We start from the raw sequence: 115,049 nt of genomic DNA, 5'->3' as shown, positions 1-115,049 counted from the left end.
TGAGGCCATCACCAACCCGCACACCACGCAGTCCAGCCGGACGGGGACGGGTACCCGCTTGAGGCGGGCCCGCATCAGCAGCAGCAACCCTAGGTAGACGAACGGATAGAAACTCAGGTAAGCCGCGTCGGCAATCGACGGCGACTGACCGTTCGGAACCCACTTTGCGTACACGACGTCGCCGAGGGCCGACACGGCCGTCCCGGTGGCGATCAGCATCCACGCCGCCCGGTCGGCCTTGACACGGTACGCCCGATACCCGATCAGTGCGGCCGCAAAGAAATTCAGCACCGGGTAAAAGACGTTGGCGAAGAACGGGGTGTGGTCGGCGTGCGGATCGGGCAGGCACGACGACGCGAAGACCAGCACGCCGATCGTTAGCGCGCCGAGGCTGATCCGTATGGCCATCGGGGGCCACCGAACGCTGTGGGATACGTCCTGGATCTCGTCCGTCGGCGATTTAGCTACGGCGGCAAGCGGTTTGATCGTACGCGCCAGCACGGAGGCGTTGGCGGTGCTGGCGCTTCGGTAGAGACGAGCGCCGTCAAATCCGTTCTCCAGGCTGCTCTTGAGGGCCAGCATCGACTCGTTGTTGAGTTCGGGCAGCGCATAGGGCAACGGCAGATCCGGCACGAAGCTGCGGATACATTGCCCGCCTTCGCGTTTGGCGGCATACATGGCAAGGTCGGAGTGGCGCAGCAGTTCATCGACGGTGTGATTGGAATCTGGGGCGGCCACCGTGAAACCGATGCTGGGCCGGACCGCCAACGGAACACCGTCGACGACGATCGCGGCATTGAACGATTCCAGAACGCGCTCGGCTGCCGCGTGCGATTCCTCGACCGGACCTTCGATGAGTACCGCGAATTCGTCGCCACCGAGCCGCGCGACGGTGCCCTGATCGCCCAGTGTGGTGCTGAGCCGGCCGGCGACCCGGACCAGCAGTTCGTCACCCGCCGGATGGCCGAGTGCGTCGTTGACCGACTTGAAGTTGTCGAGGTCGAGGCACATGACGGCGATCGGCTCGGAGTCTTCCCGACGCTGGGCGAGAGCCCGCTCCAACTTGTGCAGGAAGTTGGCGCGGTTGGCCAGGCCGGTCAAACTGTCCCGGAAAGCCTCTTCGGCCACTTCGGTCAACAGGCCCTGGTTTTCGACCAGCACCACGAACTGGCGCGCCAGCACCGCGGCGACCAGAATGCCCAACCCCACCACCAACGGCCCGTGCCGCATGAAGCGCACCGCGTGCCCCAACCCGAGGGCGGCGGCCAGCAACAACGGCAGGTAGGGCAGCCACAGCCGGGTGTGGGACGTGATTTCCGGACTCATGTTCACTACCGTCGGCTCCTGGACGCTGACCAGACCGGCCAGCGCCATCAGGCCCAGCCCGGCCACCCGGCTCACATCGACCAGGTCACCGGTGTGGTAGCTGCCGATCCCGGTCTGGAACAGCACCAGCATGTCGGCGAGCATGATCGTCGCTACACCACTGGCGAACAGGTTGACGCTGCGCCTCCTACCGGGACGATTTCTCGACAACAGCAGAATTGCGCTCGTCATGAGGACGACGTCGGCGCTGACATGCGCCACCGTCACCAGCCGGGAGCTGCTGTCGGTCTTCAGCAGCTTGTCGAGTACGAACACCCAGGAGGCCACCCACAGCGACATCGATACGATGACGCCGTCCAGCACCAGCCGCCAGAGGTTGTGACCACCGGGCGGATTGGACAGCAACAGCATCGCGGCGAAGACCCCGAGCGGATACAGCAGCAGCACAATCTCCGCGTCGGCGGGGTGACTGGCGTGTTCGAACTCGGAGCGCACGTCGTACACCGACCAGATGATCTCCCCGGCGGCCCAACCGGCCAGTGCCACCACCAACGCCGCCCAGCCGAACCGGCGGCGTCCGAGCGAGTGCCGCGCCGCCCGGCAGGCGCAGGTGGCAGAAAACGTCAGACAGAGCACGGTCACCACTTGCACGGCCGGACGGGTGGCGTAGGGGCCTTGCCAACCCCAGACCGAGGACGCGATGACCAGCGCCGCAGCCAGGCTGTAACCGCCGACGACGGCACCGGTGACCCGGACGGTCAGTCCAGTGAACGGGCACCGCATCCCCGCCCAGCGCTTCATTCGTGGCTCCAGCTCGCACATGCATTCTCCGCAGGCGAAGGACCTAGGAGCTTCACCGCACGCCCAAACAGGATAAACCGCTGCCGGCGCTGCCGGCGCGGGTCTGACGCCTCGGTCGCGGCTAACCGCTCGTGTCGATGCGGGCCAGCGCGTCACGCAGGATCCGCGCTGTGCCCTCGCGGTCGGGATCCCGGCGCACCAGCATGCCCTTGGCCACCGAGAGTTTGTCGCCGTCGCGCCGCGGCAGCACGTGCAGGTGAATATGGAAAACGGTCTGAAAGGCGGCGCGGCCGTCGTTGATGCCGATGTTGGTCGCGTCGGCCAGGTCGGTCGACTTGGCCGCCCGGGCGACGCGCTGGCCGAGGGCGATCATGCCGGCCAGCGTCTGCGGCGGGGTGTCGTCGAGGTCGACGGTGTGGTTCTTGGGAATCACCAAAGTGTGGCCGCGGGTGAAGGGCCGGATGTCGAGGATCGCCAGATAGCTGTCGTCTTCGTGGATCCGGATGGCCGGGGCTTCGCCGGCTGCGATCGCGCAGAATACGCAGGACATCTCGCCACGGTACTTGGCTCGCGCTTGGTCGCCGAACGTGCAACCGTGGCGAGAATTCGGCCGATTGTTGGCCGTCAGTTCACGTTCGGCGCGTGCTGCCGACGCGCGTCACCGCCATGAGCGCCCCCGGCAGACATCAGCGAGATACGCTGCGGCGGTGGACCCTCGCGATCTCGCGTTCGCCGGTGTGGCCGAACTGGCGCGACTGCTCGCCGACGGTGTCATCGACGCCCCGGTGCTCCTCGAGCTCTATCTGGAACGGATCGAGAAGCTCGACAGCGAGCTGCGCTGCTACCGGGTGGTGCGCTATGACGGGGCGCGCGCGGAAGCCGAGACCGCCCAGCAACGGCTCGACGCCGGCGAGCGGCGGCCACTGCTGGGTGTGCCGATAGCGATCAAGGACGATGTCGACGTCGCCGGAGAGGTGACCACGTACGGCAGCGGCGGACACGGACCGGCCGTCACCGATGACGCCGAGGTGGTGCGCCGGCTACGCGCGGCGGGCGCGGTGATCATCGGCAAGACCTCGGTGCCGGAGCTGATGATCATGCCATTCACCGAGTCGCTGACCTTCGGCGTGACCCGCAATCCCTGGAATCCCCGACGCACACCCGGCGGCAGTAGTGGCGGCAGCGCTGCCGCGGTCGCGGCGGGCCTGGCGCCGTTGGCCCTGGGCTCCGACGGCGGCGGCTCGATCCGGATCCCGGCCACCTGGTGCGGGGTGTTCGGGCTGAAACCACAGCGTGACCGGATCTCGTTGGAACCGCACGACGACGCATGGCAGGGTCTGAGCGTCAACGGGCCGATCACACGTTCGGTACTCGACGCGGCGTTGCTTCTCGACGCGACGAATACCGTGCCCGGCCCCGAAGGCGAGTTCGCCGCCGCTGCCGCACGCCCGCCCGGTCAGCTGCGAATTGCGTTGAGCACCAAGGTACCTACCCCCATGCCCGTGCGGGTCGGCAAGGCACAGGTGACCGCGGTCGAGCAGGCCGGGGCGTTGCTGCGCGATCTCGGACATGAGGTGATCGAGCGCGACCCGGTATACCCGGCCTCGCTGTATGCGAACTACCTGCCCCGGTTTCTGCGGGGCATCAGCGACGACGCGGACGCCATGGCCCACCCGGAGCGACTAGAAAGGCGCACCCGCTCCATCGCCCGTCTCGGTTCGTTCTTCTCCGATCGAACGATGGCCGCGTTGCGAACCGCCGAAACCGGTTTGAGCACCCGGATTCAATCGATCTTCGACGACGTCGACGTGGTCATCACCCCGGGCACCGCGGCCGGACCGTCCCGCATCGGCGCCTACCAACGGCGGGGTGGTGTGTCCACGTTACTGCTTGTGGCTCAACGCGTCCCGTATCAGCAGATCTGGAATCTGACCGGCCAGCCCGCAGCCGTGGTGCCGTGGGATTTCGATGACGACGGGCTGCCCATGTCAGTGCAACTGGTCGGCCGTCCGTACGACGAGGCGACGTTGCTGTCGTTGTCCGCGCAGATCGAAGCCGCCCGGCCGTGGGCACACCGGCGGCCGCCGGCGTCATGAGCCAGCCTCGGTCAGCACGGCCCAGGCGGTCAGTTTCGCCGCCCGCGGGATCGCATGTGCCGGACTGGTCGAGGGCAGGCGGCGAGACGTCACCGGTGCCGGGTGCCGGCTCAGCCGTTCGAACAGACCGGCCGCCGCCGCGCCGTTGAAGTACACCCGGGCGATCCCCGGGTAGGTGTCGAACAACCAGTCGAAGTCGTTGACCACCAGGGTCTTCGGGTCGATCGCGGCGTCCGCGCTGCCGGCTCGGCGGCAGCTGCGCAACACATCCCACAGCGCCACCCGCTGCGCTTGCAGTGCCGCCAGCCGTTCGGAATATGTTGCAGTACAGTCGAACCCGAACAGTTCCGCGGCGATCGACCAGAAGGCATTGCGCGGATTGGCGTAGTACCGGCCGTCGAGAAGCGAGCGGACACTGGGGAAGGAGCCCAGGATCAACACCTGGGCCCGGCCGTCGATCACCGGTGGGAGCCCGTCGAGCAGCGGTTCGGCCATCACCTCACATCATGGCGCAGCCCGGGCTCTAACGTGGACGACGTGGCCGATCACGCGGACGCCCCGGATCTCGACGACCTGCTCGACGGACTCGCAGGCCAAGCGCGCGCTGAGCGCGCTGACCTGGTCCGCTGGTTGCTCGAACAGGGCATCAGCGCCGAGGAGATCGCGACGACCAATCCGCCGCTGTTGCTGGCGTCCCGCCGCCTCATCGGCGACGACGGCACCTACGTTTCGGCGCGGGAGATCAGCGAGACGTACGGCATCGACCTGGACCTGCTGCAGCGGGTGCAGCGCGCCATCGGATTGGCCCGGGTGGACGATCCGGACGCGGTCGTGCACATGCGGGCCGACGGCGAGGCGGCCGCGTTCGCCCAGCGCTTCGTCGACCTGGGGCTCAACCCCGATCAGGTGGTGGGTGTGGTGCGCGTGCTCGCCGAAGGCCTGTCCCATGCGGCCGAAGTCATGCGGTTCACCGCCCTGGCCGCGATCATCCGACCGGGTGCCTCCGAAGTGCAGATCGCGCAGGGATCCCAGGTGCTGATCGGCCGGATCGCGCCGTTACTCGGCCCGATGATCCACCAGATGCTGTTCCTGCAGTTGCGCCACATGATGGAGACCGAAGCCGTCAACGCCGCCGAGCGCGCGGCCGGCAAGCCACTGCCGGGAGCCCGATCGGTCGCGGTCGCCTTCGCCGATCTCGTGGGGTTCACCAAGTTGGGCGAGGTGGTCTCGGCCGAGGAGCTGAGTCTGCTCGCGGGGCGACTGGCCGACCTGGCCCGCGACCTGACCGTTCCGCCGGTGCGGTTCATCAAGACGATCGGTGACGCGGTGATGTTGGTCTGCCCCGAGCCGGCTCCGTTGCTGGACACGGTCCTCAAGCTGGTCGACACGGTGGACAACGACAACGACTTTCCCAGGCTGCGGGCCGGTGTCGCCAAGGGCATGGCGGTGAGCCGGGCCGGTGACTGGTTCGGCAGTCCGGTCAACGCGGCCAGTCGGGTCACCGGGGTCGCGCGCCCGGGCACCGTGCTGGCGACCGATGCGGTCTGCGAGGCCATCGGCGAGGATGCCGGGTTCCAGTGGTCTTTCGCGGGCGCCCGACGGCTCAAAGGCATCAAGAGTGAAGTCAAACTCTTCCGGGTCCGCCGCCCCTGACAAGCGTGAGCGCGCTCTAGGCGCTCATTTGGGGAGTTGTTGCGTTCTCCGGCAAAGCGGGCGGCGTCTCAACTCGGCGGGAAGGCCCGGGACGCATGGGCAGGCCCGGCGTGACTCGCGGGGGCGTTGTCGACTCGACTACTGCGGGTCTTACGCGGCCGTTTTTCACCCTTCTTCCGGCGCTTGATATTCGGTCACTTCCGGGCCTGCTTCGCTCCTAAAAATACAACTGCCAGTGACCGATGGCAACGGTTTCCGGCAGTCCGGAGCAAGTGCTCGCCGCAGGGAGCAAGTTTCGCCGGGAGCGAAACTTACACCGATACGAATGTAACGGTGTAATCATGTAATCATGAAACTTCATCATCATCACGGGCGCCGCCACGGGCGCCCCGGCGGCTGGCAGCAGGCCGAGCAACCCGATGCCAGCGGCGCGCCCGAGTGGTTCGCCGGCCGCCTTCCCGAAGCATGGTTCGACGGCGACCCGACGGTCATCGTCGATCGCGAGGAAATCACCGTCGTCGGCACGCTGCCAACGGACGCCGACGAGAGCTCTGCTCGTGCCGAGGGGCGGGTCTCGCGCTTCCGCGAAGAGACCCGGCCGGAGCGGATGGCCATCGCCGAAGAGGCGCAGGACCGCTACGGTCGCAAGGTCTCCTGGGGCGTCGAGGTGAACGGCGAGCGGATCTTGTTCACCCACATCGCCGTGCCGGTCATGACACGCCTCAAGCAACCGGAACGTCAGGTACTCGACACGTTGGTCGACGCGGGCATCGCACGATCGCGCGCCGACGCGCTGGCCTGGTCGGTCAAGCTGGTCGGCGAGCACACGCAGGAGTGGCTGGCCAAGCTGCGCGACGCCATGTCGGCAGTCGACGACCTGCGCGCCGAGGGACCCGACCTGTCCGGGTAAGCCCGGTCGGACGGCTACTTCTCCTTGTTGACCTTGGCGACGATCTTGTCGGCGATCTGGCCGCCCTGGTCGGTGATCTGATAGCCGCAGGCGTTGACGTCGACGATCACGTTGTTGGCCACTTCCATCGCCCGCTGGCACTCCCAGCCGTTGGCGCCTTCCTGAGCGTCGATCACCGTGATCTTCGGCGAGGTCCCCCGGACCTCGGAGAAGGTCCATCGATAGGTCTTGCCCGAGTTGGTGACGCTGACAGTCTTGCCCGCGCAGCCCTTCCATCTGTTCAGCGAGCTCTGCAGGAAAGACTTTGCTTTGTCTGCGGTCGGAAAGGTGACGGCGGCCTGGTTGACCCAGTGGTCGTAACTGTCACCCGGCTCGGACGAGACCAACCCGCTGATCCCGGTGTAGCCGCTACCGGCATACGCCGGACCCTGACTGCCGTACACGGCACCTTGGCAGTCGGGGATCGACATCGTCACCGGTGAGGAGTCCACCGTCGTGATCGGCTTGCCGGGCTGCATCGTCGATGAACCCATCACCGCGTTGACCTCTGAGGCCGTCAGCAGCAGCGAACTCAACCGGTCCTCGGCGACGGGTTTGAGTTTGGGCGCCGGATCCGGTTGGGCGACTTGCCAGATGATCACCCCCGCGACGACGAGCACCGCCACGATGGCGGTTGCGGCGATGATGGGCCAAAGATTGCGCTTGGCTGGTGCCGGCTGGGGCGGGTGGCCCTGGCTCCACGCCGACGGGATCGGGCCAGATGACATCGGCGTGCTCGGCGGTCCGGCGCCCCAACCGCCGCTCTGGTGATACGGAGGATTGTTCTGCGGGTGCGGGCCCGCGGCCGGAATCGGTCCACTGACGGGGTTCCACGCGGGATGGCCGGACGGCGTGGACGGCCGCTGCTGCTGTGCCGGACCTGGTGCCGCACCTGGGGGCCCCGACGGTCCGGAGCTACCGCTGTACTGCGGGGCGGGCGGCCGCGACGATGGTGGCGGGGCACTTGGCGGTCCCGGGCGCTGCGGCGGAGCGAGCGCGCCGGCGGGCATGGTGGGTGGCGACATCGCGGTCGGCGGACCGGGCAGCGTGGCTTCCTGGCTGCGACGCAGGATGTTCTCCGCGTGGTCCTGGTCGGGCGAGCTCAGAGCTTCGTGGGCGGCCAGCGCCAGGTCACCCGCACTGGCGTAGCGGTCCTCGGGCTTTTTGGCCATGCCGCGGGCGATGACGGAGTCGAAGCTCTTGGGGATGCCGGCGCGTGCGGTGCTGACCTGCGGAACCGGGTTCATCAAATGCGCCGTGACCAGGGACCCCGCGCTGTCGGCGCGGTACGGCGGACCGCCGGTCAGGCATTCGTAGAGCACGCAGGCCAGCGAGTAGATGTCGGCGCGGTAGGTGACCTCGTCGTTGGAAAACCGTTCCGGGGCCATGTATTTCCAGGTCCCGACGGCGGTGCCCATCTTGGTGAGCTTCTCGTCGGTGGTGGCGCTGGCGATGCCGAAGTCGACCAGGTAGGCGAAGTCGTCGCGGGTGACCAGGATGTTGGGGGGTTTGACGTCGCGGTGCATGACCCCGGCGGAGTGCGCGGCATCCAGGGCTGAGGCGATCTGGGTGATGATCGCGACCGCGCGCGGCGGGGTCAGCGGGCCGTAACGTTTGAGCACGCTGTCCAGGTCGGTGCCCTCGATGAGACGCATTTCGAGGTACATCTGGCCGTCGATCTCGCCGTAGTCGTGGATCGGCACCACGTGCGGTTCCTGTAGGCGCCCGGCGATGCGGGCCTCGCGCTTCATGCGCTCCCGGAAGACCGGGTCCTTGCTGAACTCAGCGGTCATGACCTTGACGGCCACCGTCCACTCCTTGACGGTGTGCTCGGCTTCGTAGACCTCGCCCATCCCACCGCGGCCCAGCAACCGCTTGAGTTCGTACGGCCCGAACATCGACCCGACGCGCGAACTCTGCGTGTCGCTCATCGCTGATCCTCCAAATCAACCAACGTCGCCGACACTATCAACAACCTCCTGGTAGAGGCGCAAACCGCAAAATGCAGTCGGGGGCCATCACCAGCGTATTCGGTGTCACCCGGCGGGGTTACTTCCTGGCCCGTCGTTGCGGCCCCATGCGCCGGAGCCGCAGCACGATGAGTACCACCAGCACGACCGCCTGCGCGGCGCAGGCTGCCGCGGCGATCAACCAGCTACCGACGTCGTAGTCCCACATGGGGTCCTGATCTCCGCCGGCGGTCCGCCGCAGATCGTTAAGATCGACGGTCGAGGCGGCCATGGCGTAGGCCCAGCGGGAGGGGGAGAGCCAGGCGAGCTGTTCCAGTGGGATGCGGTCTTTGACCGGGAACATGCCGCCGCAGAGCACGAGTTGGGCCATGACGACCAGCACGAGCAGCGGCATGCCGCGGTCGGCGTTGCTGATCAGTGCCGAGATGAGCAGGCCGAGGATCATCGACACCACGGTCACCGCCACCACCGCCACGGCTACCTCGATCCGGGGCCAGGGCATCACCACCGACTGGTCCGGCGCGGGCAGGAATGCCACGCCGAGCAGGCCCAGGATCAGTCCCTGAGCGGTGGTGATGGCGCCGAGGACGGCGAGTTTGGAGGCGAGGTAGGCGGCGCCGGACAGTCCGATGCCGTGTTCGCGCCGGTAGATCGCCTGTTCCTTGACGATCTCCCGAATCGAGGAAGCACAGCCCATCAGCGCGCCACCGATGACCAGCAACACCAGGAGTTGGCCCGGTTGTGTCGACATCTTCTCGATGGCGTTGGCCAGGGAGAGTCCGGCGTCGCCGGGGACGGCGTAGGTGAACAGGCTCAGCAGCAGGGGGAGGGCGAGTAGGAACAGGGTGTATTGGCGGTCGGCGGCGATGACGGCGAGGTAGCGCCGCGACAGGATGGCGAATTGGGCCAGGGGGCTTTGTTGGGCTTTGGGTTGGGGTTTGGGTTTGGTGGGGTGTTCGGGTCGGGGTGTGTGGGGGTGGTTGGTGGGGGTGGGGGTGAAGGCGGCGTGTAGGGGGGAGGTGTTGTAGCGGGTGGTCCAGTCGGTGTCGGTGTCGTTTTCGAGCAGGATGAACAGGTCGGCGAAGTCGGTGCAGCCGAAGTAGGCCAGGGCTTGTTGGGGTGGGCCGAAGTAGGCCAGGCGGCCGCCGGGGGCCAGGACCAGCAGGCGGTCGCACATGTTGAGGTGGGCGATGTTGTGGGTGACCACGACCACTGAGCGGCCGTCGTCGGCCAGGGTGCGCAGGGTTTGCATGACTGATTTTTCGTAGCCGGGGTCCAGTCCGGAGGTGGGTTCGTCCAGGAACAGCAGAGAGGGTTTGGTCAGCAGTTCCAGGGCGACGCTGGTGCGTTTGCGTTGGCCGCCGGACAACGAGTCGATGCGTTGGTCGGCTTGGGTGGCCAGGCCGAGTTCGGTGAGGACTTCTTCGATGCGCTGGGTGCGTTCGGTGGCGCTGACGTCGTGGGGAAAGCGCAGGCGGGCGGCGTAGTTCAGGGCGCGGCGCACGGTCAGGGGGGTGTGCAGGATGTCGTCTTGGGGGACGAAGCCGATGCGGTGGCGCAGTTCGGGGTAGTTGTCATACAGGTCGCGGTCGTCATAGCGCACGGTGCCGGTGGTGGCGGGGCGAAAGCCGGTCAGCGCGCCCAGCAGGGTGGACTTGCCGGCGCCGGAGGGGCCCACGACGGCCAGCAGGCTGCGTTGGGGCAACACGAAGCTGACGTCATCGAGTAGGACTTTGGCTTGCCCTCGGCCCGCGTGGGTTTCGACGTGCAGGTTGGCGGCTTCATAGGAGATGTCGCCGGTGTCGACGTATTCCACGAGGCGCTCGCCGGCCAGGTGCAGCAGCTGGTGGCCGATGCCCACGATGTCGTCGGGGCCGATGACCGCGCGGGTGATGCGGGTGCCGTTGACGTAGGTGCCGTTGGCGGAGTGGTTATCGAGCAGTTCCCAGCCCGCGGGGGTGCGCCGCAGCAGGGCGTGGCGGCGCGAGACCAGCAGGTCGTGTAACACCACGGTGTTCTCCGGGGCGCGCCCGATGCTGATGGTCTGAGCGTCGATCGCATGCACCGCGGTCGGGGTGCGCAGCGAGGTGGTCTGCACCCCCGGCGGGGTGCCCAGCCCCAGCTCATCGCTGGGCAGCGGCGGCAACGCCAGCTCGGTGGTCGGGGCGGTCTCGGGGGTTTCGGCGGCGGCGTCGGGTCGCGTCGGTACCGGCAGCGGCAGCGGGTCCACCCTGGTCGTGGCCTGCCCGATCGACACCGGCCCGGTGCTCCCCAGGCCGGGATGAAACTCCACCTGCTCTCCCGAGGTCGCCGATCCCAACACCACCGTCACCGGCTGATCGGCGATCACCACCCGCTCCACCCGCGCACCCGCCACATACATGCCGTTGCTGCTGCGATTGGACAACACCCACCCCGACCCAGTGGCCTCCAACACCGCATGCACCCGCGAGACCCGCGGATTGTCCAACTGAATATCGGACTCACCCGAACGCCCCACCGTCCACACCCGCCCCGAGGCCAGCACCCAACGACGACCACCCCCACGCACCCGCAACCCGGCGGTCTCCGGTACCCCCGACACCTCGTCCATCTACGCCTCCGCTACACCGACCACGCCGCCCCGATCAGCGCGCGGGCGGGCGGGGCGCATCGACTTTAGTTGCAGAGCCAGGTGCCGATCCATCCCGCGGTGCCGAGCCGCGTCATGGCGTCCCTCTCCGCGGCGAGCAGTGTCGACCCGTACCCTCCGGCGTGATCCCCGGCGTTGTTTTCGGCGACCGCACCGCATTCGGAGAAGGAGACCAGAACCTTGCAGTCGGACTTGCCGCACGCGCTCATCGCGGCGCTCTCCGCGGCGGCTCGCGACGGAGCGTCCTTGGTTCGGCCGAACAGCTGCCCCGACGGCGAGTAGGCGATCGCGCCGTACTGGCCGTCGGCGCGTGCGGTCGGCGCCGGCGCGATCAGCAACGTCGTCACCGCCGCCACGCCGGCCAGTGCGACCACCGCGCCTCCTGGAAAGCGCGCCTGAAAAGCGGTCAATCCCATGATGGTTCCTTTCCGCGCTGAAAAAGATCGGGTTCCACGAGGTGCTAGACCGGCTTGGTCGCGGTGACTTGTTTGCCCCACTCCGACATGGTCATCGACACCGACCCGTTCTCGACCGGGGTGATTTCGATCTTGACCAGGTGGTAGGAGCCGTCCGAGGCGATCCAGACAGTGGTCGGGGTGGGCGGCGCGTTCTGCGGGCTCAGGCGTGACCCGGCCAGCGTTGCGACGTCGTCAGTCGACGATGTACCGGTGATCTTCGTGGTCGCGACGCCGTTGATCTGCTCGGTGCCGCTCACTTTCGGGCTCTGCAGGTTGGCCAGCAAGTGGGCCAGGCCCTTGTCGGGATCGAGCAGCGTGGAGACTTCATAGATCGATGCGCCGTTGCCGTAGTCGGTGAATTTCCCGGGTTCTGCGACATCGGAGTAGAGGTGGCCGTCGACGAAGACGAACTTCGAGTCGACGGGACTCTTGCCGACCGTCAGCGTCGCGGTGCCGTTGGCCACGGTCTGCGGCGTGTTGGAGACGTCGCCGTCGAGCTTGGTCACCTCCAGATTGGGCACCGAGCCCGTAACGGTGAGGCTGACGTGCATCCCGGTGACCTTGCGCATCGCCTCCGCGGCCTGTTTGACGGTGCTCGCGGCGTCGACGTTGGGTGCGTTGGACCCGCTGCCGGACGTGCTGTTCTTGGGACTGCCACAGCCGGTGAGCACCAGGGCCGTCACCACGACCGCTGCTGCGGCCCCGGCGCCGGCTCGGGACCAGAGCTTCAGTTTCATAGACATCTCCTTCGTTGAGGCAACCGGAGCGTTGCCACGGGGCAAACTGATCTGGAGGGCGCACCAAAGCCAGCGAATAGCGTAAACCTGCCGGTATTCGCTTGGCCAGACCCATTTTTCGGGCATTAAGCAAACATCTCGATCACCAGCGGGCGGTCTTGCGGGTCCTGGGCTGCCGATCGAGACGGCGTAGTCGCATGGCGAGCAGGAGCACCATCGCCAGGCCCAGGGCCGAACACATCCCCAGGGCGGTCAGATAGTGCCCACGGTCGTGGGTCCACATCGGGTCGGTGTCGGTGAGGCGGATGTAGTTCACCCCGAGCGACGAGCCCGCCATGGCGTAGGCCCAGCGGGAGGGGGAGAGCCAGGCGAGCTGCTCCAGTGGGATGCGGTCTTTGACGGCGAACATGCCGCCGCAGAGCACGAGTTGGGCCATGACGACCAGCACGAGCAGCGGCATGCCGCGGTCGGCGTTGCTGATCAGTGCCGAGATGAGCAGGCCGAGGATCATCGACACCACGGTCACGGCGACGACGGCGGCCGCGATCTCGGCCGAACCGACATGACGAAGCAGCTCGGGGCTGCCGGACTGCAGCAGCAGCGAGTCGTCGGGCGGCGGCAGGAAAGCGACTCCGAGGAATCCGAAGATCAACCCCTGCAAACCGGAGATAACGCCCAGCACAACGAGTTTGGAGGCGAGGTAGGCGGCGCCGGACAGTCCGATGCCGTGTTCGCGCCGGTAGATCGCCTGTTCCTTGACGATCTCGCGGATGGAGCCCGCGCACCCCATCAGTGCCCCGCCGATGACGAGCAGCACCAACAACTGGGTAGGTTGCCTGGATTGCTGCGTGATGGCGTTGGCCAGGGAGAGTCCGGCGTCGCCGGGGACGGCGTAGGTGAACAGGCTCAGCAGCAGGGGGAGGGCGAGTAGGAACAGGGTGTATTGGCGGTCGGCGGCGATGACGGCGAGGTAGCGCCGCGACAGGATGGCGAATTGGGCCAGGGGGCTTTGTTGGGCTTTGGGTTGGGGTTTGGGTTTGGTGGGGTGTTCGGGTCGGGGTGTGTGGGGGTGGTTGGTGGGGGTGGGGGTGAAGGCGGCGTGTAGGGGGGAGGTGTTGTAGCGGGTGGTCCAGTCGGTGTCGGTGTCGTTTTCGAGCAGGATGAACAGGTCGGCGAAGTCGGTGCAGCCGAAGTAGGCCAGGGCTTGTTGGGGTGGGCCGAAGTAGGCCAGGCGGCCGCCGGGGGCCAGGACCAGCAGGCGGTCGCACATGTTGAGGTGGGCGATGTTGTGGGTGACCACGACCACTGAGCGGCCGTCGTCGGCCAGGGTGCGCAGGGTTTGCATGACTGATTTTTCGTAGCCGGGGTCCAGTCCGGAGGTGGGTTCGTCCAGGAACAGCAGAGAGGGTTTGGTCAGCAGTTCCAGGGCGACGCTGGTGCGTTTGCGTTGGCCGCCGGACAACGAGTCGATGCGTTGGTCGGCTTGGGTGGCCAGGCCGAGTTCGGTGAGGACTTCTTCGATGCGCTGGGTGCGTTCGGTGGCGCTGACGTCGTGGGGAAAGCGCAGGCGGGCGGCGTAGTTCAGGGCGCGGCGCACGGTCAGGGGGGTGTGCAGGATGTCGTCTTGGGGGACGAAGCCGATGCGGTGGCGCAGTTCGGGGTAGTTGTCATACAGGTCGCGGTCGTCATAGCGCACGGTGCCGGTGGTGGCGGGGCGAAAGCCGGTCAGCGCGCCCAGCAGGGTGGACTTGCCGGCGCCGGAGGGGCCCACGACGGCCAGCAGGCTGCGTTGGGGCAACACGAAGCTGACGTCATCGAGTAGGACTTTGGCTTGCCCTCGGCCCGCGTGGGTTTCGACGTGCAGGTTGGCGGCTTCATAGGAGATGTCGCCGGTGTCGACGTATTCCACGAGGCGCTCGCCGGCCAGGTGCAGCAGCTGGTGGCCGATGCCCACGATGTCGTCGGGGCCGATGACCGCGCGGGTGATGCGGGTGCCGTTGACGTAGGTGCCGTTGGCGGAGTGGTTATCGAGCAGTTCCCAGCCCGCGGGGGTGCGCCGCAGCAGGGCGTGGCGGCGCGAGACCAGCAGGTCGTGTAACACCACGGTGTTCTCCGGGGCGCGCCCGATGCTGATGGTCTGAGCGTCGATCGCATGCACCGCGGTCGGGGTGCGCAGCGAGGTGGTCTGCACCCCCGGCGGGGTGCCCAGCCCCAGCTCATCGCTGGGCAGCGGCGGCAACGCCAGCTCGGTGGTCGGGGCGGTCTCGGGGGTTTCGGCGGCGGCGTCGGGTCGCGTCGGTACCGGCAGCGGCAGCGGGTCCACCCTGGTCGTGGCCTGCCCGATCGACACCGGCCCGGTGCTCCCCAGGCCGGGATGAAACTCCACCTGCTCTCCCGAGGTCGCCGATCCCAACACCACCGTCACCGGCTGATCGGCGATCACCACCCGCTCCACCCGCGCACCCGCCACATACATGCCGTTGCTGCTGCGATTGGACAACACCCACCCCGACCCAGTGGCCTCCAACACCGCATGCACCCGCGAGACCCGCGGATTGTCCAACTGAATATCGGACTCACCCGAACGCCCCACCGTCCACACCCGCCCCGAGGCCAGCACCCAACGACGACCACCCCCACGCACCCGCAACCCGGCGGGCTCCGTAGTCAACTCATCCATCCCACGCCTCCGCTGACACCCGACCGCGCGAATCATGACGTCCTGCGGACCGTGCCTGCCGCGACCGCCGGCTCAGAAGTAGCTTGGCACGGCGTCGGCGGGTGGAGCCGGCCACGGCCGTGGCGGGTGCGCAGGCTGCCAAGGTCGATGCCCTTGATGAGGCGCATCTAGAAGGGCCAGCTGTCCGTCGATGTCGCCTTAGCCGCGGCTGGGCTCGACACGCGGTTCCGTCAAGCCCGGCGACTCGCCCATCGCGACCACCCGATGTGATTGTGGCGCTTGGGCATTCGACTTCGATCAGCCGTATTTCATCCACCAGTTGTGCAGGTCTTCGATCGTTGCCGGATCACCGAAGACGTCGTTGAGCATGAGCTTGCCCTCGTTGCTCCAGATCACGTTCGGGTGGTTCTTGTAGGTTCCGCAGGCGATCATTCCGGCGGTGACCGTCGGGTCCCGGTCGTAGTGCCAGCCGTCCGGTGACGGACCCTCGCCAGGGCAGTTCGCGAGCTGCACGGCGGCGATGTCGTCGTTGAACGCCTGCTTCAGTGAGTCGAGGTTGGGGAACAGCCCATAGATCGCGCGGCTGGGACCGCCCTGATTGGTGTTCTGTCCGCAGTCGACCATGGCGATCGTGCCGGTCCACACGCTGTTCGGCTTCGGGGTGGTCGTCGTGCACGTTCCCGACGGGTAGCCGGAGGGCAGCATCGAAAGCAACCTGCTCTGCGGGTCACCGCCCGCCGTGGTGGTCGCCGGCGCACTCTTGGTGGTCGTCGGCTTGCCGGAGCTGGTGGTGGTCGAGGTGGTCGTGTCCGTCGCCGACTTGGTGTCGTCCGGGCGCGTGGCCAACCAGATGCCGACGCCGGCCACGATGAGCACTACGACCAGTGCCGCGGCGCCCGCCACGATGGGCCACGGGCTGCGCTTGCCGCCGGGCTGAACGCCCTGGTTCCAGGTCGGCGGGCCGGGCTGCTGCGGGCCGGACGGGGCACCGCCCCAGCCGCCGCTCTGTCCGAAGTACTGCGGCGCCTGGGTGGGTTGACCCTGGGCGGGGATGGGCCCACTCGCCGGTATCGGACCGCTCCCGGGCGACCACGAGGGCGCGCTCGTCGGCGACTGCCGCTGCAACGGCCCCGAGCCGATCGGGTCGCCGTAGGCGGGCGGTGGCGAGTACTGCGGCGGTGGCGCGGCGGGCGGCGGTGTCGGGCCGGTCGGTATCGAGGGTGCCACCGCGGTGCCGGGCAGCGTCGATTCCCGACTGCGACGCAGGATGTCCTCGGCGTGGTCCTGGTCCGGGTCGCTCAACGCGTCGTGCGCGGCCCGCGCGAAATCACCGGCGCTGGCGTAGCGGTCCTCGGGCTTTTTGGCCATGCCGCGGGCGATGACGGAGTCGAAGCCCTTGGGGATGCCGGCGCGCGCGGCGCTGACCTGCGGCACCGGGTCCATCAGGTGCGCGGTCACCAGCGTCGTGGCGCTGTCGGCACGGTACGGCGGACTCCCCGTCAGGCATTCGTAGAGCACGCAGGCCAGGGCGTAGATGTCGGCGCGGTAGGTGACCTCGTCGTTGGAAAACCGTTCCGGGGCCATGTACTTCCAGGTCCCGACGGCGGTGCCCAGTTGGGTGAGCTTCTCGTCGGTGGTGGCGCTGGCGATGCCGAAGTCGACCAGGTAGGCGAAGTCGTCGCGGGTGACCAGGATGTTGGGGGGTTTGACGTCGCGGTGCATGACCCCGGCGGCGTGGGCGGCATCCAGGGCTGAGGCGATCTGGGTGATGATCGCGACTGCGCGCGGCGGGGTCAGCGGGCCGAAGCGTTTGAGCACGCTGTCCAGGTCGGTGCCCTCGATCATGCGCATTTCGAGGTACATCTGGCCGTCGATCTCGCCGTAGTCGTGGATCGGCACCACGTGCGGTTCCTGTAGGCGCCCGGCGATGCGGGCCTCGCGCTTCATGCGCTCCCGGAAGACCGGGTCCTTGCTGAACTCAGCGGTCATCAGCTTGACGGCCACCGTCCACTCCTTGACGGTGTGCTCGGCCTCGTAGACCTCGCCCATCCCACCGCGGCCCAGCAACCGCTTGAGGTGGTAGGGCCCGAACGTCGAGCCCACCCGCGAGTCTGGTGCCTCGCTCATTGCCGATCCTCCTCGATGAACCCGAAATCCCGCCGACACTATCAACAGCCTTCAGGTATTGCATGGAGCGCAACCACCGGCCTCAGCAATCATGACGGTAATCGGGACGGCGGGTGCTTGCCAACAAGACTGCCAACACCCTCACCCGAAAACCGCACATGTTGTCGTGATGGTGACGCTAACGGCCGGGTCCGGCTGGCGCTCGACTGCCGGCGATCACGAAAAGTCTTGTGGCAATGGCCACCCCGCCGCTGCCCGGGTACCCGCTCACCTCCGCGCCCGCGCCCGCCCCGGCGCTGCCGGAATCCGGCTGACTACACCGCGGAAGTCATTGTGCACGTGGCACATTCACCCGCTACCGGCGTGCTTTGTCAGGCCTGCGTGTGCGCAGCGATCTGGAAGGTGAACTCGTGGTCGCAGATCCGGATGTGGTCTCCGTCGTGGATGGTGGCCGCGGTGCGGATCCGCTGGTGCCGCACGTGCACACCGTTGGAGGACCGCAGGTCGTTGATGATGTAGTTGGTCCCGGTGTCCACGATGACGGCATGGTGTCGGCTGACGTTCGCGCTGTCCAGGACGATGTCGTTGTCGCTGAGGCGGCCGATCCGGGTCGCCGCCGAACGCAGCGGGTAGTCGTGGCCGGTGGCAACGTCGCGTAGGTAGGCGGCCACTTTCTGGGTCGCGGCCATGGTGCGCTTGTCCAGCACGGTGACGGTTCCCACAGCGGTCACCTTGGCGTTCTGTTTCACGTCCAGAGTTTCCTGGCGCAGGATCTTCTCGTTGAGCGCCCGCAGTGTCGGACCGGGATCGATTCCGAGGTCGTCGGCGAGGGTCGCTTTCACGCGGCGATAGGCGTTCAGGGCGTCGGACTGGCGGTCGGTGAGGTAGTACGCCGTGATCAGCTGCGCCCACAGCGGCTCCCGGTAGGGGTGCTCCACCGTCAACGCCTCGAGTTCGGTGATCACCGCCGACGCCCGTCCGCACGCGATCTCGGCCTCCGCTTTTGCCGTGTGCGCGATGATCTTGTCCTCCACCAGGGCGGTGGCGAAGGAGTCGACGAATGGAAAATCACGCAGATCGTCGAGAACCGGTCCGCGCCATTCCCGCAGCGCCGCCGACAGATGCCGACTGGCCTGTTCGAAGCTGCCCGATGCGGCGGCGTGCACACCCGCCGTCTTCTCGGCGATGAACCGTCCCAGATCGCAGGTGTTTTCGGGGATGGTGAGTCGGTAGCCCGGTGGCGCCGCGGCCAGCACCAGGCGGGGGTCGACTCCGGCGGCGCCGACCAGCTTGCGCAGGTTGGACACGTAGGAGTGGATGCTGGCGCGCGCCCCCGATGGCGGCCATTCGTCCCACAAGGCGGTGATCAGCGTGTCGACCCCGACGGGCCGGTTGCGGTTGATCACCAGCATGGCCAGCACGGCCCGCTGCTTGGGTGTTCCCAGGGGCACCAGGGCCCGGTCGATCTTCATCTCCAGCGGTCCGAGCACACCGAACTCGAGATGTGTGTCCATCATCGCGCTCCCAGCCATTCCAGGTCTGCCGCGGCTCCGATGCCTGTCGAATACCGAGGTGCCAGTACGGCGACCTTCCTCATTATTGTGTCCTGATCGCTGTCGGTCGTGTTACTGCGGGTCCCATACAGCGTGTCATTCTGGTGCCAGTGCAGTGGATTCGCACCAACCCGGAGCCGGCACGTCTGCGATTGGGGACCTTCGGCCCGTCCCGCGGATTGCCGTCGCTGTCCCGGTGATGATCCGTGTGGACTCGAATTGCCAAGTGGTGGATGAGAACCCGTCCTCGCGCCGGGCAGTCATTTGACCGTGGCCACGGTGTACAGCAGGAAATGGTGGCTGGTCGCCCATGCCTTGGCGAAGAGTTCCAATGGGATCTGCTCGTCGCGGCCGTTCTTGCTGCCGCTGTCATTGAGGTGCACGACGCCCTTGCGGGTATCCACGCCGGTGACCACCACCGCATGGTCGGACACCGGGTTGCCTTCGTCGTCCTTGTTTTCAATCGGCTCACCCCAGATCATTTCGGCGTTGACGCTCACGATGACGGCGTGGCCGCTGCCCAGGTAATGCTTGAGGGCGTCCATGCCGGTGGCGATGCCGTTCCCGGCGGCCTCGTCGTCGTCGGTCGTCTTCGAGCCCACGCCGTAGTGCGCGAGCAGCGCCGGGATGTCCAGGCGGTTGGTGCCGTTGCCGGAATCCGGGTGCTGTGGGTCGGCGGGCTGGATGTAGATCGAGCCGGGGTGCCTGGTGCTGGGCGTCGACCGCGCCACCTCGATGATGGCATGCTCCGACGGTTCGTTGCCGGTCATCTGGCCGACGATGTCGGCGCTTGCCATGATGGCGCAGTCGTCATACTTCTGCAGGCGCCACCACTTGGCCGCTGCCGCGGGATCGCCGTAGACGATGCCGCCCGCGGACGCTTCGGCGGGGGCGGCCAGACCCAGCGCCACAGACCCCGCGGCCGTACCGGCCAGCAGGGCCAGCAGGGCCGTCCTGGCGACGGCAGCGATCTTGTTGGTCATCATGGGAAGTCCTTTTCTCGACCCGCGGCGGGTGGACCTATCTGCGGCGCTGAAATGTCTTGACGTTCAGGGCGACAAGCCAGAGGGGCAGCCGGTGCGACCGGCGGCTGCCCCTGTCGGCTTCAGCCCTTACGCGTCTCCTGGGTGACGCTCATGAAGTTGTGGCTGGTGGCCCAGGCCTTGATGAAGACGGCCATCGGGATCTGCTCGTCCTTGCCGTTCTTGCTGCCGCTGTCGTTGAGGTGCACGATGCCTTTGGCGGTGTCGACTCCGGTCACCACCACAGCGTGGTCGGCGCGTGGCTGGCCGTCCTTGCCGCTGTTCTCGATCGGCTGGTTCCAGATCATCTCGGCGTTGAGTCCGACGATGACGGCGTGACCGCTGCCGAGGTACTGCTCGAGGGCCTCCATCCCGGTGGCGACACCGGTCCGGCCGGCGCTGTCCTCATCGGTGTTGGTGGCGTGAATTCCGTAGTGCGCCAACAGCGTCGGCAGGTCGTCCGGGTCAGTTCCCATGCCCGAGTTGGGGTCGTTCTTGTCGGCGGGCTTGACGTAGATCGAACCCGGGTGCGAGGCGCTGGGGGTGGACTGGGCGACCTTGATGATGGCCCGCTCCGAGGGCAGCTTGCCGGTGATCTGTCCGACCACGTCGGCGCTGGACATGATGGCGCAGTCGTCGTAGTTCTGGTGACGCCAGTACTGGGCCGCGGTGGTCGGGTCGCCGTACATGGTGCCGGTCCCGGCCGCGGCGGGGCCGGCGAGCCCCAACGCGACGGCGCTGGCGACCCCGCTGGCTGCCAGGGCGTAAAGGGCGGTCTTTGCGATCGAGGAGACCTTCAGGGTCTTCATGGTCGTGTCCTTTGCTCATAGATGTCTGGCTCCGCTTCGGCGGTTGCCGTGATGAGCAAAGATTCGGCCGGTGGTCTTTCTGTTATCTCTACGAATTCTTGGAGTGACCTGACCAAGGGCGCCGGTCAGTTGCAGGCCCAGGTGTCGATGTATCCGCCGGGCAGCTTGCTCAGGGCGTCTTTCATCGCAGCGCTCAGGTCGGGTCCGATCCCGCCCTTGTATTCGCGGTCTTTTGCCGCGACCGCCCCGCACGCGGTGAAGGTGGTGAGGACTTTGCAGTCGGGGTAGGCGCAGGACTTCACGGCCGTGGCCTCGGCTGCCGCCTTTGTGGGGTAAGCGTGCGAGCGTCCCCACGAGCCGTTGGCGGAGTACGCGATCGCACCGTAGGAGTCGGTCGCCGCGGCGGTCGGGGCCAGGGCGACTGCCAGGGCGGCGGCGCTCGCCACGCGGGCGGCGGCGACCGCTAGCCGCCGTCGACGGGTGGTCGTCGTCATGGATGAATCCTTTCGGAGGGCTCGGCGCTAGAGGGGTTTGGTGGCGGTGACCTGTTTGCCCCAGTCGGACATGGTCAACGTCACCGAGGTGTTGGCAGTGGGGGAGATCTGGATCTGGACCAGGTGAGAGGACCCGTCCGAGGCGGTCCAGACGGTGGTGGGCACGGTCGAGACGTTCTCGTCGGTCACCCGGGTGCCGGCCAGGGTCGCGATATCACTGGCAGCGGAATTGCCGGTGATCTTGGTGGTGGCGACGCCGTTCACCTGCTGGCTTCCGGCCACCGCCGCATTCTTGAGATTGGCAAGCAGGTTTGCCAGACCCTTATCGGGATCCAACAGCACCGACACGTTGTAGATCGAGGCGCCGCTGCCGAAGTCGGTGTAGGTGCCGGGCTGTCCCAAGTCCGAGTAGAGATGTCCGTCGACGAAGACGAACCTGGCTTCTTCGGTGTTGCTGCCCACCAGCACCGTGGCGACGCCCGTGGCGACCGTCTGGGGTGTGTTGGAGACGTCGCCTTCGAGCTTGGTGACGCGGATGTTGGGCACCTCTCCGTCGACCGCGATCGTGACGTGCATGCCGGTGGTCTTTCGCATCACGTCGGCGGCCTGCTTGAGCAGGGTCGCCGCCTCGCCGCTGGTGGCATTGGTGGTGCTTCCGGGATTTTTTGCGCTGTTGGAGGCTTTGCTTCCGCATCCGCCGATGGCGAGGATGACGGCGAGCGCGGCGGCGACGGCGACCAGTTGCCGATAGGCACGAGCCGGTAGCTTCATCGACATCTCCTAATGTTGGCCCAACAGCGGACAGTCAAACAGCCGACACCCGAGCTTAGTGAGGCGCCGCTCACATCGAGCCGAATTCCCTTGTTTGGCGGTTCATTCGAGAACGGTGTGAGCGCGCTCAGGCCTGGGTCATCTGGTAGTAGGAGCCGCGCCGGGCCAGCAGCTCGGCGTGGCTGCCCTGTTCGACGATCCGCCCGGCTTGCACGACGAGGATGCGGTCGGCATCGCGAATTGTCGAAAGGCGGTGAGCGATAATGAAACTGGTTCGATCACGGCGCAGTTCCCGGGTGGCCCGCGCGATCAGCAATTCGGTGCGGGTGTCGACGGAGCTGGTGGCCTCGTCCAGGATCAGCAGCTCTGGGCGGGCGAGAAATGCCCGGGCGATGGTGATGAGTTGTTTCTCGCCGGCGCTGATGTTGCCACCGCCCCCGCTGATCGGGGTCTGGTAGCCGGCCGGCAGGGTGTGCACGAAGCGGTCGACGTAGGCCGCCCGCGCCGCCGCCGCGATCTCGGCGGGGCCGGCGTCGGGACGCCCGTAGGCGATGTTCTCCTCGATCGTCCCGTCGAACAGCCAGGTGTCCTGCAACACCATGCCGATTCGCGAACGCAGCGCGTGGCGGTTCATGGTGGCGATGTCGATGTCGTCAATCAGAATCCGGCCCGAGTCGACGTCGTAGAACCGCATCAGCAGGTTGACCATGGTCGTCTTGCCGGCACCCGTCGGCCCGACGATGGCGACCGTGCTGCCCGGCTCGGCCACCAGCGACAGGTCATGAATCACCGGGTGGCCCCGGTGGTAGGCGAAACTCACGTGTTGGAACTCGACCCGTCCGGGTCCCGGTGAACGCAGCCCCGGTTCGCGGTCCGGCGGTTCCTCCGGCTCGTCGAGCAGTTCGAATACCCGCTCGGCGCTGGCCACCCCGGACTGCAGGGTGTTGTACATCCCGGCCACCTGACCCACCGGCGTGTTGAACTGCCGCACGTACTGGATGAACGCCTGAATGCTGCCGAGCGTGATTTGCCCCGCGGCAATCTGCAGGCCACCGACTACGGCGACCGCGACGTAGCCCAGGTTGCCGATGAATCCCGTTGCCGGAGCGACCAATCCGGAGAAGAACTGGGCGCCCAGGCTGGCCCGATAGACGTCGTCGTTGAGCTGGTGGAACTGTGCGCGCGCGGCGGCCTGGTGGCCGAATGTCTTGACCACCGTGAAGCCGCTGTAGGTCTCCTCGATGTGGGCATTGAGGCGTCCGGTGCTGGTCCAGTGGGCCACGAACAACTGCTTGGAACGGCGGGTGATCGCGCGGGTGGCCAACAGGGACAGCGGCACGGTCAGCACCGTGATGAGCGCCAGCAGCGGCGAGATCCACATCATCATGACCAGCACACCGAGCACGGTGAGAATCGACGTCACCAATTGGCTGATCGTCATCGACAGGGACGTCTGCATGTTGTCGATGTCGTTGGTGACCCGGCTGAGCAACTCGCCGCGCTGTTGTCGATCGAAATAGGACAACGGCAGCCGGTGCAGCTTGTCTTCCACGTCAGCGCGCAACTTGGTGATGGTCCGCTGCACCGTGACGTTGAGAAGTCGGGCCTGGCCCCAAAGCATCGTCGCTGCAACGACGTACAGAACCAGTGCCAGCGTCAAGGTGCGTGCCACCGCGCCGAAGTCCACACCTTGGCCGGGGACCACGTTCATCCCGGACAACAGGTCCGCGAATGCCCTGTCGCCGCGGGCGCGCGCCGCCGCTACGGCCTCGGCCTTCGTGATGCCCGACGGCAGTCCGCGGCCGATCACGCCGTTGAACAGCAGATCGGTTGCGTGCCCGAGGATTCTGGGCACCGTCACCCCGATCGCGGTGCCGACGATCCCCAGCGAGATGACGGCGATGCTCAACCGCCGATGGGGGGTCAACCGTCCCAGTAGACGACGCGCCGATCCCCAGAAGTCGCGCGAGCGCATGTTGGGCGGCGCCGGGGCCGCGCCGCGGGGGCGGGCACTCATCGTTGCGCTCATGGTGTGCCCCCGACTCCGGCGCTCACCGTTTGCGAGGCGGCGAACTCGGCGTACGTGGGGCACTCGGTCAGCAACGCTTCGTGGCTGCCGGTGCCGACGACGCTGCCCTTGTCGACCACGATCACCTGGTCGGCCTGGGAAGCGGTCGAAACTCGCTGTGTGACAATGATAATGGTGGCCTCGCCGGCTTCCTCCCGTAACGTGGTGCGCACCCGCGCGTCGGTGTGGACATCGAGCGCCGAGAACGCGTCGTCGAACAGATAGATCGCCGGGCGGCGAATGACGGCGCGCGCGATCGCCAACCGCTGGCGCTGGCCGCCGGAGAAGTTGACGCCACCCTGGGCGACGCGCATCTGCAGCCCGTGCGGCCGGACGAATTCCGCTGCGGCAGCGATGCGTAACGCCTCCCACATGTGCTCGTCGGTGACCGGCTGCCCGGGCACCGCGCCGTACCGCAGGTTGTCGGCGACGGTGCCGGTGAACAGGTGGCCCCGCTGGGGCACCAGTCCGATCGCCGACCACAGCCGTTCGGTGTCGTAGTCGCGGACGTCGATGCCGTCGATCGTGACGTTGCCGGCGGTGGCGTCGTACAGGCGGCAGATCAACGACACCAGCGTCGACTTGCCAGATCCGGTGCTGCCGACGATCGCGGTGGTGGTGCCGGGCCGGGCAGTCAGCGAGACGTCTTGCAGCACCGGATAATCCGCGCCGGGATAGGTGAAGGTCAGGGCGTCCAGACGCACCAGGCCGCTGATCGGATGCGGGGGGAACTTCGGCTGTCGGGGGCTTTCGATGGCCGGTGACGTGGACAGGACCTCGGTGATGCGTTCGGCGCACACCGATGCCCGCGGTAGCACGGCCAGCGTCATGGTCGCCATCAGCACGGCCATCAGAATCTGGGCGAAGTAGGCCAGGAAGGCGATCAGCGAGCCCACCTGCATCTGGCCCGCGTCGATGCGTAGGCCGCCGAACCAGATCAGCGCCACGCTGGACAGGTTGATGGTCAGGGTGGTCACCGGCAGCATCAGCGCCTGCCAGTTGCCCGCGCCCAGTGCCGCGTTCGACAGCGCTGTGTTGGCGCGGGCGAACCTGTCGCGTTCGAATTCTTCGCGGGTGAAGGCCCGGACCACCCGCACGCCGGAGAGTTGGTCACGCAGCACCCTGTTGATGCCGTCGATCAGTCGTTGCATGCCGCGAAACAGCGGCAGCATGTGGGAGATGATCCAGTAGTTGGCCACCGCCATCACCGGGACGCTGACCAGCAGCAGCCAGGTCAGCGCCGCCTCCTGGTGGATGGCCATGATGACGCCGCCGACGCACATGATCGGTGCGGTGACCAGCACGGTGGCGCTGGTCTGAACCAGGAACACGATCTGCCGGACGTCGTTGGTGCTGCGGGTCAGCAGGGTGGACGCCCCGAAGCGAGCGGTCTCGTGTTCGGAGAAGCGCAGCACGTGGTCGAACATCGCCGCGCGCAGGTCTCTTCCAAAGCCGGTGCCGGTGCGCGAGCCGAAGTAGGTGGCTCCCACCGCGCACAGTGCCTGCACACCGGTGACCACCAGCATCACCACGCCCAGCCGCATGATGGCTTCGGTGTTGCCCGTGGCGACGCCGTCGTCGATGATCGCGGCGTTGACGGTGGGCAGGTACAGCGAAGCCAGCGTGCTGACCGACTGCAGGACCATCAACACCGCCACGAATGCGCGATACGGCAGAATGTACTGGCGCAGCAGTGCCAGGAGCATGGGGTAACTGTGTCATATCTCGCGAGCGGGGTGCTGCGCGCCAACGGACGCGGCCCGGGTCTGTGTGTTGCGCCGAAACGCCTGATCAGATGGCGTGTCGGTGGTTGACCCGCGGGGCTGCGGCTACAGTGCATCGTGTGGACCGGCAGCAGCCTTGGGAAATGGTAGGTAATGGTAGGTAGTGGTGCGGCGTAAGTGGGCTGGGCTCGTCTTGAAGCAGGTCGTGGCGTGTGGGGCGGTCGCGGCTCTGGTGTCCGGAGTGGCGGGATGCTCCGGTTCCGGTGACAACAAGCCGGGTGGACCGGTTCCGTTGAGTTCGGGGAACGCGGAGGGCAAGCACGGGCCCTTCTTCCCGCAATGCGGCGGCGTCACCGACGAAACGGTGACGCAGCTGACCAAGATCTCGGGGCTGGTCAACACCGCCAAGAACTCCGTGGGCTGCCAGTGGCTGGCCGGCGGCGGGATCTCGGGACCGCACTTCTCCTTCTCGTGGTACCGCGGCAGCCCGATCGGGCGTGAACGCAAGACCGAAGAGCTTTCCCGGGCCAGCGTCGAGGACATCAACATCAACGGTCACAGCGGCTTCATCGCCGTCGGCAACGAGCCGGCCCTGGGCGATTCGCTGTGTGAGGTCGGAATCCAGTTCTCCGACGACTTCATCGAATGGTCGGTGAGCTTCAGCCAGAAGCCCTTCCCGCCGGCCTGCGATATCGCCAAGGAATTGGCCCGCCAGTCGATTGCGAATTCGAAATGAGTCGGCGGATGCGTGCGTTCCAGACAGTGACGGCGGTGCTGATCGCCGTCCTGGTGGTGTTGACCGGGTGCTCCCGCTCCGTCGACGGCAAGGCGATGAAGGCAGGTGGCGCGGGTGTGCCGCGCAATGACAACTCCGAGCGGCAGTATCCCAACCTGCTCAAGGAGTGCGAGGTCCTTACCACGGACATTCTGGCCAAGACGGTGGGCGCCGACCCGCTCGACATCCAGAGCACGTTTGTCGGGGCCATCTGCCGGTGGCAGGCGGCCAATCCGGCCGGTCTGATCGATATCACCCGGTTCTGGTTCGAGCAGGGCAGCCTGAGCAACGAGCGCAAGGTTGCCGAGGGGCTGAAGTATCAGATCGAGACCCGCTCGATCCAGGGCATCGACTCGATTGTGATGCGCCCCAGCGATCCCAACGGCGCATGTGGTGTCGCCAGCGATGCGGCGGGTGTGGTCGGCTGGTGGATCAATCCGCAGGCGCCCGGAATCGACGCGTGCGGGCAGGCTCTCAAATTGATGGAGTTGACGCTCGCAACCAACGCCTGACGCGCAGCTGGAGCGGCACGTCGTGGCGGGTTGCGCCAAACCAGTCTGGTATCACTCCTGCCGGTTGTACCATCGACTCTTCTTCGATGGTCGTCGGGAACCTGAAGGAGTGGTTCTGTTGTCGTACCTCATTACAGCTCCAGCGGAATTATCCTCTGCCGCACAGGGGTTGGCTGGTTTGGCCACCACAATCGGGGCGGCTAACGGAACCGCCTCGGCAGCTACTACGACAGTGGTGTCCGCTGCCGCAGATGAAGTGTCGACTCAGATCGCGGCGCTGTTCGCCCGACACGGTCGGGCGTATCAGGCACTGGGAGCGCAGGCTGTGGCCTTCCAGGCCCAGTTCGTCGATGCGTTGACGGCGGCGGCAAGTGCGTACACCGGCGCCGAAGCGGCCGGCGCCTCACCCCTGCAGATGGTGGAAGACGGTGTCCTGGGTTTGCTCAATGCGCCCACTCAAGCGTTGCTCGGTCGTCCGTTGATCGGCAACGGCACCAACGGCGCCCCGGGTACCGGCCAGGCCGGCGGCCCCGGCGGCTTGTTGTGGGGCAACGGCGGTAATGGCGGTTCGGGCGGGGCGAACCAGGCCGGCGGCAACGGCGGGGCCGCCGGGCTATTCGGCAACGGTGGGGTCGGCGGGGTCGGCGGGCCTGGGCAGTCAGGCGGCAATGGTGGCGCCGGCGGGATGCTGTCGGGCAACGGCGGAGCCGGCGGCCAGGGTGGGGCCGCGCTCGCGGGTGTGAATGGCGGTCTGCCCGGTCGCGGCGGTGACGGCGGTGCCGCGCTTCTGTTCGGTGACGGGGGAGCCGGCGGGCAGGGTGGTACCGGTCTTGCCGGCGCAGCCGGCGTCAATCCGACGCCGACCGGCGCTGCCACCCCCGGCAGCAATGCCCCTGCGCAGAGTTCGAAAGCTGGCGATGTCACCGCGGGCAACGGCGGTACCGGCAGTCCCGGTGGCGGGGGTCTGACCGGTGGAAATGGTGGCGCAGGCGGCACCGTGTTTTCCACTGCCGGCGGGGCTATTGCGACTGGCGGTGCGGGCGGTGACGGTGGGACAGACGGCGGTGCGGGTGGAGTCGGCGGGGCAGCAACGATGCCCGTAGGCATCAGCGTTGGCGGTAACGGGGGCAACGGCGCCGCGGGCGTGTCCCCCGGCACCGCAGGTGGCGCAGGTGGCGCCGGCGGAGCCGCGAGCATCGGCGCGGTGAATTTCGCCGGCAGCGGGGGGGACGGCGGTGGTGGGGCCGATGGTGCGGTCGGGGGCAATGGGGGGACGGGCGGTGTTGGTGGACGCGGTGGTGCAGGCGGATTCCTCGTCGGTAATGGTGGTGCCGGGGGTGCCGGGGGCATTGGTGGGGCGGGCGGTACCGGCGCCCCGGGTGGGTCAGGTGGTGGCGGCGGTGCCGGCGGAGCAGGTTCCAGCAACGGCATATTTGATCGCAACTTCGGGGGCGACGGTGGTTCTGGCAACGTGGGTGGCAATGGCGGCATCGGGGGGCTCGGCGGTGCCGGCGGCCAAGGCGGTGACGGCGGCGCCGGTGGGCGACTGTTCGGCAGTGGCGGGTCCAGCGGAGACGGCGGGGCCGGGGGAGCCGGTGGTTTCGGTGGTTACGGCGGGGTCGGTGGAGCCGGTGGGGCCGGCGGAGGCGGCGTATCGATTTCTACCATTGCCCAGGGAGGTGTCGGCGGCAATGGCGGAAACGGCGGCACTGGCGGCGGCGGTGGTAACGGCGGGGCCGGTGGCGCACCCGGTGCCACCGGCGGTGCCGGTGGTTTGATTGGCGGTGCGGGTGGCCGCGGTGCCATCGGCTCCGGCGGCTTCGGCGGGCTCGGGGGAACCGGCGGGGCCGGCGGTGCGGGTGGGCAGGGCGGCATGGGCGTCGCACAAAACGTCGCCGGAACCAACGGAACGGCAGGCGGCGCAGGCGTATCCGGCCTGCCCGGTTGATCAGCGCGGCACGTGGAACTCGACCAGTGCGGCACCGCCCGGCTCCAGGCCGGCCCAGCTGCCGGGGACGTGTAGCACGGCGATCGCCGAAGTCGGGTATTTCTCTGAGATCTGCTCCGCCGCAGAGATGTTGCTGGTGTCGGCGTCCGCGAGGATGAGTGCTAGCGAGGATGTCGTCGGTTCGTGGCCGACGATGAGCAGGGTGGCAGCATCGTCCTCAACTCTGTTGATCTCGTCGATCACGGTGCCGGGAGTGGCGCCGTAGAGCCGCCCGAGGTAGCGGACCGGCGCGTCGATTCCGGTGCACGACAGGGTCTCTCGGGTTCGGGTGGCCGTCGAACACAACACCGCGTCGATGGCCGGGGCATTGGCGCGCAACCAATCGCCTGCCAATCCGGCTTCGCGCTGGCCGCGCGGGGCCAACGGCCGGTCATGATCGGGCACCCCGTCGGGGTATGCCGACTTGCCGTGTCGCATCAGGATCAGGGTGTGCGGTTCAGCCACGGGCTCACGTTATCCAGTGCGGCGGCCCATCGTGTGGCGAAGGTGTGCGAAATACCAGCCAGTGCGGCGTGTCGGGGTGCGGCGGTGCACGCTTGTGTGGCCACCCAGGCTCGGGATCGGAGTGAACGGCGGACCCTCCGGCCGACGTCCCCGGGCTTGTCGGCCCCCCGCCATACACTCCCGATGCAACACCGATCACGCTTCTGGAAGGGGGTCGAAGGCATGCGGTTCCTGCACACCGCTGATTGGCAACTGGGTATGACCCGGCACTTCCTGGCCGGGGATGCCCAGCCCCGTTATTCGGCTGCCCGCCGTGACGCGGTGGCCGGCCTCGGCGCGCTGGCAACCGAAGTCGGTGCGGAGTTCGTGGTGGTGTCCGGCGACGTCTTCGAGCACAACCAGCTCGCCCCGCAGGTGATCGGCCAGTCCCTGGAAGCCATGCGCGCCATCGGTATCCCTGTCTACCTGTTGCCGGGAAACCACGACCCGCTGGATGCGTCGTCGGTCTACACCGGTGCGCTGTTCACCTCCGAATGCCCGGACAACGTCGTCGTGCTGGATCGGGACGGCGTGCACCAGATACGCCCCGGCGTACAGATCGTCGCGGCGCCGTGGCGGTCGAAGGCCCCCACCACCGATTTGGTGGCCGACGTCCTCGACGGGTTGCCCGCCGATGGCACCACCCGGGTGCTGGTTGCCCACGGCGGCGTCGACGCGCTCGACCCCGACCGTGCCAAGCCCTCGTTGATCCGGCTCGCCAACGTCGAGCAGGCCCTGTCCGACAACGTGGTTCACTATGTAGCGCTGGGCGACAAGCATTCGCTCACCGAAGTCGGTGATTCGGGACGAGTCTGGTACTCCGGGTCGCCGGAGGTCACCAACTACGACGATGTCGAGGCCGACCCCGGCCACGTCCTGATCGTCGACATCGACGAGACCCATCCGCATCGGCCGGTCACCGTCGAGGCTCGCCACATCGGCCGATGGCGTTTCGTCACCCTGCACAACCAGCTCGACACCAGCCGGTGCATCGCCGATCTGGACCTGAACCTCGACCTGATGCCCGACAAGGACCGTACGGTGGTGCGCCTGGCGCTGACCGGATCGTTGACGGTCACCGACCGCGCGGCGCTGGACGCCTGCCTGGACAGGTACTCCCGGTTGTTCGCCTGGCTGGGCCTGTGGGAACGCCATACCGATCTGGCCGTCGTACCCGCGGACGGAGAATTCGACGACCTCGGCATCGGCGGTTTCGCGGCGTCGGCGGTCGAGGAGCTCATTGCGACGGCCCGCGCCGGGGCCGACGACTCGGGCGACGCCCAGGCGGCGTTGGCCCTACTGCTACGGCTGGCGGACCGGGGCGCGGCATGAAGCTGCACCGGCTGACCCTGACGAACTACCGGGGCATCGCGCACCGGGAGATCGAGTTCCCCGACCACGGTGTCGTGGTGGTCTACGGCGCCAACGAGATCGGCAAGTCGTCGATGATCGAGGCTTTGGACCTGCTGCTGGAATCCAAGGACCGCTCGACGAGAAAGGACGTAAAGCAGGTCAAGCCCGCCAATGCCGACGTCGGTTCCGAGGTCACCGCCGAAATCAGCAGTGGCCCTTACCGCTTCGTGTATCGCAAGCGCTTTCACAAGAAGTGTGAGACGGAGCTGACAGTCCTCGCGCCGCGCCGTGCCCAACTCACCGGCGACGAGGCCCATGAACGGGTGCGAACGATGTTGGCCGAGACGGTCGACACCGAGCTGTGGCGCGCCCAGCGTGTGTTGCAGGCTTCCTCGACCGCGGCGGTGGATCTGTCGGACTGCGATGCGTTGTCGCGCGCTCTCGACATCGCCGCATCCCAATCCGTCGGCGACGCCGCATCGTCGGGTACCGAGCCGCTGCTCATCGAGCGGATCGACGCAGAATATGCGCGCTATTTCACCGCGACCGGCCGCCCGACCGGGGAGTGGTCGGCGGCGCAGGCACGCCTGGACGCCGCCAAGGCTGCGGTAGCCGAATGTGCCAGCGCGATGGCCGAGGTCGACGATCGGGTGCACCGCCACACCGAGCTGACGCGCCAGTCGGCGGAACTGGCGCAACAATGTGTGGCCATCGGCCCGCGGCTGGCCGCGGCGGTGGCCGCGGCCGATCAAGTCAAGGTGCTCACCGATGAGGTGCGCGAAGCCAGATTGATCGCTGCCGCTGCTTCCGCGACCAGCACCGCCTCGACCGCCGCGCACGCCGGGCGTCTGGCGTTGATCAGCGAAATCGACTCCCGCGCAGCATTAATCGCCAAATCAGTCGCCCAAGCCGAGGACGCGGCCGGCCACCAGGCGGTGGCTGCCCGGGAAGCCACCGCCTGTGATGCGGCCGCCCAGGAGGCGGTTGCGCTGCTGGCGGCCGCGCATGATCGCACCGAAGCGGCGCGCCGGGCCCTCGACCGCATCGCCGAGCGTGAGGAAGCCGACCGGCTCAGTGCCCGGCTGGCCAGGATCGACGGAATCCGACGCGACCTCGATCCGATCAATCAGGAATTGTCGGCTCTGGTGCTCACCGATGAGATGCTGCGGCGCATCGAACAGGCTGCCGCGTCGGTCGATCGGGCCGGTGACCAGCTCGAGATGGTCTCCGCCGTGCTGGAATTCACTGCCACCGCCGACATCGAGCTGGTGGTCGGCGCCGAACGGGTCGCGCTACCGGCCGGACAGAGTTGGGCGGTCACGGCCACCGGCCCCACCGACGTGGAAGTCGCCGGTGTGCTGACGACCAGGGTTGTCCCGGGCGCCACCGCACTCGATGTTCGAGCCAGATACGTTGCCGCGCAACAGGAACTCAACGCGGCGCTGGAGGCGGCAGGGGTAGCCGACGTCGCGGCCGCGCGGTCGGCCGGCCGGCGGCGAGAGGAACTGCGCAGCAATCGTGACCGGCTAACCGCCACGTTAGCGGGATTGTGCGGAGAGGAAGACGCGGACCAGCTACGAGCCAGGGTGGCGCAGCTGCAAGCGAATCAGCCCGCCGAACCTGATCTGTTCGCCGGCGACACCGCCAGCGCTCGCGCCGAACGGGACGAGGCCGAATCGGCTCGCGTGGCGGCCCAGGCCGAATGTGAGAGCCGGCGCCAACTGGCCGCCGCCGCTTCCCGTCGCCTCGCCGACGCCGCAACGCGCACAGCGATATTGACCAACGACGCGGCCATTCAACGTGCCGAGCTCGACGCGGCGGTGACCCGGTTGGCCGGGGAGCGGGCCTCGCTCGGTGACGAGGCTCTCGCGGCCACGGCCGACACCGAGCGTCAGGCGGCCCACGCCGCCGAGCTCCGCGTGGCTGAACTCAACCGGGCTCTTGCCGCGGCGAAACCGGACACGATCGCCGCCGAACTCGCCGAGGCTCAGAAGATCGCCGAAACGGTGCGCGAGCGCCGCGACGCCGCGAACGCCGCGTTGAAGGAGATCAGCATCGAGCTCGCGGTGCTACGCAGCGAGGGGCGGAAAGGCAGACTTGACGCCGCCGAGACGGAACTCGAGCACGCCACCAGCCAGCACACCCGGGTGGGCGATCGCGCGCGGGCCGCGCAGCTGCTGCGGTCGGTGATGTGCCGTCACCGCGACGACACCCGCAAGCGATATGTGGAGCCCTACCGGGCCGAGCTGCAACGCCTCGGCCGCCCGGTGTTCGGGCCGACATTCGAAATCGACATCGACAGCGACCTGCGAATCCTCAACCGCACCCTGGCCGGCGTCACCGTGTCCTACGAGTCACTGTCGGGCGGGGCCAAGGAGCAGCTCGGCATCCTGGCGAGACTGGCCGGCGCGGGCCTGGTCGCCAAAGAGGACGCCGTCCCCGTCGTCGTTGACGACGCTCTGGGATTCACCGACCCGGACCGGCTGGCGAAGATGGGCGAGGTATTCGACAGCGTGGGCGCGCACGGGCAGGTGATCGTGCTGACGTGCAGTCCCAGCAGATACGACGGTGTCACGGGTGCGCATCGCATCGACCTGAACGCATAGTGCTGGCGACCAGGCGGGAATACACTCGGCAAATGGTGCTGATCCCCAACGCCCGGCCCACGACCCACCCGTCAGGCTCCAAAACAGGGATGCGCGATGGACATTCAGCGTGACTATGTGGTGATCGGCACCGGCTCCGCCGGTGCCGTCGTGATCAATCGGCTGACCGCGGATCCGGGCACCGAGGTGGCGGCGCTCGAGGCTGGACCTGGCGACACCAACAGGTTCATCGGAATCCCGGCCGCGTTCTCCAAACTGTTCCGCAGTGAGGTCGACTGGGACTACCTCACTGAACCCCAGCCCGAACTGAACGGACGCCAGATCTACTGGCCCCGAGGCAAAGTGCTCGGCGGCTGCTCCTCGATGAACGCGATGATGTGGGTGCGTGGTTTCGGCGCCGACTACGACGAGTGGGCCAGGCGAGCCGACGAGCACTGGTCGGGGGCCGCCGCGCTCGAGTACTACCGGCGCATCGAGGACGTCAGCGCCGCATGGCACTTCGTCAGCGGTGACGACAGCGGCGTCACGGGCCCGCTGCACATTTCCCGTCAGCGCAGCCCGCGTCCGTTGACCGCGGCCTGGCTGTCCGCCACCCGCGAGTATGGATACCCCGCCGCGCAGCCCAATTCTGCTGCGCCCGAGGGCTTTTGTGAAACCGTGGTCACGCAGCGCCGGGGCGCCCGGTACAGCGCTGCCGACGCCTACCTCAAGCCCGCGATGACCCGCAAGAACCTCACCCTGCTCACCGAGGCCACGGCCACCCGCATCATCTTCGAGGGCACCCGCGCGGTCGGTGTGGAGTATCAACACGCCGGCCGCACCTCCGTCGTGCACGCCCGTCGTGAAGTGGTGCTCTGCGGCGGCGCCGTCAACAGTCCTCAGCTGCTCATGCTTTCGGGCGTCGGCGATCGCGATCAGCTCGCCGGGCACGGCATCGAGATCGTCTGCCACGCACCCGAAGTCGGGCAGAACCTGATCGACCATCTGGTCACACCCGTGGGGTTCGACGTCGACGACGGCAGCCTGTTCTCCGCGGAAAAGCCGAAGCAGTTGATCAGCTATCTGCTGCGGCGGCGCGGCATGCTCACCTCCAACGTCGGGGAGGCGTACGGATTCATCCGCAGCCGGCCCGATCTCGAGCTGCCCGACCTGGAGCTGATTTTCGCTCCGGCGCCGTTCTACGACGAGGCACTTCAACCCGCGGCCGGGCACGGTGTCGTCTTCGGCCCGATCCTGGTCGCGCCGGAGAGTCGCGGACAGATCACGTTGCGCTCCGCCGATCCGCGCGACAAGCCGGTAATCGACCCGCGCTACCTCTCCGATCCCAGAGATCGCGAAGCCATGATGACGGGTCTGCGGATCTGCGCGGAACTCGCCCAGACTCCGTCGCTGCGCGACGTGCTGGGACCAGTGGTGCGCCCGCGCAACTGCACCGGACTCGATGACGCCACCCTGGAGCTGGCCCTGACCATGTGCTCGCACACCCTGTACCACCCGATGGGCACCTGCCGGATGGGCAGTGACGACACCAGCGTGGTGGACCCGCAGCTCAGGGTGCGAGGCGTCGACGGGCTGCGGGTGGCCGACGCGTCTGTGATACCCAGCACCATTCGCGGGCACACCCACGCCCCGTCGGTGCTGGTAGGGGAGCGGGCCGCCGATCTGATCCGCAGCTGACCCATAGGCGACCGATGTGCCGGACATCGACGATCTCGGCAGAATGACACGCATGACGGGCTGCCTCCGATGACCATGAACGCCAAACGGCGCCGAGTGCACGACAAGCTGGCGAAGTTGCCGGGGGTGCGGCCGGTTCGCCGGCCGATATCGCCGGGCAGCGACGAGGAGTTCGACCTGTTCTACGTGCGCACCGGTCACAAGTCCACACACCCGCTGGTGATCATCCCGGGCGGGCCTGGCGTGGCGTCGCTGCGCCTGTATCAGGGGTTTCGCCGCCGCGCCGCCGCCGCCGGACTTGACGTGATCATGATCGAGCACCGTGGGCTGGGAATGTCGCGCCACGACGATGCCGGCGCCGATCTGCCGCCGGAGTCGCTGACCATCGAGCAGGTCGTCGACGACGTGGCCGCCGTGCTCGACGATGCGCATGTGGACTCGGCAGTCATCTACGGCTCCTCCTACGGCAGCTACCTCGCCGCGGGTGTCGGCGTCGGTCATCCCAGCCGGGTGCACGCGCTCATCCTGGATTCACCGGTGCTGTCCGCCCACGACATCGTCGCCGTGCGGGATGCGCTGCGCCGCGTGCTGCTGACGGGCGAGGACCCCGAAACGGCGACGCTGGCGCCCAAGGTTCGGCGCCTCGTTGACGCGGGAATCATGACGCCGTCGGCGGGGCAGGTCGCGGCGACGGTGTACGGCTACGGCGGGGCGCCCATGCTCAACCACCAACTCGACCTGCTGCTCACCGGACGCAAGATGCTGTGGCGGGCGCTGGTTCGCTTCACCACCATGGGGGTGAGCCAGAAGGTGCCCTACCGGTATGAATCCGACCTGGTGAGTCGTATCGCGTTCCGCGAACTGGACTACGCCGCCGAACCGGACGGCCTGCCGCTCGACCCCGCTCTGGCGGTACGCGAAACCTTGCCCCAGACAGCAGAATTCGAAGCCGAACCCTATGACCTGAGCGCCGAGTTGCCGAAGTTCACCTGGCCGACCGTGGTGATCGCCGGCGGGCGTGACCTGGTCACGCCGCTTGCGGTGGCCGAACGTGCGATGTCGCTGCTGCCCAACTCGCAGCTGTTGCGGCTGCCCACCATGGCGCACAGTGCGCTGGACTTTCGGGAGCCCGCCGCATTGGCGATCGCCGGCGCGGTATGTCGCGGCGAATTCGACGGGCTGGCCGGGCGTGCCCGGGAGCTGGACGCGCTGCCGGCCCGGCTGCCGATGCGCGTGCTGTGGAAGGCGATCGATGTGGCGGCCACCGTGGAGGCGGCCGTTCCGCCCCTGCTGCACCGCGTCAGCGCATGAACCCGATGGCGGTGTAGTCCAGGTCAGCCAACCCTCGGGCGCCGAAATTCGCCAGCTTGCTGCGCACCGCCACCGGCCCGGGCGACTGGATCAACGGCAGACTGAATCCCTCGGCCCAGATGAGCCGGTCGACTTCATTGGCCAACGCTCGGGCCTTTCCGGGGTCGAGCTCGCTCAGCGTTCGTTCGATCGCGTCGTCGATCTCCGGGCTGCCGATCTTGCCGAAGTTGCTGTCTCCGTCGGATGCGTAGATCTGGGTGAGGCCGGACAGCGGGAACGCGTCGCCCACCCAGCCGAACAACGCGATGTCGAAGGCCCCGACGTTGACGTAGTCGCGGAAAAAGCCACTGCCGGATCGTGATTGCAGATCCAGCTTGACACCGATCTCGGCCAGGCTGTGCTGGGCGATCTGGGTGACCGCCTTGGTGCTCTGCGCGTCGTAGAACAGCATCCGCACTACCAGCTGCCGGCCGTCCTTCTCGCGGAAACCCGTTTCGGCATTGCGTTTCCAGCCCAGAGCATCGAGATCGCGGCTAGCCCGCTGCGGGTCGTACGGGATGCTGTTGTCCTGATAACCCTCCTGCCCGGCCACGAAGATGTGGTTGTTCAGCGGCACTGGGTCGCCGGTGAGACCGTGTAGCGCCACGTTGGCGATGGTGCGCCGGTCGATGCCCTCGCTGACCGCCAACCGCAGCGATCGGTCGGACAGGATCGACCCGTTGGCGCCGTTCATGGTGAAATGCGTCCATACCGGCGCCGGCGCCTGCCGGATCGAGATGCCCTTGGTGCGTTCGGCGATGACGAGTTGGTCGAGCGAGGCGACCCCGGTCGCGTCGATCGTGTTGTTCTGCAGGGCCGGCAACCGGGCCGGGTCGTCGAGCACCAGGTAGGTGATGGAGTCCAGGCGGGGCGTCGTGCCCCACCATCTGGGGTTGCGGGTCAATACGATTCGCTGTTTTGCTCGATCCAGCGTGCTGATGACGAACGGCCCGGCGGTCAGGCCCGGCGCGTCGAGCCAGCCCTTGTTGAACGCCTCCGGTGTGGCGGTCACGCTTTCGGGCAGCAGCATGCCGTTGCCGGCGAACATGCCGCGCCACTCGGCATAGGGCTTGGCGAAGGTCATGATCGCCTGGCGATCGTCGACCCCCCGGGTCACCGAGGCGACGCGGTCGGCGCCGTTGGTCGTGGCGATCTCGAACGCGCTGTCGGTCCCCGTGGTGGCGTGGATCTGACTGGCGATGTCGCGCCAGGTGATGGGGCTGCCGTCGGACCAGACCGCTTTCGGATTGATGGTGTAGGTGATGACCTGCGGGTTGGTCCCGGTGAGTTCGACGCTGGTGAAGTAGTTGGTGTTGACGGTTGCCGAGCCGTCCGCCGCGATGGTGAAGGCGCTGGGCAGCGTGGCCTTCATCATCCCGGCGATCTCCGACGAGTTGCCGTCGATGTGCAGGATGTTGAAGTTCGGCGGGAAGTCGATGAGCGCCAGCCGCAGGTTGCCGCCCTCCTGGAGGGTCTGCGGGTTCTGCGGGTTGATGTCGCTCGCGTTGCCGACGGCGCCGGGGCCGGCGGGCGTCAGCTGACCGCCGGTCGCGCAGCCCGACAACACCAACGCGGCGGCCAGCAACGCCGCTCCCATCCTGCTACGCATGGCCGGGCTCCGGTTGCGGCACCGCGCCCAGCAGCCGACGCGTGTACTCGTGTTGCGGATTGGCAAACACCTGCTCGCTGGCACCCTGTTCCACCACCGCGCCGCGGAACATCACCACCACCTGATGGGCCAGATGCTTGACAACTGAAAGATCATGGGAGACGAAGAGATAGGACAATCCGAATTGATCCTGTAGGTCGAGCAACAGGTTGATGATCCCGGCCTGGATGGAGACATCCAGGGCCGACACCGGTTCGTCGAGGGCCAAGATCTTGGGCTGTAAGGCCAATGCCCGCGCGATACCGATGCGCTGTTTCTGTCCGCCGGAGAACTCGGCGGGATAGCGGTTGGCGTCGGCGCGGCGCATGCCCACGATGGTCAGCAGCTCCGCTACTCGGGTGTTGGTGTCGCTCTTGCTGAAACCGTTGGCCCGCAACGGTTCCGCGAGTAGCTCCGAGACGGGCAGTCGCGGGTCGAGCGAGGCCACCGGATCCTGGAACACCGCCTGGATGTTGCGGCGCAGCGACCGGCGGCCGGCCGTGTGCAGGGTCGTCACATCGGTGCCGAGCACCTCGATCGAACCCGATTGCGGCGTCGTCAGTTCCAGGATCTGATTCAAGGTGGTTGACTTGCCCGAACCGGATTCGCCCACGATGCCCAGCGTGCGGCCTTGCTGCAGTTCGAAGCTGACGCCGTCGACGGCGCGCACTTCACCGACGGTGCGGCGCAGCAACACGCCCTTGGTCAGGGGATAGGTCTTGGCCAGGTTTTGCACCCGCACCACGACGGTGGAGTCCTCGGGCGCGGCGGCGACCTGTTTGGTGTCGACGTCATAGATTTCGGCGGCGCTGCGCCCGGCGGCGTTTTCGGTGCGGATGCAGGCGGCTCGATGATCGACCCCGACTTCGATCAAATCCGGCTCCGCGCTTCGGCATTCGTCGATGGCCAGCGGACAGCGCGGTGCGAACGGGCAGCCGGGTTCGAGGCCGGCCAGCGACGGGGGAGCGCCAGGTATGGGTACCAGCCGGGTGCCCTGTGGGGCGTCCAGTCGCGGAACCGAGCCCAGTAGTCCAATGGTGTAAGGCATTTGGCGGTCTCGGTAGAGATCGCTCACCCCGGCCGACTCGACCACCCGGCCGGCGTACATCACCAACGCCCGGTCGGCGAACTCGGCGACCACGCCCAGATCGTGGGTGATGATCAGGACCCCGGCGCCGGTGACGTCGCGTGCCTTCTTGAGTACCTCGAGGATCTGGGCCTGCACGGTCACGTCGAGCGCGGTGGTGGGTTCGTCGCAGATGAGCAGGTCCGGGTCATTGGCGATCGCCATCGCGATCACCACGCGCTGGCGTTCTCCACCGGACAGTTCGTGTGGAAAGGCGCGGGCCCGCTGGGAAGGCTGCGAGATACCCACCAATTCAAGCAGTTCCACCGCGCGCTCCCGGGCTGCCTTCTTGCCGACCGGCCCTTGATGTACCCGGATCGCCTCGGCGATCTGATCGCCGACCGTATAGACCGGGGTCAGTGCGGACATCGGATCCTGGAACACCATGCCGATCGACCTGCCGCGGAACCGCGACATGCCGTCGTCGCCGAGCCCGAGCAGCTCGGTGCCCTGCAGGCGGACCGAACCGCTCACCGCGGCGTACTCCGGCAGCAGACCCATCACCGCCATCGCCGCCGCCGACTTTCCCGATCCGGACTCGCCGACCATCGCCACCACTTCACCTGGGTTGACCTGGTAGGTGATGCCGCGGACCGCGGTCACCGGGGTCCCGTCGGTGGGAAAGGTGACGGCGAGGTCGGTCACCTCCAGCAGCGAACTCATTGCGCACCTCGCCGCAACGTCCTGGCGCCGGGGTCCAGCGCGTCGCGCAGTCCGTCACCGGTCAGGTTGGCGCACAACACGATCAGCACCAGCACCCCGGCCGGGACCAGGAAGACCCAGGGGAAGGTGGTGGCGGCCTGGGTGCCGTCGGCGATCAGGGTGCCCAGGGACACGTCGGGCGGCTGGACGCCGAAACCGAGAAAGCTCAGGCCCGTCTCGGCCAGGATGGCGAAGCCGACGTTGAGGGTCGCGTCGATGATCAGGATGGACGCCACGTTGGGCAACACGTGGCCGACGATGATCTTGCGGCTGGAGACGCCCATGTACCGTGCGGCACGGATGAAGTCGTGCTCCCGCAGGCTCATGGTCAGCCCGCGCACCATGCGGGAACTGACCATCCAGCTGAAGGCCGCGAGCAGCAGCACCAGCGACATGATGTTGGCCGAATTCCTCGTCCGCGGCGAAACGATGGCGATGAGAATGAAACTGGGCACCACCAGCATGAGGTCGACCACGAACATCAGGACCCCGTCTCGCCAGTCCTTGAAGTAGCCCGCGATGGATCCCACGGTGGCGGCGATCCCGGTGGAGATCACCGCCACGCAGAGACCGATCAGCATGGACTTCTGCATGCCGCGCAGGGTCTGAGCCAGCATGTCCTGGCCGATAGCGTTGGTGCCCAACCAGTGTCGGGTGCCGGGTGGCTGCAGCAGCGCATTGAAGTCGAGGTCGCGGTAGGAGTAGGGCAACAGCGGTGGCAATGCGTAGCAGCCGATGAACAGCAGTACCAGCAGCGCCAGGGCCACCACTGCCGAGCGGTTGCGCAGGAACCGGCGCAGCACCAGTGTGCGGCGTGAAGTGAATTCCGTTGCCTCGGTGGGCTCGACCGCGGTCATGACACACGCACCCGCGGATCCAGCGCCGCGTAGAGGATGTCGGACAGCAGCCCGGCAAGCAACGTGACGGCAGCGGAGAACAGCGTGATCGCGGCGATGATGTTGGTGTCCTGGGTGGCGATTCCCCGGATCGTCCATTCACCCATGCCGTGCCAGCCGAAGATCTTCTCGACGAACACCGCGCCTCCGACAAGACCGGCCACGCTGTAGGCGAACAGTGTCGCCATCGGGATCAGTGCGGTCCGCAGGCCGTGTTTGACCAGTGCGCGGCGGCGGGTCAGGCCTTTGGCGCGGGCGGTGCGGATGAAATCCTGTCCCAGCACGTCGAGCATCGCGTTGCGCTGATACCGGCTGTAGCCGGCCGCGGCAGTCAGCGTCAGCGTGAGCGTCGGCAAGACCAGATGCTTCAGCCGGTCGGCGACCGCCGCCCAACTCCCCTCGATGACACCAGGCGACGTCTCGCCGGTGTAGTCGAAGAGTTGGTAGCCCAGCGCCCAGTTGGCCCGCAGCGCCCCCATGATCAACAAGTTGGCGATGACGAAGGTCGGCGTGCTCAGAATGAGCAAGGCGGTGATAGTGACGATGCGGTCGCTGAACCGGTATTGGCGGATGGCGCCCCACGCCCCCAGGGTCACCCCGAGCAGCGTGCCCAGCACGGACCCGATGACCAGCAACCGCAGCGTGACTCCGATGCGGCGTCCCAGTTCGGTGCCTACCGGCTGCCCGGTGATCGTCTTGCCGAAATCGCCGTGCGCCGCGTGCGATACCCAGTTGACGTAGCGGATCGGAATCGGCCGGTCCAGGCCGAGATCGTGCGCCTTGGCGTCGATCACCGCCTTCGGGGGGCGGGGACTGCGCTGCATCAGGCTTTCCAGCGGCGAGAACGCGACCGAGGTGAGACAGAAGGTCAGAAACGACGCCAACGCCAGCAGCACGGCGTACTTCGCCAATCGGCGCAGCAGAAAACGCGTCACGCCTTATCACCCTGCCGCATTGGGACAGGGTAGCGATCCGGCGCTGAACATTCAGATCCGGCTGATCCGCACCGGTGAAATACGGTTGGCCGGTTGTTAAGATCCGCGGCATCCACCCGCTGGCAAATATGATTTCGCATCCCGAGGGAGACCTGCGTGACGGTTACCGACGACTACCTAGCCAACAACGCCACCTACGCGAGCGCCTTCCAGGGGCCGTTGCCGCTGCCGCCGAGCAAACACATCGCGGTGTTGGCGTGCATGGATGCCCGCATCGACGTGTACCGGGTGCTGGGCATCAACGAGGGCGAGTCGCACGTGATCCGCAACGCCGGTGGTGTGGCCACCGACGACGCCATCCGGTCGCTGGCGATCTCGCAGCGGCTGCTTGGGACCAAGGAGATCATCCTGATCCACCACACCGACTGCGGGATGCTGACCTTCACCGACGACGACTTCAAGCGCAGCATCCAGGAAGAGACCGGTATCAAGCCGCCCTGGTCAGCCGAAGCGTTCCCTGACATCGCCGAGGATGTTCGGCAATCGCTGCGGCGGATCGAGCAGAGCCCGTTCGTCACCAAGCACGAATCACTGCGCGGGTTCGTCTTCGACGTCGCCACCGGCAAGCTCGAAGAGGTCACCCTCTAGCCGAGCAGACGCAAAAGTCCGCAATCTTCGTGCCGAAATGACGTGCTTTTGCGTCCGCTCGCGCGGGGCCTGCACCCGCCCCGCGGCGTCGGTCACCCTTCGTCGTGGGCGGCCTGGAAGTCCTCCACCTGCTGCGCGACCTCGACGACGTCTTCGAAACGCGCGACGTGAAACAGCGCATCGCCCTGATGGACGATCGGCAGCTGGCTTCGCCCGATCACCAACCCGGAATGGTCCGCCGTCACCGCGATCTCGGCGCCGCCGAAGGGATCGGCGATCGTGCCGATCTGCTCGCCGCGGTCCACCCGGGCGCCGAGCGGCTTCGCGGCCCGGAACATGCCGCTCTCGGGCGCGCGCACCCACGCGGTCGAGCGCGCCACGAACGGCTCGGCGCGGGCCCGGCGCCGGCGTGACGATGGCAGCATGCCGAGCCCGCGCATCACGTTGACGATGCCCTGCACTCCGGGGCGTATTGCCAGCTCTGCGAAGCGCAGCGCCTCGCCTGCCTCGTAGAGCAGCGTCGGGATGCCCAACGCTGCGGCCGCCTCGCGCAGCGAGCCGTCGCGGACCGCGGCATTGATCAGTACCGGCACTCCGAAGCTGCGTGCCAGCGCGAGGGTTTCGGGGTCGTCGAGGTTGCCGCGAATCTGCGGAAGGTTGTCGCGATGGATGGCCGCGGTGTGCAGGTCGATGCCGTGGGTGCAATTGGCGACGATCTCGGTCATGAACCGGTCGGCCAGCTTCGCGGTCAGCGAACCGCGTCCCGAGCCGGGGAACGAGCGGTTGAGGTCGCGGCGGTCGGGAAGATACCGCGAGTGGTGCAGCACCCCGTACACGTTCACGATCGGGATCGCGATCAGCGTCCCGCGTAACTTCGCCAGCGCGGGCCGACGCAACAGTCGGCGGATGATCTCGACACCGTTCAGCTCGTCGCCGTGCACCGCGGCGCAGACGAACAGCCGCGGGCCGTCCCGCCGGCCCCGCACCACCTGCACCCGCATCGTCAGCGGCGTGTGTGTGTAGAGCTGGGGAATCGGCAGCTCGATGGTGGCGCGGGTGCCTGGCGGGATCGACTCCCCGCCGATCAGCAGGTCGGTGCTCAACCCTTGCCCCGGGTGTTGGTCTTGCCGTGCCGGGCGTGCTTCTCGATGAACTCGATGATCAGCTTGGCGACGTCGCGTTTGGTCGCCTCCTCGATGCCTTCCAGGCCGGGCGAGGAATTGACCTCGAGCACCACCGGACCGTGATTCGAGCGCAGGATGTCGACGCCGGACACGTTCAGCCCCAGGCGCTGGGCGGCACGCACCGCGGTCGAGCGCTCTTCGGGCGTGAGCCGGATGAGCGACGCGGCGCCGCCGCGGTGCAGGTTGGAGCGGAACTCGCCGGGCCTCGCCTGGCGCTTCATCGCCGCGACCACTTTGTTGCCGATGACGAAGCAGCGGAGGTCCGCGCCGTGCGCCTCCTTGATGTACTCCTGAACCAGGAAGTTCGCCCGCAGCCCCCGGAATGCCTCGATGATGGCCTCGGCCGCGGAGCGTGTCTCGCACAGCACTGTGCCCTTGCCCTGGGTGCCCTCGAGCAGCTTCACCACAAGCGGTGCGCCGCCAACGATCTCGATCAGCTCAGAGGTGGCGTCGGTGGAGTGCGCAAAGGCGGTGACCGGCAGCCCTATCCCCGCGCGCGCCAGGATCTGCAGCGAGCGCAGCTTGTCGCGCGATCGGGTGATCGCGACCGACTCGTTCAGGCAGTAGGTGCCCATCATCTCGAATTGACGCACCACGGCCGAGCCGTAGAAGGTCACCGACGCGCCGATGCGGGGAATCACCGCGTCGAAAGACTCGAGCTCCTCACCGCGGTAGTGGACCGCCGGGTCATGGGAGGCGATATCCATGTAGCACTTGAGGTGATCGAGCACAACGACGTCGTGCCCGCGATGCTCTGCGGCCTCGACCAGGCGGCGGGTGGAGTACAGCTTCGGGTTGCGCGACAGGATCGCGATTCTCATCGTCGTCCTCCCGGCAGCCCGCCGGCGCCGCGACGCGGTCGTCCCGACAGGTAGGAACGCGCGGGGTCGACGTGGAAACGTCCACGTAGCGCGGTTCGCCCGAGCAGCATCCGGAAGCGCATCGTCTCTCGATCGGTGAGGGTCATCTCGGCCCGGAAGCGCTCGCCGAAGACCTCGACCGACGTCTCGATGACGAAGCGTTGCTCGCGGTGCCCGCCCGAGTCCGCGACCACGCGCTCGTCGAGGACGTCGGCAAGACAGATCTGTTCGATGCTCACGTCGTGCTGCAGCGGGCGCATCCCGAATCGCACCCGCCGCCGCCCGTTCTCCACCAGCGGCTCGACGAAGAAGGCGTGCAGCGCGGAGGTCCGAGCGCCGGTGTCCACCTTGCACTTGATGTGTTTGATCCCCAGATCGGGGAGCGACACCCACTCCCGCCATCCGAGCAGCGTGCATTCGCCGTTATCGATGTTGCCCGCCATGGACGTGTAAGACTCCGACCGGAACCGTGTTGGACAGGAGCGCCGAGGGCCGCGCGATCACTGCGGCGTCGGCGTAGAAAGCGGAATCTATCACCCGCACCGGCGAGAAGCCGTGCGCCCCAGTCGGCTCCTCTGAAGTGCGTAAGACGCCCAGACCATGCGCCCGCTGGCAGACGCTCCCGGCGGCCTGCTCGCCCACCCGGCACCAACTCATTGACACCAGCACAGGTGGCTGCTTTCATGTCATTAATAAGAGTAAATATGGTCAATCCAACCAACTTAACCGGGAAAAGATGCCGATGACTACTGACGTCAAAGCCGGCCCCGCCGTCGGTCAATATGAGTTGAGCCATCTGCGTTCGCTCGAGGCCGAGGCGATTCACATCATTCGCGAAGTGGCCGCCGAGTTCGAACGGCCGGTACTGCTGTTCTCCGGCGGTAAGGACTCGATCGTCATGCTGCACTTGGCGCTCAAGGCTTTTCGGCCCGGCAGGCTGCCGTTCCCGGTGATGCACGTGGACACCGGTCATAACTTCGACGAGGTTCTCGAGACCCGCGACGAGTTGGTCGAGGAAGCCGGAGTGCGTCTGGTGGTGGCCTCGGTGCAGGACGACATCGACGCCGGCCGGGTGGTGGAGACCATTCCGTCGCGCAACCCACTGCAGACCGTGACGCTGCTGCGCGCGATCGCGGAGAACAAGTTCGACGCGGCCTTCGGCGGCGCCCGCCGCGACGAGGAGAAGGCCCGGGCCAAGGAGCGGGTGTTCAGCTTCCGCGACGAGTTCGGGCAATGGGACCCGAAGGCCCAGCGGCCCGAGTTGTGGAACCTCTACAACGGCCGACACCACAAGGGCGAGCACATCCGGGTGTTCCCGCTGTCCAACTGGACCGAGTTCGACATCTGGTCCTACATCGGCGCCGAGAAGGTCAAGTTGCCGTCGATCTACTTCGCCCACCGCCGCAAGGTTTTTCAGCGCGACGGAATGCTGCTGGCCGTGCACCGGCACCTGCAGCCGCGCGCCGACGAGAAGGTGTTCGAGACCTCAGTGCGGTTCCGCACCGTCGGCGATGTCACCTGCACCGGCTGCGTGGAATCCGACGCGGCCACCGTGTCGGAGGTCATTGCCGAGACCGCGGTGTCACGATTGACAGAACGCGGAGCCACCAGGGCGGACGACCGGATCTCGGAGGCCGGAATGGAAGACCGTAAGCGGCAGGGGTACTTCTGATGGCGACATTGTTGCGACTGGCGACCGCAGGCTCGGTCGACGACGGCAAGTCCACCCTGATCGGGCGATTGCTCTACGACTCCAAGGCGGTCATGGAGGATCAGTGGGCGGCCGTCGAGAAGACTTCGAAGGACCGCGGTCACGACTACACCGACCTCGCGTTGGTCACCGACGGGCTGCGCGCCGAGCGCGAGCAGGGCATCACCATCGACGTCGCCTACCGCTATTTCGCCACTCCCAAGCGAAAATTCATCATCGCCGACACCCCCGGACACATTCAGTACACCCGCAACATGGTGACCGGTGCCTCCACCGCGCAGTTGGTGATCGTGCTCGTCGACGCGCGGCACGGACTGCTCGAGCAGTCGAGGCGGCACGCGTTCCTGGCATCGCTGCTCGGCATCCAGCACATCGTGCTGGCCGTCAACAAGATGGACCTGATCGGTTGGGACAAAGAGCAATTCGAGGCGATTCGCGACGACTTTCACGCGTTCGCGGCGCGTCTGGATGTGCAGGACGTCGCCACCATCCCGATCTCTGCCCTGCGCGGCGACAACGTGGTGACCAAGTCAGACCAGACGCCCTGGTACGAAGGGCCGGCGCTGCTTTCCCACCTCGAAGAGGTCTTCATCGCCGGTGACCGCAACCTGGTCGACGTCCGGTTCCCCGTCCAATACGTCATCCGGCCGCATACGCACGAACACCAGGACCACCGCAGTTACGCCGGCACCGTCGCCAGCGGCGTGATGCGTCCCGGTGATGAAGTGGTGGCGCTGCCCGTCGGCAAGGCCACCCGGATCGCTGCGATCGAGGGCCCGAACGGTGCGGTGACAGAAGCTTTTCCGCCGATGGCTGTTTCGGTGAGCCTGACCGACGACATCGACATCTCGCGCGGCGACATGATCGCCCGCACCAACAATCAGCCCAGGATCGCCCAGCAGTTCGATGCGACCGTGTGTTGGATGGCCGACGGATCGGCCCTGGAGCCCGGCCGTGACTACGTCATCAAGCACACCACCCGAACCACTCGCGCACGGATCACCGCACTGGACTACCGGCTCGACGTCAACACCCTGCACCGCGACAAGACGGCAACGGCGCTCAAGCTTAACGAACTTGGCCGCGTTTCGTTGCGCACCCAGGTGCCGTTGCTGCTCGACGAGTACTCCCGCAACGCCAGCACCGGGTCGTTCATCCTGATCGACCCGGACACCAATGGCACGGTGGCCGCGGGGATGGTGTTGCGTGATGTCGCGGCCCAGAAGGCCAGCCCGAACACCGTGCGGCACAAGTCGTTGGTCTCCGCCAGCGATCGCGCTACTCAGGGCAGGACGGTGTGGCTCACCGGTTTGTCCGGGGCGGGCAAGTCGTCAGTGGCCATGCTGGTCGAGCAGAAGCTGCTCGAAAAGGGCATTCCCGCTTACGTTCTCGACGGCGACAATCTGCGGCACGGCCTGAACGCCGACCTGGGCTTCAGCATGGCAGACCGGGCCGAGAACCTGCGCCGGCTGGCGCATGTGGCTACGCTGCTCGCGGATTCGGGTCAGATCGTGCTGGTGCCGGCCATCAGCCCGCTGGCCGAGCATCGCGAGATGGCCCGGAAAGTCCACGCCGACGCCGGATTTGGGTTTTTCGAGGTGTTTTGCGACACTCCGCTCAAGGAATGCGAACGCCGCGACCCCAAGGGGCTGTACGCCAAAGCCCGCGCGGGGGAGATTACCCACTTCACCGGGATCGACAGTCCCTATCAGCGGCCCAAGAACCCGGACCTGCGGCTCACCGCGGACCGCAGTGTCGAAGAGCAGGCGCAGAGCGTGATCGACATGCTGGAAGTGCGCGCGTAGGAGGTTCTGGGCAAGAGGCTGGCACAATCCTGAGCATGCGGATGTCGGCCAAGGCGGAGTACGCCGTTCGGGCGATGGTCCAGCTCGCGACGGTCCCCAGTGGCACGCTGGTCAAGACCGACGAGCTGGCCCAGGCCCAGGGCATTCCGCCGCAGTTCCTCGTCGACATCCTGACCAACCTGCGGACCGACCGCCTGGTGCGCAGCCACCGCGGACGTGAGGGTGGTTACGAACTGGCGCGGCCGGGCACCGAGATCAGCATCGCTGACGTGTTGCGGTGTATCGACGGGCCGTTGGCCAGCGTGCGCGACATCGGGCTGGGAGATCTGCCCTATTCCGGCCCGACCGTCGCGCTCACCGATGTGTGGCGGGCGTTGCGCGCCAGCATGCGGTCGGTCTTGGAGGAGACGACCGTGGCAGACGTCGCCAACGGCACGCTGCCCGAGCATGTCGCGCAGATGGCCGACGACTACCGCGACCAGGAGAGCCGGCGGCACGGGGCCGCCCGCCGCTAGCCCGAGCCGTAGGGCCTGGTCAGAATCTCCATCGCGTGCCCGGCTGGGTCGCGGAAGTAGACGCCGCGGCCACCGTCCCGAGTATTGATTTCGCCGGGTCGTTGGGCGCGAGGGTCCGCCCAGTGCGGCAAGCCGCGGGCGGTGATCTTGCCGTAGATGGCGTCGAACTCCGCTTCGGAGACCAGGAACGCGTAGTGCTGCGGCCGGATTTCGTCGCCGTCGGCGACGTCGGCGTAGTCCAGGCTGGCAAGGTGTTCCAGTGCGACGACCAGGAACGGGCCGAACGGTGCGGGGCCGGGCAGGTCGAACAGTTCGGTGAGAAACTCCGCGGATTGCCGCTTGTCGCGCGACGCGACGATGGTGTGGTTGAAGCTGATACTCATAGTTTTCGCCAGTGTCCTCTTGCGGTGGCGAGCGTGCACTCCGGTACGCCGACACGCCGTGGGCTTTGGCGCTAACCGCACGCTCGGGGCATGGGGCATGGGGCATGGGGCATGGGGCATGGCGTCTCTTTCTGTCACGAGCGTGCACCCGGGTACGCCGACACGCCGTGGGCGCTGGCGCTAACCGCACGCTCGCGTCAGAGGCCGGAGGGGCGTTACTTCGGCGCCGTGAGCTCCAAGGCGATGTTGTCCGGGTCGCGGAACTCCAGGATGTAGGCCGGCCCGATGTCCTTGACCGGCTCGTGGGCAATCCCGATCTCATCGAGATGTTTTGCTGCAGAATATAATTCGTCCTTGCTGGCGATCCTCAACGCCAGGTGGTCCAGCCCGCACCGGTCCTCGTCGAAGCGGTCATCGGCCACCGGCCGCAACCCGAGCAGCGCGCCACCCATGTCGTAGATGACGCCGCCGAATAGAAAACCCAACCGGCGCCGCGTCGCCTCGTCGGGGTTCTCCGGGGCCTCGATGAGCACCGGCCAGTCGAACACGCTCTCGTAGAACCGCCGCGATCGCTCGATGTCGGTGACAGTGAGCCGGACGTGGGCGATTGACGTGCTCGTTAGTGCCATCCGCCCATGCTGCCAGAATCACTTACGTGCAGATAGGTATGACGATGCCGGTGATGGAGCCCGACCTGGACGCGACGCTGCTGCGGCAGTGGGCGCAGGTGATCGACGAGGGCCCGTTCTCGTCGCTGTGCTGGGGCGAGCGCATCGCCTTCGACAACCCGGACAGCCTGACCTTGCTGGGCGCCATCTCAGCGTGGACGCAGCGGGTGCGGCTGGTGACGACGGTGATCGTCCCGCAGCTGCACGACCCGGTGATGCTGGCCAAGGGCCTGGCCACCGGCGACATGCTCAGCGGCGGCCGCCTGACGGTGGGCATCGGGGTGGGTGGCCGGGAGGAGGACTACAACGCGGTGGGCGCCGACCCCAAGACGCAGACCATCCGCGGCATGGCCGAGCGCGTCGCGGTGATGAAGCGCGTGTGGGCGGGGGAGAAGACCACCGACTCGGTGCGGCCGGTCGGCCCCTCGCCCGTGCAAAAAGGTGGCCCGCCGCTACACGTCGGCACGATCGGACCCAAAACCGTCCGTAGCGCCGCCGCCTGGGCCGACGGAATGGCCGGAACCACCTTGGACCTCGATGTCGCCAAGCAGAACGAGCTGTTCGACGTCGCACGTCGCGCCTGGGCCGAGGCCGGCAAACCGGAGCCGCACCTGGCGACGTCGTTCTGGTTCGCGTTCGGCGCGGCCGACGAAGCCCGCGGCCAGGTGCACCGGCACCTGCGGCGGTACATGAACTGGATCCCGGCCGAGTACGTCGATGCCATGGCGCCGATGACCGGATGGGCGGGTTCCGAGGACGAGCTGGTCGCGGTACTCAGGGGATTCGCCGACATCGGCACACACGAAGTGCAACTCATCCCCACCAGCTCGGACACCGAGCAGCTGCGTCGGGCCGCAGACGTCGTCGCCGCGTTGTAGTCAGCCTGCCCGCATGCTGTCGACCGACTGATCCGAGGGCTGTCCCTTGCGCAGAGTGGCCAGCAGTTCGCGGTAGGGGCCGACGAGGTAGACGGTGTCGCCGCCCTCCAGGCGCGCGTCGCGGCGCGGGTGCAGCTTGACCTGCCCGTCGGGCCCGGTGATCGCGATGACGCGGACCTGGGTGGACAGCTCGTGCATGGGCTTGCCGTCGAGCTCGCTGCCAGAGGCGACGCACATCCCGCCCACCATGAAGGAGCGTTGCCCGATGGAGAACGTCCCCAGCACCTGCAGTCCCATCGCGGCGCCGATGAACCAGGGCGCCGCCAGATCGACAGTCGAGCGGACGTTGTCGAAGCCGAACCGCTGGGCCACCGCCGAACCCAGTGACCGGTCGTACACCCGCAGCACCAACGGCACGTCCTTGCGATGCAGCTTGCGGTGCGAGCGGGTGTTCAACATCTCCCGCAAGACGATGCCGACCTCGATGTTGACCATGTCGTCCTGGGTCAGCACGGCCACCGCGCGGGCCTTCTCAATCCCGGCATGCTCGAGCGTCTGGCGCAGCGTCGCGTCACCGAAGATCACCGGAACCTCGAGTTCGGCCGCCGATGCCAGGTACCGGTTGTTCTCGTCGAGTTCGATGACGGCGACGTCGCGCCCGGCGGCGGTCAGGTCGCTGACCACGCGGCTGCCGAAGGAGCCCAGGCCGACGACGATGATGTGGTTGCGCATGTGGCGCACCCTTGAGCGCCCGGCCGAGCGGACGAAGCGGCGCGAGAGCAGCAGGTCGGCGATGAAGGCCACCAGCAGCGCGGTGGTGGTGACGCCGGCGAACATCAACATGATGCTGTACAGCCGCAGCCAGATTGGCTGGTTGAAGAAGTTGAAGTCGCCGTAGCCGACCGTGGCGATCGTTTCGGTGGTGAAGTACAACGCGTCGATCCAGCTCATCCCGGGCATCTGGTAGGCGTAGCGCAGCAATACTGTCGACCCCACCAGCAACGCGGCCGCTGCCCCCAGCGCCCGGAAGAACATCGGATTCACTTCGTCGCGCAGGGTGCGCGCCGCGTCGAGGCCGCGGTGCATCCGGGGCCGGCCGGAGCGGTTGGGCACCGGCCGGGGAACCGTCATGCCGCGAGCGGCCACCTCCTCGGCGGTGCCGATCATCGCCGTCCAGTCACCGGCCCGGACCTGCAGGTCCCGCCCGGGACACGCCACCACTTCCCCGGGAGCGGGCGAGTCCTTGCCACCGATCACCGCCACCGGAGCCAGGTCGCCGTAGATCTCACGCAGGGTCGCGTCCCGCGGCGCTTCGGACCTCGAGACCACGAAGTCGATGCCGGCCACCTCGAACGGGTGCGCGGTATAGGCCAGCACCGATTCGACCACCGAGGGCGCGGCGAGGTCGGCGACGTCCAGGATCGCGCCGGGGCCGTTGTCGGCGGCCATCGCCTCGCGCAGCACGTCGTTGGCCAGCCGGGCGACCACCCGCACATGAGGATTGGCTTTCCGTGCGAGCAAAGCGATTTCGAGGTTCCTCGCGTCGTCGTCGCCGACGCACACGACGGCATCGGCATTGGTGAGATCGACCCCCACCAAGTTGTCGCCGGCCAGCATTGCGACGTTGGCGCCGACCTTGTTGAGTTCCTCGATGATCGTCGCAGCCAACGCATCGTGACCGCTGACGATAATGTGACGCACCATGTCCCGCCCGCTCCGCCATGAGTTCTCCCGCATGAACACCCACTCCCGATGAGATGGGCGTCGGCCGGCTTGAACTGACTATCGGTCACCGCGCCGGTTAACGCCAGCAAGACGCGCGTGCGCGTCGATTCGGGACCAATCTTTGCCGCGCACGATGCCGGCTGCAATGGCTGGGGTTCCTCGGCATGCCGGCGGCGCCCGACACGATGCCGGCCCGGATACTGACAACGTGCCTTTCATCGAAACCGTCGCGTCGCGCGAGGCCTATCGCAACCCGTGGATGGTGCTCCGCGAAGACGACATCCGCCGGCCCGACGGCAGCCCCGGCATCTACGCGGTGGTGGACAAGCCCACCTACGCGCTCGTAATGCCCTACGACGGAACGCGATTCCGGTTGGTCGAGCAGTTCCGTTATCCCGTCGGTGCGCGCCGCTGGGAGTTTCCCCAGGGCACCGCCCCCGATCTGGCCGACCCTGAGCCCGCCGAGCTCGCCGAGCGCGAGTTGAGGGAGGAAACCGGGCTGCGGGCAACGACGTTGGAGGCACTCGGTCAGCTCGACGTCGCACCCGGGATGACCAGTCAGCGCGGGTGGGTTTTTCTGGCCACCGGAATAACGGAGGGGCATGCGGACCGCGAGCACGAGGAACAGGACATGCGCAGTGCCTGGTTCCCGCGCGAGGAGGTCGAGCAGATGATACGCGAGGGTGTGATCGCCGATGCGCAGTCAATCGCTGCCTACGCCCTGTTTCTGTTGCGGGGGCGATGAACTTTCCACCCCGCGGCGGTCAGTCCCGGTATGACGATCACACCGCGCAATCTCGACGGCTACGGGACGCCGCCGATCGAGTGGGACAGTGTCAAAGCCGTGTTGGACAGCCCGTTGCCGCAGGCGCCGGGTACCGGCGGCCCACAACGGCACACCACCTGGCTCACCACCGTCAACCGCGACGGCAGTCCGCACGTGATGGCGGTGGGGGTGCAATCGGTGAACGGCATCTGGTATTTCACTTCCGGACCGGCCACCCGCAAGTCACGCAATCTGATGCGTGACCCCCGATGCACCTTCAGCGTCGCCACCGAGCCGTTCGACCTCGTGATCGAAGGGGTCGCCGAACGGGTGACCGGCAGAGACGAATTGGCCTCCCTAGCAGCGGAGTACGCCGCGGATGGCTGGCCTGCCGAGGTCGCCGGCGATGCGCTCACCGCGCCGTTCAGCGCGCCTTCGGCGGGGCCGGCGCCGTGGCACCTTTACCGGGTGCGGCCGGCCACGGTGTTCGCGCTGGGAACGGCAGAGCCGTTCGGCGCGACGAAGTTCGAATTGGACTGAGCGGGATCGTAGCCGCGCCGATACCCTGTTGCGTCATCCAGCGGACAGCATGGACACGATGCCGCTGGGATGGAAATTCGCGATGCTCGCCGTGCTCGCCTCGGCGTTCGGTATGCCGGCCGCGCATGGGGCGAGCCCCGCGTGGAACGGCAAGTACTCGCTGGTGCGCTATGCCGTCGAGAAGAGCGGCACCAGCGTTGCGGCCGCCCAGGCCGAACCCACATTCAGTGCGGACTATGTCTTCTCGACGGTGTGTTCGGCGGCCAGTTGTGTCGCCACCGCCAACAACGGACCCAAGCCCGACAACCCGACGATCTCGGTGCCGTCGCACTACACCTGGGATGGCTCCCGGTGGGTCGAGCGCTTTGATTTTCAGTGGGATTGCTATATGGGAGAGGGGGTTTCGAAGGTCTGGGCGCCCGCTAAATCGTGGGCGTTCTACACGCCGCAGGCCGACGGGTCGCTACGTGGCACCTGGCACACCGACATCGCCAGCGGTCCGTGCCAGGGCAGTGTCGAGATGCCGGTGGCGGCGTTTCGCGCCTGACGCACGGCGCGCAACGAATCGCCGCCCCACAGAGTCTGTGAGGCGGCGATCGGGGGGCGGGTTTCGGGGCTTCAGGTGGTGGTGACGTACTGCGGGCAGTAGGCGCTGGCGGCGTCGACGGCGAAGGTGTGCGCACCGCTGCTGCTCAGGCCGGTCCGCTGGGCCACACTGGCGATGACCTGCTTGCTGGATTGCCCGGCGTCCAGAGCGGTGCACACGGCGTGGGCTTCGCTGATGGCGCGCGCGCTGCTGGGCGGGGTGATCCCGTCAGCCTTGATCTGGGCGATGAAGGCGTCGTCGACCGTGCTCGCGCCGGCGGTGCCGGCCAGACCGAGGGCAGCCAGGCCGAGCGTGGCGGCGGTCAGGGTGGTGCCGGCCAGGGAAGCGGTGAAACGACGAGTGAACATTGGTGTCTCCGTGTTACTGAGGTGGTGGACGCTGGTTTGCGTTGACCAAAGCCTCATGCGTACGGCTTGTGAACTTCTCAAAGGATTCTTGGTGAGTTGGTGACCCCGGCAGGCCAATGGGCTCAGATCACCCGAAGTATCGGCGACTCCGAAAAGTCGGGTGGATGCGGACCCAGCGCAGCGGTAACGGAGCGTGGCACCGAAATATCGGCGAGGTAGAGGGCACCGACCTGCGGCGCACCACGCATACCCATCTTGGGCAGCGCCAGCGTCATGGTCGCGTCAGCGCTGACGACATCCCCGGGGGCCTGTCCGGACGTGACGTCGAGCCCGCTGGGCGTGTCCAGTGCCACCACCGACCTGGCGGACGTCATGGCCGCGATCAACTCCGCGGCCCGCCCGTGCGGTATGCCACGCAGCGAGTAGCCGATCAGGGCGTCTACGGCGAGGTCGGCCTCAATGAGGGTCGGGCTGGTCGCCACCTTCATGCGTCGCAGGATGTCGAATTGGTGCGCAGGGACCGGGCTCAGCTGGTCGGGCGGACCGCCTAGGGTCACCACGACGTCGACGCCGGCGTTGACCAAGTGCCGTGCCGCTACCAGGCCGCCGCCCCCATTGCCACCGGATCCCGCGACCACGGCGACCCGGTCGGGCGTTCCCAGAGCCAGCACGAGACGCGCCAGCTGATGACCGGCGTTCTCCATCATCTGCACCAAGTCGATGCGCAACTCATCGATCATCACGCGGTCTACCTCGATCATCTGCTCCCTGGTCAGCCAACCGATGTCGTCGGCAGCCACGGCGGGGAACACGTTGTTGGTGGGCCGACTGTCGTCGATCCCCGCTAGCAGGTGGGCCGCGTAGCGCAGTGGCCAGCCGGCAGCGCCGCCGTAGCGCCGCTCGGCGGACTCAAGGAGGCCGACCAGCTGGCTGCGGGACGGCAGCCGACCCGCGCGATCCCACAGCCGCGTCTGCAGGTAGCCGCTGTACCAGAGAGCCCATTCAGGGTCGACACCGTCGCTGTCGGCGTAAGCCTGATGGTGTCGCTGGCCGGTCTCCACCAGCAGGTCTGCCAGTTCTGCGATCGTTATAGAGGTCATGCTGTGGGGCCCATCATGTTCTGGGTGCGACGTCGGGGCACCGCGGGTTCTGCTGCAGCCGGCATCACGCTACTACGACCCGAAGACCGGCGTTTGATTCGTGATAGTCGGCGGCTCTGCGTTCGTCGCGCTTATCGAGGGTGAGGAGACCGCCGGACAGCTCGTCGTCACTGCCAGGCACGGGCCCGCCACGCGCACCGTGTTCAACCGACTCCCGAGCGAAATGAGCTTGGGGGTAGACGGATTCACCGATGCACCCGCCCCCGCGGCGCAGCGCACGTATCGGTGTTGCGGTAAGGGACCCCATCCGGCCGGTCTCAACTTCGGTGACTGCATAACTGATTCGGCCGCCGAGCTCGTTGGTGAGTCGTCGGTGGGCGTCGGGAATGATTTACCCAGGACCGATCTCGAGTTCGGCGGCGGCATCGTCGGATACCCCCCCGGCCCCGTCGACCTAAGTCGGACATTCCAAAGGTGATCTGGCGCCGGTGAATTCGCCGCGCCGCAAGCAGATGGCGCCGCAGGCATCCGCCAACGAACGAGCATGCGGGTGTCAGCCGGCCGCGTTGGGCCGCAACGGCGGACAGTCGCCGCCGTAGTCAGAGGCCAGCTCGAAATGCCAGATCTCGTTGGCGTAGATCTGGCACAGCCCGTACGCCGGGCCGTTGCGGATGAGCCAGGTGTCGGCGTCGGTGGGTCCGACGTCGACGGCGTGGCCGATGACGTGCTTGGAGGTTTCGGGTGAGGCGACGTATTGGCTGGCGACCGCGGCGCTGCCGTAGCGGGCGACGGCGTCATTGAACAACTGCTGCTGAAATTCCGGTGAGCGCCAGCCGGACGTGAGGCCGAGGGTGATCCCCTCGGCCTTGGCGCCGCGGGCGGCCTGCTGAATCGCGCGCAGCAGCGCGGGGGTGAGCCGGTTGACGGCTGGGTCGGAGAGGTCGAACGTGCTCAGTTCCTGGCCGTCGGGCACCCAACCGCCAGTGGTGTCGTCGGGTGCCGCCGCGGCCGGCGCGACAGGAAGGACGGCGGCGAGCATCGCACCAGCCGCCGCCGTCGTGAGAAGCCTTTTCCGAATCATCGCCTTGTACCTTGGCGAGTCCGGTCACACGCGTCAAGCTGAGCGGGTCTCTCACGCGGCCAACACGGTCGACACCAGCGGCTTCAGCGTCTCGAACAACGGCTCGCGGTTCCGCAGGTAGAAGTGACCGCCGCGCAGGATCTGCACCGAGAAGTCAGCGGTCGTCCGCGAACGCCATTCGCGCAGGTCGGACTCGCTGACCAGCGGGTCCTCGCTGCCGCCGAACACGTGGATCGGACAGGGCAGCTCCGCGTTGTTCTCCTCCCGGTCCGTCGCGCACAGCCGCAGGTCGTGCCGCGTGGTGCTGACGGCCCGTTCGTGCAGTGTGGGCCAGCGGGTCAGCCCCGTGGGCCAGCCGCCCAGGTCGGAGAACAGCGTCACCAGCTGCTCGTCATCCAGCCCGTCCACCAGGTGCAGCGGTGGCGGCAGGTGCGGCGGGGCGTAGGCGGACAGGAACACCGCGCGGGGCAGCAGGGCGCCCGCCGCCGCCCGCACCGACGCCAGCCGGTAGGCGAGCAGCGCGCCGAAGCTGTGGCCGAAGAACATGTGCGGCTCGTCGAGGAAGGGGCGCAGTTGTTCGTTGACCTCGTCGACGAGATCGCGCATCGTGCTGAACCGCTCGCGGTTGGCGATCTCGACGGCAATCACCTCGACGGCCGGCGCGAGGGCCTTCTGCCAGGCTTTGAATGTCAGGCTGCCGCCGCCGGCATGGTGGAAACAGAACATCCTCATGGTCGTCGCCTTCTTCTCGTGGCTGGTGAAGCTCACGATCACGGATGCGACTTGAAGGATCCTTGGTGGATTCTTGCCGGGTTCTTGCGGCCTATCGGACTACCCGGTAGCGCAGATGCGCAACGCCGGGCGCCTCGAGCACACGGACCAATTCCAGGCATGGGGCGCCACCGGCGGGCAGGCCGTCGAAAAGGCGCTCACCGGCGCCCAGAATGACTGGGTTCACTTGTAGATCGATCTCGTCGACAAGTCCGGCCCGGATCGCCTGCCGGGCGCATGAAGCGCCTCCGGCGATGGAGATGGGGCGGTCGCCGGCAACGGACCGGGCTCGCGTATGGGCGGCTGCGATGCCGTCTGTGACAAAGTGAAATGTCGTTCCGCCGCCGAGCTCGATCGGGTTGTGCGGATAGTGCGTCAGGACGAAGACGGGCAGTGGTACGGCGGGACGTCACCCCACCAGCCGGCACAATCGGAGTCGCCCCACTCACCTCGGATCGGGCCGAACATGTTGCGGCCCATGATCGTTGCGCCCATGCCGTCGAGCATGTCCGAGACCACCTGGCGGTTGGCGGGATGGTCTTTGGCGGGGCCGAGGTGCCAGCCATGCAGTTGTTCGCCGCCGCGACCCAGAGGATGCTCAACGGATTGATTGGGGCCGGCCACGTAGCCGTCGGCGGAGATCGACATCGACAGATTCGTTCTGCTCATGCCAATGAAGACCGGCCGAGCGGCCGAAACTCAGCGGGCCAGTGGGCTGTAGAAGACCAGACCGTTGCCCTTGGTGTCGTAGACCACGGCGCGGCGTTCGTGCGCATCGTCGTAGGGAGCCCGCACGATGCCGCCGCCGCTGGCTTCGATGGCTTTGGCCGCGGCGTCGACGTCCGACGTCTTGATGCCGACGACGACCTGCCCGGGGATCGGGTGGTCCACCGCCGTCGCGAGTGCCAAGGTGATCGAACCGCCGTCGAGGGCCGCGAAGTGGTCTCCGTCGCGGAACTTCACCGCCATCCCGAGAGCCTCGGAGTAGAACCGGATCGATTCGTCCAGATCGTCCGTGGACAACACGATCATCCGTACTTCGTGCGTGCTCATTGCCACCTCCGCGAATCGTCGTGCCGCCAAGGGTAAGCCGAAGCAGACTTCGGCGAAGATGGAATGGTGACGGTGTTGAGAACACGTGAGTTGCTGCGGATCGGCCCCTTCGAGCCGACATTCGAGCGAGAATTGGCCGAACGCTACGAATTCCCCACGCTCCCAGCCGGTCCAGAAAGAGCCCGATTTCTTACCGAGCACGGTGCCGCGATACGGGTGGTGGTGACCTCGGGTGGCCCCGGCGCCGACGCCGAGACCATCGCGGCGCTGCCGAACCTGGAAGCGATCGTCAACAACGGGGCCGGGGTGGACGCGATCGACCTCGACGCGGCCCGGCGACGTGGGATCGGCGTCAGCAACACCCCCGACGTGCTGTCCGACACCGTGGCGGACACGGCTCTGGGACTGATCCTGATGACACTGCGCCGGTTCGGCGCCGCGGACCGCTATGTGCGGGCCGGCCGATGGGTGACCGACGGACCGTTCGGCTACGCACGGGATGTCAGCGGACTTCAGGTCGGCATCCTCGGCCTGGGGCGCATCGGTTCGGCGATCGCGACCCGCCTGCGCGGATTCGACTGTGCCATCGCCTATCACAACCGCCACCGCGTCGACGGCTCACCGTATCGATATGCGGAGTCGGCGGCTGAACTCGCCGAGTCGGTCGACGTCCTGGTGGTCGCCACCACGGGTGACGCCGGCACGCGCCATCTGGTCGACCGCGCCGTCTTGCAGGCGCTGGGCCCGGACGGCTACCTGATCAACATCGCCCGGGGCAGCGTCGTGGACCAGGACGCGCTGGTGGAATCACTGATCGATGGGAGCCTGGCGGGCGCCGGACTCGACGTCTTCGCCGACGAACCACACGTGCCCGCCGAACTGCTCACCCTGGACAACGTGGTGCTCTTTCCGCACATCGGCAGCGCCACGGCGCGCACCCGCCGGGCGATGGCGCTGCTGACGATCCGCAACCTGGACAGTTACCTGCGCAGCGGTGAACTCCTCACGCCGGTGCTGCAGCCGGTCAGGCGGTGAGCCTGCGCTGCACTTCACGGGTGACGTCGAGGTGTTGCTGCACGGTCGCGAGGTCGGACTCGAGTGTGGTGGCATCGGGCATCGTCGTGGCAGCGGCGTACCGGGCGACCGCGGCTTCGATCGACTCGACCGTGGTGGTGATCGTGGCCAGCATCTCGTCGCGGTGGTTGGGGGCGAGCTGAGCGACGGCGACGAGGTGGTCGTCGAGATCGAGCGCTGTCTGTTCCAGATCGGCGCGCAGCACGATGGTCGTCCCGGTGTCGACGGCGTTGACCGCATGCAGGGCGGTCATCGCGTCGCGCAGTCGGCGGTGCAGCCGGGCTTCGGGATCGTGCGACACCGCCCACGACCGGGGCGCGCGGGTGGGACGACCGGGGATCAGCTGGTTGGCGTTGCCGAGCGCCCGTTGCTGGCGGCGATGGACGGTCGCCACGCCCGCCACCACCAGACACGCCAGCAGTGTCAGGATCAGTATCACCGCCACTACGATGTCCATCGACTACCTCCGGTGAATGTTGTGGCTGGGCGGCTTGCTCGAATGATGGCCGTGCGCACGCAAATACGCCCAGATCGCGATCACCAGGATCACGACCAGCACCGCACAGGTGATGGCGATCGCCAGCTTGACCCTGCTCCAGGGGCGATCGCCGGCGACCTCGCCGGTGAGCCCGTTGATCGCGACCTGGAACGGGCGGTTGCTGTACATCACGGTCAGCAGCCAGATCGGTAGCAGAAGGTGCTTGAATCCCAGGTAATTCCAGTTCGTCCGCAGCTGGTGGATCCGCTGCCGGTCGCCGCCGATGTCGGATCGCACCGTTCGCTCGACGGCCTGCTCCATCTCCTGCTTCGCCTCGGGCAGCGCCTGCTCGGCGTCCTTGTCGTAGGTGCGGCACAGGTGGCCGGCGACGAACTCCGGTGAGTAGGCCCGCGCCTGTTCGACCGGCCAGGGTTCGAGCTGTTTGATGCGTTTGCGATTGAGGTTCTCGCTGTCGTTAGCCAGTACCGGCAGGTCGGCGAAGACGTTGTTGACCTGACCGGTGACGCGATACCAGGAAGTCCGCGTCTCGTAGATGGGGTCACCGTCGTTGTCGGTGCCGACCCTTACCTGGTAGTCCTCACCGCGCTCGCCCTCATACCAGGTGTCGGTGTTCGCGTCGTAGGTGAAATAGGCCGTGTACAGGCTGGAGAAAGCGCCGATCTCGCGGTACTTCTTGAAGTCTGTAGGCGCGAACCAGCGCTTGGTGACCCACTTTTCGATGAGCTGGCGGGCCTGCTTCTCGTCGATGCGAAACGGCACCACACCGTCTACCGGCAACCGCGCCGGCGCGTTGTGCACATCGTCACGCTGGATCGGAGTCGCGCAGTAAGGACACTTCGTCGCGGTCAGGCTGCCGGCGAATTCGGTTGTGCCGCCACAGTTCTGACACTTGACCTCGCGCATGCCGGAAATGTTCGGCCCCTGCTGGCTATGCTGCATCTCCCGCAGCTGGTGCATCGCGGTGCGCAACTCGCGTGATTTGACCGGAGCGTTCGGCGCGGTGACATCGTAGTAGTTGCCGCAGTTGGGGCAGCGCAGCTTCTGGCTGGCGATGTCGAAGTTGAGCTGGCCGCCGCAGGACGCGCACGGGTAGGTGCGGGTCTGCTCCGTTTGGTGGAACATGGCGGCACCGGCCGGCGGTCCGGCAAACGGCTGCAACGGGGGTGGGCTCGCCTGGGGTGCCGGGGCCTGTCGCGGCGGCAGCGGTGGTGGGCTTGCGTGCGGTCGCGGCGGCAACGGCGGGGGGCTTGCTTGCGGTCGCGGCGGCAACGGCGGCGGGGCGGCCTGCCGCGGTGGCAACGGCGGCGGGCCGCTCGGTGGGCGCGGCAATGGCGGCGGCTGCGGCGGACGTGGGCCGTGCGCGAGGTCGCCCGGGTCGTAACTCATTGCTGCGGAAGCGGGGGTGGCGTGCCGGGCAGCGGCGGCGGTGTGCTGAACAACGTCTGCAGGGCCGGCACGCTCGACGCCGGGGCCCAGTTGGCCATCCCTTCGGTCCATACCACGGTGTCGCGGGTCAACTGACCGCCGGCGACGAACTGTCGCAGTGCGCTGACCGGGTATGGGCCGGCCGGCTGACCGCCCTGGTCGAAGTGGAACAGCTGCTGAGTGGGCAACGGTGGGGGCGCCCCCTGCAGCGGCTGCTGGGTGGCGGCGAATTGTTGCGGCTGGGCGTGCGGCTGGGCCGCGTTGGCCATCTGAGCCCCCAGCGCAACGCCAAGGCCGGCCTGGATGGCGGAGCCGGCGGCACCGCCACCTTCGTTCTGGGCCGCGGCCAGCATCGCGTCGGCCCGCCGCGCTTGCTCGTAGCGGTTGAGGTCGCCGACATTGTTCAGGAAGCTGCTCTCCTCCAGACCGCGGGCCACGCCACGGGTCATCGCCTGCTGGATCTCCTCTGGCAGCGAGATGGTCATAGTGACGGCGTCGATGCCCAGGCCGAATGCCTGAACCCGCTGGGCGACAAACTCCCGCAGCTTGTCCGACAACTCCACCTGGCGGCCCTGCAGGTCGATCGCGCCCAGGCCGCTGCCCATGACCATGTCGTTGAACGCCAGGGCGATGTTGCGGCGGATCAACTCGGTGATCTGATCCATGTCGACCACGCTCTGGGTGCCGAGCACCTGGCGTAGGAAGACGGTCGGGTCGGTCACCCGCACGACGGTGGTGCCGTTGGCCCGCACCTGAACCATCTTGAAGTCCGGATCCCGCACCGTCACGGGTTGCGGTGTGCCCCAGCGCAAGTCGGGGTACGGACGGGTGTTGACAAAATAGACCTCGGAACGGAACGGGCTGTTGAACCCGTACTTCCAACCCTGCAGGGTGCCCAGGATCGGCATGTTCTCGCTGGTGAGGGTGTAATGGCCGGGGGTGAACTGGTCGGCCAGTTGGCCGCGGTAGACGAACATCGCCCGCTGGCCTTCCCGGACGATCAGCTGGGCGCCGTTCTTGATCTCGTTCTCGTACCGCGGGAACCGCCATGCCAGGGTGGTGTTCGTGTCGTCCAGCCATTCGATGATGTCGACGAACTCGCCCCGGATCATGTCGCGCATGCCCATGGTGTTGGTCCCCTCCTCGGCGTTCAAATATCTCGGCGAATCTTACGCGGCGACGCGGTCGTTCAGCTGCCGGTTACGGCAAAGCTGTGCTCCGCCGAAGCGGCTGCCGGAAACAAGAATCCAGGAGGGTTCTTGGAGAATTCTTGGACTGCTGGTTAGGCCCGGTCCGCGGTCAAGCGGACGAGGTCAGCGATCCGATGCGGCCGCTCGATCATCACCAGGTGTCCGGCGGGGGCGATGGTGACGTGTTCGGCGCCGAGAGCTTCGGCCAGCCGAATCTGCCGGGCGCGCCAGCGTCGGGTACGCCAACCCAGGTGCGCGGTGGCCACCACCCGGGGCACTGCCGGCAGCGGGTGATCGGCCCGCAGCCGGAACAACTCGGCCGCGAGCTCGCGGTACTCGACGTATTCGGTGAACAGTGCGCTAAGAAATCCGGGTTCGCTTGCCGTGCAATGTATTTCGGAGTATGTCCGCCCATCGACTCCGCCGGGCCGGCGTCGCTGGGCGAGGGTCAGGCCGGCGCGGGTCAATGGGCTTTGCAGGTGCAGCCGGTGCAGCAGTCGGGCGGCCGCCTCGGCGGCGGCGACCTTGACGGGGGGCGGCACCCCGAGTCGGCGGCGATCGGAGGCGATGCTGGAATCCAGTAGCAGCAGGGCGCGGGTGCGGTGCGGATGCAGCCGTGCGAATGCTTCGGCATAAAAGCCGCCGACCGAATGCCCCACCAGCACAGCGCCTTCGGGGCTTGGCACGGCATCCAGCACAGTGGCAATCCGCTCGGCCTCAGCGCGGACCGTGCGACGGCCCGGGGTGCGCCTCACCGGTGTGCCGGGCCGGTCGAATCGCACCACGGTGTGGTCGTCGGCCAGCTCTGTCACCGTGTCGCTCCAGTGCAGCGCCCGGCCGCCTAGGCCGCTGCACAACACCACCACAGGGCCGGTGTCACCATCGACGAGAACGCGCACTCGGTAACCGCCGACCTCGACGAAGGCGCGGTGACTCACGGGCCGTCAGTGCTTGGGGCGCGGGCGGTCCGCGCGGCGGCGTAGATCAGCCACCCGGCGAACGCCACCAGCTCCGCCCGCTGCGCGACGCCCACCATGCCGATCACGTCGGTGTGGTCGATCAGGATCGCCAGGCCGGTCCAGATCGCGGTTCCGACCAACGCCACGAGCGTGAATAGTCCGGCGCGGCAGATCGGCTGCGGAGCATCCTCGCGGAAATCGGCGATGGCAAACGCCAGCAGCGACGCGATCGCGGCGGCCAGCGCCATCCCGCTACTCACCCAGTGCAGCTGATGGCTCAGCGGCACGGTCCCCGCTGCCTCCCGGGCCGCGCACGCGGCGTTCGAGCTCGGCGCGCACACCAGCGTCCACACCGTGCTGTCCAAGCCGGTCGCGACGGCGAAGACGCCCAGCGCTGCCCAGCCCGCCTTGCCCCACCGGCTGCCACGGACACCGACCAGCGCAGCGACGGTCGCGATCACCAGGACGACCGCGCAGGCACGGTCGCAGGCGCGAAACCACTCGCCGTAGGGTTGGTCCGCCGCGGAGAGCTCGCTGATGTACATGTCGGGATCCGGCAGCAACGAGCGGGTGAGATAGTTCTCGAAGATCCAGTTGGAATACAGCACGGCACCGGCCACGCAACCGACCACGGCGACCCATCGCAGCACGGACGACCGCTCGCGACTGACGTCGAGCACCAAGACGGAGCGTGGCCGCACTGCCATGAGGCCATCATGCCGTGCCGGAGAGGCCACCGTGGGTCTTCGAAAACCTCGGGCGTGCCGTGCGTCGCTACGCGAGGTCGGATTCGACGTCGACGGAGGCGTACTGACGGACACCGGTCTGCAGTGCCTTGCGCATCAGCTCCGGCTGGTGTTCATGCGGCGTGGTCGAGTCGATGAATCGCTGCACCACCTCCACGAAGCGGTCCGGTTGATCGCCGTGCGGCATGTGCCCGGACCGCTCGAAGATCTCCAGGCGCGAGCCTGGAATCTGTTCATGTGCCACCCGGGCATGGCTCGCCGGGATGATCAGGTCGTCCTCGCCCCAGATGATCTGGACCGGAAGGCCGTGCATCAGGTAGGTCCGGTCCAGCATGGTGACGAACTGGCCGCGGGTGTCGACAACCGCGCGCAGGGTGCGGGCGAACGCTTCCACCGCGCCGGGTTTGCGGAATCCGCCCACCAGGCGCGGCAGGCTGGCGACGTCGCGGGTGAGTCGGGTGGAGCCCACCGCGCGTCCGACCACACGACTGGCCAGGCCAAGGGCGGGGACCGCGCCGGGCAGTCGCAGCGCGGAGAGCGCCTCGGCGCCCAGTGGCATCGCGGCCAGGCGCAGCGCCATGCTCACGTCCTTCGTGACGCCGCCCGCACTCACCAGTACCACGCGCTCTACGAATTGCGGATACTGATAGGCGAATTGAGCTGCCAGGCCGCCGCCCAGCGAGTGCCCGACGAGCGTTACTCGGTCGATTTCCAGGGCGGTCAGCAGGTCGCGCAGGCCGTTGGCGAAGGCGGCCAACGAGTAGTCGGCACGGGGCTTGTCCGACTCGCCGTGGCCCAGCATGTCCGGGGCGATGACGGTGAATCGTTGAGCAAGCTTGGCGTGCACCGGTTCCCAGGTCGTCGAGCTGTCGCCGACGCCGTGCAGCAGCACGACGACTGGCCCGGAGCCGGCGATACGGAAGGCGCGGCGGTGGCCGTGAATAGTGCGGAACTGCAGCGCCGGCGCGGCGACATCCCGTACCGGCCGTAGGTGGCGGCGTGAACGGTTCGTCATGGTCTCGCTCCCTCTGTGTGCGTCTCCACCGCCGAAGCGGGGCATTGCGGAGAAGCTTGCAGGGGAGTTCTTGGAGAATTCTTGTAGGGCCGGACCGGTGGCCGTTAACCGATCCTGACCAGCGTGAAGGTGTTGCGTGGGTTGGGGATGCCGCACGGCGCGGGGCTCTCTAGGAAGTCCACCTCGCCGGCCAGGGTGACTGGGTCCCACCATTGACGGACGGTGACGGGATGCGACCCGCCTCCCCACGCGGATCCGTTGTCGCCGAGGAAGTACGACGGACAGGTGACGCCGTCGGGCACGGTCCGGGTGACCACGTGGCGGCCGTTGACCAGGGGAGCGGTGAAACCGTGACCGGGAGTCGTGGTCACGTGGGCGACGCACTGTGGTGTACACGTCGTTCGGATGGTCCATGTTCCCGCGACGGCGGGCCCTTCCAGGTAGGCGTAAACGCCATCGCCGGCGGGGGCTTCGGCACCGGCTGGCGGGGATACGGCGGCCAAACCGCCCGATGCTAGCGCAACTGCTGCCAGGGGCAAGATCGGCCTCTTCATGTCGCCCTCCCGCCGCGCTTCGTTGCCTATGGACAATATGGCTGAAGGATATCGGCAAAAGAGCAGCTCAGACTATTTTTACAATAGGTTCATAGAAAATTGATACCCATAGGTTTGCCCGGCGCCGGACGAGCGTTCGCGATAAGGATCACGCTGCGCGAAACTCAGTCGTCGCAGCAGGCGCAATCGAGTGCCACCGCAGCGGGTCTGGAAGGTGCTGCGCAGCACGCGTCGCCCCGCCACGCGTTGACGCCCTCTTCGCCGGCGATTCCGGCGATCGATCGCCAAACCGGCGACCGGGTCGGCCCATGCCCAATCGAACGTCGTGTTGAGGAGCAGGCCGACCAGTAGCACCGCCGACAGGTAGGTGCACAGCAGCGTTTGCTTGGAGTCGGCCACGGCGGACAGAGAGCCGAGTTCGCGGCCTGCTCGGCGCCAGGTGTGGGACAACATCCGAAGGAGAATGCGATGAGGCGCAGGGCGATTCTCTCGCGGGCTTCCGGATCGTGACCGGCGAACTGCCATGCCACCGCCTTGGCCGACGAGACCTCGATCACCGGGCAGACGCAGTTTGGATCGACGAAGAGAACCTCGCTGCCGGTGCTGACCTCGCTGCCGGTGCTGCCGGTGCTGACCTCGCTGCCGGTGCTGACCTCGCTGCCGGTGCTGCCGGTGCTGCCGGTGCTGCCGGTGCTGACGGTGCTGCCGGTCAACCCGGCCAGCCGGGCTGATCCTCAAGGCTTTTCGTCGCGGCACCGGCAGCGGCTGCCATCGATGCGCGGCCGGCTCAAGCCGTGTTCGGGTCAGCCACGTTGGCGTCCGGTGACACCTCGCCTACCCGCGTCGCGGTGAACGGAATGACGATGGGCGGGCACGGCGCCTCTAACTGGGTGCTGACCCCCACAAACGTCCCGTCCGGTTTCACTTGGAACGCAAGGGTTTCCGTACCCTGTTTGGTGGTGTTGTTACAGGTGAACATCTTCCACCGGGTCGCCACCCACTGGTCGCGGTTCTCGCGGAAGACGAGCGCACCCTCCTCCGGAGGTTGCAGCCAGGTAGGGCCGATCGAGGTGTCCCATGCCGTCGCCACGCACCCCGAAGGCGGGCACGCGGAGCGCATCGCTATCAATGTGGAGTGCGAGCTTGTCGGTTTCGGTACGCCGTCGACCGTCTGCTTGCTCCCGTGGAAGTCGAACCGGTAGGTGCCGTCAGTCAATGCTGACGCGGCGGCGGTTGCGGGTAGGGACAGGGCGGCAACCGGCCCGATCGAGACCGCGAAAGCGGCGGCCAGCAGAACGCGAGAGATGGTCATGACGTCGGCCTTCGTTACGTGCCCCCACAGTGATCGTGAGCGCGTCGGCAAACTAACGCAATAGCTGCCGGCTCTCGTATGGTCGGTAGGTGCTGATCGGATTGCTGTTCGCCCTGGCCTGCTCGGTGTGTTACGGGACGGCATCGGTGCTGCAGGCCATGGCAGCCCGGTCGGTGGAAGCCGGCAGCGGTTCCGGCGTCGACGCCGTGCTGCTGATGCGGGCCCTGCGGCAATGGCGCTATCTGGTGGGCATCGGACTCGATGGCCTCGGCTTTGTACTGCAGGTCGTGGCTTTGCGATTGGTACCCATATACGTGGTGGCCGCCGCGTTGGCCGCCTCGATCGCGGTCAGCGCCATTGTCGCCGCATGGCTGTTGTCGGCCCGCTTGTCGGCGGCCGAGTGGACGGCGGTGGGCGTGGTCTGCGTGGGACTGGCTCTGCTGGGCATCGCGGCCGGACCGGAGGGGGAGGGGCACGGTCCGGCGGGGTTGGCCTGGGCGTTGCTGGGCGTGGTCGCGGTGGTGTTCATCGCCGGGGCCGCTGCCGGCCGGTTGCCGGACCGTCCACGAGCGCTCGCGCTCGGCTTCAGCGCGGGCACCGGCTTCGGCCTCGTCGAGGTGGGCGTGAATCTGATCGACTCGCTCGATCCGACCAAGGCATCCTTCTACGCCAACCCGGCCCTGTACGCGAGCGCCGCCGGCGGAGCTGCGGGTTTTCTGCTGCTCACCTCCGCCCTGCATCGCGGATCGGTGACCACGGCCGTGGCGGGGATGGTCGTGGGTGAAACCGTCCTGCCCGCGGTCATCGGTGTGGCCTGGCTCGGCGATCAAACTCGCGATGGCCTCGGGTGGATGGTGGCGGCGGGGTTGGCGATTGCTGTCGTGGCAACGCTGGTGTTGGCCCGGTTCGGCGAAGCACCGAGCCCGGAGCCGGTGTAGACGTTGTAGGGCGAATGGAATCCTGGTCGAAGAGGTGAGTTCCTATCCGGCGCCTAAGCCCTCTCGTTCGGCATCTCTATCTCTCGTTTTCGGCAACGCGCAGGACGCCCTGGCGCCCAGCGACGTACTGACCCGGCGGAGAGCGGCCGTCGACAGCTGCCCGAAAGATGAGGCGATGATGCAAGATTTGCGGGATTTGCTTGTTGATCGAATCGACCCGCCGGGACCTCCGAGAATCAGCCGGGCCGACTGCCCGAGGCTCGGCATGCCCGGTCACTCTTCCTGGGCTAAGGGCAGGAAATGTGCGCCATGGGCACCGCCGTCGCGGCTGCTCGGATGAGTCGCATCGTCGAAATCCCGGTTGCGGGCGGACCGTACGCGTTGACCGCAGGACCCGACGGCGCCATGTGGGTGACGCTGGTGCACAGCGGGGAGGTCGCCCGCGTGACAGGTGACGGCAACCTCGACGTGTATCCGGTTGCGCCGCAGAGCAAACCGTCGATCATCGTGGCCGGTCCGGACGGCGCGTTGTGGTTCACCCGCAGCGGTGACGACCGCATCGGGCGGATCAGCGTCGACGGAGCGCTCGCTGACGTCGAATTGCGCAGCGGCAGTGCACCGTTCGGTCTCGTCGTGGGACCCGACGGGGCGCTGTGGTTCACCGCGATGACGTCCGGGGTGGTGGGCCGCATCGACGTCGACGGGGTTGTCACGGAGGTGGCTGCCCCGGGGGGCACGCCGTCGATGATCGCCGCCGGACCCGACGGGGCGTTGTGGTTCACCATGAATCAGGCCAATGCCATCGGCAGGCTGGTGCCCTCGGGCGATCTGAGGGTCCGCGAGGTGCCGACGCCGCGAGCGGGCCCGGTCGGCATCGCCGCCACCCACGACGACGCGGTGTGGTTCACCGAGATCCGGGCCGGCAAGCTCGGCCGCATCCCGGTAGCCGAGGCCATGCAGGAACTCGAGCTGCCCGGAAAGCCGCACACGGTGATCGCGAATCCGACCGGTGGCGTCTGGGTGAGCCTGTGGGGCAGCGACCAGATCGCCGGCGTCAGCGCCGACGGTGACGTCACGGTGATCGACCTACCGTCCGGCAGCGAGCCGCACGGGCTGGCGATCGGACCCGATGGGGCATTGTGGGCGGCGTTAGAGGCGGGGTACGTCATGCGGTTGCCGACGGTCTGAGGACCGCCTGCGCCCCACGACTACCCTCATAGCGGTGACGATGGGCCAGGATTTTGACACGATTTCCGCTGCGGAGATCCGGCGCGACGACAACATCGAATTCCCTGCGGGCAATCCGGACGTGAAGTGGCACTTCGACGAGAACAGGGCGGCACGGCCACCGTGCGACCAGCCGGGGGTGCAGTGGTACGTCGAGGCGCTCGGAGAACCCATTCTCGGCAGTCCGTTGGGCGATCTGTACACGTTCACGGTGAAAGAGGTCGGGGGGGCCGGCGCGGACGTCGAAGTCAAAATCAGGGGCCATGTGCCCGTTCGCCGGCATCGGCGAGAACAGGGCTAGTTCGGTTCGCGCCGCATCGTCAACGCGTCGACGCCGTTGTAGTACCCGGGACGCAGACCCACCTGGTCGAATCCCACGTCGCGGTATAGCGCAATGGCCGGTTCGTTGTCGTAGCGAACTTCCAGATACACCGCGCCGCCCGCGGCGAACTTCAGCAGCTCGTCGAGCAGCCGGCGGCCGACGCCGCGCCCTTGGTGCGCCGGGTCTACGCCGATATTGCGCACCTCATAGAACGACACGCCGGTGAATCCGGTGGAACCCAATCGTGCGATGCCGGCGTAGCCGATTAGCGCCCCGGCCGAGCGCGCGCTCACGAAATAACTGTCTGTGCTGGCCAATTCGCGGGCGAATATCGGCGCCGACCACGGCTCGTCGCCGGCGAATAGAACGGCGTCCAACTCGGCGCATCTGCCGACGTCGGCTGGCAACAGCGCACCGATGACCACCGGCTCCAAGGGCGCGTTCATCGGGTCGCGACGGCCGGTGCCGCCGGGTTTCGAGAACCCGGGAGGAGGCCCATGAACGGCTTCGGCGTCCGATCGTGATCGCTCGTTGAGATCCCCTTCATGCTGTGCTCCGAACTAGCTTGACCCGCTTGGACTTGCGATGCTACGCCCGCCGCTATCCTGGTTGCGCCGCAGCGCAAGCCGTCGATCGACGGCGCGGGACCCGATGGATCGCTTCCGACAGTGAACTTACTGTTCTCGAATTACTCAGTGACAGAGCGTTCTTCGATCTTTCTACAACGCCCCGAAGGGGCGCTGTGATTGACACTGAATTGGCCAAGTCGCCCAACTGGCTTGAGCCGTCGGAAGACCTGACAATCCGGGATGCGCCGGCTGCGAGCGCCGGTCAACCTCGCCGCCCGGCGCGTTCGGCGAACGCGTCGAGCGCGGCGAGCACTTCCGGGGACCGCCACACCCGGTTGCGGGGTCCGCTCGTCGTCTCGACGAGGATTCCCACGTCGGTGAGTGGATTGAGGTAACGATGAGCGTTGGTGGACTCGATGCCCAGCTCCTGCGCCAGCGCTGCAGCGTTGACGACCGGGCGGCGGGTCAACAGATCTGCGACCTTCCACACCGCCGAGTCAGATCGCGCGGCGATCACGTCATTCCAGGCTTGCCGGATGCCGCGCAGGTCAGCGACGAGCTCCCTGGCATTGGCGATAGCTCGGACGCAGGCGTGCGAGACGAGCTCGACAATCGCCGCGGGGTCACCGTTGCGATACGTGGTCAGCGCGGCAAAGTATGCGCCGGTATCGGACAGAAGACCCGCAGAGACCGGCACCGTCACGCGGCGGGTTAGGCCCTTGTTGCGGAACATGGCTTGCACGAGTGCGCGTCCCGTGCGTCCGTTGCCGTCGGTGAATGGGTGAATGGTCTCGAACTGTGCATGGGCGATCGCGATCTGCGGCAGTGCAGGAACGTCGGCGCGCTGCGCGAAGGCGATCAGGTCGCCAATCGCGCCCGGGATCAGTTCATGACGCGGGCCGACGAAGGTCGCACCGATGGGGGTGGAGCCGCCGCCGATCCATACCGGCTCGGTGCGGAATTCGCCTGGGGTATGGCGCGGTTCATTGGCCATGAGCGCCCGGTGCATCGCGAGGATGGCTTGGGTGTCAACCGTGTCCGACAGGGCCACCGCTGCATGCATCGCTGCGGTATTGGCGACGATCAGCGCAGCATTGTTCTTGGCCTTGCCGCCGGGCAGTTCCGCCTCGGCGATGGCACGGGCCGACGCGGTCAGGTTCTCGATCTGCGAGCTGGCGGCGGACTCGGACCTCAGCAACACGGCGGCGAACGGTGCGATTTCGCCTCCGAGTTCGGCGTCGAAACGCGTGAGCGCGTGGCTGGCGTATTCGGCCTCGACGAGAACATTCGGCTGGAGGTTCAGGACCAGGTCGGCGATGTCGGCCGGCACCGCCGGGTGGTAGGTGCCGTACTTCGGCAGCGACCTGCTTGCGTACCGCGTTCCCTGCGGTTGCCAGCGCACGTTGTCGTAGGTGACGGGCCGAAGTGAGGTCACGATCCGATATTAACTTCACTTAGGTGGTTAACTGAAGTTATCAGTGTCGATTGACTACGCTTAGAACGCTGTCAGGCGATGCCGGCGGCGGCATGGATGAATCATTGCCCGCCCGATCGCGGCAACAGAGAATGCCGGCGAGCTATTGCGAAGGGTGCCCCGGCAGGATTCGAACCTGCGGCCTTCTGCTCCGGAGGCAGATCAGGCCAATGTATCTGGGTCCGCCCGGGTCCGTACCCGTCCTCCTATTGGCTCATTAAGGGGCTAACTGCCTGCGGGAACGGGGTGTGTGCGTGCGCCGCGGTCCATGCATGTTTGCACAGGAGTTTTCGATGAGTTGTGACAACGTCGTGACAACGACGAGCCGCGCGGGCAACCACGCCGGCAGCGGCGCATGCGGCGTACAAGGCTCGAACGGCTTACTTGCACGCCGAGGGTCGCGCTCTTCGGTCTTCCGCGGCGCTCCCCTTGAAGCGCGTCAAAAGGTCCGCGCGGCGTCCGACGCTCTGTCCGACTCTGCGTCTAGGCTCACGACTTATCCTGACCACCCCCAGGACAACCGCAGGGAGCAATGACAGAGGAAATTGGCGCGAAGGACGCTGCTGACGAAGTAGTGCCAGTCGAGGTTGCAGACACGCAACCTACCGCGCGACCCACCCCGCACGGCGACAAGCTCAGGGAGCTTCTGGGAAATTCGAAGCTGCCCGCCGCCGATGCCGCGGGTGTGGGGATAGCTATTGAACGTTATGAGGCGTGGATAGCCGCGATGGTCGCTCTCACGACAGAAGGCGAAGCGCGAGTCGCCGATCTCGTCAAATTGTTGAACGAGTATAAAGAAGCCATCGAAGTCGATCTCATTTGGGACAGCGAGTCCGAGTTTCTGTATCGGCAGAAGGGCCAATTAAAGATCGACAACTCGATTTTGGAAGAGTGGTTTCCGTGGCTCACGGATTCCCGAATCATGCCCGAACTTGACTCAACCACGTTGACAGTCGGACCGGCCAAGGCATTCGCCGCTGCTCATTTTCAATCTACGGCATCTGATTCCAATTCGAAACCAGGTCTTGTCATACGAAGTAAGGACCAAGACTTCACGATCGGACGTCCGACGTACCTGCGTTCATCGTTCGACAGCGGTTTTCCAGCACATCTTACTGACGATCAGACGACCTATATCGCGTACATCGCAGCCGAACTAAAGACGAATCTTGATAAGACGATGTTTCAAGAAGCGGCGGCGACGAGCCACGACCTCCGAATCGCTTCTCCGGGATCGCACTACTTTCTGATCTGCGAGTACCTGGACATGACTCCTATTAGTTCTGCTGGCACCGACATCACCGAAGTGTTGGTATTGCGCGCGAAGAGGACTGGTTCACAGAACAGGCGGCAGTACAGCAACCCGGTATATCGCAAGGAGAATCGCGAGAGCTATCTCGCGGAACTTCGCGCGAAACCGGTGCGTTTGGAAGTCGTTCAGCGATTCGTTGATCGGGTTCGGGAAGTCCTGCGTGACCAAGACGCAGATCTCACGAACGCCGTTGAAAGAGGGTGGTTTTGAAATAATGAGAAACCACGCAAGTCAGCTTCACGATTACGAATCAATACCGTTTGACCGAACATCGGTGAGTCAGGAGAGCTTGGACGTCGGGGTTGGACGCCGAATGAATGGGCTGCCCTGGCGAGGACAATTCACTCCCGATCTTGCCGACGAATTGCTGACGACCTACGCAGCACCCGGTCTCGTAGTTGATCCGTTTTGCGGAAGCGGGACGGCATTGATCGAAGCGGCACATAAAGGCTTCGCCAGTTCAGGGACGGAAGTCAATCCGGCAGCAGTCATTCTGGCGCGGCTGCATACCCTCGTGGGAATCGAATGGAGCGAGCGCCACCGGGCTGCGTTAGATGCCTATGCTGCCCTAGCAAAGGTCGCCACGGCAACCGTAGGGGTCATCGCGAAAACGGCTTCTAACATAGCTGAACCAGAGGTTCGTCTAGTTGCGGAAGCCCTATTCCTGCTGACGCTCGGCGATACGAAAGAGTTCAGTACGTCGAGCCTTGATCGTGCGGCGTCGAAGATTGATGCCCTTCTTGCAACGCAACCCGAACGCGGCGTCGCGATCGACGTAAGGCTTGGGGATGCCAGAGCCCTGGGTGTAGCTGACAACTCCGCCACCACTGCACTCACATCTCCGCCGTATGTCAATGTATTCAACTACCACCAGAACTATCGTGCCGCGGTCGAGCTTCTGGGATGGGAGGTTCTCCCGGCCGCGCGCGCAGAGTTCGGATCTAATCGGAAGCATCGGCAGAATCGCTTTTTGACTGTGATCCAATACGCGCAAGACTTGGGGCTCGCTCTGTCCGAATTGGATCGTGTGATGCAGCGGGATGGCCTGTCGATTTGGGTTATTGGACGCGAGTCGAAGGTCCTCGGCGAGTCTGTGACCAACCCTGCCATTCTTCATGCCATGGCCGTTGGTGTGTGCGGCGTGGAACTAGTCCGAAAGCATGAGAGGCGTTTCACTAGCCGGTTCGGAACGCTCGTGTACGAAGACATTCTGATCTATCGGCACCGCGGCGGCGCGGGGCGTATACACGAAGCCGAAATGATTGCCGAATACGGGTCTTTCGTCGGTCGACAAGTACTTGAGACGTTAAGAAGGGATCGCGACGACGACGCCCGCTGGGAACTGAGCTCAGCAATCGATCGCGCTGAAGCCGTTAGGCCGTCGCCAGTCCCAGAGTTCAATCAACCTGCGCCTCCGCTGAGCACCTTCACTAGTTTGTGTCCGCCGACCACACCTGCGCCAGCGGGATCCACACGATAGAGTCCGCGCCCAGCCGCTGAGCCTGTTTGGCGCGCGCTTCGGGCCGCCCTGGTGCCACTGCCGCCCGCTGAATTGGTACCGCGCAGCACACACTGGGTGTGGGGACATACGTGGTGACACAGAGCGGATCTGACCGCGTGTGCACACCACACGCGTGGGGCACGCCGCTCTGGTGGCGATGCTGCGGTGCCCCTTGACCGGCGCTGTGCACTTCGGCATAACCCATGCTAAGCGGGTGGGCCGACATCACCTGTCTCTCAGCCGGGAACCTAGCCGCTCGTTAGTTTGGGCTTAGTTTGGGCCGTTCATCGTTCGCCCGACTGCACGATGATCGCGGTCAGCGGTGCATCGCCGATGCGCACCGCTCCGGTCGAGTTCGACCGGGCAGTGTAGCGGTCGTGCCGAGCTACGCGGCCAAGTCTGAGGCAGGATGCGATTGACCTCGTTTCTCTAGAACCGAGACAAGCCTGGCGGTAAATTGCCCCGAGTGAATCATCTCGGTCAGACGTGAGGGAGCCAGCCAGATCCATTGGGCGACAGGACGAAACCTTGTCCGTTCGGGTCTTTGCAGGCGGTCGTTCTCGAGTCGTCCACACCGCAAACTACGCCGTTGACGGTAATCGAGTGGAACGGCGGCAGGGTCTTGAATGGGTTATTAGGGTCCATCGTGTATGGGGAATTCGTTTGCCGTAAACCAGAATTCGTTCCTATTTCATTCACGCCGACAAATCCACGACTTGGGTCGTTCGCGACGGGGGGATACCGGGGAAATTATTGCCCGTGCAGCCGGCTCCTTCACGGCCTACTGCGCAGGTAATTCCATCCGGGGTAAGAAAGCGGGTCACCTTTAACGGGTAGGGCCGTCCTGGATTAGGCAGATCAATGATGTAGTCCTGCGGATTGACCGGGGTATAGCTGCTGATGTCGGGAAATTTCGGTGGGTCGGCATGGCCTGCGGGTGCGCAGGTCACGGCGATCGCGAATGCGATCGCGACTGCGCCAGCCTTCATGACTGTCCTATCGGGGTGTGCTAGGTGCGGCGTTACTGCGTAGGGATCACATTGGCCCATACCTGCTGCGTGTTGTATTGGCCCCAGGGTGTCCATTGGCTGACCAAGATACCCATCTTGTCCAGGTGCGGCATGTTCCCGTTGGCATCGGGACGACGAAACCACTGTACGGATAGGGCACCTGAGCGGGGCCAGGCCCAATGCCTCCAACCACGGTTCGTGTGGCGCCGCTGCCAAATATTTCCTCGGGATGACTGAGCGCGCCAACACTCTACGCCCTCACCACCAAGGTTCAGAGCCGCTAGCACTGGTCGGCCGTCGATTTCCCGAAAGCTAAGCTCACCGAAATTCTGGTCGGGGGGAGATATCGGCATAGTTGCTAGTCGGCCCTCAGCTCCGTAGGTTCCGTTGGGTAGCAGGCGTCGCCATTTGTTGGGGTCGGCGACGTCGGCGAGGTTGTCGACTTGATACATGGTGACACCGCGGCTGCGGTCAAAGGAGTCGGCAGCGATGTGGACCGGGCCGTCTGTGTCTTGGTAGCCGCTGATCTGCGACGGCGCATTGTCGGCCGTCCAGTCACCCGCCACGGCTCCTCGGGGGTCGGGACGTGATCGTATTTCCAGTCTCGGTAGGACCCTTCGATCGCGGTCCATCCGTCCTCGGGTCGGTCGGCGTCTGAGCACTCGCCGCCATGGGTTCTGGGCGGTAACCACATCACGGTTCCGTCCGTCGGCGCACTGGCCATCGCGAGCCGAATCGCGCGCGATCACGGGCAGTCCGTCGACTGGTATACGGGCTTCGGGCACTGGTTCGGGCGCTCCGAAGCTTCCTTGCCGCCGGCGCCGCGTTCTGGGGAGTTGTGACGACGTCGTGACAGGGAGCCGTCCCGTCCTCGCGAACAAGAAGGTTGATCTGCAAACTTGCAGGTTGGGCCTGGTGAACGATGTGCCCCCGGCAGGATTCGAACCTGCGGCCTTCTGCTCCGGAGGCAGACGCTCTATCCCCTGAGCTACGGGGGCGCACTAGCGGAACGCTGCGCCATTGGGCCCCGCCAGAGTAGCGCATCCCGGTGACCGCCCGAGCACCGGTAATGGATTCGAGGCGCGGGCACCCCAGCCAATAGGATGGACGCTCGTGACCCCCGCCGACCTCGCTGAGCTGCTCAAAACCACCGCCACCGCGGTGCTTGCCGAGCACGGCCTCGACGTGTCCGCGTTACCCGAGACGGTCACGGTCGAGCGGCCGCGCAACCCCGAACACGGCGATTACGCATCCAACCTGGCCCTACAACTGGCCAAGAAGGTCGGCGCCAACCCCCGTGAGCTGGCCGGATGGCTTGCCGAAGCGCTGACCCAAGCCGACGGCATCGCCTCCGCCGAGGTTGCCGGTCCGGGCTTTATCAACCTGCGCCTTGAGGCGTCGGCGCAGGCCAAGATTGTGACCGACGTCATCGGCGCGGGCCAGAACTTCGGCCACTCGCAGACCCTCGACGGCCAGAAAATCAATCTGGAGTTCGTCTCTGCCAACCCCACCGGACCCATCCACATCGGCGGCACCCGCTGGGCTGCCGTCGGTGACGCGCTGGGCCGGCTGCTGTCCACTCAGGGCGCCGAGGTGGTTCGCGAGTATTACTTCAACGACCACGGCGCGCAGATCGACCGGTTCGCCAACTCCCTGGTAGCCGCGGCCAAGAACGAACCGACACCGCAGGACGGCTACGCGGGCACCTACATCAACGACATCGCCGTCCAGGTCCTGCAGAAGGCGCCCGAAGCGCTGAGCAGGCCCGACGCCGAGATGCACGAGACGTTCCGCCAGATCGGCGTCGACCTGATGTTCGCCCACATCAAAGAGTCGTTGCACGAGTTCGGCACCGACTTCGACGTCTACACTCATGAAGACTCGATGCACACCAGCGGCCGGGTCGAGCAGGCCATCGCCAAACTCCGGGATACCGGCAGCATTTACGAGAAGGACGGCGCAACCTGGTTGCGCACCAGTGCCTTCGGCGACGACAAAGACCGCGTGGTGATCAAGAGCGACGGCATCCCCGCCTACATCGCCGGAGATCTCGCCTACTACCTGGACAAGCGGCAACGCGGATTCGATCTGTGCATCTACATGCTCGGAGCCGACCACCACGGCTACATCGCGCGTCTGAAGGCCGCCGCGGCCGCCTTCGGGGAGGATCCGGCCACCGTCGAGGTCCTGATCGGCCAGATGGTCAACCTGGTGCGCGACGGCCAGCCGGTCAAGATGAGCAAGCGGGCGGGCACCGTGATCACCCTCGACGACCTGGTCGAGGCTATCGGCGTCGACGCCGCGCGGTACAGCCTGATCCGCTCGTCGGTGGACACCCCGATCGACATCGATCTGGCGTTATGGTCCTCGGCGTCCAACGAAAACCCGGTCTACTACGTGCAATACGCGCACGCGCGGCTTTCCGCGCTGGCCCGCAACGCCACCGAACTGGGCCTCGCCGCCGACACCGCACACCTCGAGCTGCTCAGCCACGACAAAGAGGGCACGTTGCTGCGCACCATCGGCGAGTTCCCGCGGGTGCTCAAGACCGCGGCGGCACTGCGCGAACCGCACCGCATCTGCCGCTACCTGGAAGACCTGGCCGGCGACTACCACCGGTTCTACGACGCCTGTCGCATCCTGCCGCAGGGCGACGAAGAACCCACCGACCTGAACGCCGCGCGGCTGGCGCTGTGCCAGGCCACCCGCCAGGTCGTCGCCAATGGATTGGCCATCCTCGGAGTCAGCGCCCCGGAGAGAATGTGAACGTCCACCCCGCCGGACCCCGGCACGCCGAGGAGACCAGGCCCGTGAGCAGCCCGCCGCGCCCTCAGTCGCCCGAAGAACTGTTGCGATTGGCGCCGAACGTCTGGCCGCGCAACACCATTCGCGACCCAGATGGGATCGTCGAAATCGCCGGTGTCAAACTGACCGATCTCGCCGGCGAGTACGGGACTCCGCTATTCGTCATCGACGAAGCCGACTTCCGCTCCCGCTGCCAGGAGACGGCTGCGGCGTTCGGCGGCGGAGCCAACGTGCACTATGCGGCGAAAGCATTCCTGTGCACCGAAATCGCCCGGTGGATCGAGCAGGAGGGCCTGTCGCTCGACGTGTGTTCGGGCGGTGAGCTGGCGGTAGCGCTGAACGCGGACTTCCCGCCGGAGCGAATCACGCTGCACGGCAACAACAAATCGGTTGCCGAGTTGACCGCGGCGGTGAAAGCCGGTGTGGGCCATGTCGTCCTGGACTCGATGGTCGAGATCGAGCGGCTCGATGCGATCGCCGGCGAGGCCGGAGTCGTCCAGGATGTGCTCGTCCGGCTCACCGTCGGTGTGGAGGCGCACACCCACGAGTTCATCTCCACCGCCCACGAAGACCAGAAGTTCGGCCTTTCGGTGGCCAGCGGCGCAGCCATGGCGGCGGTGCGCAAGGTGTTCGCCGCCGACCACCTGCGGCTGGTCGGCCTGCACAGCCACATCGGCTCGCAAATCTTCGATGTCGCCGGCTTCGAAATCGCCGCGCACCGCGTGATCGGATTACTGCGCGACATCGTCGCGGAATTCGGCGTGGACCGGACCGCCCAAGTGTCTACCGTGGATCTTGGTGGCGGCCTTGGGATCTCGTATCTGGCTCCCGATGATCCGCCGCCAATCGCCGAGCTGGCGGACAAACTGGGCGCGATCGTCAGCAACGAGTCGGCAGCCGTCGGGCTTCCCACGCCTAGGCTGGTCGTCGAACCCGGACGTGCCATCGCCGGCCCCGGGACCATCACGCTCTACGAGGTCGGCACCGTCAAGGACGTCGACGTGAGCTCCAACGCCAACCGGCGCTACGTCAGCGTCGACGGCGGCATGAGCGACAACATCCGGACCGCGCTCTATGACGCTCAGTACGATGTGCGGTTGGTGTCGCGGCTCAGCGATGCCCCGGCCACCCAGGCCCGTCTGGTCGGGAAGCATTGCGAAACCGGTGACATCCTGGTCCGCGACGCGTGGGTGCCCGACGACGTGGGACCCGGTGACCTCGTCGCCGTGGCCGCGACCGGGGCCTACTGCTATTCCCTGTCGAGTCGTTACAACATGATCTGCCGTCCCGCGGTCGTGGCAGTGCGAGCGGGGGAGTCCCGCTTGATCCTGCGTCGCGAGACGGTCGACGATCTGCTGAGTCTGGAAGTGAGGTGACCGTGCCCGATAACGACAAGCAAGCCGTCGGCGTAGCGGTGCTCGGATTGGGTGTGGTCGGCAGCGAAGTCGTGCGCATCATCAACGAAAGCGCCGAGGATCTGGCGGGCCGCATCGGCGCCCCGCTGGTGCTGCGGGGCGTCGGGGTACGCCGTCTCGGGGGCGACCGTGGCGTGCCGCTCGAACTGCTCACCGACGACATCGACGAACTGGTCTGCCGCGACGACGTCGACATCGTCGTGGAGGTAATGGGACCGGTCGAACCGGCCCGCAAAGCGATCCTGGCTGCCCTCGCCCACGGCAAGTCGGTCGTGACGGCGAACAAGGCGCTGATGTCCATCGCCAGCGGCGAACTGGCGGCCGCCGCCGAACGCCAGGCCGTCGACCTGTATTTCGAGGCGGCGGTTGCCGGGGCGATCCCGGTCATCCGCCCGCTGACCCAGTCGCTGGCCGGCGACACTGTCCTGCGGGTGGCCGGCATCGTCAACGGCACCACCAACTACATCCTCTCGGAGATGGGCAGCACCGGAGCCGATTACCAACAGGCGCTGGCCGACGCCAGCGCGCTCGGTTACGCCGAAGCCGATCCCACCGCCGACGTCGAGGGATACGACGCCGCGGCCAAGGCGGCCATTCTGGCTTCCATCGCCTTCCACACCCGGGTCACCGCTGACGACGTCTACCGCGAGGGCATCACCAAGATCACCCCGGAGGACTTCGAGTCCGCCAAGTCGCTGGGCTGCACCATCAAACTGCTGTCCATCTGCGAGCGCATCACCACGGACGAAGGGCAGCAACGGGTTTCGGCGCGGGTCTATCCCGCGCTGGTACCCCTGTCGCATCCGCTCGCGTCGGTCAATGGCGCTTTCAACGCGGTGGTCGTCGAGGCCGAGGCGGCCGGTCGGCTGATGTTCTACGGCCAGGGCGCCGGCGGTGCGCCCACCGCGTCGGCCGTCACCGGCGACCTGGTGATGGCGGCGCGTAACCGGGTGCTCGGCAGCCGGGGCCCGCGCGAGTCCCGCTACGCTCGGCTTCCCGTGGCCCCCATGGGATTCATCGAAACGCGCTACTACGTCAGCATGAACGTCGCCGACAAACCGGGCGTGTTGTCCGCAGTGGCAGCCGAATTCGGCAAGCGCGAGGTGAGCATCGCCGAGGTGCGCCAAGAAGGCGTCGCCGACGAGGGCGGTCAACGGGTCGGCGCCCGAATCGTGGTGGTCACCCACAAGGCGACCGACGCCGCGCTGTCGGAAACCGTTGACGCACTGGCCGATCTGGATGTGGTGCAGAGCGTGGAAAGCGTGCTGCGACTGGAAGGGACCGACGAATGAGCGCCCCGCGAACGGCGATCCACCAGCCCTGGCTGGGCCTGATCGCGGCCTACCGGGACCGGTTGCCCGTGGGCGACGACTGGACACCGGTCACCCTGTTCGAAGGTGGCACCCCGCTGATACCGGCGCCGCGGTTGTCCGAGAAGACCGGCTGCACAGTCCATCTCAAGGTCGAGGGCCTCAACCCTACCGGTTCCTTCAAGGACCGGGGTATGACGATGGCCGTCACCGACGCCCTGGCCCGCGGTCAGAAAGCGGTGTTGTGCGCGTCCACCGGCAACACCTCGGCATCGGCCGCGGCCTATGCGGCGCGCGCCGGAATCACCTGCGCGGTGCTGATTCCGACGGGCAAGATCGCGATGGGCAAGCTGGCCCAGGCCGTCATGCACGGCGCCAGGATCATTCAGATCGACGGCAATTTCGACGATTGTCTGGAGTTGGCCCGCAAGATGACCAACGACTTCCCGACGATCTCGCTGGTCAACTCGGTGAATCCGGTGCGTATCGAGGGACAGAAGACGGCCGCCTTCGAAATCGTCGACGCGCTCGGCACGGCGCCGGATATTCATGCGCTTCCCGTCGGCAACGCGGGCAACATCACCGCGTACTGGCGCGGCTACACCGAATATCACCGCGACGGCATCATCGACAAGCTGCCCCGGATGCTGGGCACCCAGGCCGCCGGCGCGGCGCCGCTGGTGCACGGTGAACCGGTAGCCAACCCCGAGACCATCGCCACCGCCATCCGCATCGGCGCCCCGGCGTCGTGGACGTCGGCGGTCGAGGCGCAGCAGGAGTCCAACGGACGGTTCCTGGCGGCCACCGACGAGGAGATCCTGGCGGCATATCACCTGGTGGCCAGCGCCGAAGGCGTCTTCGTCGAGCCGGCGTCCGCAGCGAGCATCGCCGGCCTGCTCAAGTCGGTCGAGGACGGCTGGGTGGAGCGCGGCTCCACCGTCGTGTGCACCGTCACCGGCAACGGTCTGAAGGATCCCGACACCGCCTTGCGGGACATGCCGCAGGTGTCTCCGGTACCGGTCGACCCAGTCCTCGTCGTTGAGCAGCTGGGGCTGAGCTAGTGGAGTTGGGTTCGGTGGGCCCGGTGCTGCCCGCGGGGCTGGTGGCCAGCGCCACGGTGTCGGCGTCCAGCGCCAACCTGGGCCCGGGTTTCGACAGCCTCGGCCTGGCTTTGCAGCTGTGCGACGAGATCGTGGTCGAGACAATGGATTCCGGCCTGGTGGTGATGGTCGAAGGCGAAGGCGCGGGCCAGGTACCGCTGGGTCCCGAGCACCTCGTGGTGCAGGCCATTCAGCGCGGCCTGCAGGCCGTCGGGGTGAGCGCCGCCGGGTTGGTGGTGCGATGTCGCAACGACATCCCGCATTCCCGGGGCCTGGGCTCCTCCGCCGCGGCCGTGGTGAGCGGGCTTGCCGTGGTCAATGGCCTTGTCGCCCAAACTAATTCGAGTCCGCTCAGTGAAACCCAGCTGATCCAGCTGGCATCGGAGTTCGAGGGTCACCCCGACAACGCGTCGGCCGCCGTACTGGGTGGCGCGGTGGTGTCCTGGGCGGACTGCAGCACCGGTCGGCCGCAGTACTCCGCGGTTCCGCTGCGGCTCCATCCCGACATCCACTTGTTCGCTGCAATTCCCGACGAACGCTCGTCGACGGCCGAGACGCGCGTGCTGCTGCCCGCCCAGGTCAGCCACGAGAACGCGCGGTTCAACATCAGCCGCGTGGCGTTGCTGGTGGTCGCGCTGACCCAGCGGCCCGATCTGCTGCTGGCCGCCACCGAAGACCTGCTCCATCAACCCCAACGCGCACCGGCGATGCCGGCGTCTGCGGAATATTTGCGGCTGCTGCGGCGTCATAACGTGGCGGCAACGCTTTCCGGGGCTGGTCCTTCGCTGATCGCGCTGAACACCGAGCCGGAGTTGCCTGCTGAAGCGGTCGAGTACGGAACCGCGAATGGATTCATCATCAAGAAGATGACGGTCGGCGGCGGAGTTCGCTGGAAGCCCGGCGTAACCGTCGCACGTTGATCCACAGCGTGGCGGGCGGGTTTGCTTGCTTCCGGCCAGGAAGCGGGCTATCCTCGGACCCGTCCAGCAATTGCAGCATCTGCTCTGCACAAACTGCCTTGACGCTGAGACAACCACCAATTCTTCTCGTGAACGCGGTTCGCTGTTCGATCACCGTTTCAGAGTCGATTATTGGGCGCACTCAGCAATTTGCCTGAATGCTTGACCTGATGCAGGAATCCCCGTTTGACGTGATCGGCGGGGCAAGAAAGGAAATCCGTGACTGATACGGACCTCATCACGGCTGGCGAAAGCACCGACGCCGAAAAGGCGTCGAACTCCGTGACCACAAACGCTTCCGAAGCCTCGGACGTCAAATCCAATGCGCCGTCCAGCTCGCTGGCCACCATGGTGCTGCCCGAACTGCGCGCACTGGCCAACAAAGCCGGCGTGAAGGGCACGTCGGGCATGCGTAAGAGCGAACTGATCGCCGCCATCCAGCAGAGCAGGGGACAGGCGAACGGCAAGTCGTCCGGCGACGCGGAGCCGCGGCAGGAATCGGCCAAGGCCGACGCGCCCGCGCCCGACGCCGCTCAGACTGCCGCACCGGAGGCCCCTGCGGCCGAGGCGGCCCCCGCAGAGGCCCCTGAAGCAGCGGAAACACGGCGGCGTGAACGCCGCAGCGCGTCCCGACAGGCGGGAACGGCCGGCGGCAACAAGGGTGAGAACGCCGACGACGCCGACAAAGAGCCGGCCGCCGACAAAGAGCCGGCCGCCGACAAAGAGCCGGCCGCCCACAAAGAGCCGGCCCGCGACAAAGGCGAGCGCGACAAGGGCGAGCGCGCGCAGGGTGACCGTGGCCAGGGCGAGCGGGGCCAAAAGGACGCCAGGAACGACGAGCGTTCCGCAGACTCGGGCAACGACCAGAGCGGCGACCAGCAAGGTGGCCAGCAGCGTGGCGGCGGCGGTGGCGCCGATGACGACGGCGACGGACGCCAAGGCCGGCGAGGACGCCGCTTCCGGGACCGCAGACGCCGCGGCGAACGCACCGGCGAGGCCGGCGAATCTGAATTGCGCGAGGACGACGTCGTACAACCGGTCGCCGGAATCCTCGACGTCCTGGACAACTACGCATTCGTCCGCACCTCCGGCTACCTGGCCGGTCCGCACGACGTCTATGTGTCCATGAACATGGTGCGCAAGAACGGGTTACGGCGCGGGGATGCGGTGACCGGGGCGGTGCGGGTGCCCAAAGACGGCGAACAGCCCAACCAGCGGCAGAAGTTCAACCCATTGGTGCGCCTGGACAGCGTCAACGGCGGACCCGTCGAGGATGCCAGGAAGCGTCCCGATTTTCAGAAGTTGACGCCGTTGTACCCCAACCAGCGCCTGCGTCTGGAGACCACGCCGGACCGGCTGACCACCCGCGTCATCGACCTGATCATGCCGATCGGCAAGGGCCAGCGCGCGCTGATCGTGTCGCCGCCCAAAGCGGGTAAGACCACGATCCTGCAGGACATCGCCAACGCGATCACCAAGAACAACCCCGAATGCCACCTCATGGTCGTGCTCGTCGACGAGCGTCCTGAGGAGGTCACCGACATGACCCGCTCGGTCAAGGGAGAGGTCATCGCCTCCACCTTCGACCGGCCGCCGTCCGACCACACCTCGGTCGCCGAGCTGGCCATCGAGCGCGCCAAGCGCCTGGTGGAGCAGGGCAAGGACGTCGTGGTGCTGCTGGACTCGATCACCCGTCTGGGCCGCGCCTACAACAACGCGTCGCCCGCCTCCGGCCGGATTCTCTCCGGTGGTGTCGACTCCACCGCGTTGTACCCGCCCAAGCGCTTCCTGGGTGCGGCCCGCAACATCGAAGAAGGCGGATCGCTGACCATCATCGCCACGGCGATGGTCGAGACCGGCTCCACCGGTGACACGGTCATCTTCGAGGAGTTCAAGGGCACCGGCAACGCCGAGCTCAAGCTCGACCGAAAGATCTCCGAACGTCGGGTGTTCCCTGCGGTCGACGTCAACCCGTCGGGCACCCGCAAGGACGAGCTGCTGCTCTCGCCGGACGAGTTCGGCATCGTGCACAAGCTGCGTCGGGTGCTGTCGGGCCTGGACTCCCACCAGGCCATCGACCTGCTGATGTCCCAGCTGCGTAAGACGAAGACCAACTACGAGTTCCTGGTGCAGGTGTCCAAGACGACGCCGGGCAACATGGACAACGACTAGGTCTTTTTCGTCACGATTTCAGCAAGCAGCGCGGCCACTACACCGAAGGCGAAATACAGCGGAATCAACCACGGCGCGACGCCGAACAGGCCGTCGCTGCCGTGGGTGTAGCGAAACACGTCGAGGGCTTCGATGGCGACCTCGGCCGCAGGCCCGACGATGGCGATCGCGACCCCGCCCGCGACGGCGAACCGATCGCCGAGCACCGACCAGGTGATCGTCGCGATCGCGCCGATCAGCACCGTGCTCACGAATGCTGGCGCCGTGTGCGCCAAGGCGGTCACGGCGTAGGCGCCCACGATGGCGGCGACCCCGCCCAGCCCCTGACGTGCGGTGACGGTAGTGCGTGCCGGCCCGAGGTGCAGCCGCAGCTCCGCCAGCAGGACGGTGGCGCCCCCGACGAGGGCGGGAAACCAGATCGGGCTCGTCCACACGAACGGGACCCGGTGGGATGCCGGCAGATACACCAGCGTGCCGGTGACGACATGACCGTGATCGCCGATGAGACCGGCGACGCCGCCGATGACGAACAGGAGCGCGATGCCCGGTATCCGCAGTTGCATCAGCTTCTCTTACGGCAACCCGGCGGCCTTTGGCAACCATTGACAGTAGACCGACTGGCGCGAAACCGAGCCTCCACAGCGGGAATACGCATCCCCACCCCGGCGTTTAGGCTCACGTGGGTTGACCTGGCATAATCGAGGGTCGATCACTCGGAACCACTTCAGGTTCGCGGTCCGGGCCGAACAGGGGCCCCGAGTGGCACATGACGAAGAGGACAGCATGAAAACTGACATTCACCCCGCCTACGAGGAGACCACCGTGGTCTGCGGTTGCGGGAATTCCTTCACCACCCGCAGCACCAAGCCGGGTGGCCGCATCGTGGCCGAGGTGTGCTCGCAGTGCCACCCCTTCTACACCGGCAAGCAGAAGATCCTCGACAGCGGCGGCCGGGTGGCCCGCTTCGAGAAGCGCTACGGCAAGCGCAACGCGGACAAAGCTGCGGCCGACAAGTAGCTGGCTTTCCGACGCCCGAACTGTGCGATATCGGCACAGGCCGGGCGTCGGTTCGCGTTCGGGGTCAAGCAGCAGTGGAGAGGTGACATGACGCAGCCGGTGCAGACGATCGACGTCCTGCTCGCCGAGCACGCCGCGCTCGAGCGGGCGTTGGCTGATCCCGAACTGCACAGCAAGCCCGACGAAGCGCGCAAGGCAGGCCGGCGCTTCGCCCGGTTGGCGCCGATCGTCGCGACCCACCGCAAGCTGGTGGCGGCGCGCGACGACTTGGAAACCGCCCGCGAACTGGCTGTTGACGACGCATCCTTCGCCGATGAGGTAACCGAACTGGAGGCCAGGGTCGCCGAGTTGGACACCCAACTCACCGACATGCTGGCCCCTCGCGACCCGCACGACGCCGACGACATCGTGCTCGAGGTGAAATCCGGTGAAGGCGGCGAGGAGTCGGCATTGTTCGCCGCCGACCTGGCCCGGATGTACATCCGCTACGCCGAGCGGCACGGCTGGACGGTCACCGTGCTGGGCGAAACCACCTCGGATCTGGGCGGCTACAAGGACGCGACGCTGGCGATCGCCAGTAAGGGCGACAGCGCCGACGGGGTCTGGTCGCGAATGAAGTTCGAGGGCGGGGTGCACCGCGTGCAGCGGGTCCCGGTGACCGAATCGCAGGGACGTGTCCACACGTCGGCTGCCGGCGTGCTGGTCTATCCGGAACCCGAGGAAGTCGGCGAGGTACAGATCGACGAGTCCGATCTGCGGATCGACGTCTACCGGTCTTCGGGCAAGGGAGGGCAGGGTGTGAACACCACCGACTCGGCGGTGCGCATCACCCACCTGCCCACGGGAATCGTGGTCACCTGCCAGAACGAACGTTCGCAGCTGCAGAACAAGGCCCGCGCGTTGCAGGTCCTGGCGGCCCGCCTGCAGGTGCTGGCCGAGGAACAGGCGCTCGCCGACGCATCGGCGGACCGCGCCAGCCAGATCCGCACGGTCGACCGCAGCGAACGCATCCGCACCTACAACTTCCCCGAGAGCCGCATCACCGATCACCGGATCGGTTTCAAGTCGCACAATCTCGACCAGGTCCTCGACGGCGACCTGGATGCGCTGTTCGATGCGCTGAGCGAAGCCGACAAGCAAGCGCGGCTGCAACAGGCGACATGACCGGGACAGTTCGGCACACCCGCGGCAACCGACGATGCAGAGCGTAGCCATGGGGAGGAGCGGCGCCATGACACTGCGGCAGGCGATCGACTCCGCCACGGCACAACTGGCCGGGGCCGGAATCGACTCCGCCCGCTGGGACGCCGAGCAGCTGGCCGCCCATGTGGCCGGCACCGACCGCGGCCGGCTCCGGTTCGTGGATCCTCCCGACGAGTTCTTCGGACGCTTCCAGGAGGCCGTCGCCGCGCGCGCCCAGCGGGTGCCGTTGCAACACCTCACCGGGACGGTCGGTTTCGGACCGGTGCTGCTGCACGTCGGCGCGGGAGTCTTCATCCCGCGGCCCGAGACCGAAGCCATGTTCGAATGGGCTGCCGCACAATCGCTTCCGGCACGGCCGGTGATAGTGGACGCGTGCACTGGCTCCGGTGCGCTGGCAGTCGCCCTGTCGCGGCGCTGGCCGGGCGCCCGCGTTGTCGGCATCGATGACTCCGATGCGGCCCTGGACTATGCCCGTCGCAACGCCGAGGGCACCGGCGTGGAACTGGTGCATGCTGACATCGGCACGCCCGGCCTGCTGCCGGACCTGGACCGCCGCGTTGACCTCTTGGTGTCGAACCCGCCCTATGTGCCCGACAACGCCGTACTGGAACCTGAAGTCTCGCAATATGATCCGCCGCATGCGGTGTTCGGCGGCCGGGATGGGATGGCGGTGATACCCACCGTCGTCGCGCGCGCCGCGAGATGGCTGCGCCCGGGCGGTCTGTTCGCCGTGGAGCATGACGACACCACGTCTACGCTGACCGTCGAGTGTGTCAACAGCATTGGGCTCTTCGAAGACGTCGTGGCGCGCAACGATCTGACAGGACGGCCGAGGTTTGTGACGGCCCGGAAGGGGGACCGGCGCTGTGAGTGACGTCTACGACTGCGCCGACCCGGACCAGCGGGCGCGCGGTATCGCCGCGGCGGTAGGGGCCGTCAAGGCCGGCCGCCTGGTCGTCATGCCGACCGATACCGTCTACGGCATCGGCGCCGACGCCTTCGACAGCACGGCGGTGGACGCCCTGCTGGCGGCCAAAGGCCGCGGCCGAGACATGCCGGTGGGCGTGCTGGTGGGTTCCTGGCACACGATCGAAGGTCTGGTCTACGGGATGCCCGACGGTGCGCGTGACCTGGTGCGTGCGTTCTGGCCGGGCGCACTCAGTCTGGTGGTCTTGCAGGCGCCCTCGTTGCAATGGGATCTTGGCGACGCGCACGGCACGGTGATGCTGCGGATGCCGCTGCACCCGGTCGCCATCGAGTTGCTTCGCGAGGTGGGCCCCATGGCGGTGTCCAGCGCCAACGTGTCCGGCCAGCCCGCCGCCGTCGACGCTGCCGAGGCCCAACGCCAACTCGGCCCGCGCGTCGAGGTCTACCTTGACGGCGGAACCGCCGCTCGGCAAGCCGCCTCGACGATCGTCGACCTGAGCGGAAACGCGCCGCGCATCCTGCGCGAGGGGCCGGTCAGCACCGTCCGCGTGGCCGAGGTGCTCGGGGTCGAGCCGGAGAGTCTGCTCGGGTAGCGCCTCGGTCGGCCGAGCGTGCAACCATGGCGAAGATTCGCCCCTCGGATCTTGCCGTGGTTTCACATTCGGCGACATGGTGGGCCCAGAGGCCCGCTCGGGGAACGGTGCGGCCCGAAGGCGCGCACACCGGTCTCAGGTTGGTGAAGTACGGTCTCGAGGTGTCCAGCGATGTGGCCAGCCTTGCCGGCGGTTTGCTCGCTCTGTCCGATCGCAGCGCCGGAGTCCCGCTGCGTGAGCTGGCTCTGGTCGGACTGACCGCCGCGATCATCACCTATTTCGCCACCGGGCCGGTGCGCGTGCTGGCTACCCGTCTGGGTGCGGTCGCCTATCCCCGCGAGCGGGACGTGCACGTGACGCCGACGCCTCGCATGGGTGGGCTGGCAATGTTCCTCGGCGTCGGCTCGGCCGTCTTCCTGGCCTCGCAGCTGCCGGCGCTCACCCGCGGATTCGTCTACTCCACCGGAATGCCCGCGGTGCTGGTCGCCGGCGCGGTGATCATGGGCATCGGTTTGATCGACGACCGCTGGGGCCTGGACGCGCTGACCAAATTCGCCGGCCAGATCACCGCCGCCAGTGTCCTGGTCACCATGGGGGTCGCGTGGAGCGTGTTGTACATCCCGGTGGGCGGCGTCGGCACCATCGTGCTCGACCAGGCATCGTCGATCCTGCTGACCCTGGCGCTGACCGTCTCGATCGTCAACGCGATGAACTTCGTCGACGGACTCGACGGGCTCGCCGCCGGGCTGGGTCTTATCACCGCCCTAGCGATCTGCATGTTCTCCGTCGGTCTGCTGCGCGACCACGGCGGTGACGTGCTCTACTACCCACCGGCGGTGATCTCCGTGGTTCTTGCCGGTGCGTGCCTGGGCTTCCTCCCGCACAACTTCCACCGGGCCCGGATCTTCATGGGCGACTCCGGTTCCATGCTGATCGGACTCATGCTGGCGGCGGCTTCGACGACCGCGGCCGGCCCGATTTCGCAGAACGCTTACGGCGCCCGCGATGTGTTTGCTCTGCTGTCGCCGTTCCTGCTGGTGGTGGCCGTCATGTTCGTGCCGATGCTCGACCTGCTGCTGGCGATCGTGCGGCGCACCCGGGCGGGACGCAGTGCCTTCACGCCGGACAAGATGCACCTGCATCACCGACTGCTGCAGATAGGCCACTCGCATCGCCGGGTGGTGCTGCTCATCTACTTGTGGGTCGGCATCGTCGCGTTCGGCGCGGCGAGCACGATCTTCTTCGACCCGCGCCACACCGCGGCGGTCATGTTGGGAGCAATCGCCATCGCGGGTGTCGCGACCGTGATCCCGCTGCTGCGTCGTCGCGACGAGTACTACGACGATCCGTAGTAGGTCCCGCTGCCGTGTGGTACGGTGCTGGTAGAACCCCGAAATAAACCTCGCGGGTTGCCGGCTCCCCGGCCCGTCGGATGGGTTTCCGGTGCCGGCGGACGAAGACCGACACAGGGAGCTACCCCTTGGGTAAGTCCAGCGTGACCCTTGCGATACGCTCGGCGGGCCACGGATCAGTCGATCACGTGGTTTGCGCTCCACCAACCTGGGATTGAGGTGCTGCAGTGACGACACCAGCGCAGGACGCGCCGTTGGTGTTTCCCGCTGTTGCGTTCCGTCCCGTTCGGCTGTTCCTCATCAGCCTGGGGGTGACGGCGGTGGCGACGCTCATCGCCGGCTACGCCGGTCACCCGGTGGTGGGGGGCTTCTTCGGAATCGGGTTGCTGCTGGGTTTGCTCAACGCCCTGATGGTGCGGCGTTCGGTGGAGTCGATCACCGCGCGCGATCACCCGCTGAAGCGATCGATGGCCATCAACTCGGCATCGCGCGTCGCGATCATCACCATTCTGGCGCTGATCATCGCCTTCATATTCCGGCCTGAAGGTTTGGGCGTGGTGTTCGGCCTGGCACTCTTCCAGGTGCTACTGGTGGCATCGACCGCCCTGCCGGTGTGGAAGAAGCTGCGGACCGGCGACCCCGAGGGCCAGGAAGGTGCAGTAGTGACGGGATCGGATGGCACGGAAGGGAGGAGCGCCGGCGATGACTGAGTCGATCCTGGCCGCTCAGATCGAGGTCGGCGAACACCACACCGCCACCTGGCTGGGTCTGACAGTCAACACCGACACCATCATGTCGACGGCCATTGCCGCGCTGATCGTGATCGGGTTGGCGTTCTACCTGAAGTCGAAGGTCACCTCGACCGACGTACCTGGTGGTGTGCAGCTGTTCTTCGAGGCGATCACTATCCAGATGCGCAGTCAGGTCGAATCCGCCATCGGGATGCGGATCGCACCGTTCGTGCTGCCGCTGGCGGTCACCATCTTCGTGTTCATCCTGATCTCCAACTGGCTGTCGGTGCTGCCACTGCAGTACACCGACAAAGAAGGCAAGACGACCGAGCTGCTGTCCTCGGCCGCGGCTGACATCAACTACGTGCTGGCACTGGCCTTGTTCGTGTTCGTCTGCTATCACGCGGCCGGGATCTGGCGCCGCGGCATCATCGGGCACCCGATCAAGGTGCTCAAGGGACACGTCGCGATCCTCGCGCCGATCAACGTCGTCGAAGAACTCGCCAAGCCGATTTCGTTGTCGCTCCGACTTTTCGGCAACATTTTCGCCGGCGGGATCCTGGTCGCGTTGATCGCGCTGTTCCCGCCCTACGTGCTGTGGCTGCCGAACGCGATCTGGAAGTCGTTCGACCTGTTCGTCGGCGCCATCCAGGCGTTCATCTTCGCGCTGCTGACGATCCTGTACTTCAGCCAAGCGATGGAACTAGAAGAGGACCACCACTAAAAAAATCCTGGTAAACCGCTACCAGAGTTATCAAGGAGGATAAAAATGGACCCCACTATCGCAGCCGGCGCCCTCATCGGCGGTGGACTGATCATGGCCGGTGGCGCCATCGGCGCCGGTATCGGTGACGGTGTCGCCGGTAACGCGCTGATCTCCGGTGTCGCCCGCCAGCCGGAGGCACAGGGCCGTCTCTTCACGCCGTTCTTCATCACGGTCGGTCTGGTCGAGGCTGCTTACTTCATCAACCTGGCGTTCATGGCGCTATTCGTCTTCGCCACGCCCGTCAAGTAATTCGCTGTGATGGGCGACCCGACTTCTCTTGCTTCGGCTGTGAACTTTGCAGCAGAGGAAGGCGGCCAAAGCAACTTCCTCATCCCGAACGGCACCTTCTTCTTCGTGCTGGCCATCTTCCTGGTGGTGCTCGGAGTCATCGGCACGTTCGTCGTGCCGCCGATTCTGAAGGTGCTCAAGGAACGCGACAACATGGTGGCCAAGACCCAGGCCGACAGCAAGAAGGCGGCCGAGCAGTTCGCCGCCGCCGATGCCGATTACGAGAAGGCATTGAAGGAAGCTCGGGTCGAAGCGGGCGCCTTCCGCGACAATGCGCGGACTGAGGGTCGTAAGGTCATCGACGATGCGCGAGCGCGCGCCGAGCAGCAGGTGGCAGAGGTGTTGGCCCAGGCCAACGAGCAATTGAAGCGGGAGCGCGACGCCGTGGAATTGGATCTGCGTGCCAACGTCGGTGCCATCTCGGCGACGCTGGCCTCTCGAGTGCTCGGTGTGGAAATCAGCCCGAAAGCTGCGACGTCAGAAGCGACGAGGTAGTCACCACATGTCGACATTTATCGGACAGCTGATCGGGTTCGCGGCCATCGTGCTGCTGGTCTGGCGGTATGTCGTGCCGCCAGTCCGCAAACTGATGGCCGCTCGCCAGGAGACGGTGCGTCAGCAGTTGAAGGACTCGGAGAAGGCGACGCAGCGCCTCACCGAGTCGACGACCGCGCACAGCAAGGCCGTGCAGCGCGCGAAGGAAGAGGCCGCGCAGCTCGTCGAGGAGGCCAAGTCCGACTCCGAACGCATCGAGGAACAGATGCGGGCACAGGCCGAAAGCGAGGCGGAACGCATCAAGGCGCAGGGGGCGCGCCAAACCGAACTGCTGCGGGCGCAATTGACCCGTCAGCTCCGGTTGGAGCTCGGCCACGAATCCGTGCGCCAGGCAAGTGAATTGGTGCGCAGCTATGTGTCCGACGCCGAGCAGCAGGCATCGACCGTCGACCGTTTCCTCGACGAACTCGACGACATGGCGCCAGAACCGGTCGAGGTGGAGTACCCGGTGCTGGCCAAGATGCGGTCGGCGAGCCGCCGCGCTGTGAGCAATATGGTGGAGCGTTTCGACACCATCGCCGGCGACCTCGACAACCAGGGTTTGACCACTCTCGCCGACGAGTTGGTGTCGGTGGCCAAGCTGTTGGACCAGGAGATCGTGGTCACCCGGTATCTCACCGTGCCGGCCGAAGACGCGGCGCCCCGGGTCAAGCTGATCGAACGACTGCTCGAGGGCAAGGTCGCCGACTCCACGCTCGACCTGTTGCGCACCGCTGTCTCGGAACGCTGGTCGGCGAACGGGGACTTGGTCGATGCAATCGAGCATGTCTCGCGTCAGGCGCTGCTCGCAGTCGCCGAAAAGGACGGCAGCGTCGACGAAGTCGAGGACCAGTTGTTCCGGTTCTCGCGAATCCTCGACGCCCAGCCACGCCTCGGCATCCTGCTGGGCGACTACACCACCGGCGCCGACCGGCGAGTTGGGTTGCTGCGCAAGGTACTTGAGAGTTCGGGTAGCGAGGTGAACCCGGTGGCCCTCGCGCTGCTGTCCCAGACGGTCGAGTTGTTGCGGGGCATGCCGGCCGAAGAAGCGGTGCTGCTGCTCGCTCAGGTGGCGGTCGCTCGCCGCGGCGAAGTCGTGGCGCAGGTCAGTGCGGCGGCGGAACTCAGTGACGCCCAACGCACTCGGCTCAGTGAGGTATTGGGCCGCATCTACGGTCATCCGGTGGCGGTCCAGCTGCAAGTCGATTCCGACCTGCTCGGCGGACTGCTCATCTCCGTGGGTGACGAGGTGATCGACGGCACGCTCAAGTCCCGGTTGGCCGCTGCTGAAGCCCAGTTACCCGACTAATCCAAAGCCCGACGGAAACCCGACCTAGTCATCACAACGAAGTAGGAAGACGAAAAGCCATGGCCGAGTTGACAATCTCCGCTGATGCCATCCAGAGCGCCATCGAAGAATACGTAGAGTCCTTCACCGCCGATACCTCGCGAGAGGAAGTCGGCACCGTGGTGGATGCCGGCGACGGCATCGCGCACGTCGAGGGATTGCCGTCCGTCATGACCCAGGAGTTGCTGGAGTTTCCGGGCGGAGTTCTCGGCGTCGCCCTGAATCTGGACGAGCACAGCGTCGGCGCCGTAATCCTCGGTGACTTCGAGAAGATCGAAGAAGGCCAGCAGGTCAAGCGGACCGGTGACGTCTTGTCGGTGCCTGTGGGTGACGCCTTCCTCGGCCGAGTGGTCAATCCGCTCGGTCAGCCGATCGACGGCGGCGGGGACATCGAGACCGACACCCGTCGCGCACTGGAGCTCCAGGCGCCGTCGGTGGTCGAGCGCCAGAGCGTGAAAGAGCCGTTGCAGACCGGTATCAAGGCCATCGACGCGATGACTCCGATCGGGCGCGGCCAGCGGCAGTTGATCATCGGCGACCGCAAGACCGGCAAGACCGCCGTCTGCGTCGACACCATCCTCAACCAGCGCCAGAACTGGGAGACCGGCGACGAGAAGAAGCAGGTTCGCTGCGTCTACGTCGCGATCGGGCAGAAGGGCACCACGATCGCTTCGGTGCGCCGCGCGCTCGACGAAGGTGGCGCGATGGACTACACCACCATCGTCGCGGCGCCCGCTTCCGACGCCGCCGGCTTCAAATGGCTTGCGCCCTACACCGGTTCGGCGATCGCGCAGCACTGGATGTACGAGGGCAAGCACGTGCTGATCGTCTTCGACGACCTCACCAAGCAGGCCGAGGCATACCGCGCGATCTCGCTGCTGTTGCGCCGTCCGCCCGGTCGTGAGGCATACCCGGGTGACGTCTTCTACCTGCACTCGCGGCTCCTCGAGCGTTGCGCCAAGCTGTCCGACGAGCTCGGTGGCGGCTCGCTGACCGGGTTGCCGATCATCGAGACCAAGGCCAACGACATCTCGGCCTACATCCCCACCAACGTCATCTCGATCACCGATGGGCAGTGCTTCCTGGAGAGTGACCTGTTCAACCAGGGTGTCCGGCCCGCCATCAACGTCGGTGTGTCGGTGTCCCGGGTCGGTGGCGCCGCTCAGATCAAGGCGATGAAAGAGGTGGCCGGCTCGCTGCGTCTGGATTTGTCGCAGTACCGCGAACTGGAATCCTTCGCCGCGTTCGCGTCCGACCTCGACGAGACGTCCAAGAAGCAGCTGTCGCGCGGTGAACGACTGGTCGAGTTGCTCAAGCAACCGCAGTTCTCGCCGTTGCCCGTGGAAGAGCAGGTGGTTTCGATCTTCCTGGGCACTGGCGGTCATCTCGACTCGGTGCCGGTGGAGGACGTAAAGCGATTCGAGGCCGAATTGCTGGACCACATGCGGGCGTCGGAGGAGAAGTTCCTCGAGGGCATCCGCACGAGTCAGAAACTCGGCGAGGAAGAAGAAGAGAAGCTCGTCGAGATCATCAACAAATTCAAGAAGGGCTTCGCTGCCAGCTCTGGCGAATCGGTGGTACCCGACGAGCATGTCGAGGCCATGGACGAAGAAGAGCTCGGCAAGGAATCGGTGAAGGTCAAGAAGGAGAAGCCCAAGAAGGACTCCAAGAAGGACAAGAAGTAGCTAACAATGGCTGCCACACTTCGCGAACTACGCGGGCGGATCAAGTCGGCGGGGTCGATCAAGAAGATCACCAAGGCTCAGGAACTGATCGCCACATCGCGCATCGGTAAGGCGCAGGCTCGGCTGCAGTCGGCCAGGCCGTACGCCTTCCAGATCACCTCGATGCTCACCACGCTGTCTGCCGAAGCCGCTCTGGACCATCCGCTGCTCGTCGAACGGGAGAATCCCACTCGCGCCGGCGTTCTGGTGGTGTCCTCCGACCGCGGTCTGTGTGGCGCCTACAACTCGAGCATCTTCCGTCGTTCCGAGGAGCTCTTTTCCCTCCTGCGAGAAGAGGGCAAGGACCCGGTGCTGTATACCGTGGGACGAAAAGCCTTGAACTACTTCTCATTCCGGAACTGGGACATCAAGGAGTCCTGGACCGGCTTCTCCGAGCAGCCCCAGGTCGAGAACGCCACCGAGATCGCTGACACTCTGGTCGACGCTTTCATGGCCGGCACCGGCGACGACGGGAGTGACGAAGGGCAGGGCGTCGACGAACTGCACATCGTCTTCTCCGAGTTCAAGTCGATGATGTCCCAGAGTGCCGTTGCTCACCGGATCGCTCCACTGGTGGTGGAGTACGTCGAGGAGGACACCGGACCGCATACGCTCTACTCCTTCGAGCCGGATGCGACGACGCTGTTCGACGCGCTGCTGCCGCGGTACCTGACCACCCGTGTGTACGCGGCGCTGCTGGAGTCGGCGGCTTCGGAACTGGCGTCGCGCCAGCGCGCCATGAAATCGGCAACCGACAACGCCGATGACCTCATCAAGGACCTGACGCTGCAGGCGAACCGTGAGCGGCAGGCCCAGATCACCCAAGAGATCAGCGAAATCGTCGGCGGCGCAAACGCGCTCGCTGACGCCTCCAAGTAGGCCCCACGAGGAAGCGAAGAATATGACCACTACCGCAGACGAAAAGACTGACAAGAAATCGGGCTCCGACACCAACGGCCGCGTTGTTCGGATCACCGGCCCCGTCGTCGACGTCGAGTTTCCGCGGGGTTCCGTTCCGGAATTGTTCAACGCGCTGCACGCGGAGATTCCGTTCGAGGCGATGAAGAAGACGCTGACGCTGGAGGTGGCGCAACACCTCGGTGACAACCTGGTGCGCACCATCTCGATGCAGCCCACCGATGGACTGGTGCGCGGCACCGAAGTCACCGACACTGGCAACTCGATCTCGGTACCGGTGGGCGAGAAGGTCAAAGGCCACGTGTTCAACGCGCTGGGATACTGCCTGGACAAGCCCGGATACGGAGAAGACTTCGACCACTGGTCGATTCACCGCAAGCCGCCGGCCTTCGAAGACCTGGAGCCGCGTACCGAGATGCTCGAGACGGGACTCAAGGTCGTCGACCTGCTGACTCCCTACGTGCGTGGCGGCAAGATCGCCCTGTTCGGCGGTGCCGGGGTGGGCAAGACGGTGCTCATCCAGGAGATGATCAACCGTATTGCCCGGAACTTCGGTGGTACTTCGGTGTTCGCCGGTGTGGGGGAGCGCACCCGTGAGGGCAACGACCTGTGGGTCGAGTTGAAGGAAGCCGACGTGCTCAAGGACACCGCGCTGGTGTTCGGCCAGATGGACGAGCCGCCCGGCACCCGTATGCGGGTGGCGCTGTCCGCCCTGACGATGGCCGAGTGGTTCCGTGACGAGGCCGGCCAGGACGTGCTGCTGTTCATCGACAACATCTTCCGGTTCACCCAGGCCGGCTCGGAGGTGTCGACCCTGCTCGGCCGTATGCCGTCCGCGGTGGGTTATCAGCCGACGCTGGCCGACGAGATGGGCGAGTTGCAGGAGCGCATCACCTCGACGCGAGGCAAGTCGATTACGTCCATGCAGGCCGTTTACGTGCCGGCCGACGACTACACCGACCCGGCGCCGGCGACCACGTTCGCCCATCTGGACGCCACTACGGAGTTGTCCCGAAACGTGTTCTCCAAGGGCATCTTCCCTGCGGTGGACCCGCTGGCATCCAGCTCCACCATCCTGGACCCCAGCGTCGTCGGCGACGAGCACTACCGTGTGGCGCAGGAAGTCATCCGAATTCTGCAGCGCTACAAGGACCTTCAGGACATCATCGCGATTCTGGGTATCGACGAGCTGTCCGAGGAGGACAAGCAGCTGGTCAACCGGGCGCGGCGGATCGAGCGCTTCCTGTCGCAGAACATGATGGCGGCCGAGCAGTTCACCGGTCAGCCGGGTTCGACGGTTCCGGTCAAGGAGACGATCGAGGCGTTCGACCGGCTGTCGAAGGGTGACTTCGACCACGTGCCGGAGCAGGCATTCTTCCTCATCGGAGGGCTCGACGACTTGGCCAAGAAGGCCGAGAGCTTCGACGTCAAGCTATGACGGCGGACTTCCGGCTGACTCGAAAGGTGGTGTGGCATGGCTGAATTGAACGTTCAGATCGTCGCCGTCGACCGTGAGATCTGGTCGGGCGAGGCGACGTTTCTGTTCACCCGCACCACCTCCGGGGAGATCGGCATCCTGCCGCATCACATCCCGTTGGTCGCACAGTTGGTTGACGACGCCATGGTGCGCGTCGAGCGGGACGGCGAAGACGACCTGCGGATCGCGGTCGACGGCGGCTTCCTCACGGTGACCGAAGAGGGTGTGAGTGTGCTCGCCGAGTCGGCGGAGTTCGAGAAGGACATCGACGAGAGCGCTGCTAGACAGGATTCCGAATCCGACGATCCCCAAGTCGCTGCCCGGGGGCGCGCGAGGTTGCGCGCCGTCGGCGCGCTCGACTGATTTCGACGATGAGCGCGCCCATGATCGCCATGGCCGTGCTCGTTGTCCTGCTGGGAGCGGCCGTCCTTGCCCTGAGTTTCCGGCTGTGGAAACTGCGCCGGGGCGGAACGGCTGCCATCATGCGCGATATCCCTGCGGTGGGCGGGCACGGCTGGCGGCACGGTGTGATCCGTTATCGAGGTGGCGAGGCGGCGTTCTACCGGCTGTCCAGTTTTCGTCTCTGGCCGGATCGCCGGCTGAGCCGACGCGGGGTGGAGGTCGTGGCCAGGCGCGCGCCACGTGGCGACGAATTCGACATCATGACCGACGAAATCGTGGTGCTGGAACTTCGCGATAACACTCAGGACCGGCGGCTGGGCTACGAAATCGCTTTGGACCGAGGGGCGTTGACCGCGTTTCAGTCGTGGCTGGAGTCGCGGCCCTCGCCGCGGGCCCGGCGCCGCAGCGTCTGACTAGCCAACTGCGCCGCCACCCGGGCGCCACAGCACGTCGCCGTCCGGGTTTGCTGCCCGCGACAGGATGAACAGCAGGTCCGAGAGCCGGTTGAGGTACTTCGCGGGCAACACACTCGTGTCTTCGGGATGGGCGTCGACGGCGGCCCACGCCGCTCGTTCGGCCCGACGGACCACGGTGCGAGCCACGTGCAACAACGCCGAAAGCGGCGAACCACCGGGCAGGACAAAGGAATTGAGCGCCGGCAGGCCTTCGTTGTAGGTGTCGCACCACCCCTCGAGTCGGTCGATGTAGGCCTGGGTGATCCGCAGTGGTGGATGCTGCGGGTCATCCACCACCGGTGTCGAGAGGTCCGCGCCGGCGTCGAAGAGGTCGTTTTGGATCTGTCGCAGCAGGTCAGCGATCTGCTCCGAAGGACCCCCCACTGCCACCGCCACCCCGATCGCCGAGTTGGCCTCATCACAATCGGCATAGGCCACCAGGCGCGGGTCGTTCTTCGACACCCGTGAGAAATCGCTCAATCCCGTCGTGCCGTCGTCGCCCGTGCGGGTATAGATGCGGGTCAGATGGACTGCCATGGGCAGAACGCTACCCCGATGAGACGACCTCGATGCGGGTCGGCTGACTGACAAGCCGATACCGCTTCACTAGACTGACCCGGGTGGCGGAGCGATTCGTGGTGACTGGTGGCAACCGGTTGTCAGGCGAAGTCGCTGTTGGGGGCGCCAAGAACAGCGTGCTGAAGCTGATGGCGGCGACCCTGCTGGCTGAAGGCACCAGCACCATCACGAACTGTCCCGATATTCTCGACGTGCCGTTGATGGCCGAGGTGCTGCGTGGCCTGGGTGCCACCGTCGAACTTGACGGTGATGTCGCCCGCATCACGTCGCCGGATGAACCGAAGTACGACGCTGACTTCGCGGCCGTGCGTCAGTTCCGGGCGTCGGTCTGCGTGCTCGGACCGCTGGTCGGTCGGTGCAAGAAGGCCAGGGTGGCGCTTCCGGGCGGTGACGCGATCGGATCGCGGCCGCTGGACATGCACCAAGCGGGCCTGCGGCAGTTGGGCGCGCAGTGCAACATCGAGCACGGATGCGTGGTCGCCGAGGCAGAGACGTTGCGCGGCGCGGAAATTCAGCTGGAATTCCCGTCCGTGGGCGCCACCGAGAATATTCTGATGGCCGCGGTGGTGGCCGAGGGCGTCACCGTGATCCACAACGCGGCGCGCGAACCCGACGTGGTCGACCTCTGCACGATGTTGAACCAGATGGGCGCCCAGATCGAAGGCGCGGGGTCGCCGACCATGACCATCACCGGTGTGCCACGACTGCATCCGACCGAGCACCGGGTCATCGGGGACCGCATCGTGGCCGCGACCTGGGGTATCGCCTCGGCGATGACCCGCGGCGACATCACCGTGACGGGAATAGATCCGTCGCATCTGCAGTTGGTCCTGCACAAGCTGCATGACGCCGGGGCCACGGTCACTCAGACCGATAACAGCTTCCGCGTGGTGCAGTACGAGCGGCCGAAGGCCGTCAACGTCGCGACGTTGCCGTTCCCAGGATTCCCGACAGACCTGCAACCCATGGCGATTGCGCTGGCCTCGATCGCCGACGGCACGTCGATGATCACCGAGAACGTGTTCGAGGCGCGCTTCCGGTTCGTCGAGGAGATGATCCGGTTGGGTGCGGACGCCCGCACCGACGGGCACCACGCGGTGGTACGCGGTTTACCTCAGCTCTCGAGCGCGCCGGTGTGGTGTTCGGACATCCGGGCCGGCGCCGGACTGGTGCTCGCCGGACTCGTCGCAGACGGAGACACCGAGGTCCACGACGTTTTTCACATCGATCGCGGCTACCCGTTGTTCGTCGAGAACCTGGCGATTTTGGGAGCGGAGATCGAGCGGGTACAGTAGCCGAGTCACGCCCGATCGGCGAGATCACCTCCCACAGAAGATGATCGAAACCAGGACTTGACTCTCCTGCCGGATCTGTATTAAGCTGGCAGGGTTGCCCCGAAACGGGCGAAATATAGCGAGACGTGTTGTTTGAGAACTCAATAGTGTGTTTGGTGAATTGTTTTGTTGTTGTTTTTTGACTACACCTAGCACTCCCCGTGTGTGGGTGTAGTCGCAATCATTGATGCCAGTTTTTTGGTGTCTTTTTGTTAGATCAGATTTTCTCTGATTGTGAATTCACCTCGTTATCGAGGGGTTTTTGTTTGGAGAGTTTGATTCTGGCTCAGGACGAACGCTGGCGGCGTGCTTAACACATGCAAGTCGAACGGTAAGGCCCTTCGGGGTACACGAGTGGCGAACGGGTGAGTAACACGTGGGTAATCTGCCCTGCACATCGGGATAAGCCTGGGAAACTGGGTCTAATACCGAATAGGACCACAGAACACATGTCCTGTGGTGGAAAGCTTTTGCGGTGTGGGATGGGCCCGCGGCCTATCAGCTTGTTGGTGGGGTGATGGCCTACCAAGGCGACGACGGGTAGCCGGCCTGAGAGGGTGTCCGGCCACACTGGGACTGAGATACGGCCCAGACTCCTACGGGAGGCAGCAGTGGGGAATATTGCACAATGGGCGAAAGCCTGATGCAGCGACGCCGCGTGGGGGATGACGGCCTTCGGGTTGTAAACCTCTTTCACCATCGACGAAGGTCCGGGTTTTCTCGGGCTGACGGTAGGTGGAGAAGAAGCACCGGCCAACTACGTGCCAGCAGCCGCGGTAATACGTAGGGTGCGAGCGTTGTCCGGAATTACTGGGCGTAAAGAGCTCGTAGGTGGTTTGTCGCGTTGTTCGTGAAATCTCACGGCTTAACTGTGAGCGTGCGGGCGATACGGGCAGACTTGAGTACTGCAGGGGAGACTGGAATTCCTGGTGTAGCGGTGGAATGCGCAGATATCAGGAGGAACACCGGTGGCGAAGGCGGGTCTCTGGGCAGTAACTGACGCTGAGGAGCGAAAGCGTGGGGAGCGAACAGGATTAGATACCCTGGTAGTCCACGCCGTAAACGGTGGGTACTAGGTGTGGGTTTCCTTCCTTGGGATCCGTGCCGTAGCTAACGCATTAAGTACCCCGCCTGGGGAGTACGGCCGCAAGGCTAAAACTCAAAGAAATTGACGGGGGCCCGCACAAGCGGCGGAGCATGTGGATTAATTCGATGCAACGCGAAGAACCTTACCTGGGTTTGACATGCACAGGACGCCGGCAGAGATGTCGGTTCCCTTGTGGCCTGTGTGCAGGTGGTGCATGGCTGTCGTCAGCTCGTGTCGTGAGATGTTGGGTTAAGTCCCGCAACGAGCGCAACCCTTGTCTCATGTTGCCAGCGGGTAATGCCGGGGACTCGTGAGAGACTGCCGGGGTCAACTCGGAGGAAGGTGGGGATGACGTCAAGTCATCATGCCCCTTATGTCCAGGGCTTCACACATGCTACAATGGCCGGTACAAAGGGCTGCGATGCCGCGAGGTTAAGCGAATCCTTTTAAAGCCGGTCTCAGTTCGGATCGGGGTCTGCAACTCGACCCCGTGAAGTCGGAGTCGCTAGTAATCGCAGATCAGCAACGCTGCGGTGAATACGTTCCCGGGCCTTGTACACACCGCCCGTCACGTCATGAAAGTCGGTAACACCCGAAGCCAGTGGCCTAACCCTTTGGGAGGGAGCTGTCGAAGGTGGGATCGGCGATTGGGACGAAGTCGTAACAAGGTAGCCGTACCGGAAGGTGCGGCTGGATCACCTCCTTTCTAAGGAGCACCACGAAGAGCACTCCAATTGGTGGGGTGCGAGCCGTGAGGGGTCATCGTCTGTAGTGGACGAAGACCGGGTGCACGACAACAGGCAAAGCCAGACACACTATTGGGTCCTGAGGCAACACCCTCGGGTGCTGTCCCTCCATCTTGGTGGTGGGGTGTGGTGTTTGAGAATTGGATAGTGGTTGCGAGCATCAAAATGTATGCGTTGTCGTTCGCGGCAACGTGTTCTTTTTGTGCAATTTTATTCTTTGGTTTTTGTAGTGTTTGTAAGTGTCTAAGGGCGCATGGTGGATGCCTTGGCATCGAGAGCCGATGAAGGACGTGGGAGGCTGCGATATGCCTCGGGGAGCTGTCAACCGAGCGTTGATCCGAGGATTTCCGAATGGGGAAACCCAGCACGAGTTATGTCGTGTTACCCGTATCTGAATATATAGGGTACGGGAGGTAACGCGGGGAAGTGAAACATCTCAGTACCCGTAGGAAGAGAAAACAATTGTGATTCCGCTAGTAGTGGCGAGCGAACGCGGAAAAGGCTAAACCGCATGCATGTGATACCGGGTAGGGGTTGTGTGTGCGGGGTTGTGGGAATGATCTTCTCAGCTCTACCTGGCTGGGAGGCAGTAAAAAAGTGTCGTAGTTAGCGGAAGTGGCCTGGGATGGTCTGCCGTAGACGGTGAGAGCCCGGTACGCGAAAACTCGACACCTGCCTTGATCAATCTCCCGAGTAGCAGCGAGCCCGTGGAATTTGCTGTGAATCTGCCGGGACCACCCGGTAAGCCTAAATACTTCTCGATGACCGATAGCGGATTAGTACCGTGAGGGAATGGTGAAAAGTACCCCGGGAGGGGAGTGAAAGAGTACCTGAAACCGTGCGCCTACAATCCGTCAGAGCCTCCTCGTGGGGTGATGGCGTGCCTTTTGAAGAATGAGCCTGCGAGTCAGGGACATGTCGCGAGGTTAACCCGCGTGGGGTAGCCGCAGCGAAAGCGAGTCTGAATAGGGCGTATCCCCGTATGGGGTGTAGTGGCATGTTCTGGACCCGAAGCGGAGTGATCTACCCATGGCCAGGGTGAAGCGCGGGTAAGACCGCGTGGAGGCCCGAACCCACTTAGGTTGAAGACTGAGGGGATGAGCTGTGGGTAGGGGTGAAAGGCCAATCAAACTCCGTGATAGCTGGTTCTCCCCGAAATGCATTTAGGTGCAGCGTTGCGTGGTTCACCACGGAGGTAGAGCTACTGGATGGCCGATGGGCCCTACTAGGTTACTGACGTCAGCCAAACTCCGAATGCCGTGGTGTCAAGCGTGGCAGTGAGACGGCGGGGGATAAGCTCCGTACGTCGAAAGGGAAACAGCCCAGATCGCCGGCTAAGGCCCCCAAGCGTGTGCTAAGTGGAAAAGGATGTGCAGTCGCAGAGACAACCAGGAGGTTGGCTTAGAAGCAGCCACCCTTGAAAGAGTGCGTAATAGCTCACTGGTCAAGTGATTGTGCGCCGATAATGTAGCGGGGCTCAAGCACACCGCCGAAGCCGCGGCACATCTACGCAAGTAGGTGTGGGTAGGGGAGCGTCCCTCATTCAGCGAAGCCGTCGGGTAACCGCCGGTGGAGGGTGGGGGAGTGAGAATGCAGGCATGAGTAGCGAATAGGCAAGTGAGAACCTTGCCCGCCGAAAGACCAAGGGTTCCTGGGCCAGGCCAGTCCGCCCAGGGTGAGTCGGGACCTAAGGCGAGGCCGACAGGCGTAGTCGATGGACAACGGGTTGATATTCCCGTACCCGTGTGTGCGCGCCCGTGATGAATCAATTGTGCTAACCACCCAAATGGTCGCTGATCAATCCCTTCGGGGTGCGACGGTGATCGGCTGCGTGGGACCCCGGTTGGTAGTAGTCAAGCGACGGGGTGACGCAGGAAGGTAGCTGTACCAGTCAGTGGTAATACTGGGGCAAGCCCGTAGGGAGAGCGATAGGCAAATCCGTCGCTCATACATCCTGAGAGGTGACGCATAGCCGATTGAGGCGAATTCAGTGATCCTCTGCTGCCAAGAAAAGCCTCTAGCGAGTTCACACACGGCCCGTACCCCAAACCAACACAGGTGGTCAGGTAGAGAATACCAAGGCGTACGAGATAACTATGGTTAAGGAACTCGGCAAAATGCCCCCGTAACTTCGGGAGAAGGGGGACCGGCATGCCGTGAACACCTTTTCGGTGGGAGCGGAAACCGGTCGCAGAAACCAGTGAGAAGCGACTGTTTACTAAAAACACAGGTCCGTGCGAAGTCGCAAGACGATGTATACGGACTGACGCCTGCCCGGTGCTGGAAGGTTAAGAGGACCCGTTAACTCGCAAGGGTGAAGCGGAGAATTTAAGCCCCAGTAAACGGCGGTGGTAACTATAACCATCCTAAGGTAGCGAAATTCCTTGTCGGGTAAGTTCCGACCTGCACGAATGGCGTAACGACTTCTCAACTGTCTCAACCATAGACTCGGCGAAATTGCACTACGAGTAAAGATGCTCGTTACGCGCGGCAGGACGAAAAGACCCCGGGACCTTCACTATAGCTTGGTATTGTTGTTCGGTACGGTTTGTGTAGGATAGGTGGGAGACTGTGAAACCTCGACGCTAGTTGAGGTGGAGTCGTTGTTGAAATACCACTCTGATCGTATTGGACACCTAACGTCGAACCGTATATCCGGTTCACGGACAGTGCCTGGTGGGTAGTTTAACTGGGGCGGTTGCCTCCTAAAATGTAACGGAGGCGCCCAAAGGTTCCCTCAACCTGGACGGCAATCAGGTGTTGAGTGTAAATGCACAAGGGAGCTTGACTGCGAGACCTACAAGTCAAGCAGGGACGAAAGTCGGGATTAGTGATCCGGCACCTCTGAGTGGAAGGGGTGTCGCTCAACGGATAAAAGGTACCCCGGGGATAACAGGCTGATCTTCCCCAAGAGTCCATATCGACGGGATGGTTTGGCACCTCGATGTCGGCTCGTCGCATCCTGGGGCTGGAGCAGGTCCCAAGGGTTGGGCTGTTCGCCCATTAAAGCGGCACGCGAGCTGGGTTTAGAACGTCGTGAGACAGTTCGGTCTCTATCCGCCGCGCGCGTCAGAAACTTGAGGAAACCTGTCCCTAGTACGAGAGGACCGGGACGGACGAACCTCTAGTGCACCAGTTGTCCCACCAGGGGCACCGCTGGATAGCTACGTTCGGACAGGATAACCGCTGAAAGCATCTAAGCGGGAAACCTTCTCCAAGATCAGGTTTCTCACCCTCTAGGAGGGATAAGGCCCCCAGCAGAACACTGGATTGATAGGCCAGACCTGGAAGCTCAGTAATGGGTGCAGGGAACTGGCACTAACCGGCCGAAAACTTACCAACACAACCAATCGCAACCACTATTCGTTCCTCGGCCGCAAGGTCGATTGACACCGCACCCCGCCACCAAACACAAATTTAAATAGAGTTACGGCGGCCACAGCGACAGGGAAACGCCCGGTCCCATCCCGAACCCGGAAGCTAAGCCTGTCAGCGCCGATGATACTGCCCTTTTCGGGTGGAAAAGTAGGACACCGCCGAACATACACAAAAACACCCCCATTAATTTGGGGGTGTTTTTGCATTTCGGGCGCCCGGCAGTTGGACTAGCGGACGCAAAAAGCCCCCTTACGGCGCCAATTCAGGGCCTGTCGCGTCTGCGCGGGCCGGCTTCAGTCGAACAACGTCAGGTCGGCGGGAGCCCGCCGCTTCTCCAGCGTGAGCAGGGTTTGTTTGCGGTCGAGTCCACCGCCATATCCGGTCAATTTGCCGGCGGCGCCGATCACGCGATGGCACGGCACGATGATGGCGACCGGATTGTGCCCATTGGCCAGCCCGACGGCCCGCGCAGCCCCGGGTGCGCCGATCTGGTCGGCGATCTGTCCGTAGGATCTGGTCTCGCCGTACGGAATGGCGAGCAAAGCCTTCCACACCCGGCGCTGGAATTCCGTACCGCGCAGCTGCAATCGCACGTCGAAATCGCGCAGATCGCCGGCGAAGTAAGCGTCGAGTTGATTCACGGCGTCGCAGAACACGCTCTCGTCAAGAATCCAGTCGGCGCGGCTCGGTTCGTAGGTCTGATCGATCATCCGCAGATTGGTCAGCATTCCGTCGCGACCGGCCAGGGTCAGCGGACCGATGGGGCTGTCGATGGTGCGATAGCTGATCATGCGACCTCCTGGGGTGGCCAGTGGTTTACCGGGTGTTCGAGGGTGGCCCACAGATGCTGGGTGGCGTAGGAACGCCAGGGACGCCACCGGGCACTGTGCTGCGACAGCGCCCGTTCGTGGGTGGGCAGCCCCAGCTGTTTGGCTGCCAGCTTGAGACCCAGATCGCTGGCCGGAAAAGCGTCTGGATCGCCCAGCCCGCGCATGGCGATCACCTCGGCAGTCCACGGACCGATGCCCGGCAGTTCCAGCAGTTGCCGGCGCGCCCGGGTCCAGTCACAGCCCGCGTCCAGCGTGATGGTGCCGTCCGCGAGAGCGGTGATCAGCGTGCTGATTGTCCGCTGTCGGGACTTGGGTACCGCGAGGTGGACCGGGTCGATGTCGGCGAGCTCCTCGACGGAGGGGAAGGTGTGTGTCAGCGTGCCCGCACCGTCGTGGATTCGCTGACCGTACGCGGTGACCAGTCGGCCGGCGTGGGTGCGTGCGGCTTTGGTCGAGACCTGCTGGCCGAGAACCGCCCGCACGGCCAGTTCGGCTTCGTCGACCGTGCGCGGAATTCGTTGCCCCGGTGCCTTTGTGACGACGGGACCAAGGTCCGGGTCGGCGCTTAGCGCCTCGACCACCGCTTCGGGATCCGCGTCAAGATCGAGCAGACGTCGACACCGGGCGGTCGCGGTGGCCAGGTCGCGGAAGTCGTCCAGGACCAGCACGCAACGCACGTGGTCGGGCGCGGGAATCAAGGACACCAGGCCGTTGCCCGATGCCAGCCGCAATGTGCGCCGGTAAGCGCCGTCGCGGACCTCTTCGCAGCCGGGCACGGCACTGGCGGCCAGATGACCGAACACACCCTCGTAGGCGAACGGGGTGCGCATCGGGAGACGCAGGGACAGCGCCCCCGCGGACATGGCCGATCCAAATCGCGCGGCCGCCCGTTTGCGGAGCAGGGACGGGGTGCCGTCGCACACCAATCGAACGGTGTCGTTGAACTGGCGGATGCTGGAAAATCCGGCGGCGAATGCCACATCGCCGAACGGAAGGTCAGTGGTCTCGATCAACACCCGGGCTGCCTGCATCCGCTGTGCGCGCGCGAGCGCGAGCGGTCCGGCGCCGACCTCGGCTTGCAGCAGCCGCTCCAGCTGCCGAGTGGTGTAGCCGAGGTGTTCGGCCAGACCGGTCACCCCTTCGCGGTCGACCGTGCCGTCGGCGATGAGGCGCATGGCCCGGGCGACGACGTCACCGCGCACGTTCCATTCCGGCGAGCCCGGAGAGGCGTCAGGGCGGCACCGTTTGCAGGCCCGGAAGCCCGCCCGCTGGGCTGCGGCGGCCGTCGGGAGGAATCGCACATTGCGGGCGAACGGCGGCCGCACCGGACAACTGGGCCGGCAATAGATCCGAGTGGTCAGCACGGCGGTCACGAACCAGCCGTCGAACCGGGCGTCCTTGGCCTGGACCGCCCGGTAGCAGCGTTCGAAGTCCTCATGCACGCTTCCACAGTTACACCTCGCTGCCGACAAGACTGGCGGAAAACCGACATCAATGTCGCCCACGGCCGGCGGCCCGTGTCACTTGCGAGGTGCGGCGGGATCCGCCGGAGATGCCAACTTGGTGCGCTGATCGTGGCCGCGGAGTTTGACGCTCCTACCCAGTGTCCACCGCTCGTTCTCCTCGTCGCTGGCGCCGTCCAGGGTCTCCGCCGACGTCAGCAGTTTCCCGGGTCGGGATTTCGCCAGTTCGCAAAGTCGCGCCGCCTCGTTGACCGGTTCGCCGATCACCGTGTATTCGAATCTTTCCTTCGCGCCGACGTTTCCGGCGACCACGGTGCCCGCCGCCACACCGATGCCGGCCTGTAGTTCGGGCATCTCGTCGGCGAGTCGGTCGGCGATGGCCCGCGCGCAGGCCAGGGCCTCATCTTCCGGGGAGTCCAGATGGTTGGGCGCGCCGAAGATCGCCAGCGACGCGTCGCCCTCGAACTTGTTGACGAGCCCGTGGTGCCGGTCGACTTCGTCGACGACGATCGTGAAGAAGCGGTTGAGCAGCGCGACGACCTCGGCCGGCGGTCGGCTGGTCACCAGCTTGGTCGAGCCGACGATATCGATGAAAATCACGCCGACGTGGCGCTCCTCACCGCCGAGTTTGGGTCGCTCGCGTTCGGCGGCGAGTGCGACGTCGCGGCCGACGTGCCGGCCGAACAGATCGCGGACGCGCTCGCGCTCGCGCAGTCCGTCGACCATGGCGTTGAAACCTCTCTGCAGTTCCCCGAGTTCGGTTCCGTCGAATACGACCAGATCACCGCGCAGGTCCCCCTGCTCCACCCGCTTGAGCGCCGCCCGCACCACCCGCACCGGTGTCGCCGTCAACCAGGCGAAGATCCAGAGCAGGATGAACCCGAAGACCAGTGTGGCGGCGGAGATGATCAACACCCCGACGGCGAACTGAGTCTGCGTGAGGTTCTTCAAGGTCATCTCGAAGAAGGCCATCAGGCCGATGCCGACGACCGGCACACCCGAACCGAGCAGCCACACCATCATGGTCCGGCCCATGATTCCCGGTGCCAACCGCCGGGGCGGCGGCCCGGCTTCGAGTGCCTGAGCCGCCACCGGCCGCAGTGCGAACTCGGTGAGCAGATAGCTGCCAGTGGAGACCAGCAGGCCGCAGAAGCTCACCGCTACCAGAAACCGGGGGATGAACATCGTGTCGGCAATCCCGTAGAGGACGGTCGTCAGCACCGTTCCGATTCCCCACAGGATGAGGTGGCCGACCGCTACCCGCCAAGGCGCCATGAAGGTGTTGCGCTCGTCGCGGTCGGTCGGCTTGCGCTCCTCGATCGCCCAGCGCAGCGCCTCGACGGTGCCACGGGTGATCGTGTAGGCGCCGACTATCAGGGCGACAACGATGTAGGCCGGGACCGCGATGACCGACACCCACAGCGGGGCGTCGTCGAACACGCTGGGTACCGGAACCGCGACGGTCACCAGCAGGACGGCGACGGCGATACCGATCAGATTCGCGGTGACGATGAGCACCGTCATGATGCCCTGGATGCGAACCCGACGGCGATGTTGGTCTTCTGAGACCCGCCCGAGCAGCCAGGAACCGTAGGCGGGCGTATCCGGCAGCCGACCGCTCTGTCGGGTCACCTTCTCGAGGACCCGGCCCAGACGCTGCGCGACGCTGTGCTTGGGGGCCGTATTGGGCGACATGGTGGCGTCAGCCTAATTCTTACGGGGCGATCTGGATGAAGTCGGGTCGGACCGAGCCCACCTGACGGGCGCAAGGGCGATGTCCGACACGGCGTGCGCGGCGGGAGCGCGACGACATGGCGGGATTGCGGAATCAACCGTTGCCGGCGACGACTTGGCCCGCGGCCACGCCTATCCCAGCCTTGAGTTCTGGAATCTCGTTGACCAGCCGATCGGCGATGGAACGCGCGGCTGCAAGCGCTTCGTCTTCGGCGCAAGCGAGTTGATTCGGAGCTCCGAAGATGGCCAGTGACGCGTCGCCCGCGAACTTGTTGACCAGTCCGCGATGGTGATTGATCTGCTCCACGATGACGGCTCAAATCCTGTTCAGCAGTGCAACGGTCTCAGCTGGTGGCTCGCTGGTGACCAGCCTGGTGGAGTCGATGATGTCGATGAACACCACGGCGACGGGACGCTCCTCGCCACCAAGCTTGGGGAGCTCCCGTTCGGCCGCCGCCGCCACCTCGCGTCCGACATACCGGCCGAAAAGGTCGCGCACACTTTCCCTTTGCCGCAAGCCGACGACCATGGTGTTGAAACCGCGCTGCAGCTCGCCTAACTCGGTCCCGTCGAACACGACCATATCGTTGTGCAGGTCACCCTGTTCGACGCGTTTGAGGGCCGCCCGCACCCCCCGCACCGGCGTGGCCGTCGGCCAGGCCGGGACCCACATGAGAACGAATCCGAAGATGAGCGTCGGTGCGGTGACGAGCACCACCCCACCCGACGAGCTGTGCGCCGGTGATATCGCGCAGCGTCAGATCCAGGATCGCCAGGAGCGACACGACGCTGATGGTGGGAACCGCGGCCATGATGAGCCAGCCGGTCATCGTTCGGCTCATGATGCCCGACGCCAACCGGCGCGGCGGCGGTCCGGCCTCGAGCGCTCGGGCGGCCACCGGGCGTAGCGCGAATTCGGCGAACAGATAGCAGCCCGTTGCCACGCCTAGCCCGGAAGTGCCTGCTGCGACGAGCATTCGGGGAATCAGCAACGAGTTGTAGACCCCGTACACGTACGTCAGCAGGACCGTCCAGATTCCCCAGATGACGAGATGGAAAACGGCGAGTCGCCAGGGGATCAGCAGCGTGTTGCGCTGATCACTCAGGGTGGTGGGTCTCCCTGGATAGCCCAGCGCAGTGATCGCACGATCCGCGAGGTAAGCCAGACAGCGCCCACGGCAAAAGACGAGAAACCCGGTCAGGGCCCGATCTTGGCCCTGGCGGGCGGGTACCGGCACGGACACAATCAGTGTCAGCATTACGCCGATCCTGATGAGGTTTGCAACCGCTACGACAAGAGTCAGCATCGCCTGGAGGCGGATCCGGGTCGTGTGCTCATTGTCCGACCGCTAGCCAGGAGCCGTGCGACGTTGTTTTTGGCGCGGGGATGCCGTAGCGTGCCACGGTCCGGAATGCATTGGTCAAGCGCTGGGCAGCGTTGTCCCTCGCTTGTCATGGTGGCGCAGCCTAATGGGATTGCGACGTTCTTGGGTAAGTGACTTCGCAACAAATCAGCGGGGATGGGCAAGCTGAATGGGTTCGTGGTGGCTGCGCAGTGTCACTGTCTCAGCCAAAAGCCAACGCCCACATTCATTCTCGCTTGTGTTCTGCAGCGTCGTCGAGCTCGTCAGCAATCTGCCGGGATGTGACTTCGCCAGTTCACACAGCCGGGCCGCCTCGTGGACCGGCCCGCCGATCACGGTGTATTCGAACCGCTCGTGGGCTCCGACGTTGCCCGCGACTACCTGCCCGGCCGCGACGCCGATCCCGGCCTTGCACTCGGGCATCTCGTGGGCCAGCCGCTCCGATATCGTCCGGGCAGCGGCCAATGCCGCCTCCTCGGGACGGTCGAGCCGAATGGGAGCGCCGAAGATCGCCAGCGCCGCGTCACCTTCAAACTTGTTTACCAGTCCGCAGTTTCGGTCGACCTCGTCGACGATGATGGTGAAGAACTGGTTGAGCACGTGAACCACCTCGGCGGGCGGTTGGCTGCGGACCAATTGGGTGGAGCCGATGATGTCGATGAATACAACGGCGACGTGACGCTCCTCGCCACCCAGCTTGGGCAACTCGCGCTCGGCGGCAGCGGCGACCTCGCGACCGACGTGACGGCCGAACAGGTCTCGCAGCCGTTCGCGTTCGCGTAGACCTTTGACCATGGCGTTGAAACCACGCTGCAGTTCCCCGAGTTCGGTCCCGTCGAACACCATCAGGTCGCCGGGCAGGTCGCCGTCCTCGACGCGTTTGAGCGCGGTGCGCACCACCCGAACGGGTGTCGCGGTTAGCCACGACATAATCCACATCACCAGGAAGCCGAAGACCAGCGCGGCCACCGACACGATCAGCACGGCGACGCCGAGTTGGGTTTCGGTGAGGTCTTGGACCAGCAATGCGAAAAGGGCCAGACCGGCGATGCCGGCGAGCGGTGCCCCAGAGCCTAGGGTCCACACCGTCATCGTCCGGCCCATGATGCCCGGCGCGATTCGTGGTGACTTGCGCTCGGCTTCCAGTGCCTGCGCGGCGAAGGGGCGCAGCGCGAACTCGGTGAACAGGTAGGTGTTGGTGGCCACGAGAACCCCGCTGATCGTGCCCGTGACCAGGGTTATCGGGATGAACAGACGGTTCGACATGCCGTACAGCACCGCCAGGACGACAGCCCCGAGTCCCCACATCGCGATGTGGACGACCGACACCCGGAAGGGTGCAAGCAGGACGTTGCGGGCGTCGTCGCCACTGGGTTCCCGTTGTTCGATCACCCACCGGGTAGCCGCCGCGATGATGCGACGGCTGATCCAGAAGGTACCGAAGGTCAACGCAAGGGTGGCGTACGCGGGAAGGACGCCGAAGGTCAGCCATCGCGGTGCGTCTCGGTAGATATTGGGCTTGGGAAACGCGAGAGTCAGTATCAGTGTAGTGACCACGATGCCGGTCAGATTTGCCTGCAGGGTGTAGAGGTTGACGATGCGCTTGATGCGCAACTGCCGGCGCGACTGGCTTTCGGAGGCGTGCCCGAGTATCCAAGAACCATAGACGGGGGGGTTCGGCCGGCCGCTCTGATGGGTCAGCCTCTCGAGGAACCGGCCCAGGCGCTGGGCGGTGCTTGTTACTGGGACCTCTTCGTCCGACATGGTGGCGTCAGCTTAATTCGTAGGACACGGTTTCGGTCGAGGTCGAGTCAAGCTGCGCCAGCTCTGTTGCAGCACGCTGCCACGAAGCCTCACCACCGCGACTCGGGACCACAATGCGCGCTCGTCATCGCGTACGCGTTCGATCATTCGGAGGCTCGCGGGCAAACTGCCGGCGTTGGATTTCACCGGTGCCCACCACCGAGCCGTCTGGGCAACGGGTTCGCAGTCCGTCGTTGGCTCATGTTCCTCAACCGCCCACCGGATGGACGCCCTGATGATCCGGGTGGTGATCCACAGAGTCGCGGCGAGCATTGCGCACGTCGGCGTCGGTGTGCCGGCCAGCCAACGCGAACCATGGACATAACTGAAGGGCGCCGGAAACGCGGGACTCACGATCAGCACGACGCCGGTCAGATTCGCCAGCAGACTGTGGCGGCAGGCGATCATTCGTTCGACTGAACGGTCCCATAGCGACAGGTCCCTCTCGGCGATCTGCTCGGTCGGCATGGTGGCGACAGCCTAATTCTTCGTTCGCCGGATAGCCCTGATTTCGATCGGACGCGCTCGCCGGCCGTGTCTCCTGCCGGAGGTCTTAAGGTGATCGGGTGCGTCTCGTCATCGCCCAGTGCACCGTCGATTACATCGGCCGTCTCACCGCGCATCTGCCGTCGGCGCGTCGGTTGCTGTTGTTCAAGGCGGACGGTTCGGTCAGCGTGCACGCCGACGACCGTGCGTACAAGCCACTGAACTGGATGAGCCCACCGTGCTGGTTGATCGAGGAGCCGGGCCCGGTGTGGGTGGTTGAGAACAAGGCCGGCGAGCAGTTGCGCATCACAGTCGAGGCGGTCGAACACGACTCCAGCCACGAGCTGGGCGTCGACCCGGGTCTGGTAAAGGACGGGGTCGAGGCACACCTGCAGGCGCTGCTCGCAGAGCATGTTCATCTACTGGGTGACGGGTACACGCTGGTTCGCCGGGAGTACATGACTGCCATTGGGCCGGTCGATCTGCTGTGCCGCGACGAGAGGGGGGGCTCGGTCGCCGTGGAGATCAAGCGGCGCGGCGAGATAGACGGAGTGGAGCAGCTCACTCGCTACCTGGAATTGCTCAATCGAGACACTGTTCTGGCACCCGTCAAGGGCGTATTTGCGGCTCAGCAGATCAAGCCACAGGCCCGCACTTTGGCGACTGATCGTGGAATCCGTTGTCTGACATTGGATTACGACAAGATGCGGGGAATGGACAGCGACGAGTACCGGCTGTTCTGAGATGGCTCGGCGCCGCAAACCGCCACCCCGGCAGGCATTGCGGCTGCCGAATCGAGTGGAAATCGGAGCCGATGGCTACGAATACGAGGTTCGCCCTGTTCCTGCGGCTCGCGCGGTCAAGATCTATCGCTGTCCCGGGTGTGATCACGAAATTCGTTCCGGCACTGCGCATGTGGTGGTTTGGCCAGTCGGCGTGGCGGCGGCGATAGACGATCGCAGGCACTGGCACACGCCGTGTTGGACCAACCGTGCTACCCGCGGCCCCACTCGCAAGTGGTCCTAGTGGTGAGCCGGCT

At 65.9% G+C, this 115,049-nt stretch carries 100 protein-coding genes, 2 tRNA genes, 3 rRNA genes and 4 pseudogenes (2 of these 109 cut by a window edge); 54 read left to right on the top strand and 55 right to left on the bottom strand.

The window, feature by feature from the left end:
- Positions 1 to 2,109, bottom strand: partial view of a diguanylate cyclase domain-containing protein gene (locus JX552_RS23005; protein WP_241011207.1) — the 5' portion only. Its footprint begins 1,869 nt before the window's first position; only the first 2,109 of its 3,978 coding nucleotides appear in the window; the start codon lies at positions 2,107 to 2,109; its stop codon lies off the left edge, out of view.
- A 139-nt stretch (positions 2,110 to 2,248) separates the two neighbouring features.
- Complete coding sequence (locus JX552_RS23000; RefSeq protein WP_205874161.1) at positions 2,249 to 2,677, bottom strand: HIT family protein; 429 nt, start codon at positions 2,675 to 2,677, stop codon at positions 2,249 to 2,251.
- Positions 2,678 to 2,834: 157 nt separating this feature from the next.
- On the opposite strand from JX552_RS23000, the gene JX552_RS22995 reads away from it, so the two are divergent.
- Positions 2,835 to 4,223, top strand: coding sequence for an amidase (locus JX552_RS22995; protein WP_205874160.1), 1,389 nt, complete (start codon positions 2,835 to 2,837; stop codon positions 4,221 to 4,223).
- On the opposite strand, the gene JX552_RS22990 is transcribed toward JX552_RS22995, so the two are convergent.
- Positions 4,218 to 4,718, bottom strand: a complete 501-nt coding sequence (locus JX552_RS22990; protein WP_205874159.1) for a DNA-deoxyinosine glycosylase — start codon at positions 4,716 to 4,718, stop codon at positions 4,218 to 4,220. The two genes, JX552_RS22995 and JX552_RS22990, sit on opposite strands and share 6 nt — an antisense overlap.
- 42 nt (positions 4,719 to 4,760) lie before the next feature.
- Here JX552_RS22990 and JX552_RS22985 point away from each other — a divergent pair, with 42 nt between their 5' ends.
- Both JX552_RS22985 and JX552_RS22980 read left to right on the top strand, forming a co-directional pair.
- Positions 4,761 to 5,876, top strand: a complete 1,116-nt coding sequence (locus JX552_RS22985) for an adenylate/guanylate cyclase domain-containing protein (RefSeq protein ID WP_431195886.1) — start codon at positions 4,761 to 4,763, stop codon at positions 5,874 to 5,876.
- 349 nt (positions 5,877 to 6,225) lie between these two features.
- Entirely contained in the window at positions 6,226 to 6,786 is a 561-nt protein-coding gene (locus tag JX552_RS22980; RefSeq protein ID WP_205874157.1) for a hypothetical protein, read from the top strand.
- A gap of 14 nt (positions 6,787 to 6,800) precedes the next feature.
- Here the strand turns inward: JX552_RS22980 and JX552_RS22975 are convergent, their stop codons facing one another.
- From JX552_RS22975 to JX552_RS22915, 13 genes are all read right to left on the bottom strand, one after another.
- Positions 6,801 to 8,756 carry a serine/threonine-protein kinase PknH/PknJ gene (locus JX552_RS22975; protein ID WP_205874156.1) on the bottom strand — a complete coding sequence of 652 codons (1,956 nt, stop codon included), beginning with the start codon at positions 8,754 to 8,756 and terminating at the stop codon, positions 6,801 to 6,803.
- A gap of 118 nt (positions 8,757 to 8,874) precedes the next feature.
- Complete coding sequence (locus JX552_RS22970; protein WP_205874155.1) at positions 8,875 to 11,388, bottom strand: ATP-binding cassette domain-containing protein; 2,514 nt, start codon at positions 11,386 to 11,388, stop codon at positions 8,875 to 8,877.
- Positions 11,389 to 11,453: 65 nt separating this feature from the next.
- Positions 11,454 to 11,843, bottom strand: a complete 390-nt coding sequence (locus JX552_RS22965) for a DUF4189 domain-containing protein (protein WP_205874154.1) — start codon at positions 11,841 to 11,843, stop codon at positions 11,454 to 11,456.
- Between the two features lie 44 nt (positions 11,844 to 11,887).
- Positions 11,888 to 12,622: an LppX_LprAFG lipoprotein gene (locus tag JX552_RS22960; RefSeq protein ID WP_205874153.1), complete on the bottom strand. Its 735-nt coding sequence runs from the start codon at positions 12,620 to 12,622 to the stop codon at positions 11,888 to 11,890.
- Positions 12,623 to 12,764: 142 nt separating this feature from the next.
- Positions 12,765 to 15,302, bottom strand: a complete 2,538-nt coding sequence (locus JX552_RS22955) for an ATP-binding cassette domain-containing protein (protein ID WP_205874152.1) — start codon at positions 15,300 to 15,302, stop codon at positions 12,765 to 12,767.
- Between the two features lie 297 nt (positions 15,303 to 15,599).
- Entirely contained in the window at positions 15,600 to 17,429 is a 1,830-nt protein-coding gene (locus JX552_RS22950; RefSeq protein WP_205874151.1) for a serine/threonine-protein kinase, read from the bottom strand.
- Positions 17,430 to 17,800: 371 nt separating this feature from the next.
- On the bottom strand, positions 17,801 to 18,961 hold the full coding sequence (gene embR / locus JX552_RS22945) for an ATPase/transcriptional regulator EmbR (RefSeq protein WP_205874150.1): 1,161 nt from the start codon (positions 18,959 to 18,961) through the stop codon (positions 17,801 to 17,803).
- A 281-nt stretch (positions 18,962 to 19,242) separates the two neighbouring features.
- Positions 19,243 to 19,968: a C39 family peptidase gene (locus JX552_RS22940; protein WP_205874149.1), complete on the bottom strand. Its 726-nt coding sequence runs from the start codon at positions 19,966 to 19,968 to the stop codon at positions 19,243 to 19,245.
- Between the two features lie 119 nt (positions 19,969 to 20,087).
- Complete coding sequence (locus tag JX552_RS22935; RefSeq protein ID WP_205874148.1) at positions 20,088 to 20,813, bottom strand: C39 family peptidase; 726 nt, start codon at positions 20,811 to 20,813, stop codon at positions 20,088 to 20,090.
- Positions 20,814 to 20,938: 125 nt separating this feature from the next.
- On the bottom strand, positions 20,939 to 21,307 hold the full coding sequence (locus tag JX552_RS22930) for a DUF4189 domain-containing protein (RefSeq protein WP_205874147.1): 369 nt from the start codon (positions 21,305 to 21,307) through the stop codon (positions 20,939 to 20,941).
- A gap of 27 nt (positions 21,308 to 21,334) precedes the next feature.
- A complete protein-coding gene (locus JX552_RS22925) occupies positions 21,335 to 22,078 on the bottom strand; it encodes an LppX_LprAFG lipoprotein (protein WP_205874146.1) in 744 nt (247 codons plus the stop codon).
- 127 nt (positions 22,079 to 22,205) lie between these two features.
- Positions 22,206 to 24,107 carry an ABC transporter ATP-binding protein gene (locus JX552_RS22920; RefSeq protein ID WP_205874145.1) on the bottom strand — a complete coding sequence of 634 codons (1,902 nt, stop codon included), beginning with the start codon at positions 24,105 to 24,107 and terminating at the stop codon, positions 22,206 to 22,208.
- A complete protein-coding gene (locus tag JX552_RS22915; protein WP_205874144.1) occupies positions 24,104 to 25,852 on the bottom strand; it encodes an ABC transporter ATP-binding protein in 1,749 nt (582 codons plus the stop codon). Before JX552_RS22915 ends, JX552_RS22920 begins: the two co-directional genes overlap by 4 nt.
- Before the next feature lie 184 nt (positions 25,853 to 26,036).
- Here JX552_RS22915 and JX552_RS22910 point away from each other — a divergent pair, with 184 nt between their 5' ends.
- The 3 genes from JX552_RS22910 to JX552_RS22900 all read left to right on the top strand — a co-directional run bounded on the left by JX552_RS22910 (position 26,037) and on the right by JX552_RS22900 (position 29,105).
- Entirely contained in the window at positions 26,037 to 26,606 is a 570-nt protein-coding gene (locus tag JX552_RS22910) for a DUF3558 domain-containing protein (protein WP_431195885.1), read from the top strand.
- A gap of 8 nt (positions 26,607 to 26,614) precedes the next feature.
- Entirely contained in the window at positions 26,615 to 27,157 is a 543-nt protein-coding gene (locus JX552_RS22905) for a DUF3558 domain-containing protein (protein WP_205874142.1), read from the top strand.
- Between the two features lie 118 nt (positions 27,158 to 27,275).
- A complete protein-coding gene (locus tag JX552_RS22900; RefSeq protein WP_205874141.1) occupies positions 27,276 to 29,105 on the top strand; it encodes a PE family protein in 1,830 nt (609 codons plus the stop codon).
- Here the strand turns inward: JX552_RS22900 and JX552_RS22895 are convergent, their stop codons facing one another.
- The gene (locus JX552_RS22895) at positions 29,106 to 29,582 is read right to left on the bottom strand and encodes a SixA phosphatase family protein (RefSeq protein WP_205878628.1); all 477 of its coding nucleotides are present in this window, start codon (positions 29,580 to 29,582) and stop codon (positions 29,106 to 29,108) included.
- Between the two features lie 249 nt (positions 29,583 to 29,831).
- Here JX552_RS22895 and JX552_RS22890 point away from each other — a divergent pair, with 249 nt between their 5' ends.
- From JX552_RS22890 to JX552_RS22875, 4 genes are all read left to right on the top strand, one after another.
- The gene (locus tag JX552_RS22890) at positions 29,832 to 30,980 is read left to right on the top strand and encodes a metallophosphoesterase family protein (RefSeq protein ID WP_205878627.1); all 1,149 of its coding nucleotides are present in this window, start codon (positions 29,832 to 29,834) and stop codon (positions 30,978 to 30,980) included.
- On the top strand, positions 30,977 to 33,607 hold the full coding sequence (locus JX552_RS22885) for an AAA family ATPase (RefSeq protein WP_205874140.1): 2,631 nt from the start codon (positions 30,977 to 30,979) through the stop codon (positions 33,605 to 33,607). The genes JX552_RS22890 and JX552_RS22885 overlap by 4 nt, the downstream gene beginning before the upstream one ends.
- 96 nt (positions 33,608 to 33,703) lie before the next feature.
- On the top strand, positions 33,704 to 35,284 hold the full coding sequence (locus JX552_RS22880; RefSeq protein WP_205874139.1) for a GMC family oxidoreductase: 1,581 nt from the start codon (positions 33,704 to 33,706) through the stop codon (positions 35,282 to 35,284).
- Between the two features lie 69 nt (positions 35,285 to 35,353).
- Positions 35,354 to 36,595, top strand: a complete 1,242-nt coding sequence (locus JX552_RS22875) for an alpha/beta hydrolase (protein ID WP_205874138.1) — start codon at positions 35,354 to 35,356, stop codon at positions 36,593 to 36,595.
- Here JX552_RS22875 and JX552_RS22870 read toward each other — a convergent pair.
- The 4 genes from JX552_RS22870 to JX552_RS22855 are packed head-to-tail and all read right to left on the bottom strand — an operon-like array spanning position 36,585 to position 41,941.
- Positions 36,585 to 38,243, bottom strand: a complete 1,659-nt coding sequence (locus JX552_RS22870; RefSeq protein WP_205874137.1) for an ABC transporter family substrate-binding protein — start codon at positions 38,241 to 38,243, stop codon at positions 36,585 to 36,587. The two genes, JX552_RS22875 and JX552_RS22870, sit on opposite strands and share 11 nt — an antisense overlap.
- Positions 38,236 to 40,071 (bottom strand): ABC transporter ATP-binding protein, encoded by a 1,836-nt coding sequence (locus tag JX552_RS22865; protein ID WP_205874136.1) that lies wholly within the window; start codon positions 40,069 to 40,071, stop codon positions 38,236 to 38,238. Before JX552_RS22865 ends, JX552_RS22870 begins: the two co-directional genes overlap by 8 nt.
- Positions 40,068 to 40,967, bottom strand: coding sequence for an ABC transporter permease (locus tag JX552_RS22860; RefSeq protein ID WP_205874135.1), 900 nt, complete (start codon positions 40,965 to 40,967; stop codon positions 40,068 to 40,070). Before JX552_RS22860 ends, JX552_RS22865 begins: the two co-directional genes overlap by 4 nt.
- The gene (locus tag JX552_RS22855) at positions 40,964 to 41,941 is read right to left on the bottom strand and encodes an ABC transporter permease (RefSeq protein WP_205874134.1); all 978 of its coding nucleotides are present in this window, start codon (positions 41,939 to 41,941) and stop codon (positions 40,964 to 40,966) included. The genes JX552_RS22860 and JX552_RS22855 overlap by 4 nt, the downstream gene beginning before the upstream one ends.
- A 156-nt stretch (positions 41,942 to 42,097) precedes the next feature.
- Between JX552_RS22855 and JX552_RS22850 the strand changes: the two genes are divergently transcribed.
- Positions 42,098 to 42,589 carry a beta-class carbonic anhydrase gene (locus tag JX552_RS22850; RefSeq protein ID WP_205874133.1) on the top strand — a complete coding sequence of 164 codons (492 nt, stop codon included), beginning with the start codon at positions 42,098 to 42,100 and terminating at the stop codon, positions 42,587 to 42,589.
- A gap of 92 nt (positions 42,590 to 42,681) precedes the next feature.
- Here the strand turns inward: JX552_RS22850 and JX552_RS22845 are convergent, their stop codons facing one another.
- Genes JX552_RS22845 through JX552_RS22835 form a run of 3 tightly spaced genes read right to left on the bottom strand, consistent with a single transcriptional unit; the run spans position 42,682 to position 45,076 of the window.
- On the bottom strand, positions 42,682 to 43,692 hold the full coding sequence (locus JX552_RS22845; protein WP_205874132.1) for a succinylglutamate desuccinylase/aspartoacylase family protein: 1,011 nt from the start codon (positions 43,690 to 43,692) through the stop codon (positions 42,682 to 42,684).
- Complete coding sequence (gene rimK / locus JX552_RS22840) at positions 43,689 to 44,594, bottom strand: 30S ribosomal protein S6--L-glutamate ligase (RefSeq protein WP_205874131.1); 906 nt, start codon at positions 44,592 to 44,594, stop codon at positions 43,689 to 43,691. Before rimK ends, JX552_RS22845 begins: the two co-directional genes overlap by 4 nt.
- Positions 44,591 to 45,076 (bottom strand): ATP-dependent zinc protease family protein, encoded by a 486-nt coding sequence (locus tag JX552_RS22835; protein ID WP_205874130.1) that lies wholly within the window; start codon positions 45,074 to 45,076, stop codon positions 44,591 to 44,593. Before JX552_RS22835 ends, rimK begins: the two co-directional genes overlap by 4 nt.
- Before the next feature lie 240 nt (positions 45,077 to 45,316).
- Between JX552_RS22835 and cysD the strand changes: the two are divergent.
- From cysD to JX552_RS22820, 3 genes and pseudogenes are all read left to right on the top strand, one after another.
- Positions 45,317 to 46,305, top strand: a pseudogene (gene cysD, locus JX552_RS22830) (sulfate adenylyltransferase subunit CysD).
- The gene (cysC, locus tag JX552_RS22825) at positions 46,305 to 48,149 is read left to right on the top strand and encodes an adenylyl-sulfate kinase (protein ID WP_205874128.1); all 1,845 of its coding nucleotides are present in this window, start codon (positions 46,305 to 46,307) and stop codon (positions 48,147 to 48,149) included. The pseudogene cysD and the gene cysC overlap by 1 nt, the downstream one beginning before the upstream one ends.
- Before the next feature lie 35 nt (positions 48,150 to 48,184).
- Positions 48,185 to 48,664 carry an Rrf2 family transcriptional regulator gene (locus JX552_RS22820; RefSeq protein WP_205874127.1) on the top strand — a complete coding sequence of 160 codons (480 nt, stop codon included), beginning with the start codon at positions 48,185 to 48,187 and terminating at the stop codon, positions 48,662 to 48,664.
- Here the strand turns inward: JX552_RS22820 and JX552_RS22815 are convergent.
- Entirely contained in the window at positions 48,661 to 49,047 is a 387-nt protein-coding gene (locus JX552_RS22815) for a VOC family protein (RefSeq protein ID WP_205874126.1), read from the bottom strand. The two genes, JX552_RS22820 and JX552_RS22815, sit on opposite strands and share 4 nt — an antisense overlap.
- Before the next feature lie 215 nt (positions 49,048 to 49,262).
- Positions 49,263 to 49,676: a VOC family protein gene (locus JX552_RS22810; RefSeq protein WP_205874125.1), complete on the bottom strand. Its 414-nt coding sequence runs from the start codon at positions 49,674 to 49,676 to the stop codon at positions 49,263 to 49,265.
- A gap of 38 nt (positions 49,677 to 49,714) precedes the next feature.
- Between JX552_RS22810 and JX552_RS22805 the strand changes: the two genes are divergently transcribed.
- Positions 49,715 to 50,593 carry an LLM class flavin-dependent oxidoreductase gene (locus tag JX552_RS22805; protein WP_205874124.1) on the top strand — a complete coding sequence of 293 codons (879 nt, stop codon included), beginning with the start codon at positions 49,715 to 49,717 and terminating at the stop codon, positions 50,591 to 50,593.
- Here the strand turns inward: JX552_RS22805 and JX552_RS22800 are convergent, their stop codons facing one another.
- Positions 50,594 to 52,297 (bottom strand): NAD-binding protein, encoded by a 1,704-nt coding sequence (locus tag JX552_RS22800; RefSeq protein ID WP_431195884.1) that lies wholly within the window; start codon positions 52,295 to 52,297, stop codon positions 50,594 to 50,596. It abuts the gene before it with no gap.
- Positions 52,298 to 52,526: 229 nt separating this feature from the next.
- Here JX552_RS22800 and JX552_RS22795 point away from each other — a divergent pair, with 229 nt between their 5' ends.
- Genes JX552_RS22795 through JX552_RS22785 form a run of 3 tightly spaced genes read left to right on the top strand, consistent with a single transcriptional unit; the run spans position 52,527 to position 54,171 of the window.
- Positions 52,527 to 53,063: an NUDIX domain-containing protein gene (locus JX552_RS22795; protein ID WP_488663601.1), complete on the top strand. Its 537-nt coding sequence runs from the start codon at positions 52,527 to 52,529 to the stop codon at positions 53,061 to 53,063.
- 30 nt (positions 53,064 to 53,093) lie between these two features.
- Positions 53,094 to 53,624, top strand: a complete 531-nt coding sequence (locus JX552_RS22790; protein WP_205874121.1) for a pyridoxamine 5'-phosphate oxidase family protein — start codon at positions 53,094 to 53,096, stop codon at positions 53,622 to 53,624.
- Positions 53,625 to 53,682: 58 nt separating this feature from the next.
- Entirely contained in the window at positions 53,683 to 54,171 is a 489-nt protein-coding gene (locus JX552_RS22785; protein WP_488663607.1) for an Rv2253 family sensor-like surface protein, read from the top strand.
- Between the two features lie 71 nt (positions 54,172 to 54,242).
- On the opposite strand, the gene JX552_RS22780 is transcribed toward JX552_RS22785, so the two are convergent.
- On the bottom strand, positions 54,243 to 54,578 hold the full coding sequence (locus JX552_RS22780; RefSeq protein ID WP_205874120.1) for a DUF732 domain-containing protein: 336 nt from the start codon (positions 54,576 to 54,578) through the stop codon (positions 54,243 to 54,245).
- A 122-nt stretch (positions 54,579 to 54,700) separates the two neighbouring features.
- Positions 54,701 to 55,678 (bottom strand): NAD(P)H-hydrate epimerase, encoded by a 978-nt coding sequence (locus JX552_RS22775; RefSeq protein ID WP_205874119.1) that lies wholly within the window; start codon positions 55,676 to 55,678, stop codon positions 54,701 to 54,703.
- 100 nt (positions 55,679 to 55,778) lie between these two features.
- Here JX552_RS22775 and JX552_RS32685 point away from each other — a divergent pair, with 100 nt between their 5' ends.
- Positions 55,779 to 56,156 (top strand): type II toxin-antitoxin system VapC family toxin, encoded by a 378-nt coding sequence (locus JX552_RS32685; RefSeq protein WP_241010687.1) that lies wholly within the window; start codon positions 55,779 to 55,781, stop codon positions 56,154 to 56,156.
- Between the two features lie 75 nt (positions 56,157 to 56,231).
- Here the strand turns inward: JX552_RS32685 and JX552_RS22770 are convergent, their stop codons facing one another.
- The 4 genes and pseudogenes from JX552_RS22770 to JX552_RS22755 form a co-directional block, all read right to left on the bottom strand.
- Positions 56,232 to 56,759 (bottom strand): M15 family metallopeptidase, encoded by a 528-nt coding sequence (locus JX552_RS22770; protein WP_205874118.1) that lies wholly within the window; start codon positions 56,757 to 56,759, stop codon positions 56,232 to 56,234.
- Between the two features lie 51 nt (positions 56,760 to 56,810).
- Positions 56,811 to 57,527: a thioesterase II family protein gene (locus JX552_RS22765; protein ID WP_205874117.1), complete on the bottom strand. Its 717-nt coding sequence runs from the start codon at positions 57,525 to 57,527 to the stop codon at positions 56,811 to 56,813.
- Positions 57,528 to 57,582: 55 nt separating this feature from the next.
- Positions 57,583 to 58,199: pseudogene (locus tag JX552_RS22760) on the bottom strand (dihydrofolate reductase family protein).
- Positions 58,200 to 58,229: 30 nt separating this feature from the next.
- Positions 58,230 to 58,583: a VOC family protein gene (locus JX552_RS22755; protein WP_205874116.1), complete on the bottom strand. Its 354-nt coding sequence runs from the start codon at positions 58,581 to 58,583 to the stop codon at positions 58,230 to 58,232.
- Positions 58,584 to 58,646: 63 nt separating this feature from the next.
- Here JX552_RS22755 and JX552_RS22750 point away from each other — a divergent pair, with 63 nt between their 5' ends.
- A complete protein-coding gene (locus JX552_RS22750; RefSeq protein WP_205874115.1) occupies positions 58,647 to 59,618 on the top strand; it encodes a 2-hydroxyacid dehydrogenase in 972 nt (323 codons plus the stop codon).
- Here JX552_RS22750 and JX552_RS22745 read toward each other — a convergent pair.
- A complete protein-coding gene (locus JX552_RS22745; protein WP_205874114.1) occupies positions 59,608 to 60,114 on the bottom strand; it encodes a hypothetical protein in 507 nt (168 codons plus the stop codon). The two genes, JX552_RS22750 and JX552_RS22745, sit on opposite strands and share 11 nt — an antisense overlap.
- 3 nt (positions 60,115 to 60,117) lie before the next feature.
- Positions 60,118 to 61,278 (bottom strand): hypothetical protein, encoded by a 1,161-nt coding sequence (locus tag JX552_RS22740; protein ID WP_241010686.1) that lies wholly within the window; start codon positions 61,276 to 61,278, stop codon positions 60,118 to 60,120.
- Between JX552_RS22740 and JX552_RS32680 the strand changes: the two genes are divergently transcribed.
- Positions 61,277 to 61,537, top strand: a complete 261-nt coding sequence (locus tag JX552_RS32680) for a hypothetical protein (RefSeq protein ID WP_241010685.1) — start codon at positions 61,277 to 61,279, stop codon at positions 61,535 to 61,537. The genes JX552_RS22740 and JX552_RS32680 overlap by 2 nt on opposite strands.
- A gap of 1 nt (position 61,538) precedes the next feature.
- Here the strand turns inward: JX552_RS32680 and JX552_RS22735 are convergent, their stop codons facing one another.
- The 6 genes and pseudogenes from JX552_RS22735 to JX552_RS22710 all read right to left on the bottom strand — a co-directional run.
- A complete protein-coding gene (locus JX552_RS22735; RefSeq protein WP_241010684.1) occupies positions 61,539 to 62,735 on the bottom strand; it encodes an SPFH domain-containing protein in 1,197 nt (398 codons plus the stop codon).
- A 128-nt stretch (positions 62,736 to 62,863) separates the two neighbouring features.
- Positions 62,864 to 63,709, bottom strand: a complete 846-nt coding sequence (locus tag JX552_RS22730) for an alpha/beta fold hydrolase (protein ID WP_205874113.1) — start codon at positions 63,707 to 63,709, stop codon at positions 62,864 to 62,866.
- Positions 63,706 to 64,437 (bottom strand): DUF998 domain-containing protein, encoded by a 732-nt coding sequence (locus JX552_RS22725; protein WP_205874112.1) that lies wholly within the window; start codon positions 64,435 to 64,437, stop codon positions 63,706 to 63,708. Before JX552_RS22725 ends, JX552_RS22730 begins: the two co-directional genes overlap by 4 nt.
- Positions 64,438 to 64,504: 67 nt before the next feature.
- The gene (locus tag JX552_RS22720; protein WP_205874111.1) at positions 64,505 to 65,491 is read right to left on the bottom strand and encodes an alpha/beta fold hydrolase; all 987 of its coding nucleotides are present in this window, start codon (positions 65,489 to 65,491) and stop codon (positions 64,505 to 64,507) included.
- Positions 65,492 to 65,595: 104 nt separating this feature from the next.
- On the bottom strand, positions 65,596 to 65,994 hold the full coding sequence (locus JX552_RS22715) for a hypothetical protein (RefSeq protein WP_205874110.1): 399 nt from the start codon (positions 65,992 to 65,994) through the stop codon (positions 65,596 to 65,598).
- 215 nt (positions 65,995 to 66,209) lie between these two features.
- A pseudogene (locus tag JX552_RS22710) lies at positions 66,210 to 66,602 on the bottom strand (hypothetical protein); the annotation flags it as partial.
- Between JX552_RS22710 and JX552_RS22705 the strand changes: the two are divergent.
- The gene (locus JX552_RS22705) at positions 66,580 to 66,897 is read left to right on the top strand and encodes a hypothetical protein (RefSeq protein ID WP_205878776.1); all 318 of its coding nucleotides are present in this window, start codon (positions 66,580 to 66,582) and stop codon (positions 66,895 to 66,897) included. The pseudogene JX552_RS22710 and the gene JX552_RS22705 overlap by 23 nt on opposite strands.
- Here the strand turns inward: JX552_RS22705 and JX552_RS22700 are convergent.
- Positions 66,833 to 67,357: an Rv2253/PknI dimerization domain-containing protein gene (locus JX552_RS22700; RefSeq protein ID WP_205874109.1), complete on the bottom strand. Its 525-nt coding sequence runs from the start codon at positions 67,355 to 67,357 to the stop codon at positions 66,833 to 66,835. The two genes, JX552_RS22705 and JX552_RS22700, sit on opposite strands and share 65 nt — an antisense overlap.
- 89 nt (positions 67,358 to 67,446) lie before the next feature.
- Here JX552_RS22700 and JX552_RS22695 point away from each other — a divergent pair, with 89 nt between their 5' ends.
- The 3 genes from JX552_RS22695 to JX552_RS22685 all read left to right on the top strand — a co-directional run bounded on the left by JX552_RS22695 (position 67,447) and on the right by JX552_RS22685 (position 69,823).
- A complete protein-coding gene (locus JX552_RS22695; RefSeq protein WP_205874108.1) occupies positions 67,447 to 68,295 on the top strand; it encodes a DMT family transporter in 849 nt (282 codons plus the stop codon).
- A gap of 336 nt (positions 68,296 to 68,631) precedes the next feature.
- Positions 68,632 to 69,483, top strand: a complete 852-nt coding sequence (locus tag JX552_RS22690) for a virginiamycin B lyase family protein (protein ID WP_205878623.1) — start codon at positions 68,632 to 68,634, stop codon at positions 69,481 to 69,483.
- A 34-nt stretch (positions 69,484 to 69,517) separates the two neighbouring features.
- The gene (locus tag JX552_RS22685) at positions 69,518 to 69,823 is read left to right on the top strand and encodes a hypothetical protein (RefSeq protein WP_205874107.1); all 306 of its coding nucleotides are present in this window, start codon (positions 69,518 to 69,520) and stop codon (positions 69,821 to 69,823) included.
- Here the strand turns inward: JX552_RS22685 and rimI are convergent.
- From rimI to JX552_RS22670, 3 genes are all read right to left on the bottom strand, one after another.
- Entirely contained in the window at positions 69,820 to 70,290 is a 471-nt protein-coding gene (gene rimI / locus JX552_RS22680) for a ribosomal protein S18-alanine N-acetyltransferase (protein ID WP_205874106.1), read from the bottom strand. The two genes, JX552_RS22685 and rimI, sit on opposite strands and share 4 nt — an antisense overlap.
- A gap of 385 nt (positions 70,291 to 70,675) precedes the next feature.
- Positions 70,676 to 71,848 carry a Fic family protein gene (locus JX552_RS22675; protein ID WP_205874105.1) on the bottom strand — a complete coding sequence of 391 codons (1,173 nt, stop codon included), beginning with the start codon at positions 71,846 to 71,848 and terminating at the stop codon, positions 70,676 to 70,678.
- 155 nt (positions 71,849 to 72,003) lie between these two features.
- A tRNA-Ser gene (locus JX552_RS22670) sits at positions 72,004 to 72,068 on the bottom strand.
- A gap of 351 nt (positions 72,069 to 72,419) precedes the next feature.
- Here JX552_RS22670 and JX552_RS22665 point away from each other — a divergent pair.
- Together JX552_RS22665 and JX552_RS22660 are read left to right on the top strand one after the other, a co-directional pair.
- On the top strand, positions 72,420 to 73,409 hold the full coding sequence (locus JX552_RS22665; RefSeq protein ID WP_205874104.1) for a Bpu10I family restriction endonuclease: 990 nt from the start codon (positions 72,420 to 72,422) through the stop codon (positions 73,407 to 73,409).
- Complete coding sequence (locus JX552_RS22660) at positions 73,360 to 74,679, top strand: TRM11 family methyltransferase (RefSeq protein WP_205874103.1); 1,320 nt, start codon at positions 73,360 to 73,362, stop codon at positions 74,677 to 74,679. The genes JX552_RS22665 and JX552_RS22660 overlap by 50 nt, the downstream gene beginning before the upstream one ends.
- Positions 74,680 to 75,395: 716 nt before the next feature.
- Here JX552_RS22660 and JX552_RS22655 read toward each other — a convergent pair.
- Together JX552_RS22655 and JX552_RS22650 are read right to left on the bottom strand one after the other, a co-directional pair.
- Positions 75,396 to 75,689, bottom strand: a complete 294-nt coding sequence (locus JX552_RS22655; RefSeq protein ID WP_205874102.1) for a hypothetical protein — start codon at positions 75,687 to 75,689, stop codon at positions 75,396 to 75,398.
- Between the two features lie 946 nt (positions 75,690 to 76,635).
- Positions 76,636 to 76,708: transfer RNA gene (locus tag JX552_RS22650), tRNA-Arg, on the bottom strand.
- A 115-nt stretch (positions 76,709 to 76,823) separates the two neighbouring features.
- Here JX552_RS22650 and argS point away from each other — a divergent pair.
- The 6 genes from argS (at position 76,824) to rho (ending at position 85,471) form a co-directional block, all read left to right on the top strand.
- Entirely contained in the window at positions 76,824 to 78,476 is a 1,653-nt protein-coding gene (gene argS / locus JX552_RS22645) for an arginine--tRNA ligase (RefSeq protein WP_205874101.1), read from the top strand.
- 44 nt (positions 78,477 to 78,520) lie between these two features.
- Positions 78,521 to 79,891, top strand: coding sequence for a diaminopimelate decarboxylase (lysA, locus tag JX552_RS22640; protein WP_241010683.1), 1,371 nt, complete (start codon positions 78,521 to 78,523; stop codon positions 79,889 to 79,891).
- 2 nt (positions 79,892 to 79,893) lie between these two features.
- Entirely contained in the window at positions 79,894 to 81,222 is a 1,329-nt protein-coding gene (locus JX552_RS22635; RefSeq protein WP_205878622.1) for a homoserine dehydrogenase, read from the top strand.
- Positions 81,219 to 82,301, top strand: coding sequence for a threonine synthase (gene thrC, locus JX552_RS22630; protein WP_205874099.1), 1,083 nt, complete (start codon positions 81,219 to 81,221; stop codon positions 82,299 to 82,301). Before JX552_RS22635 ends, thrC begins: the two co-directional genes overlap by 4 nt.
- 23 nt (positions 82,302 to 82,324) lie before the next feature.
- Entirely contained in the window at positions 82,325 to 83,260 is a 936-nt protein-coding gene (gene thrB, locus JX552_RS22625; RefSeq protein ID WP_205878621.1) for a homoserine kinase, read from the top strand.
- A 258-nt stretch (positions 83,261 to 83,518) separates the two neighbouring features.
- Positions 83,519 to 85,471 carry a transcription termination factor Rho gene (gene rho / locus JX552_RS22620; RefSeq protein WP_205874098.1) on the top strand — a complete coding sequence of 651 codons (1,953 nt, stop codon included), beginning with the start codon at positions 83,519 to 83,521 and terminating at the stop codon, positions 85,469 to 85,471.
- Here the strand turns inward: rho and JX552_RS22615 are convergent.
- Entirely contained in the window at positions 85,468 to 86,034 is a 567-nt protein-coding gene (locus JX552_RS22615; protein ID WP_205874097.1) for a hypothetical protein, read from the bottom strand. The genes rho and JX552_RS22615 overlap by 4 nt on opposite strands.
- A gap of 220 nt (positions 86,035 to 86,254) precedes the next feature.
- Between JX552_RS22615 and rpmE the strand changes: the two genes are divergently transcribed.
- The 15 genes from rpmE (at position 86,255) to JX552_RS22540 (ending at position 99,164) form a co-directional block, all read left to right on the top strand.
- Positions 86,255 to 86,488, top strand: a complete 234-nt coding sequence (gene rpmE, locus JX552_RS22610; protein WP_055580753.1) for a 50S ribosomal protein L31 — start codon at positions 86,255 to 86,257, stop codon at positions 86,486 to 86,488.
- An 87-nt stretch (positions 86,489 to 86,575) separates the two neighbouring features.
- Positions 86,576 to 87,652 carry a peptide chain release factor 1 gene (gene prfA / locus JX552_RS22605; protein WP_205874096.1) on the top strand — a complete coding sequence of 359 codons (1,077 nt, stop codon included), beginning with the start codon at positions 86,576 to 86,578 and terminating at the stop codon, positions 87,650 to 87,652.
- A gap of 67 nt (positions 87,653 to 87,719) precedes the next feature.
- Entirely contained in the window at positions 87,720 to 88,565 is an 846-nt protein-coding gene (prmC, locus tag JX552_RS22600; RefSeq protein ID WP_205874095.1) for a peptide chain release factor N(5)-glutamine methyltransferase, read from the top strand.
- Positions 88,558 to 89,211, top strand: a complete 654-nt coding sequence (locus JX552_RS22595; protein ID WP_205874094.1) for an L-threonylcarbamoyladenylate synthase — start codon at positions 88,558 to 88,560, stop codon at positions 89,209 to 89,211. The genes prmC and JX552_RS22595 overlap by 8 nt, the downstream gene beginning before the upstream one ends.
- A gap of 143 nt (positions 89,212 to 89,354) precedes the next feature.
- On the top strand, positions 89,355 to 90,563 hold the full coding sequence (rfe, locus tag JX552_RS22590) for a UDP-N-acetylglucosamine--decaprenyl-phosphate N-acetylglucosaminephosphotransferase (protein ID WP_205874093.1): 1,209 nt from the start codon (positions 89,355 to 89,357) through the stop codon (positions 90,561 to 90,563).
- A 227-nt stretch (positions 90,564 to 90,790) separates the two neighbouring features.
- Positions 90,791 to 91,273, top strand: coding sequence for an ATP synthase subunit I (locus JX552_RS22585; RefSeq protein WP_205874092.1), 483 nt, complete (start codon positions 90,791 to 90,793; stop codon positions 91,271 to 91,273).
- The gene (gene atpB / locus JX552_RS22580) at positions 91,266 to 92,018 is read left to right on the top strand and encodes a F0F1 ATP synthase subunit A (protein ID WP_205874091.1); all 753 of its coding nucleotides are present in this window, start codon (positions 91,266 to 91,268) and stop codon (positions 92,016 to 92,018) included. The genes JX552_RS22585 and atpB overlap by 8 nt, the downstream gene beginning before the upstream one ends.
- A 45-nt stretch (positions 92,019 to 92,063) precedes the next feature.
- Positions 92,064 to 92,309 carry a F0F1 ATP synthase subunit C gene (locus tag JX552_RS22575; RefSeq protein WP_003406686.1) on the top strand — a complete coding sequence of 82 codons (246 nt, stop codon included), beginning with the start codon at positions 92,064 to 92,066 and terminating at the stop codon, positions 92,307 to 92,309.
- A gap of 9 nt (positions 92,310 to 92,318) precedes the next feature.
- Complete coding sequence (locus JX552_RS22570) at positions 92,319 to 92,843, top strand: F0F1 ATP synthase subunit B (protein WP_205874090.1); 525 nt, start codon at positions 92,319 to 92,321, stop codon at positions 92,841 to 92,843.
- Between the two features lie 7 nt (positions 92,844 to 92,850).
- On the top strand, positions 92,851 to 94,191 hold the full coding sequence (locus JX552_RS22565; RefSeq protein WP_205874089.1) for a F0F1 ATP synthase subunit B/delta: 1,341 nt from the start codon (positions 92,851 to 92,853) through the stop codon (positions 94,189 to 94,191).
- Positions 94,192 to 94,250: 59 nt separating this feature from the next.
- Complete coding sequence (atpA, locus tag JX552_RS22560; protein WP_205874088.1) at positions 94,251 to 95,915, top strand: F0F1 ATP synthase subunit alpha; 1,665 nt, start codon at positions 94,251 to 94,253, stop codon at positions 95,913 to 95,915.
- Positions 95,916 to 95,921: 6 nt separating this feature from the next.
- Positions 95,922 to 96,833 (top strand): F0F1 ATP synthase subunit gamma, encoded by a 912-nt coding sequence (locus JX552_RS22555; RefSeq protein ID WP_205874087.1) that lies wholly within the window; start codon positions 95,922 to 95,924, stop codon positions 96,831 to 96,833.
- Between the two features lie 22 nt (positions 96,834 to 96,855).
- Positions 96,856 to 98,310, top strand: a complete 1,455-nt coding sequence (atpD, locus tag JX552_RS22550; RefSeq protein ID WP_205874086.1) for a F0F1 ATP synthase subunit beta — start codon at positions 96,856 to 96,858, stop codon at positions 98,308 to 98,310.
- Between the two features lie 36 nt (positions 98,311 to 98,346).
- Positions 98,347 to 98,712, top strand: coding sequence for a F0F1 ATP synthase subunit epsilon (locus tag JX552_RS22545; protein ID WP_205874085.1), 366 nt, complete (start codon positions 98,347 to 98,349; stop codon positions 98,710 to 98,712).
- Positions 98,713 to 98,720: 8 nt separating this feature from the next.
- A complete protein-coding gene (locus JX552_RS22540) occupies positions 98,721 to 99,164 on the top strand; it encodes a DUF2550 domain-containing protein (RefSeq protein ID WP_205874084.1) in 444 nt (147 codons plus the stop codon).
- Here the strand turns inward: JX552_RS22540 and JX552_RS22535 are convergent, their stop codons facing one another.
- Positions 99,165 to 99,743 (bottom strand): cob(I)yrinic acid a,c-diamide adenosyltransferase, encoded by a 579-nt coding sequence (locus JX552_RS22535; RefSeq protein WP_205874083.1) that lies wholly within the window; start codon positions 99,741 to 99,743, stop codon positions 99,165 to 99,167. It abuts the gene before it with no gap.
- A gap of 83 nt (positions 99,744 to 99,826) precedes the next feature.
- Between JX552_RS22535 and murA the strand changes: the two genes are divergently transcribed.
- From murA to rrf, 4 genes are all read left to right on the top strand, one after another.
- Positions 99,827 to 101,080, top strand: a complete 1,254-nt coding sequence (murA, locus tag JX552_RS22530) for a UDP-N-acetylglucosamine 1-carboxyvinyltransferase (protein WP_205874082.1) — start codon at positions 99,827 to 99,829, stop codon at positions 101,078 to 101,080.
- 302 nt (positions 101,081 to 101,382) lie between these two features.
- Positions 101,383 to 102,912 (top strand): 16S ribosomal RNA (locus tag JX552_RS22525).
- Positions 102,913 to 103,185: 273 nt separating this feature from the next.
- A 23S ribosomal RNA gene (locus JX552_RS22520) occupies positions 103,186 to 106,294 on the top strand.
- An 86-nt stretch (positions 106,295 to 106,380) separates the two neighbouring features.
- Positions 106,381 to 106,494, top strand: a 5S ribosomal RNA gene (rrf, locus tag JX552_RS22515).
- Together the 16S, 23S and 5S rRNA genes form the textbook arrangement of a ribosomal RNA operon.
- 129 nt (positions 106,495 to 106,623) lie before the next feature.
- Here rrf and JX552_RS22510 read toward each other — a convergent pair.
- From JX552_RS22510 to JX552_RS22490, 5 genes and pseudogenes are all read right to left on the bottom strand, one after another.
- Positions 106,624 to 107,121 (bottom strand): methylated-DNA--[protein]-cysteine S-methyltransferase, encoded by a 498-nt coding sequence (locus JX552_RS22510; RefSeq protein WP_205874081.1) that lies wholly within the window; start codon positions 107,119 to 107,121, stop codon positions 106,624 to 106,626.
- The gene (locus JX552_RS22505) at positions 107,118 to 108,602 is read right to left on the bottom strand and encodes a DNA-3-methyladenine glycosylase 2 family protein (RefSeq protein WP_205874080.1); all 1,485 of its coding nucleotides are present in this window, start codon (positions 108,600 to 108,602) and stop codon (positions 107,118 to 107,120) included. The genes JX552_RS22510 and JX552_RS22505 overlap by 4 nt, the downstream gene beginning before the upstream one ends.
- 78 nt (positions 108,603 to 108,680) lie before the next feature.
- Positions 108,681 to 110,318 carry an adenylate/guanylate cyclase domain-containing protein gene (locus JX552_RS22500; protein ID WP_205874079.1) on the bottom strand — a complete coding sequence of 546 codons (1,638 nt, stop codon included), beginning with the start codon at positions 110,316 to 110,318 and terminating at the stop codon, positions 108,681 to 108,683.
- Between the two features lie 139 nt (positions 110,319 to 110,457).
- Positions 110,458 to 111,703, bottom strand: a pseudogene (locus tag JX552_RS34265) (adenylate/guanylate cyclase domain-containing protein); the annotation flags it as partial.
- A 165-nt stretch (positions 111,704 to 111,868) separates the two neighbouring features.
- Positions 111,869 to 113,485 carry an adenylate/guanylate cyclase domain-containing protein gene (locus JX552_RS22490; protein ID WP_205874078.1) on the bottom strand — a complete coding sequence of 539 codons (1,617 nt, stop codon included), beginning with the start codon at positions 113,483 to 113,485 and terminating at the stop codon, positions 111,869 to 111,871.
- A 605-nt stretch (positions 113,486 to 114,090) separates the two neighbouring features.
- On the opposite strand from JX552_RS22490, the gene nucS reads away from it, so the two are divergent.
- Both nucS and JX552_RS22480 read left to right on the top strand, forming a co-directional pair.
- Entirely contained in the window at positions 114,091 to 114,753 is a 663-nt protein-coding gene (gene nucS / locus JX552_RS22485; RefSeq protein WP_205874077.1) for an endonuclease NucS, read from the top strand.
- 1 nt (position 114,754) lies between these two features.
- Entirely contained in the window at positions 114,755 to 115,036 is a 282-nt protein-coding gene (locus JX552_RS22480) for a hypothetical protein (protein ID WP_205874076.1), read from the top strand.
- Here the strand turns inward: JX552_RS22480 and mce are convergent.
- Positions 115,033 to 115,049: the final stretch of a methylmalonyl-CoA epimerase gene (gene mce, locus JX552_RS22475; RefSeq protein ID WP_055580730.1), read on the bottom strand. Its footprint extends 442 nt past the window's final position; the window shows 17 of its 459 coding nt (coding positions 443-459); the start codon falls outside the window, past its right edge; the stop codon is at positions 115,033 to 115,035. The genes JX552_RS22480 and mce overlap by 4 nt on opposite strands.

The organism is Mycobacterium gordonae, from assembly GCF_017086405.1.
Taxonomy (GTDB): domain Bacteria; phylum Actinomycetota; class Actinomycetes; order Mycobacteriales; family Mycobacteriaceae; genus Mycobacterium; species Mycobacterium gordonae_D.
Note: the sequence above shows the minus strand (reverse complement) of the source record. Positions and strands in the feature narration are given on the sequence as shown.

Coding starts and splice junctions, on each gene's coding strand:
- JX552_RS22700 (WP_205874109.1), bottom strand. CDS start 67,357: ATGACCATCTCTCGCGTTCTGCTGGCCGCCGCTTTCGCGGTCTCGATC.
- JX552_RS22975 (WP_205874156.1), bottom strand. CDS start 8,756: ATGAGCGACACGCAGAGTTCGCGCGTCGGGTCGATGTTCGGGCCGTAC.
- JX552_RS22955 (WP_205874152.1), bottom strand. CDS start 15,302: ATGGATGAGTTGACTACGGAGCCCGCCGGGTTGCGGGTGCGTGGGGGT.
- JX552_RS22970 (WP_205874155.1), bottom strand. CDS start 11,388: ATGGACGAGGTGTCGGGGGTACCGGAGACCGCCGGGTTGCGGGTGCGT.
- JX552_RS22690 (WP_205878623.1), top strand. CDS start 68,632: ATGAGTCGCATCGTCGAAATCCCGGTTGCGGGCGGACCGTACGCGTTG.
- JX552_RS22740 (WP_241010686.1), bottom strand. CDS start 61,278: ATGTTCCACCAAACGGAGCAGACCCGCACCTACCCGTGCGCGTCCTGC.
- cysC (WP_205874128.1), top strand. CDS start 46,305: ATGGCGACATTGTTGCGACTGGCGACCGCAGGCTCGGTCGACGACGGC.
- JX552_RS22570 (WP_205874090.1), top strand. CDS start 92,319: ATGGGCGACCCGACTTCTCTTGCTTCGGCTGTGAACTTTGCAGCAGAG.
- prmC (WP_205874095.1), top strand. CDS start 87,720: ATGACACTGCGGCAGGCGATCGACTCCGCCACGGCACAACTGGCCGGG.
- JX552_RS22615 (WP_205874097.1), bottom strand. CDS start 86,034: ATGCAACTGCGGATACCGGGCATCGCGCTCCTGTTCGTCATCGGCGGC.
- rimI (WP_205874106.1), bottom strand. CDS start 70,290: ATGAACGCGCCCTTGGAGCCGGTGGTCATCGGTGCGCTGTTGCCAGCC.
- JX552_RS22750 (WP_205874115.1), top strand. CDS start 58,647: ATGGTGACGGTGTTGAGAACACGTGAGTTGCTGCGGATCGGCCCCTTC.
- JX552_RS22790 (WP_205874121.1), top strand. CDS start 53,094: ATGACGATCACACCGCGCAATCTCGACGGCTACGGGACGCCGCCGATC.
- JX552_RS22745 (WP_205874114.1), bottom strand. CDS start 60,114: ATGGACATCGTAGTGGCGGTGATACTGATCCTGACACTGCTGGCGTGT.
- JX552_RS22575 (WP_003406686.1), top strand. CDS start 92,064: ATGGACCCCACTATCGCAGCCGGCGCCCTCATCGGCGGTGGACTGATC.
- JX552_RS22480 (WP_205874076.1), top strand. CDS start 114,755: ATGGCTCGGCGCCGCAAACCGCCACCCCGGCAGGCATTGCGGCTGCCG.
- JX552_RS22780 (WP_205874120.1), bottom strand. CDS start 54,578: ATGTTCACTCGTCGTTTCACCGCTTCCCTGGCCGGCACCACCCTGACC.
- JX552_RS22885 (WP_205874140.1), top strand. CDS start 30,977: ATGAAGCTGCACCGGCTGACCCTGACGAACTACCGGGGCATCGCGCAC.
- JX552_RS22915 (WP_205874144.1), bottom strand. CDS start 25,852: ATGCTCCTGGCACTGCTGCGCCAGTACATTCTGCCGTATCGCGCATTC.
- JX552_RS22500 (WP_205874079.1), bottom strand. CDS start 110,318: ATGTCGCCCAATACGGCCCCCAAGCACAGCGTCGCGCAGCGTCTGGGC.
- JX552_RS22920 (WP_205874145.1), bottom strand. CDS start 24,107: ATGAGCGCAACGATGAGTGCCCGCCCCCGCGGCGCGGCCCCGGCGCCG.
- JX552_RS22895 (WP_205878628.1), bottom strand. CDS start 29,582: ATGCGACACGGCAAGTCGGCATACCCCGACGGGGTGCCCGATCATGAC.
- JX552_RS22950 (WP_205874151.1), bottom strand. CDS start 17,429: ATGAGCGAGGCACCAGACTCGCGGGTGGGCTCGACGTTCGGGCCCTAC.
- embR (WP_205874150.1), bottom strand. CDS start 18,961: ATGGCTGGGAGCGCGATGATGGACACACATCTCGAGTTCGGTGTGCTC.
- JX552_RS22930 (WP_205874147.1), bottom strand. CDS start 21,307: ATGACGACGACCACCCGTCGACGGCGGCTAGCGGTCGCCGCCGCCCGC.
- JX552_RS22905 (WP_205874142.1), top strand. CDS start 26,615: ATGCGTGCGTTCCAGACAGTGACGGCGGTGCTGATCGCCGTCCTGGTG.
- atpA (WP_205874088.1), top strand. CDS start 94,251: ATGGCCGAGTTGACAATCTCCGCTGATGCCATCCAGAGCGCCATCGAA.
- JX552_RS22960 (WP_205874153.1), bottom strand. CDS start 12,622: ATGAAACTGAAGCTCTGGTCCCGAGCCGGCGCCGGGGCCGCAGCAGCG.
- atpB (WP_205874091.1), top strand. CDS start 91,266: ATGACTGAGTCGATCCTGGCCGCTCAGATCGAGGTCGGCGAACACCAC.
- JX552_RS22875 (WP_205874138.1), top strand. CDS start 35,354: ATGACCATGAACGCCAAACGGCGCCGAGTGCACGACAAGCTGGCGAAG.
- JX552_RS22805 (WP_205874124.1), top strand. CDS start 49,715: ATGACGATGCCGGTGATGGAGCCCGACCTGGACGCGACGCTGCTGCGG.
- JX552_RS22655 (WP_205874102.1), bottom strand. CDS start 75,689: ATGAAGGCTGGCGCAGTCGCGATCGCATTCGCGATCGCCGTGACCTGC.
- JX552_RS22725 (WP_205874112.1), bottom strand. CDS start 64,437: ATGGCAGTGCGGCCACGCTCCGTCTTGGTGCTCGACGTCAGTCGCGAG.
- JX552_RS22810 (WP_205874125.1), bottom strand. CDS start 49,676: ATGGCACTAACGAGCACGTCAATCGCCCACGTCCGGCTCACTGTCACC.
- atpD (WP_205874086.1), top strand. CDS start 96,856: ATGACCACTACCGCAGACGAAAAGACTGACAAGAAATCGGGCTCCGAC.
- JX552_RS22865 (WP_205874136.1), bottom strand. CDS start 40,071: ATGAGTTCGCTGCTGGAGGTGACCGACCTCGCCGTCACCTTTCCCACC.
- JX552_RS22870 (WP_205874137.1), bottom strand. CDS start 38,243: ATGCGTAGCAGGATGGGAGCGGCGTTGCTGGCCGCCGCGTTGGTGTTG.
- JX552_RS32680 (WP_241010685.1), top strand. CDS start 61,277: ATGGCGGCACCGGCCGGCGGTCCGGCAAACGGCTGCAACGGGGGTGGG.
- JX552_RS22775 (WP_205874119.1), bottom strand. CDS start 55,678: ATGACCTCTATAACGATCGCAGAACTGGCAGACCTGCTGGTGGAGACC.
- JX552_RS22545 (WP_205874085.1), top strand. CDS start 98,347: ATGGCTGAATTGAACGTTCAGATCGTCGCCGTCGACCGTGAGATCTGG.
- JX552_RS22880 (WP_205874139.1), top strand. CDS start 33,704: ATGGACATTCAGCGTGACTATGTGGTGATCGGCACCGGCTCCGCCGGT.
- JX552_RS22860 (WP_205874135.1), bottom strand. CDS start 40,967: ATGACCGCGGTCGAGCCCACCGAGGCAACGGAATTCACTTCACGCCGC.
- JX552_RS22555 (WP_205874087.1), top strand. CDS start 95,922: ATGGCTGCCACACTTCGCGAACTACGCGGGCGGATCAAGTCGGCGGGG.
- JX552_RS22565 (WP_205874089.1), top strand. CDS start 92,851: ATGTCGACATTTATCGGACAGCTGATCGGGTTCGCGGCCATCGTGCTG.
- JX552_RS22755 (WP_205874116.1), bottom strand. CDS start 58,583: ATGAGCACGCACGAAGTACGGATGATCGTGTTGTCCACGGACGATCTG.
- JX552_RS22785 (WP_488663607.1), top strand. CDS start 53,683: ATGCCGCTGGGATGGAAATTCGCGATGCTCGCCGTGCTCGCCTCGGCG.
- JX552_RS22940 (WP_205874149.1), bottom strand. CDS start 19,968: ATGATGACCAACAAGATCGCTGCCGTCGCCAGGACGGCCCTGCTGGCC.
- JX552_RS22720 (WP_205874111.1), bottom strand. CDS start 65,491: ATGACGAACCGTTCACGCCGCCACCTACGGCCGGTACGGGATGTCGCC.
- rimK (WP_205874131.1), bottom strand. CDS start 44,594: ATGAGAATCGCGATCCTGTCGCGCAACCCGAAGCTGTACTCCACCCGC.
- JX552_RS22980 (WP_205874157.1), top strand. CDS start 6,226: ATGAAACTTCATCATCATCACGGGCGCCGCCACGGGCGCCCCGGCGGC.
- JX552_RS22835 (WP_205874130.1), bottom strand. CDS start 45,076: ATGGCGGGCAACATCGATAACGGCGAATGCACGCTGCTCGGATGGCGG.
- thrC (WP_205874099.1), top strand. CDS start 81,219: ATGAGCGCCCCGCGAACGGCGATCCACCAGCCCTGGCTGGGCCTGATC.
- JX552_RS22935 (WP_205874148.1), bottom strand. CDS start 20,813: ATGAAGACCCTGAAGGTCTCCTCGATCGCAAAGACCGCCCTTTACGCC.
- JX552_RS22490 (WP_205874078.1), bottom strand. CDS start 113,485: ATGTCGGACGAAGAGGTCCCAGTAACAAGCACCGCCCAGCGCCTGGGC.
- JX552_RS22540 (WP_205874084.1), top strand. CDS start 98,721: ATGAGCGCGCCCATGATCGCCATGGCCGTGCTCGTTGTCCTGCTGGGA.
- rpmE (WP_055580753.1), top strand. CDS start 86,255: ATGAAAACTGACATTCACCCCGCCTACGAGGAGACCACCGTGGTCTGC.
- JX552_RS22990 (WP_205874159.1), bottom strand. CDS start 4,718: ATGGCCGAACCGCTGCTCGACGGGCTCCCACCGGTGATCGACGGCCGG.
- JX552_RS22535 (WP_205874083.1), bottom strand. CDS start 99,743: ATGGCAGTCCATCTGACCCGCATCTATACCCGCACGGGCGACGACGGC.
- JX552_RS22510 (WP_205874081.1), bottom strand. CDS start 107,121: ATGATCAGCTATCGCACCATCGACAGCCCCATCGGTCCGCTGACCCTG.
- JX552_RS22815 (WP_205874126.1), bottom strand. CDS start 49,047: ATGAGTATCAGCTTCAACCACACCATCGTCGCGTCGCGCGACAAGCGG.
- prfA (WP_205874096.1), top strand. CDS start 86,576: ATGACGCAGCCGGTGCAGACGATCGACGTCCTGCTCGCCGAGCACGCC.
- JX552_RS22665 (WP_205874104.1), top strand. CDS start 72,420: ATGACAGAGGAAATTGGCGCGAAGGACGCTGCTGACGAAGTAGTGCCA.
- JX552_RS22770 (WP_205874118.1), bottom strand. CDS start 56,759: ATGATTCGGAAAAGGCTTCTCACGACGGCGGCGGCTGGTGCGATGCTC.
- JX552_RS22800 (WP_431195884.1), bottom strand. CDS start 52,297: ATGGTGCGTCACATTATCGTCAGCGGTCACGATGCGTTGGCTGCGACG.
- JX552_RS22925 (WP_205874146.1), bottom strand. CDS start 22,078: ATGAAGCTACCGGCTCGTGCCTATCGGCAACTGGTCGCCGTCGCCGCC.
- JX552_RS23000 (WP_205874161.1), bottom strand. CDS start 2,677: ATGTCCTGCGTATTCTGCGCGATCGCAGCCGGCGAAGCCCCGGCCATC.
- JX552_RS22965 (WP_205874154.1), bottom strand. CDS start 11,843: ATGGGATTGACCGCTTTTCAGGCGCGCTTTCCAGGAGGCGCGGTGGTC.
- JX552_RS22890 (WP_205878627.1), top strand. CDS start 29,832: ATGCGGTTCCTGCACACCGCTGATTGGCAACTGGGTATGACCCGGCAC.
- JX552_RS22820 (WP_205874127.1), top strand. CDS start 48,185: ATGCGGATGTCGGCCAAGGCGGAGTACGCCGTTCGGGCGATGGTCCAG.